Below are 110,976 nucleotides of genomic sequence, written 5' to 3' on the forward strand. Positions count from 1 at the left end.
TCCACCCCACCGCCATCGACGTCGGCAAGGACCCGGCCCCGCTCGCGACCGAGGCGCTGCGCGGTCATGGGGCGACGCTCCTCAACCGGGCCGGCGAACGCTTCATGGTGCCGCTGCATCCGGACGCCGAACTGGCCCCGCGCGACGAGGTGGCGCGCGGCATCTTCGCCGAGGTGCAGGCCGGCCGCGGCGCGTTTCTCGACTGTCGCACGGCGGTCGACGATTTCGCCGCCGAGTTTCCCACCGTGTACGGCTACTGCGCCGAAGCCGGCATCGACCCGTCGGTCGACCTGATCCCGGTCACGCCGGCGGCGCACTATTTCATGGGCGGCATCTGGACCGATGCGGACGGGCGCACCTCGCTGCCGGGTCTGTGGTCCTGCGGCGAGTGCACGTCGACCGGCGCACACGGCGCCAACCGGCTCGCCTCCAACTCGCTGCTCGAAGCGGTGGTCTTCGCTGCGCGCGTCGCCGTGGCGCTGGGCGGCGAGGGCGCGGAACCGGCGCCGGCGGGATGGGCGGACGGGTCCGTCCACGACCCCGACGCGGTCACCGAAAGCGACCATCCGGCGATGACGCGCCTGCGCGCCATCATGAGCGCGCATCTGGGCGTGCTGCGGGACGGGCCGGGCATGCGGCGCGCGCTCGGCGCGATCATGGCGCTGGAGGCGGCCAACACGGATGATCCGCGTTTCGCCAACGTGCTGACCACCGCCAAGCTGATCGCCATCGCCGCGCTGAACCGCACAGAAAGCCGTGGCGGCCATTTCCGAACGGACTTCCCCGAGCAGGACCCGACCTGGCGCCGCCGCACGCTGCTCACGCTCGATCAGGCCGAGGCGGTGGCGGAGGATTTTCTGAAGACTTGACCTTTTCACCACGCCCTTCGAGGCTCGGCAGTCATCGCCCTCATCCTGAGGTGCGAGCGTAGCGAGCCTCGAAGGGCGGGGGCGATGATTGCCTCACACCTCAGGATGAGGTGAAAAGGTCATCCACCATTCGCCGCCAGCGCGTCGGCGACCACCTGCTTGAGACTGATGTCCGGCACTTCGACGAATTCCAGATCCTCCGTGCCCAGATAGGCGCTCTGGTTGATCGCGGTCCAGCCATTGACGGCGACCGTGTAGGTGGCGGCCGGGTCGATATCGAGTTCGGCGGCGTGAACGAAATCGCCGGTACGCGCATCGAGCGAGGTCGCCCGGTGCTGGTTGGCCCGTTCCATGATCGTGGCCAGTCGCTCGCCGGCGATGTCGACCGTGCGGATATCGCCGTCGAAGCGGATATAGGCGTCGAAATCGTAGCGGCTGACCTCGCCCGCCTCGAGCCCGGTGCCGAAGGTGGTGTGGCCAAGGAACGCGACGTCGGCGTCGGTTGCCGCGCGCACCGCTTCGGTGGCGAACAGGATCGCGCCCGGCAGGTCGAGCGTCTGCGGCACGGTGCCGACGATGGCCCGGTCCTCTTCGGTCAGATGCTCGTCCATCGCCGTTGCGACCGCGTTGCCGATATCGGCGTCCGGGTCGTCGTCGCGGGCGACCGCGACGCTCTCGAACGTGGTGTCGGCGCCGCCTTCGGCGTTGAACGTCATCGACGCCACCGTGAACCCGTTGCCCCACGAGCCCGGATGGACATAGGCAAGACCCGGCTCTTCATGGGTAAAGTCCAGATGATCGTGCCCGCCGATCAGCAGCGTCCGCTCGGGCAGGGTGCCGAGCATCGCCTTGTCGGCGGCGACGCCGGCATGGCTCAGCACGATCGCCGCATCGGCCTCGCGCGTCAGCCCGCCCATCAGGCTCTCGGCCCAGGCGACCGGCTGCGGAATGGTCAGGGTGGGGCGGATCGGCGGCCGGTAGGTGAAGATGTTGTCTGTGGCGATGCCGGCAAGCGCAACGCGCCGGTCGCGCACGCCGATCGAAAGGCCGGCCGGCGCCAGCAACTCGCCGGTGCGCGCGTCGATGATGTTGCTCATCACATGCACGCCACGCGCTTCGGCCTCGCGGGTGAATATCGCCATGTCTTCCAGCACCGCCGTCTCGTGATTGCCGATGTTGAAGAAGACCGGCGCGATCCGGGCGAGCTTTTCGAGCGCCAGAAGGTCGGGCGCGACGCGGCTGCGCAACGCCACCACATTGCCGCGCTCGAACATGTCGCCATTGACGATGATGATCACCTTGCCGCCCGCCTCGGCGGCGCGGTTGCGCACGGCGGCGACGAGCTGCGGCAGGCGCTTGTAGGGCGAATGCAGGTCCGACAGGATGATCGCCGTCACGTCAGGCTCGTTCTGCGCAGACGCAAGGCGCGGGACGGCCGCGGACGCGGCGATCGCCGCGCCCGCACGCAGGACCAGACGGCGGGACACGGTGGCGGAAAGGGCCATGGAACACTCCTGTGGATGGTGAAGGCTTGATGCGAGGTCCCTTCGTTCGCATGGCGCGTTGACAATTCGATGACGAGCGGTCTTCGTGGCGCCGCCCGGAGGCCGCCATGTCAGACGTCACATCATACCCGCCGAGCCTGCCGCCGCTGATGGTCGAGGAGGCCGTGCGCGCAGCGCTGCTCGAGGATCTGGGGCGGGCCGGCGACATCACCACGAACGCAACCATCGCGCCGGGGGCGCGGGCCACCGCGACAATCGCGAGCCGCCAGGAGGGCATCGTTGCGGGCCTGCCGCTGGTCGAGGCAGCCTTCGCGCTGATCGGCAGCGATCTGCGGGTCACGCCGCACCTCTCCGACGGCGACCGCGTGGCACCGGGCGCCATCGTCGCGCACATATCCGGCAATGCGCGTGCGCTGCTCTCGGCCGAGCGCGTGGCGCTGAACTATCTGATGCTGTTGTCGGGCATCGCGACGCAAACGGCGCGCTTCGCCGACGCCATCGCCCATACGAGGGCACGCATCTGCGACACGCGCAAGACCGTTCCCGGGCTGCGGACCCTGTCGAAATACGCCGTGCGCTGCGGCGGCGGCGCGAACCACCGGTTCGGCCTCGACGATGCCGTGCTGATCAAGGACAATCACATCGCTGTCGCCGGCGGCGTCGCCGGCGCGGTCCAGGCCGCGCGCGCTTATGCCGGCCATATGGTCAGGGTCGAGATCGAGGTCGACACGCTCGACCAGTTGCGCGCCGCGCTGCCGGCCGGCCCCGATATCGTGCTGCTCGACAATATGGATGTCGACACGCTGCGTCAGGCCGTCGCCATCAACCGGGCGCACAATGACGGCGCGATCAGGCTCGAAGCGTCCGGCAATGTCGATCTCGATACAGTCGTCGCCATCGCCGAGACCGGCGTCGACCTGATCTCGACCTCGAAGATCACGATGGCCGCGCCGACGCTCGATGTCGGGCTCGATATTGCCGTCGAGACGTGAGGGTTCGCCGCCTTACATGATGTGCGCGTGATCGTCCGAAAGCGGCAGAACGAAGGGCGTGCCCTCGAAACAGTCCGCGCCCCGGCCTATGGCGCCAATGGCATCGACCATCCTGCCGCCCCGGCCCAAGAGGTCATCGGCGATCGCGACGATCTTCGGGTTCGGCGTCGCGGTGGGCGAACGAAGGCGCAGTTCGCGGGCAAGCTCGGCCTCGTCGCGGTCCGGATCGAGCGCCAGTGCGATCGCATAGGCCGACGCCGTCGAGCGTGAGACGCCGGCAAAGCAGTGGATCAGGAGCGGCGAAGCCCGGTCCCAGCGCTGCGCGAAATCGATGATCTGCCGTACATGCGCTTCGCCCGGCGTGATCAGACCCGGTGTGTCGACCCCGATATCGTTCATGTCGAGCCGCAGATGGTTGTCGGCGCGGATCGCCGCGGGCCGGTCGATGGCCGGGTCGCCGCTGATCACCGTGAGCATGTGGCTCGGCGAATGCCGGCGCGCCGTCTCGGCGATGCGCGCCAGCGAGCAAATGGCGAGATAGGGCATTGCTTACCCCTTTCCGTTGGGCCGGCCCGCACGGGCTTCCAGATCGGCAAAGCGTGCAAGGAAGGCCGCCTCGGTCTCGCTCGCCGGCATCGGTTCGAGCGGCAGGCTATCGGGCGTCACCGCGCGCGGCCGGCCGAAATAGGTTCCCGCCTCGCTGACCGTGAAGCCGGCCAGCCGCGTCGCCTCGTAGAAGGCGGCGATCATGTCGGCGCGCTTGACCAGTTTTCTGGTCGCGGCGGGCATCTGTGCGGGCAGCGAGAAGCGCAGATGGATCGCCTGCTGCAGGCGGCTCTCGACGAGCTTGTAGTCGCCGCCCATCACCTGCTTGAACGGCGAGATCATGTCGCCGATCACATACTCGGGTGCATCGTGCAGCAGCGTCATCAGCAGCGTCGTCCTGTCGGCATCGGGCTTCAGGCGGCGGACGATATGCTCGACCACCAGGCAGTGCTGGGCGACCGAGAAGGCGTGGTCGCCGCGCGTCTGGCCGTTCCACCGCGCAACGCGCGCCAGCCCGTGCGCGATGTCGGAGATTTCGACGTCGAGCGGCGACGGATCGAGCAGGTCGAGCCGGCGGCCCGAAAGCATGCGCTGCCACGCGCGCGGCGGTGCCCCGGCCTTGTCAGGCATCGGCGTCGCCGTCCGGACCCGCTTCGCCCGGCCAGCCATAGGTGACGTTCGGCGGAAGCTGCACCGAAACGGGGATCTCGCCCGCGACGACCGGTTCGCCCTTGTCGGTCGCGCCCTTGATCCGGTCGAGCCGCACGATCGCAAGCCCCCGGTCCTCGACGACGGTTCCGAGCGTACCGGCCAGTTTGCCGCCGGCGCTGATCTCGGTACCGGCCGGCGGCAGGGCGGTTTCGGCGGTCACGATCACCACGCGCCGGCGCGCCGTGCCGCGATGCTGCATCCGGCTGACCACTTCCTGGCCGACATAGCAGCCCTTCCTGAAGTCGAGCCCGCCATTCTGGTCGAGCGAGATGTCGTGACCGAACGCATCGCCCAGTTCGAAATCGTCACCGCTTTCGGGCACGCCGTTGTCGATGCGAAGGCGGTGCCATTGCCAAAGCGGTGCGGTGTCGCCCGCCTCGGTCCCCGCCGGCAGGTGCGCGCGCGTCACTGTGGTCGCGGCAAAGCGCTCGTCGCGCAGGACAGGTATTGAATCAGATTGTGAGAGAGCGGAATCACCGTCCCAGCTTGCGACGACAACCATCTGATCGCGCTTGTCAAATTCGACCTTGGAGCGGAGCCGGTAGAGCATCATGCGCTTGAGGAACGCGTCCGCCTGCGCCCCGTCAAGGTCGATCACGAACCCCTCGCCGTCGCGTCCGACGAGGAAGTCGAACATCACCTTGCCCTGCGGCGTCAGCAGCGCGCCGGGCCGCGCGACGCCCTCGGGCAGGGCGGTGATGTCGCAGGTCAGCACGTTATGCAGAAGATGCTCGGCATCGGCGCCGGTCACGCCGATAAGAAGGCGCTCGGGCAGGACGACAGAAGCCATGTCGGGTTTCCTTGCAAACCGTTCGGCCGATACGTAAGCCCGTTGGCGGATGACGGCAAGGCGGCGGGAGGCAGGCAGTGACACGGAGCTTCGACACGGTTCTCAAGGGCGGCACGGTGGTCAATCATGACGGCACCGGCATGCGCGACGTGGGCATCACGGACGGCCGGATCGCCGCGATCGGGACCATCGACGCGACGGCGGCGGGCGCGGTGATCGACTGCACCGGCCTGCACATCCTGCCCGGCGTGATCGACAGCCAGGTGCATTTCCGCGAGCCCGGCCTCGAGCACAAGGAAGACCTTGAAACCGGCTCGCGCGCGGCGGTGCTCGGCGGCGTCACGACCGTGTTCGAGATGCCCAACACCAAGCCGTTGACCGTCACCGAAGAAGCGCTGGCCGACAAGATCGACCGGGCGACCGGTCGCATGCATTGCGATTTCGCCTTCTGGGTCGGCGGCACCCACCAGAACGCCGGGATCGTCGGCGAACTGGAACGGTTGCCCGGCGCGGCGGGGATCAAGGTCTTCATGGGCTCGTCCACGGGCGACCTGCTGGTCGAGGACGACGAGGGGGTCGGCACGATCCTGCGCAACACGCGCCGCCGCGCCGCCTTCCACTCGGAGGATGAATACCGGCTGCGCGAGCGGCAGGGCGAACGCGTCGAGGGCGACGCGGCGTCCCATCCGGTCTGGCGCGATGTCGAGGCCGCGTTGCAATCGACCCATCGGCTGGTGCGAATCGCGCGACAGGCCGGCGCGCGCATCCATGTGCTGCATATCTCGACGGCCGAGGAGATCGAGTTCCTCGCCGGGCACAAGGACGTCGCCTCCTGCGAGGCGCTGCCCAACCATCTGACGTTCACCGCCGACGATTATGCGACGCGCGGCACGCTGATCCAGATGAACCCGCCGATCCGCGAGGCGCGCCATCGCGAAGGGCTGTGGAAGGGCATTGCGCAGGGCGTCGTCGACGTGCTCGGCTCGGACCACGCGCCGCACACGCTCGCAGAAAAGCAGCAGCCCTATCCGGCCTCGCCCTCGGGCATGCCGGGTGTGCAATATCTCGTGCCGATCATGCTCAATCACGTTCATGAGGGCCGTCTGACGCTGGAGCGCTTGGTCGATCTGACATCGCACGGTCAGCAGCGGCTGTTCGGCATCGCCCGCAAGGGACGGATCGCCAAGGGCTACGATGCCGACTTCACCATCGTCGACCTCAAGCGCACCGAGACGATCCGACACGCCGATGCCGGCTCGAAGGCGGGCTGGACCGCCTTCGACGGCATCGCCGTCACGGGCTGGCCGGTCGGCACGATCGTCCGCGGTGCACGGGTCATGTGGGAGGGCGAGATCGCCACGCCCTCCCGGGGCGAGAAGGTGCTTTTCGACGAGGCGCTCGGCACCTGAGCATCGCCCGGCGCGGAACGAAATGTTTCCCGTCATGGTTTGTTGCGCAGGTGTGGGTGCGCCGATAGGCAGTGGCCGTGGGGCGCCCTTACCGCAACGAAGGGTGAGAAATGAACCAGCAGATCTGGCAGATCGAACGGCATATGTGGACCGGCGGCGTCGAGGCGTTCCAGAACCATCTGGCCGATCTGTGCGTGATGGCTTTTCCAGCGCCGATCGGCCTTTGCTTCGGCCAGAAGGTGATCGATCTCGTGCGCGAGGCGCCGCGCTGGAACGATGTGGCGATGAGCGAGCAGACCACGGTCAGCCCGTCGCAAGGGGTAATCGTGCTCGCCTATCGCGCCGAGGGCCGGCGCGACGGCGATGTCTATCGCGCCTATTGCACGTCAACCTATGCGGAGAAGCAGGGCGCCTGGAAGATCGTCCAGCATCAGCAGACACCGCTGAACTAGAACGCATCTTCCGATCCCGATCAGTCGCCGGCGACGAAGAACAGCCAGCGGCCCTCGGGCGTGATGCCGGCCCTGAAGAAGATGTAGGCGCCAAAGCCGACCATGTCCTCGTAGTCGCCGGCCGTGACCAGCTTGAACAGTTCCACCCGCTCCTCCGGCGTCAGCGCATCGAGCGATTTGGCGAAGAAGTAGGGCCAGACATAGAGTTCGTTCTCGGTGCCCGCGTCGAAGCGCGCATACCCGGCCTCGAATACTTCGAGCAGGATGGCCAGCATCTCGTGGCCCTCGACATCGCCGGAGATCGACTTGAAATAGTCGATCGGATCGCCCTCGATCTCGGCCAGCGAAAGGCGGGTGGTGTCGGGCCCGCTGCCGATCAGCGGCCGCAGCCGTTCTGGGTCGCCCGAGCGGGCCGCGTCCATGATCAGTTCGCGCATGCGCCGCACCGGGGCGGGCAGTTCCGACACATCGTCGGAGATCTGCACCGGAACCTCACCGGTACCGACCTGGCTGCGCGCCGGATCGGTCGTTCCCTGCGGCGAGCCGGCGGGCGGAACGAGCGGATTGTCGGGGTCTTCGAGACCGAGCGGCGGCGGCGCCGGAACGATGCCGGAGGGCGGCGGGGCGACCGGTTCCTGCGCCATGGTCGGCGTCAGCCCGGCGAATAGCAGGGAGCAGGCGATCGCGGCCACGGCCGGCCGCACCGGCCTGCTGCGTCCGGTTCCGGCACCGATGTCGCGGCGTCCCGCCATGCTCCGAAGCTCCCGCGCCAGGCGCGGCTCCCTATTGCAGCGTCCGAAGCCGGGTGAACTCGCCGGCGACCAGCCGTTCGCGCATCTCCTCGATCACCGCAAGGGCGGCGTCCTCGCCGTTCTCACCGACGATCTCCTCGAGCGCGGTCGCCATGGCCGCATCGGCCAGGATGTCGGTTTCGATGCCCTCGAGAATGCCGTCGTTCCAGATCTCGGACTGCATCTCGCGCGCGGCACGGCGTTTTTCCACCGTGATCGCGTCTTCGAGGGCTTCGAGTTCCTGCTTTGGTTCCATCGTGTTTCCCGCTCCGGCGGTTGTGTCCTTGTTCGGGCCAGACCGTTGCCGCTTTCCGTAACCCTAACACATTGTCGCAATTTGACATTGTCGACCTGTGTCGAACGTTAACGGCCGCATCGTCCCGCTATTGCGGCCCGTAGGTGTTGGCCAGATCGAGCGCCAGTGTCCGGCCCTCGGTGACGTACCTGTCGGCGGCCGTTCGCGCCTGTTCGGTGCAGCGCGCATAGACGCTGTCGAAGCTGCGATAGCCCTTGTTGAACGCCGCGATCAGGCGGGCGCGGCGCACCGGTTCGGGCTTTTCGGCCGAAAGCAGACGCTCCATCTCGTCGCGCCACCGATTGCTCGGTTCGGCGCACAGGTTACGCAGATAATGGATCGATCCGAGCACTTCGGCGAGCCGGCCCAGCTTGTCGTCATAGGGAGCGGCGGTCTGCGCGGTCGCGGGTATCTGCGCCATGGCCAATGCCACAGCCGTCACCATCCCTGCGATTGCCGTCCTCGTGAACGCCACGTCCCGTCCCATCGCTTTCACCCGGGCCGGTTTGTTGCACTCAATTGGGGCACAAACAAGCGCCCGCCTGTCGAAACAGCACGACCGGTTAACGCCCGGCATTTCCAGTGCCCGTCACTTGCCGACGATTGTGACGCCGGGATGAAAGGCATGTGCGACAAAGGCGAAGGTCACGTCGTACGGCACGTCCTCGCCATCGCGCGTGACGAGCACGGTCCCGACGTCACGGCCCTGATCGATCCGGTTCGTATCGAGCGCCGAGGCTTGTCCGGCGGTCCAGGTGAACGCCAGCCCGTCGGCGGACCAGGCGCCCGCCTCGGCAAGCGTGTTCATCGTCACGATCAGCGGCTCGGCGTCGTCGCGCGGCACGATCACGACCCGCTCCATCGGGTCGATGTCCTCGGGAAGCTGCCCGTCATAGAGAAACGGCCGGGAACTGTCATAGCCGACATAGGGGTTGCGGCCATAGTCGCGCATGGACTCGTTGTTGGGCACCAGCACCCGCCCGGTCGGATTGTCCTCGGCGAATTCGGCCCAGGACTGCAGCCGCACCGGCACCAGTTCCAGCATCTGACCGGTCATCTCGCCGACGATCGCTTCGCCGGTGAATTGCTGCCACCAGGTCTCGGTCTGCCGGTCATACATGATCAGGTTGGAATCCTTGAGCTTTCCGGTGGTGCCGAACTCGAGCACGCGACCGTCGACGGTGCGCTCGAAGACCGGCGCCGAATTGCATAGGGGGCAGTAGGTGACGGCGACCGGCACGCCGCCGACCACGTCGTTGACGATCTCGTGCCAGGTCAGGATGCGCAGCGGATAGGCGCGCGCGTCGCCGTCGATCGTCAGGCCGACAACCGGCTCGTTCGGGGCCAGGGCATCATGGCCGGGCACGAACTCGAAGACCGGATTGTCGATCGACGGTATGCCGTCGCGCGGGGGTCCGCCCGATCGGATGCGGGCGAGATCGACCGAGGACTGTTCGAAGTCGGTCTTCCAGCCTTCCATCGACCAGCGCACCGGATCGGCGCCGGCCGATGCCGTCACGGCTAGAAGCGAACCGAGCGCAAGGGCAGCCACCAGGCCGGTGCGGCGGGGCTTCAGCAGAGCGCGACTGGTATCGGTGGTCATCGATGGCCTCTTTGGAGCGGATCGAGGGTTACGCCTTTCAGCGTAGAAGCGCGATGGCGCTCGGGCCAATAAAGCCCGCTCACGATCGCGTGGGCGCGCTCACGCGCCGGCGAGACGGCGCGCTGTGGCGAGCGTCGTACGCGTCATCGGCAGGGCGTCCATCTCGTCCGTCGTGACGAACCGCAACTCGGCCGCATCGTCGCCGGCGACCGGCTCGCCCGATGCCCGCGCGGTGAAGACGGTCAGGACGAAATGATGATCGGGCGCGCCGTCATGGTTCTCGTCGCCGATCAGATCGACCACCTCGGCCACGGCGAGGCTGTCCGCATCGACCCTCAGGCCCGTCTCCTCGGCCAGTTCGCGCGCCGCCGCCTGGCGGATCGTTTCGCCCCACTGCACGCGTCCGCCGGGAAACGCCCACAGGTCCTGCGCCGGCGGCCGCGCCCGGCGGGCAAGGAGGAAGGCGCCGGTCCGGTCGTCGCGGATCACCACCGAAACGGCGGCAGCGGGGTGGCGGTTTTCGCCCATTTGCAAGGGTCTCCGGGTTGCTGTGCACATTGACGTTTGCCTTGCGCGCCCGGCCGGCGATAGTATCGCGGCCGGGACGGGCGGCCGCAAGGCCGAAGGGGTGTCTGGGGGCTTACATCATGATGCGTTATCTGATCGCAACGGCCGCGCTCGGCGCGGCGGCTTTGGCGCTGTCGTCCTGCGCGACGCTGAACGAGGAACAGTGTCAGGTGGTCGACTGGCAGCAGCTGGGCCAGAGCGATGGCGCTCAGGGCCAGCCCTCGACCTATATCGCGCGGCATCAGGAAGCCTGCACCCGGTTCGGCATCACGGTCAATGCGGCGGCCTGGCAAAGCGGCTGGGAGAGCGGCATCCGCAGCTACTGCACGCCGAGCAACGGGCTGAGCGTGGGTCTTTCCGGTGGCGTCAACCGCAATGCCTGTCCGGCCGATCTGGCGGCCCGGTTCAACGAGGCCTATCGCGTCGGCGACGCGGTGCATGACGCGCGCTCGCGGCGCGACGAGACGCAGCGCGAGATCGACCGGCTGATCCGCGAACTGTCGGCGGCGACCGAGGATGCCGAGCGCACGCGCATCCAGGTCGAGCTCGAACTGGCACGCAACCGCCTTTCGACCGCGCAGGCCGATGTGGCCAGGACCGAGCGCGAGGCCGATCTTTATCGGCTGCGCCTGTCCCAGGCGTCGCAGTCGTTCGTCCAGTAGCATCCCTGCGGCCGACGGGAACATGCCATGTGCGGCCGCTTCGCGCTGATCCATACCAGGGAAGACATCGAGCGCTTCTTCGCGGTCGCCGGGGTCGAGGCATTTCCGCCGCGCTACAACATCGCGCCGACCCAGCCGATCCTCGTCGTCACGGTCGCGCCCGATCGGCCCGAGGGCTCGAACCTGCCGGACCGCGACGCGGTGCTGATGCGATGGGGATTGCTGCCGTCCTGGGTCAAGGACCCCAAGGACTTTCCGCTGCTCATCAATGCGCGCTCGGAGACCGCGGCGACGAAGAACTCGTTCCGCGGGGCGATGCGCCATCGCCGCTGCATCATCCCCGCCTCCGGCTTCTACGAGTGGAAGCGCGACAAGCCCTCCCGCCGGTCGCAGGCTTACTGGATCCACACGCCCGGCGGTGCGCCGGTCGGCTTTGCCGGCCTGCAAGAGACCTGGATCGGCAAGGATGGCAGCGAGATCGACACATGCGCGATCCTGACGACGGCCGCACCGGCGGACCTGGCGCACATCCATGACCGCGTGCCCGTGCCGCTTGCACCACAAGACCATGCGCGCTGGCTCGATTGCCGCACATATGGACCGGCCGATGTCGCCGACCTTCTGGCGATGCCGGAGCAGGGCGTCTTTGAAGCGGTGGCCGTCTCCGACCGGGTCAACAAGGTGGCCAATTCCGGTCCGGACCTGCTGGAGCCGGTCGAACCGAAGGACTTTGCTAGCGCTGACGGCGACAAACCGGTTGCAAACGGCGACGACGACGGCGATGACGAACAGCCCAGCCTGTTCTGACCCGATCCGCACCGTTCCATGCTCGCTGTCGCCACAAACGGTTTTGTTTTCGGCGCCACGCTGATCATCCCGATCGGCGCGCAGAACGCGTTCATCCTCAGGCAGGGGCTCGCCCGCCGGCACGTGTTCATCCTGTGTTTGATCTGCGCGCTCTCGGATGCCTTGCTGATCGCCGCCGGCGTCGCCGGCCTCGGCACGCTGATCGCCGGAAACCCCGGCCTGATCATGGCCGTCACGATCGGCGGCGCCGCGTTCCTGTTCGTCTATGCTGTGCTGGCGTTGCGCCGCGCCCTCAGGCCGTCCGCGCTGATCGCCGGCGCGCCCGATGGCGGCGCCCTGTCGCTGCGCGCCGCGATTGCGACCTGCCTCGCCTTCACCTTTCTGAACCCGCACGTCTATCTCGATACGGTCGTGCTGCTCGGCAGCCTGTCGGGTCGGTACGAGGGTGCCGCGCGCGCCGCGTTCGGTGGCGGCGCGATGGCCGCAAGCTTTGTCTGGTTCTTCACGCTTGGCTACGGCGCGCGGCTGCTGGCGCCGTTCTTCGCAAGGCCGGGCGCCTGGCGGGTTCTCGATCTGCTGATCGCGCTGATCATGGCCGCGCTGGCCGTGGGCCTGCTCGCGAGCCTTTATCCGTAAGCGCCCACCGACGAAAGGGAAGGCTCTGCGTAGGCGCCCCAGGCATCTGCCACTTGCGGCTCCTGGTCCGTGAGAAGCAAATGGCCGAGCACAGTGGAAGATGGGGCGCAAACTCCACCGCGAGATACCCGGCTCCGCCTACGCAGAGAACTTCATCGTAGACGTTCAAGACCATCGTTGAACAGGTAAAAATTGATGGGGTATCAAAAAAATCGTCAAGAATCTGACATGAAGAGTGCCTCGTTGCGTGCAACGCCCGAACGGTGCGCGCATGACGGGCATGGAGTTGCTTCGGCGCACCGGCTTGGCACGACCGCCACCGCCGTGTCATGAGCGAGCCGCCGCGACTTCAGGAACAGTGCCATGGCCGACCAGACCCCGATCCAGCTCTACGACACGCTCACCCGCGCCAAGCGCCGGTTCGAGCCGATCGATCCGGACAATGTGCGCCTTTATGTCTGCGGCCCGACCGTCTACGACTACGCCCACATCGGCAATGCCCGCCCGGTGATCGTCTTCGACGTCCTGTTCCGCCTGCTGCGGCACGTCTATGGCGCGGACCACGTCACCTATGTTCGCAACATCACCGACGTCGAGGACAAGATCAACGCGCGCGCCCTGCGCGATCATCCGGACCTGCCGCTGAACGAGGCGATTCGCGCGGTGACCGAGAAGACCGCCGACCGGTTCCGGGCCGACGCGCTCGCGCTCGGCTGCCTGCCGCCGACGCACGAGCCGCGCGCCACCGAGCATATCGAGGACATGATCGCGATGATCGGCACGCTGATCGACCGGGGCCACGCCTATGTCGCGACCGGCGAGGAGGGGGCCGAGGTGCTGTTCGATGTCGGCTCGATGCCCGACTACGGCATGTTGTCGAAACGCGACCTTGACGAACAGCAGGCGGGCGCGCGCGTCGCCATCGCCGCGCACAAGCGCAATCCGGCCGATTTCGTGCTGTGGAAGCAGAGCGGACCGGACGAACCGGGCTGGGACGCCGATTTCGGCGGCACGGCGATCCACGGCCGGCCCGGCTGGCACATCGAATGCTCGGTGATGAGCGCCCACCATCTGGGCGAACGGTTCGACATCCATGGCGGCGGCATCGATCTGGTCTTCCCCCACCATGAGAACGAGATCGCCCAGAGCCGCTGCGCGCACGGCACCGAAGTGATGGCCAACTACTGGATGCACAACGGCTTTCTTCAGGTCGAAGGGCAGAAGATGTCCAAATCGCTCGGCAACTTCGTCACCGTGCACGATCTTCTGGAGACCGAGAAATTCGGCGGCCGCAAATGGCCCGGCGAGGTGCTGCGGCTGGCCATGCTGATGACGCACTATCGCGAGCCGATCGATTTCTCCGTGCGACGGCTTGAGGAGGCGGAGAGTAAGCTGATTTCCTACTATCGAGCTCTTGCGACACCGTTGGGCGACACATTCCCTGATCCGGAGTTCCTCGCCCACTGCTCCAACGATCTCAATCTGCAGGACGCCTTCGCGCGAATCGATTCATTGAACAAGGAAATCAACGTTACCGGCGGCATGCCCTCGATTGAATTGAAGCGCAGATTGACAGCAAGTCTGCGTCTCGTGGGCTTGCTTCTGGAGGATTCTGCCGATGATTTCATGCGGCAGTTCGTTCGAACTTCCGATGCTCCAAGTGAAGCGGAAGTCGAGGGCATGATATCGGTTCGGTCTAGCTTCATTCGCGACAAAAACTGGGCCGAAGCCGATCGCATCCGCGACGAACTGCTCGAAAAGGGCATCCAGCTCAAGGACGGCAAGGACCCCAACACAGGCGAGCGCGTGACCACATGGGAGGTGAAGCGATGACCCCGACGATCAGCGGCGGCTGCCAGTGCGGCGCCGTGCGTTACCGTGTCCACGGGCCGCTCGACGACCCGCATCTGTGTCATTGCCGCATGTGCCAGAAGGCGGCGGGAAACTACTTCATGCCGCTCGGCGGCGCCAAAAGAGACGCTTTCGAGATCACCCGCGGCGAGCCGTCATGGTTTCATTCCTCCGGCCCGGTGCGGCGCGGCTTCTGCGCCGCATGCGGCACGCCGCTGTTCTTCGAGACGTTGGGCTTTGACGGCATCAACGTCACGCTGGGTTCGCTCGACGATCCCGCCGCGGTGCCGCCGGTTTCCACCTACGGCACGGAAGCGAAGATGCCCTGGCTGGCCGACGCCGCCGTGCGTGACGGACGCACCACCGAGGAAGAGGAGTTCCTCGACGGCAAGAGGGTGCGCGACATCGCCGCCACCAACCGCCAACATCCGGACCACGACACCGATACCTGGCCGCCCGCGCGCAGCTGAGACAGACTCTTCACCGCCCGGGACAGGTTCCCCCACCCCCACCCCTCCCCCGTAAACGTGGGAGGGGAGACGCGGACACCATGCGTGCACAACCGACCTTCCAGCCAGGCTCGAAAGCCGACAGCGCCGGTGAGGTGTCGATGCCTCCCCTCCCACGTTTACGGGGGAGGGGTGAGGGGTGGGGGCAGTCCGGTTCATGCAGTGCCGATGCCTCATTCATAGGGGAGGGGTGAGGGGTGAGGGCAGACCGGTTCATGCGGTCCCAAGGTCTCCACTCCCACATTCATGGGGAGGGGTGGGGGCACTTCGGCGCCAGGGCCGGCGAATGAGCGACTTCCAACACAGGCCGGGGCATACCGACATTGCGCCGGCACGCGCCCTGCATTACCACGCCGGCGTTGACCATCGGAGCCGTCATGTCCGCCCGTGAGCGCATCTACCTGTTCGACACCACGCTGAGGGATGGCCAGCAGACGCCCGCGATCGACTTTTCGGTCGACGACAAGATCACCATCGCGCGCATGCTCGACGAGTTCGGCATCGACTATGTCGAAGGCGGCTATCCCGGCGCCAATCCGACCGACACGGCCTTCTTTTCGCGCAAGCGCACGGCCAGCGCCTCGTTCGTCGCCTTCGGCATGACCAAGCGCGCCGGCGTCTCGGCCTCCAACGATCCGGGCCTCGCCGCCCTGCTGGAAGCCGATGCAGACGCGATCTGCTTCGTCGCCAAGGCGTGGGACTATCACGTCGAGGTGGCGCTCGGCTGCACACCGGAGGAGAACCTCGATTCGATCCGCCAGTCCGTCGAGGCCGCCGTCGGCGCGGGCCGCGAGTCGATGGTCGATTGCGAGCATTTCTTCGACGGCTACAAGGCCAATCCGGCATATGCGCTCGCCTGCGCCAAGACCGCCCACGAGGCCGGGGCGCGCTGGATCGTGCTGTGCGACACCAATGGCGGCACCCAACCGGGCGAAATCCGCGCGATCACCCGCGCGGTCATCGAGGCCGGCGTGCCCGGTGACCGGCTCGGCATCCATGCCCATGACGACACCGGCCAGGCGGTCGCCAATTCGCTCGCGGCGATCGAGGCCGGCGTCCGCCAGGTCCAGGGCACGCTCAACGGCATCGGCGAGCGCTGCGGCAACGCCAACCTCGTCACGCTGATCGCCACGCTCGGTCTCAAGTCGGTCTGGTCCGAACGCTTCGCAACCGGCATCTCCGCCGACGATCTCGTCGGGCTGACGCGGCTGTCGCGCACCTTCGACGAACTGCTCAACCGTGCGCCCGACGCCCAGGCCCCCTATGTCGGCGCATCGGCGTTCGCTACCAAGGCGGGCATCCATGCCTCCGCGCTGATCAAGGACCCCCGCACCTACGAGCACGTGCCGGCCGAAAGCGTCGGCAACACGCGCCGCGTCATGGTCTCCGACCAGGGCGGCAAGTCGAACTTCATCGACGAGCTCAAACGGCGCGGCATCGCGGTCGCAAAGGACGATCCGCGCCTCGACACGCTGATTGCGCTGGTCAAGGAACGCGAGGCGGAGGGTTACGCCTATGAAGGCGCGGACGCCAGCTTCGAACTTCTGGCGCGGGCCACGCTGGGCGAGGTGCCCGAGTTCTTCGCCGTCGATTCGTTCCGTTGCGTCGTCGAGCGCCGGCACAATGCGCGCGGGCGGCTGATCACGCTGTCGGAAGCGGTGGTGAAGGTCACCGTCGACGGCGAGCAGCGCATGTCTGTCGCCGAGGGCGCCGGTCCGGTCAACGCGCTCGACCTCGCCCTTCGCAAGGATCTGGGAAAATACCAGGGCGAGATCGCCGATCTCGAACTGGTCGACTACAAGGTGCGCATCCTCAATGGCGGCACCGAGGCGATCACCCGCGTGCTGATCGAATCGACCGACATGACCGGCCAGCGCTGGTGGACCGTCGGCGTTTCCGACAACATCATCGACGCCTCGTTCCAGGCGCTGATGGATTCGATCACCTTCAAGCTGATGAAGAACCGTGGCGCCGCCGGCCTGATGGCGGCGGAATGAGCGCCCGCCCGGCAAGACCGGCCGACGCTGCCGAACCCGCCGCGGGCTTTGCCTTCGCGCTCGGTGCGTTCCTGCTGTGGGGCCTGCTGCCGTTCTACATGAAGTGGGTGGACCACATTGCGCCTTGGGAGGTGGTCGCCCACCGGGTCGTCTGGTCGGTACCGGTGGCAGGGGTGCTGCTGATGCTGATGCGGCGCACCGCCGACCTCAAGGCCGCGCTGCGCGATCCGAAGACGCTCGCCCAGGCGGCCCTGACGGCCGCGCTCATCTCGATCAACTGGGGCGTCTATGTCTGGGCGATCGCCGCCGAGCGGACGGTGGAGGCCGCGCTCGGCTACTACATCAACCCGCTGGTCAACGTGGTGCTGGCAACCCTGTTTCTGGGCGAGCGGCTGACCCGGCTGCAGGCCCTGGCGATCGCGCTGGCGGCCACGGCGGTGGCGATCCTCACCTTACGGGCCGGCGGGCTGCCCTGGGTCTCGCTGGTGCTGGCCTTCTCGTTCGGCCTTTACGGTTTCTTCCGCAAGACGCTCCCGGTCGGCGCGGCCCAGGGCTTCATGCTCGAGGTGATCCTGCTGTCGCCGCCCGCGCTCGTCATCATCGGCTGGATGGCGATGGCGGGTTCGGGCCATTTCGGACCCACCGGCGCGGCCGACATCGGTCTGCTGCTGCTGGCCGGCCCGGTCACCGCGATCCCGCTGATCCTTTACGCCAATGGCGCCAAGTTGCTGCGCTACACGACGATCGGCGTGATGCAGTATCTGACGCCGACGATGATCTTCCTGGTCGCCATCTTCGTCTTCGGCGAACCGTTCTCCGTATGGCAGTTGGTGGCGTTCTGCTTCATCTGGGCGGCGCTGGCGCTCTATACGCTCTCGCTGTTCCGGACCGCGCGCGCCGCAAGGGCCGCGGCCACCGCGCCGCCGGCGCACTGAACGCTCTAGAGCCGTTCGATCACGGCCGCTTCGCCCGCCGCGCCATTGGCGGCGGCGACGATCGCAGGCACGATATCTTCGGCCCGGTCGATCACCAGCGGCTGCACGCGATGGGCGGTGTGGATGAAGCCGGCCTCGCGCATATGGTCCAGGAGCGCGATCAGCGGGTTCCAGAACCCGTCGATGTTGGCCAGCACGATCGGCTTGGTGTGCCGGCCGAGCTGCGCCCAGGTCATGATCTCGATCACTTCCTCAAGCGTGCCGATGCCGCCCGGCAGCGTCACGAACGCATCGGCGCGCTCGAACATGGCGTGCTTCCGCTCGTGCATGTCCTCGGTGATGATCAGTTCGTCGAGCGAGCCGAGCGCTTCTTCGGTCGCCTCCTTGTGCATCAAAAAGCGCGGTATGATGCCGCACACCTTGCCGCCGCCTTCCATGACGCCGCGCGAGACCGCGCCCATCAGCCCCTTGGTGCCGCCGCCATAGACCAGGCGCAGCCCGTTTTCGGCCATCGTGCGACCCAGTTGCGCGGCCGCCAACTCGAAGCTGCGGTCGACACCGGAGGACGAGCCGCAATATACGCAAATCGAACGGATTTCGGTCATTGCCGATCTGTGGCGCGGGGCGGCGAAAAGGTCAAGCCGATCGGGGTCCGCGCCGTGCGGCGGTGTTTGCAGCGTCGGCACAATGCGCATAGATTGCGCCGCAAAGGGATTCTGCTTCGCTCGTACGTCGCAGACCATGTTCGGAAGGCAAAATGGTAATCCATCCCGCCATACTCTGGTCCCTCGGCGCGATCTTCGCCGGCGCGACGGCGGCGGTCGCCGTCGATTTCGCCGGCGTGCGCACCGCGTTGCAGGACAGCATGTTCGTCGAGAACGTCGATCCGGCGGGCGCCGGAGCACGTGTGCCCGAAGGTGGCGCGGTGACCGATGCGACCGGCGCGAGCGGTGGCGATGAGATCGAAACGTCGGATCCGGCCGCGACGGCCGAAACCGGCGGCGATGATCCGGCCGAGGAACCGGTGACGCTGGCGCTCGCCGTCGATCCCGAGGAACCGCCGACGCTCAGCGACGGTGTGCCGGCAGGCGCGCTCACGGCGCCGGATGCCGGTCCGGCAGGGCGGCCCGACCTGCCGCGCTTCGATCTGCTGCGTGCCGAACCCGACGGGTCGCTGGTGATCGCGGGAACCGGTCCCGCCGACGCGAACATCGAGGTCCTCGCGGGTACCCGCACCGTGGCCACGGCGCGGGCGGCCGCCAACGGCGATTTCGTGGCCGTCCTCGACGAACCGCTCGAACCGGGCGATTATCAGATCGTGCTGCGCGCGACGACGCCGGACGGCGTCGCCGTGACCTCGCTCGAAACCGCGATCGTCGCCATTCCCGAGCCCGGTTCCAGCGATGTCCTCGCGCTTGTCGAAGCGCCGGGCGCGCCGTCCCGGCTGATCACCACGCCGGGACCCGAAACGCCGGTGCTGACCCCCGTGCCCGACGCCGATGGCACCGAAGCCGAAGGTGCTGCACCGGGCGAGGCGGTGGCGGCGCTGTCGAGCGACGATGGATCCGCCGCCGAACCGACGGCCGACGTTGCCGCCACCGAAGACGATCCGGAACCAGCGCGCGAGCAGGCCGACCGGACGCAGACCGATGCGCCGGGCGAAGCGACCGGGGAGACACCGGTCGCCGTCACGCCCGATGGCCCGCCTTTGGACACGGCCACCGCGCCGCCAGCCGTCGACGATCAGGTCGCGCCGGCCGAGGCGGAGACCGCCGCAGATGCGCCGGCCGATGCGCCCAGGGAGGAGGCCGGCGAGACCACCGAACTCGCTGCGCTTCCCGAAGCGCCCGAGGCCGCCGAGAGCGAACCGCCGGTGCAAACGGAAGGCCCCGCCGATGTCCCGGCCATGTTGCGGATCGAGGCGGTGGAGATAGACGGCAATGAACTGTTCGTTGCCGGCGCGGCCACGCCCGGCACGCGCCTGCGCCTTTACGCCAACGCCATGCTGCTGGGCGACACGGTCGCCAGCGAGGGCGGCCGCTTCCTCGTGCAGGTGCGGCGCGAACTGCCGGTCGGCGACTACATCATCCGCGCCGATGCGATCGACAAGGCGACCGGCCAGGTCCTGCGTCGCGCCTCTGTGCCGTTCACGCGCAGCGCTGGCGAGCGGCTGGCGGCCGTTGCCGTCGCGCCGTCGGCCCGCCTGCCGCAGACGCCGCCCACCGTCCCGTTCGCGGACCTGACCCCGGCGACACCGGCACCGGGCGACAGCGCCAGCGCCGCGCCCGCAGAGACCTCGGTGACCCCCGCCGCACCGGAAACCGAAGCCGATCCCGTGCAGCAAGAGGCAACGGCCGCGCCCGATGATGACGCACCGGTCGCCACAGCACCGGCGAGCCGCGATGCCGAGGTCGCTGCCGCGCCCTCCGATCCTGCCGAGCCCGTTGTCGCGCCGCAGGCGCTTGGCGTGCTTCAGGGGCCACCTGCTGTCGCCGCTGACGTGCCGCAGACGACCTCGGAACTGGTGCCCACCGGTGAATCGGTGATCATCCGGCGCGGCGACACGCTGTGGCAGATATCGCGCCGGGTCTATGGCGAGGGCGTCAAGTACACGACCATCTATCTTGCCAACGAACAGCAGATCTCCGACCCCGATCGCATCTGGCCGGGCCAGATCTTCGACGTGCCGGACGAGGCGATGGACGACGCCGAGACGGTGCATCGCGAGTTGCGCGCCCGCAACTGATCAGGGGCCGGACCGACCCGTGGTTCGTGCGGCATCCCTCGGCAAAGACGGGTGGCCAGGGGTACCCATATCGTCTATCGTCGATTTGCGATGAAAGACTGCATCCAGCCACCATCTCATGACGACGATCGTCTCGCGCGCCAGCTGGCCGCGCTCGCCCATCCGGCGCGCCTGCACATCCTGCGGGCGCTGGCCTGCCGCCGCCGCAGTTGCTGCAAGGATGTCGTTGCCAAACTGCCGCTGGCCCAGTCGACGGTGTCGCAGCATCTCAAGGTGCTCGCCGATGCGGGGCTGGTGACGGTCGACCGCAGGCGGCCTCATTCGCACTATCAACTCGACCGGCGCGCGCTCGACGGGCTCGTCGGTCAGCTCGAGGGCTTCGTGGCCGCGTGCGGCACCGCTGACGCCGCCGCCGACCCCTTGGCAGAACCGAAAGACACATCCCTTGTCTGACAAGACCGTTTCCGCCGATCGCGGCGCCACGCTGCGCACGATCCTCAACCTTTGGCCCTATATGTGGCCGGACAACCGCCCGGATCTGAAGCGGCGCGTCGTCTGGGCGCTGGTCTGCCTGCTGCTGGCCAAGCTCGTTCTGATGCTGGTGCCCTACGGGTTCAAATGGGCAACCGACGCGCTCAATGGCGAACTGGACGCTGCGGCCTGGATTCCCGCCGTGCTGATCGCGCCGATCATGCTGGTCGTCGCCTACAATGTCTTCCGCATCGTCAACGTCGCCTTCAACCAGTTGCGCGATGCGCTGTTCGCCCGCGTCGGCCAGCACGCCGTCCGCCAGCTTGCCTACAAGACCTTCGTGCACGTGCACGACCTGTCGCTGCGCTTCCATCTCGAGCGGCGCACGGGCGGATTGTCGCGCATCATCGAGCGCGGCACCAAGGGCATCGAGGCGATCGTCCGCTTCACCATCCTGAACACCGCCCCGACGATCATCGAATTCGGCCTGATCGCCATCATCTTCGGTTTCGCCTACGGGCCCGAATATGTCATCGTCACCGGGGCGACCGTCGCCGCCTATGCGATCTTCACGGTTCGCGCCTCGGACTGGCGCATCCAGATCCGGCGCGACATGAACGAGAGCGACACCGACGCCAACACCAAGGCGATCGATTCGCTGCTCAATTTCGAGACCGTCAAATATTTCGGCAACGAACGGATGGAGGCCGCCCGTTTCGACGGGTCGATGGCGCGCTATGAGCACTCGGCGACGCGCGTGTGGACCTCGCTCGGCTGGCTCAATTTCGGCCAGGGGGTGATCTTCGGCATCGGCCTTCTGATCATGATGGCCTTGTCGGCGCGGGCCGTACAGGCGGGCGAGCAGACCATCGGCGACTTCGTCTTCATCAACGCCATGCTGATGCAGCTTGCCGTGCCGCTCAACTTCATCGGCTTCATCTATCGCGAAATCCGTCAGGGGCTGACCGACATCGAACAGATGTTCGATTTGCTCGACGTTCCTGCCGAGATCGCCGACAGGCCCGATGCGCGACCGCTCGACGTCGCCGATGGCACGATCCGGTTCGACGATGTCCGCTTCGCCTACGACCCCGAACGGCCGATCCTCAAGGGCATCTCCTTCGAGGTGCCCGCCGGCAAGTCCGTCGCCATCGTCGGGCCTTCGGGCGCCGGCAAGTCGACCATCTCGCGGCTCCTGTTCCGCTTCTACGACGTTCAGGACGGCGCGGTGACGATCGACGGGCAGGATGTGCGCGACGTCACCCAGACCTCGCTGCGCGCCGCCATCGGCATGGTCCCGCAGGACACGGTGCTGTTCAACGACACGATCGCCTACAACATCCGTTACGGCCGGCCCGACGCCAGCGACGAGGACGTGCACCAGGCCGCCGAGATGGCGCAGATCGCCGATTTCATCGACGGTCTTCCGCAGGGCTACGAGACGATGGTCGGCGAGCGTGGCCTGAAGCTGTCGGGCGGCGAGAAGCAGCGCGTCGCCATCGCCCGCACCATCCTCAAGGCGCCGCCGATCCTGATCCTCGACGAGGCGACCTCGGCCCTCGACACGGCGACCGAGCAGGAAATCCAGGCCTCGCTCGACCTGGTCTCGCGCGGTCGCACCACGCTCGTCATCGCCCACCGGCTGTCGACCGTGATCGGCGCCGACGAGATCATCGTGCTCCGCGACGGGCAGATCGCCGAGCGCGGCAAGCACGCCGATCTGCTGGCGATCCCGGACGGCCTTTATGCGCAGATGTGGACGCGCCAGTCCGAGGCGATCGAGGCCGAGACGCGCTGGCGCAAGGCGCGCGAGGAGGACGAGATGGGCATCATCGTGCGCCGGCCGCCGGTCTCGCCGACCTGACCGCGGTTCCCCTTGCGCTCATCGGCGTCCGCAATAGGCGTAGTCCTTGCCGCGCCCCGGGCCATCGAGGACCGTGAAGCGTTCCGGGCTGTGCTTGACGATGCGCAGTTCGAAACTCGTCGGCATGCCTTCGCTCGTGCAGGTCAGCGTTGCCCGGTACTCGCCCGGCTCCGGTTGCCGCACATTGCCGATCCGGCAGAATGACTCATACATGCTGAACGTGCCGCGTCCGATCTCGATGAAGCTGTCCTCGACCGGTCCGGGCGGTGCCATCGCGCAGACCCCGTCGCCGGTGGCCCACAACCCATGGCTCAGCGGCAGCCGCAACTCCTCCGCACTTGCCGCGCCGAGAGCCGAAGCAAGGACGAGGACCGTCACCGCGACTGATTTTCGATCGTGTGCCATGCCTGTTCCCCCAAGATACGCTCAGGCTATCGCAGAACCATGCGGATTTGAACGCAGCCGGTCGGTTCGCTTGCATAAGGGCAGGGCGCGCAATATGTCCGGAGCCGAACCTTCGCGCCCGGAGCGTCCATGCAGAACCTGCTCGACACGATCACAAAGGCCTTCGTGCCCGTCCGCCGCGAAGGCTTGCCTTTCGTTGCCGCCTTCTTCGCCGGCGCCGTGCTGCTCGGCCTTCTGTGGGACCCGCTGTTCTGGATCGGCCTGGCGCTGACCGCATGGTGCGCCTACTTCTTCCGCGACCCCGAGCGCGTTACGCCACTTGACGACGCGCTCGTCGTCAGCGCCGCCGACGGCATCGTCTCGGCGGTCGGGCCTGCCGTTCCGCCGGCCGAACTGGACCTCGGCGACGGCGAACGGCTGCGCATCTCGGTCTTCATGAATGTCTTCTCGGTGCATGTGAACCGGGCGCCGGTGCGCGGCCGCATAACCACGCTCGCCTACCGGCCGGGCAGCTTCGTCAACGCCGATCTCGACAAGGCCAGCCGCGAGAACGAGCGTCAGGGCTTCGTCTTCGACAGTCCGAACGGACCCGTCGCGGCGGTGCAGGTGGCCGGCCTCGTCGCCCGCCGCATCGTCGGCTTCTGCGAGGAGGGCGACGAACTCGGTGCCGGCGAACGCATTGGTCTGATCCGCTTCGGCTCGCGCCTCGATGTCTACCTGCCCGAGGGCGCCGAGCCGCAGGTGTTCGTCGGCCAGCTTGCCGTTGCCGGCGAAACCGTGATCGCCGCGTTCGGCCGGCCAAGGCCCGCGCCCGTCACCCGGGTGTCCTGACCATGTCGATGGACGATGCTTTCCCGCCGTTCGAACCTGACGGTCCCGAGCGCGATCCGGACAATGGCGACGACGCGGCCCGCAAGCGGCGGCTGCGGGAAATCCCGCTGCGCTTCGTCGTGCCCAACATCATTACCGTGCTTGCCATCTGCGCCGGTCTGTCCGCCGTGCGCATGGCGTTCGAGGAACGCTTCGACGTGGCGATCGGCCTGGTGCTGCTGGCCGCCGTGCTGGACGGGCTCGACGGGCGCATGGCCCGGCTGGTCAAGGGCACATCGCGGTTCGGCGCGGAGATGGATTCACTCGCCGACGCGGTCAATTTCGGTGTCGTGCCGGCGCTCGTGCTCTACATCTTCGTGCTCGACGAGGCGGCCCAGTTCGGCTGGATCGCGGCCCTTCTCTACGTCATCGCCTGCACGCTGCGGTTGGCCCGGTTCAACGTGATGGCCGGCGACAGCAACCGGCCGCGCTGGCAGCAGGCCTATTTCGTCGGCATTCCCGCGCCGGGCGGCGCGCTGGTGGTGCTGTTGCCGGTCTATCTGGGATTTCTGGGCTTTTCGCCGGGCTGGTTCACCGCCTCGGTGGTCTCGGTCTTCACCATCGTCATCGGCTTTCTGATGGTTTCCAACCTGCCGGTCTGGTCGGGCAAGACGCTCGGCGCGCGCGTGCCGCGCACGGCCGTGATGCCGCTGATCCTGACCGTGGTGCTCTATGTCGCCGCGCTCGCCAACTTCACCTGGTCGACGCTGACGCTTTCGGCGATCGCCTACCTTTGCTTTTTGCCTTTTTCGGTACGTCTTTGGCGCCGCCAGGCGCGTCGTCACGCGGCGCGGACGACCCCGTCACCCGACGCCCCAGACGCTTGAGCATCGCCATCACCCGCTCCTGCAGCGTCACATAGTCGGTCTTTCCCGACCCCAGCACGGGAATGTCCTCCATCTCGACGATGTCGGACGGCACCATAAGCTTGGTCATGCCCTCTTCCTGCGTCTTCCTGGCGATGCGCTGCCGGTCGGCCTGCTTGGTCGTCGTTGCAAGCACGATCTTTTCGCCCTTGCGCCGGTCGGCGACCGAAAGCGCCGCGTGCCGGTCCGCCGGCCACAGCGACTGGACGAGCATCTCCACCGCGCCCAGCGAGACCATCTCGCCGCCGATCTTGGCGAAGCGCTTGGCCCGGCCGCGCACCTCGATGAAGCCTTCATGGTCGATATGGACGATGTCGCCGGTATCGTACCAGCCGTCCTCGAGCGGCTGGATCTCGCCGGGCCGGTCGGCCTTCAGATAGCCGATCATCACGTTGGGGCCCTTCACCCACATGCGCGCGCCACCCTCGATCCCCTCGACGGGCTCGAGCCGGATGTCGATGCCCGGCAGCGCCCGGCCGACCGAGCCGAGCCGGTGGTGGGTGGCCGAATTGACCGCCACCACGGGCGAAGCCTCGGTCATGCCGTAGCCCTCGAGGATCGCGCAACCGAACCGCTCGCGATAAAGCTCCTGCGTCTCGTAGCGCACCGCCTCGGCGCCGGCGACGACGAAGCGCAGTGAGGCGAAATCGGTGTCCCGCGCGGTCCGGGCATAGCCGGCCAGGAACGTGTCGGTGCCGAACATGATGGTCGGCTGGGCGCGTGCGGCGACCTGCGGGATCAGCTTGTAGTGAAGCGGCGAGGGATAGAGGAACAGCCGCACGCCATAAAGGAGCGGCAGCACCATGCCGCCCGTCAGCCCGAACGAGTGGAACAGCGGCAGCACGTTGAACAGGCTGTCGGTGACAGAGATCGAAACGCGAGCCTCCGACTGGGCCGCGTTGACGACCAGATTGCGGTGCGACAGCACCACGCCCTTCGGTGCGCCCTCGGTGCCCGAGGTGAACAGGATCACCGCCGGCGCTTTCGGATCGGCATGGCGAACAGGCCGCGACCATTGCAGCGCCGCCGACAGCTTCTCGGCCGTCGTCACGCTGGCCCGCACGTCCTCCAGCCAGACGATCCTGGTGCCATTGTCCTCGATCGCGTCGACGAGCGGCTGCAGTTCGGCCTTCTCGATGAAGGCGCGCGAGGACAGCACCGTGCGCATCTTCGCGGTCTCGATCGCCGAGACCACGTTGCGGGCGCCCGCGGTATAGTTGAGCATGGCGGCCACCCGGCCGGCCGACTGCAGGGCGAAGAAGGTGACCGCGGCGCCGTTGGCGTTCGGCAGCAGAACGCCGAGCGCTTCGCCCTTCTCCGACATCGCCGCAAAGCGCTTCGCCAGCACCCGCGCGCCGATCAGCGCGCGCTTGTAGGTCAGCGCGCCGGTCACCGTGTCTTCGAGGATCGTGCGGCCGGGGCCATAGGTGCGCGCGGCGGACACGAAGGCCTCGAACAGCGTCTGATCGAGGTCGGCCGAGGTGAAGCGCAGTTCGGCCATCCGGTCGAACAGCGCGTTTGCCGGCGTGGTCCATTCCCGACCGCGCATGGCGACGATGTCGCTCATCGGCGCGGCGGGCAGGGCATGCAGGCGCAGCTTCGGCCACAGCGCGCGCGGCGCCTTGTCTTCGGCGGTGAAGGAGGAACGCAGGAACCGCGAATTGCGCACGGTCACCGGAACGATCGTCGCGCCGGTCTTGCGGGCCAGCAGCGCCACGCCCCGATAGAGCCGGAAGGCCGCACGGTCGGGCTCGACCGCGTCGGGGAAATAGACGGCCAGCCGCCCACCGCGCTTGAGATGGGTGATGAGCCGCCGGTTGGCGAGCATCTTCTCCTTGTCGAAGACCACCGCCTTGCCCAGCGAACGGTAGGCGCCCACTATGAAATGATCCGCGGAGGCCGGATCGAGCACGTGCAGCGTGTCGTCGGGCAGGGCGGCGAGGCAGATTGCCGGGTCGAGCCGGGCCTGTTCGTTGACGGCGAAGATGACCGGGCCATCGCTGTTGCGGACCGGTTGCAGCCCGCGCGTGTCGAGCCGCGTCAGCAGTTTCAGCGGCACCAGCGCGAGCGCCTGACGCCAGCTCGTGCCAAGCCTGCGCTGTTCGCGAAACGCGATGAAGGCCACGGCCGCGATCGCGACCGCCAGCAACGCCCAAGCCATGCAAGTTCCTCCCGATCGGCTTTGCGTCTTCAGATGACGTTAGCGCATCGGGGCACAGCGTCAATCAAGCCGTATCGCAAGGGAGTGTCCGTCAGGCGGGCGCCGGCGGCGCGACATCCATCCAGCTGCCCGTCGGGACGTCGAAGATCAGGCCGGTCTGCGTCACGTCCGCGCCGGCGAGCGGAACGATCTTGGCGGCCGTTTGCGCCGGTGTCGGCAGGGTGTCCGGGTTCTCGCCCGGCATCGCCTGCGCGCGCATATGCGTGCGGGTGGGGCCGGGATTGACCAGATTGATGCGCAGGGCGCCCTTGGCGTTCTCGGCCGCCCAGACGCGGGCCAGCATGTCGATCGCCGCCTTGGAGGCGGCATAGCCGCCCCAGTAGGACTTGGCCTTGTGGGCAACCGACGAGGAGATGACGATCGCCCGGCCCGCCTCGGCCGAACGCAGCAGCGGATCGACCGACCGGATCAGCCGCCAGGTGCCGGTGACGTTGACGGCCATCACCTCGTCGAAGGTCTTGGCCTTCATCTGCGCGACCGGCGTGATGGTTCCGAGCACGCCGGCATTGGCGACCAGGATATCGAGCCTGCCCCAGCGTTCGGCGATCACGCCGCCGAGCCGGTCGATGCCCTCGAAATCGGTCAGGTCGAGCGGCACCAGCGTCGCTTCGCCGCCGGCCGCCTTGATCGCGTCATCGAGTTCCTCGAGCCCGCCGACCGTGCGCGCGACGGCGATGACGTGGGCGCCCGCACGGGCCATCTGCAGCGCGATCTCGTAGCCGATCCCGCGTGAGGCGCCGGTCACGAGCGCGAGCTTGCCGTTCAGATCGGGCATCGAAGTCATGGGGCGAACCGGTCCGGGTTACTGGTTGGGCGTTGCGAGCAGCGACAGCTTGCGCACATTGTCCGGTCCCTCATGGTCGAGGAGCCGGGTCGGATAGGCGCCGGTGAAGCAGGCATCGCAGAACTGCGGCGCGTCGCCGTTGCGGGCCGCCTCGCCGACGGCGCGGTAAAGACCGTCGATGGTCAGGAATTCGAGCGAATCGACCCGGATGAAGCGGGCCATTTCCTCGATGCTCATGCGCGAGGCGAGCAGCTTGGACCGTTCCGGCGTGTCCACGCCGTAATGGCACGACGACATGGTCGGCGGCGAGGCGATGCGCATGTGCACCTCGCGTGCGCCCGCATCGCGCACCATTTGCACGATCTTCTGGCTGGTCGTACCGCGCACGATCGAATCGTCGACAAGGACGACCGAGCGGCCCTCGAGCACGGACGGGTTGGCGTTGTGCTTGAGCTTGACGCCCATGTGGCGGATCGCGTCGGTCGGCTGGATGAAGGTGCGGCCGACATAATGGTTGCGAATGATGCCGAGTTCGAAGGGCAGGGCGGCCCCTTGCGCAAAACCGACCGCTGCCGGCACGCCGCTGTCGGGCACCGGCACGACGATATCGGCGTCGACCGGCGCCTCGCGGGCCAGTTCCTCGCCGATCCGCTTGCGCACCTCGTAGACGTTGCGGCCCTCGACCCGGCTGTCGGGGCGCGAGAAGTAGACATATTCGAAGATGCAGAAGCGCGGCTCCTGCGGGGCGAACGGAAAGTGGCTCTCGATGCCCTGTTCGGTGATCACGATCACCTCGCCCGGCTTGACGTCGCGCACATAGCGCGCGCCCATGATGTCGAGCGCACAGGTCTCCGAGGCCAGGATCCACGAGCCGTCCAGATCGCCAAGGACGAGCGGGCGGATGCCGAGCGTGTCGCGGCAGCCGATCATCTTCTTGGAGGACAGCGCCACCAGCGAGAACGCCCCCTCGAGCTGGCCGATCGCGTCGAAAAGGCGCGAGAGCATGTCGGTCTTCTCGCTGGTCGCGACCAGATGCAGGATCGTTTCGGTATCGGATGTCGACGAGAAGATCGCGCCCTTGCGCTGCAGGTTGCGCTGCACGGTCAGCGCGTTGGTGATGTTGCCGTTGTGGGCGATGGCGAGCCCGCCCGTGTCGAGTTCGGCGAACAGCGGCTGCACGTTGCGCAGCCCCGCGCCGCCGGTCGTGGCGTAGCGCGTGTGCCCGATCGCGCGGTCGCCGGGCAGCCGCTCGAGCACCGAGGGCTTGGTGAAATTGTCGCCGATCAGCCCGACATGACGCTCGATGTGGAACTGCGAGCCGTCGAACGAGACCATGCCGGCCGCTTCCTGGCCGCGGTGCTGGAGCGCGTGCAGGCCGAGCGTGGCGTAGGAGGCGGCATCGATCCGGCCGAAGATGCCGAACACGCCGCATTCATCGTGGAAATGGTCGTCCGCCTCGGCCGCTCCGGCGGCGATGTCGGCACGCCGGTCGGTCATGTGTCGGTCGTCTCGACGGTGTCGCCGCCGGGCACCACGGTGCCGATGTCCTCGGGCAACAGGCCGACCAGCGCCTCGGCGACCTGGTCGAGGAACGGCTTGGACTTGGCGCCGTCGATCCAGGCGATCTGCTGGTCGCCGACGAAGAAATTGATGAACCAGACCGCAACCGCCGCGACGATCACGCCGCGCGCGGCGCCGAAAAGGAACCCGAGCGACCGGTCGAGCGGGCCGATGCGGCTGTCGATGATCATGTCGGCGATGCGCATGGTGATCAGCGTGACGATGATCAGCGCCAAAAGGAAGATGATGCCGGCCGAAACGAGCTGGGCGATCAGGTCGTTGTCGACATAATCCATCACGTATGGGGTGAGCGACCGATAGAAGAAGAACGCGGCCACCGCAGCCGCCACCCACGAGGCGATCGACAGCACCTCGCGCGAAAAGCCGCGCACCATGGCGAGCACGGCCGAAATCAGCACCAGGCCGATGAAGAGGGCATCAAGCAGGGTGATGGGCATGGTCGCAAACTCGTTGAGGGCGCGTTGATCGTCGAAGAATGTCGGGCCGCAGGGGCCTTGTGCCGCGTTCGTTCCGGCCGCTCAACCCCGTTAGTCCCCGTCCGGCTCGCGCACAAGCTGTTTTCCACCGGCGATGCGCGCGACGAGGTCCATCAATGTTTCCATTTCGTGCAGCCCGTCGCGCCGGTTTCCGGTGTCGCCGCCGCCGGCGGGCAGCACCGCCTCGCCGAAGCCGAGCTTGTCGGCCTCTTTGAGGCGACCCGCCGCATGCGGCACCGGCCGGACGGCGCCCGACAGGCTGATTTCGCCGAAATAGACGCTTGTCGCCGGCAGGGCAAGTCCGGCCAGCGACGACACCAGCGCCGCCGCGACGGCGAGGTCTGCGGCCGGTTCGGCGATCCTGTAGCCGCCGGCGACGTTCAGATAGACGTCATGCTGGCCGAGCCGCACGCCGCAATGGGCCTCGAGCACGGCGATGACCATGGCGAGGCGCGCCGAATCCCAGCCCACCACGGCACGGCGCGGCGTTCCGAGCGAAGTGGGCGCGCACAGGGCCTGGATCTCGACGAGCACCGGGCGGGTCCCTTCCATGGCCGCGAACACCGCTGCTCCCGGCGCGTTCGCCGAGCGCTCTCCGAGGAACAGTTCGGACGGGTTCGGCACCTGGCGCAGGCCGGCGCCCGTCATCTCGAAAACGCCGATCTCGTCGGTCGGCCCGAACCGGTTCTTGATGGCGCGCAGGATGCGATACTGGTGCGCGCCGTCGCCCTCGAACTGCAGCACGGCGTCGACCATGTGTTCGACGACCCGGGGGCCGGCGATCTGGCCTTCCTTGGTGACGTGGCCGACCAGCACGACCGCCGCGCCGGTCGACTTGGCGTAGCGGATCATCGCCTGGGCCGAGGCGCGCACCTGCGTGACCGTGCCCGGCGCGCTTTCGACGCTGTCGGTCCAAAGCGTCTGCACCGAGTCGAGGATCACGAGGTCGGGCCGTTTGCCGCCCTGATCAAGGGTGGCGAGAATGTCCTCGATGTTGGTTTCGGCGGCGAGCTGGACATCGCTGTCGGAAGCGCCGAGGCGCTGCGCCCGCAGGCGCACCTGTGCCACCGCCTCCTCGCCCGAGACGTAGACCACCGAATGGCCGGCGCGCGACAGGGCGGCCGCCGCCTGCATCAGCAGCGTCGACTTGCCGATGCCCGGATCGCCGCCGAGCAGCAGCGCCGAGCCGCGCACGATGCCCCCGCCCGTGACGCGGTCGAGCTCGCCGACACGGCTGACGATGCGTGGCGCGTCCTCGCTTTCGCCGGACAGCGGCACGAGCGCCACCGGCCGGCCCTTGCGCAGCGTGCGGTTCGGCCCGCCGCCGATGCCGGCGGTCGGGTTCTCCTCGACGATCGTGTTCCATTCGCCGCAGGCATCGCACTTGCCGGACCAGCGGGGGTGGACGGTGCCGCAATTGGCGCAGATGAACTGGGTGCGCTGCTTGGCCAATTCAGTGTCCGCTCTCGTTCGGATAACGGCGCCGGTAGCGTGGTCCGAGGCCGGTGAGGATCTCGTAGCCGATCGTCCCGCAGGCGCGGGCGACATCGTCGAGCGGTCTGTTCGGCCCGATCAGTTCGATCCGGCCTCCGGCGAGCGCTTCCTCCGGCACGTCGGTGACGTCGAAGCAGGTCAGGTCCATCGTGACGCGGCCGAGCAGCGGCGCGCGGTGGCCGCCGACGAAACCGGCATGGCCTTCGCCGACCGCATCGCGCAGCGGCACGCCGGCGCCCGAGCCCGATCGCGGATAGCCGTCGGCATAGCCGACCGAGGCGATCGCGATGCGGCTGTCGCGCGACAGCCGGTGCGCCGCGCCGTACGAGACCGTCTCGCCGGCCCGGGCGCTGCGGACCTGCACGATGCGCGCGTCGAGCCGGACGACCGGCCGCATGGGATTGGCGAGCCCGTTGACGGCCTCGCCGCCATAAAGGGCGATGCCGGGCCGGGTGATCGCATGGCCGAAGGCGCCGCCCCCCAGCACGCCGGCCGAGTTCGAAAGGCTCGATTCGACGTCTCCGAACGCGGCGACAGCCTGCCGGAAGGTCTCCACCTGCCGACGGTTCAGCGGATCGTCGGGCTCGTCTGCGCAGGCGAAATGGCTCATGAGGTGGACAATGGTCAGCCGCGCGCAAAGTCCGCCGTCGCCGGCCAGTCGCACCGCTTCGTCGACGTCAAGGCCGAGCCGGTTCATGCCCGTGTCGACCTGCAGCGCGCACGGCGCGCCGCCACCCTTTTCGGCCCACAGCCGTACCTGATCCATGCTCGCCAGCGCCGGGATCAGCCCGTGTCCGCGCAGCACGCCGACCGATCCCGCATGCGCGCCCTCGAGCACGAAGATGCGCGCCCCTGCCGCGTGCGGCCGGATCGCGGCCCCTTCCGCCGGCAGGGCGACGAAGAACGTCTCGCAGCCGGCGGCGACGAGCGCCGGCACGACCCGCGCCGCACCGAGCCCGTAGGCGTCGGCCTTGACCACCGCCGCCGCCCGGCCGGGCCGTGACCTGCGGTCTAGATCGCGCCAGTTGGCGACGATCGCCGCAAGGTCGATATCCAGCCGGCCGCCGGCCAGTTCCGCGCAATCCGAATCCGTGCTCATCGGCGGGACTTAGCCGGTCGCTCGCCCGGCGAACAGCCCTTCCGGGACCCGATGCGTTTCCGCCGAGCACGGAGGCAAGGCGCCGCAGCTAACCGGCGGAATAGAAGAACTCCTCGCGCACGATCTTGCCATCGGCGACATGGTAGAGCGCGACCTCCTTCATCGCCTCGCGCTGGCCGCTTCCCTTGTCCGTCGCGTCGATCTCGAAGATCACCGCGAACCGGTCATCGCCGCTGGGGAAGGGGCCTTCGACCTCCGCCCGATGGACCTCGAAATTGGCGTCCCACCAGGCATGCTTGCCCGCGATCCCCTCGCGCCCCTCGGTGACCCGCTCCTGCCCCTCGGGCACGAACGCCTCCACCGACACCGCATCGTCGGCGTAGAGCCTTTCGAGCGCCGTGGCTGTGTCGTTCGACCGGCAATAGCCGACCAGCGCCTGCCCGATGTCCTGAACGCTCGCCATTCCATCCGCCTCCATGATGTTCCCTATATGTTCCAGTCTAGCCGAACTTGACGACAGGCGCAAGACAGGCGCGGCGGCGAGGAAGAAAGGGTCCAGGAGGGCGGCGCGGGGATGGCGGCCGCCCGCCACTATTCGAAGCGCTCGGGCAGGTGGCCCGGATCGGCGAGATCGGAAAAGCGGGTATATTCGCCCTGGAAGCCGAGCTGGACGGTTCCGGTCGGGCCGTGGCGCTGCTTGGCGACGATGACGTCGGCGGTGCCTTCCACCTTGCGCATCTTCTCCTCCCAGGCGAGATATTCCTCGGTCTTGATGTCGCCGGCGATCTCTTCGGCAGACCGGCGCGGCTCCTGGTTCTTGACGTAGTATTCCTCGCGAAAGACGAACAGCACGACGTCCGCATCCTGCTCGATCGAGCCCGACTCGCGCAGGTCCGAAAGCTGCGGGCGCTTGTCGTCGCGGCTCTCCACCTGGCGCGAAAGCTGCGACAGGGCGATGATCGGCACGTTGAGTTCCTTTGCCAGCGCCTTCAGCCCGGTGGTGATCTCGGTGATCTCCTGCACGCGGCCCTGGTTGGCCTTGGCCGCCGAGCCGGTCATCAGCTGCACATAGTCGATGATCAGCACGTCGAGGCCACGCTGGCGCTTGAGACGGCGCGCGCGCGCGGCAAGCTGGGCGATCGAGATGCCGCCGGTCTGGTCGATATAGAGCGGCAGGCGCTGCATCATGTTGGCGCAGCCCACCAGCTTTTCGAAGTCGGCCTCGTTGATGTCGCCGCGACGGATCTTGGACGAGGAGATTTCGGTCTGCTCGGAGATGATGCGCGTGGCGAGCTGCTCCGAACTCATCTCGAGCGAATAGAAGCCGACGACGCCGCCATCGACGGCCTTGATGCTGCCGTCGGCCTGCTGCTCGCCGCGAAAGGCGTGCGCGATGTTGAAGGCGATGTTGGTGGCCAGCGAGGTCTTGCCCATGCCGGGCCGGCCGGCGAGGATGACCAGATCGGAGGGCTGCAGCCCGCCCATGCGCGCATCGAGCGAATGAAGCCCCGTGGCGATGCCCGAAAGATGGCCGTCGCGCTGGAAGGCGGCGTTGGCCATGTCGATGGCCCCGCGCACCGCCTCGTTGAACGGCTCGAACCCGCCATCGTATCGGCCGGTCTCGGCCAATTCGAACAGGCGCCGTTCGGCATCCTCGATCTGGTCGCCCGGCGCCATCTCCACCGGCGCGTCATAGGCGATGTTGACCATGTCCTCGCCGATGCCGATCAGCGCGCGGCGGATGGCAAGATCGTAGATCGCCCGGCCATAGTCCTCGGCATTGATGATGGTGACGGCTTCGGCCGCCAGCCGCGCCAGATATTGCGCCACCGTCATCTCGCCGACCTTCTCGCCGGCGGGCAGGAAGGTCTTGATGGTGACCGGGTTCGAGGTCTTGCCGAGCCGTATCTGCTCGCCGGCCACCGCGAAGATCTGCCGGTGCAGCGGCTCGAGGAAGTGCTCCGGCTTCAGAAAGTCCGAGACCCGGTAGAACGCGTCGTTGTTGACCAGGATCGCGCCCAGCAGCGCCTGCTCGGCCTCGATGTTGCCGGGCGGCTCGCGATAGAGCCCCTTGTCGCCGGTCTCGGGTGAAGTCAGTTGAAGGGCTGCGTCGGCCATCGGTGGTCTTTCGTCTCCGGAGCGCGATCTATAGCGCCGTCGTCCGGGCCGCCAAGCCGGCATCGCGCCCGCCGGGCCGTAGCGCACCGAATTCACAGGCTTTCACAGCATCCGGTCGCGCGGCCGTCCGAAACGGTCCGAATCGCCCGATGCGGCTTGACCTGCATATGGCGCCGAATCAGCCAGATGATACAAGAAGCCCGGCGCGCGGGGCACCGGGCTTCGATCGCAAGGCATAGGACTGGCGGATCAGGCCGACTGCTGCGTCTCGTCGGTCTCTTCGCCTTCGGAAGGCGCGGCGCCTTCCTCGAAGACCTCGCCCTCGGCCGCAAAGCCCTCTTCGTCGAAGTCGGCCAGCGATTCGAACGCGTCCTCGTTGGCGCCATAGATCGCATCGGCCGAGGAGAGGTCCTCGCCGGCGGCCTGGCGTTCGGCCTCGTCGGCCGAGCGGGCGACGTTCAGCGTGATCTTGGTCTCGACTTCCGGGTGCAGCACGATGTCGACCTCGTGCAGACCGATCGTCTTGATCGGATTCTTCAGATCGACCTGGTTGCGGCCGACGCTGAATCCGGCATCGGACAGGAAGTCGGCGATGTCGCGGGTGGACACCGAGCCGTAGAGCTGGCCGGTCTCGCCGGCCGAGCGCACGACGATGAAGTCCTTGCCGTCGAGGTCCTGGGCGATCTGCGCGGCTGCGGCCTTGCGTTCGGCGTTGCGGGCCTCGATCTGATCGCGCTCGGCGGCAAAGCGGGCCCGGTTGGCCTCGTTGGCGCGCAGGGCACGGCCGGTCGGCAGCAGGTAGTTGCGGGCAAAGCCCGGCTTGACGGTGACTTCGTCGCCGATCGCGCCGAGCTTGGCGATGCGTTCAAGCAAAATGACTTTCATGACAGATGTTCCTTTTCGTCAAACGGAAATGGTTCAGGTGGAAGCGGGGGGTGTCCCCGATGGCGGCGGCGCACCGCCGCCCGGGGAAACCGGCATGGGCCTTGATGTCGCGAACAGGCCCACGAAGAAGAAGGGCAGGGCGGCGATCAGCGTGATCAGCACCGCGCCATAAACGGTGATCATGGCGAGCGGTCGCCAGGGCGCGCCACGCGTGCGCTCATGGAACACCGCAAATCCGGCCAGCGTGAAACCGCTGACGAGCGCGCCGGCGATCGCCGTTGCGGCAAGCCCGATCGGTCCTGAAAAGAAGCTGATCGCGATGGCGACGGCGAGGATGATCGCGCCAGAACGCGGCAGCCGCAGCGCCGTCGGCCAATCGTCGCGCGGCCGGGTCAGCCGGCCCGATGCGCGCGTGATGCCGAGCGCCAGATAGAGCGAGCCGACCAGCACCATCAGCCAGAGCGCGGGCTGCATGAACGGGATCGCGCCGGTCATGAAGCCCATGAAGCTCTCCCGACCCTCGGGCGAGAAGGCGAACTCGGGATTGGCCTCCTGCAATCGGGCGATCATCTCGCCGACCAGTTCGTCGACCAGCGCCGGCCCGTACCCGATCAGAAAACCCGCCACGATGAAGGCGCCTGCCGTGATGATGGCGAGCCGAACGATCACGTCCGAGAGCGGATACCAGGCGAGCTGGCCGGCAGGCCCGCCGATCTCCTCGGCCGGACGGGCAAGGTTCATCCAGTAGCCGGCGGCGGTGGCGGGCAGGATCGTCGTCATGACGATGTATATGGCAAGCTGCAGGTTGGCGAAGGCGGCGATCGCGACTGCGGCGACGATCGCGCCCGTGACCCCGGCTACGAAACCCCAGCCGAGCGTCGCAACCATCAACGGCACCGCCGACAGGAAATAGAGGATCACCGAAAGGCCCGAACCGGCGACCACGCCCAGACACAGAAGGGCGGTCGCCGAGCCGGCGATCAGACCGATGCCGATCATGTTGACGTTCATGGGCGCTGTCCTGCGGTTTCGCAGTTAGGGGCCGGTCATCTCCGGTGAGCGCCGGCCCCAACTCGGTTTTCATTGCGCCGGGTCCGCCCCGGCATTTCGTTGGTTTCGTCATTCCGGGGCTTGACCCCGGAATCCATGGCGCCAGGCTGGATCGTGGATCCCGGGATCAAGTCCCGGGATGACGCCTTTGTCGTAGCTTCACAGCCGTTACTTCGTCACGTAGGGCAGAAGGCCCAGGAAGCGGGCCCGCTTGATCGCCTTTGCCAGTTCGCGCTGCTTCTTCATCGACACGGCGGTGATGCGCGAAGGCACGATCTTGCCGCGTTCGGAAACGTAGCGCTGAAGCAGCTTGACGTCCTTGTAGTCGATCTTCGGAGCGTTGGCGCCCGAGAACGGGCAGGTCTTGCGGCGGCGATGGAAGGGCCGGCGCGTCGGAAGCTGGTTGATATCGACCATCAGTTCTGGCCTCCCCTGTCACGGCGCGGACCGCCATCGCGGCGCGGGCCCCGGTCACGATCGCGGCGCTCGTCGCGACGCATCATCGCCGACGGGCCTTCCTCGAGTTCGTCGACCTTGACGGTCATGTAGCGCAGCACGTCCTCGTGGATGCGCTGCTGGCGCTCAAGTTCGTGCACGGCTTCGGCCGGCGCGTTGACGTTCAGCAGCGTGTAGTGCGCCTTGCGGTTCTTCTTGATGCGGAACTGGAGCGATTTCAGCCCCCAGCTTTCGACCTTGTCGACGCTGCCGCCATGTTCGGAGATGATCCCCTTGAACTGGTCGACGAGTTCGTCGACCTGGCCCGAGGAGATGTCCTGGCGCGCCAGGAACACATGTTCGTAAAGTGGCATCTGATTCTTGCCTTTCGTTTCGTTCCAGCCCGTCAGCGTCTAAGCCTCCTGCCCGGACGGGCCGCATGCGCGGCACGAAAGGCGAAGTCGACGGATCGAGAGCGGGATCTTCAGGGGCGCGCCACCATTGTCGTGAAGCAAAATGGCCTGCACCTGCGGCACAAGCCATCCCCCGTTCAGCCCCCGGCTGACCGGCTGGAGCGGATATATCGAACTTTGCCGAGAACGCAAGGGGGGTCGGCCGAGGCACGGTGCGTCGTCAGCCGCCCGTCCGTGCGAAACTGATCTCGCCGACGACGCGGTAGGTTTCGGCGTTTATGGGCGCGCTTGCGGTGGTGATCGAGAAACGATCGTCGCCGACCGTCCATCGCATCTGCCCCTTGAAGCGTTCGCCGGTGTCCGGGTCCCGGCCCCGGAAGGAGAGCGTCATGGTCCGGCCACGGCTGCGACCGGAGACCTCGGCGACCCCCGCCCCGAACGGGTTCGACCAGCGGCCGCTCAGTCTGCCGCCTTCGGCGGTCATCCGGCCCGACAGGTCGAACCGCCGCCCCGGCGCCGCGCACCTGCCCGAAACCGACAGGCGCCCCTGAGCGTGGTCGACCCGGTTGGTCAGGCGGCAGCGCACGCGCTCGCGCGGCGCGTCGGGTCCGCGGCTCGCCCAACCCGCGCCCGCCCACTCGCCGCCCAGCGACAGCAGCGCTTCGGCCTTCGCCGGCACCGCCAGGCCGACCACGACGATCATCAGGAGGGCCGCGCGGATCATCGGCGAAACCATCGCTGTCGCAGAAGCGCGGGCAGGAAGACCAGGTCGGCCAGCAGTGCCGTGATGAAGGTCAGGATCAACATGGTTCCGAACAGCCGAACGGTCGCGAATGCGCTCAGATAGACGACCAGCAGGCCGACGCACAACAGCAGCGTCGTCGCGATCATCGCCCGCCCGGTTCCCTCGAGCGACCGGCGCAAGGCAGCGTCGACGGCGTGTCCGTCGCGCCGCTCGCGGTCGAACCGGCTGACGAAGTGGATCGAATCGTCGACCGCGATACCGAATGCGACAGTCAGCGCGAGCGCTGCCGTCGGGATCATCCGTCCGCCATCGATCAGGTGCAATGCCGCGCCGGCCACCGCCAGCGGCAACAGGTTCGGAAGCATGAGCGCGATCGTCAGCATCGGCCAGCCAAGCGCCGCCGCGACCAGCACCACGGAGGCAAGACACGCCATGACGAGCCCGATCGACAACTGCCCGATGATGTCGAGCGGTTCGTGGCGCATGAGCACCGGCAGGCCGCTGACGCGGGCTGCCCCGCTTGCCCGCGCGCTCTGTTCGAACCGGTCGAACCTTGCCAGCGTCGCTTCATCGCGCATCGGATCGCCCATCGGCACCATCACGCGCGCCGTCTGCGCGTCCTCGGAGGCCAGTTGCCGCAGCAGCGCCGGCGGAACATCGGCCAATTCGTCAGGTGTCGGCGGCCGTCCCAAGATGCCAAGCTGTGCCGCCAATGTGGCCAGCGAGATCACGGCCAGTTGCGGGCTTTCCTCCTGTAGGCGCTCGCTCGCGGCGACGAGCCGGTCCCAGCCCGGGCCGGTCCTCCAGCCGCCCTGGGCTTCCAGATCGAAATCGACCCAGGCACGAAAGAACCCGCCGAAATCCCGTTCGATGACATTGGACGCGCGATAGACGGCGCTGTCCTGCGCCAGGTTCCCGCGATAGGTGAACCAGGGCTCGGTCAGCGACACGGCGAAGGCCGCTGCGAGCCCGATCAGCATGCCGGTCGCGATGACGACGCGCCCGTGGTTGAAGACGAGCCGGCCGAACAGTGGCGGCACGCCGACGGTGCGCCGTCGCGCAAGGCGCGCCGCCGCGCCGGCGGGCATGAACCGCGCAAGAAGGGCGAAGGCGACCAGAACGACCAGATAGGCCGAGAGCGTCGACAGCGCCCCGAGCAGGGCCAGTTCCCGCAGGGGCTCGCTGTCGGCGATGGCGATGGCGGCGAATGCGACGGCGGTGGTGATCGCCGTCAACCCGCAGGCAGGACCGACGCGGAGGGCGGTATCGGCGATGCGCCGCGGGGTCGGAGTGGTCGCCGGCGCGTCTTCAAGAAGATGCATGACCAGATGCACGCTGTCGGCAAGGCCGAGCACCAGCACCAGGACCGGCACGACATTGGTGATCACGGTGATCGGCAGGCCGGTCGCCGCGAAGATGCCGAGCGTGACCAAGAGACCGGCGGCGGCGGGTGCGGCGGTCAGCGCCGCAACCCGCAGATCGCCGAAGATCACCCAGCACATCAGCACGCCGAGCAGGCCGCCGACCAGGTTCAGACGGATCAGGTCGACGCGCAGCGCTTCGACGATGTCGACCGCCATCGCCGGTTCGCCGGCGACCGTATAGGCGAGGCCGGGCGCACCGAACGCATCGGTCAGCGCTCCGATCGTCGAGAGCAGCGTCCGCGTCTCGGGGCTGCCGTGGGGCAGGTCTATGGCGACGGCCATCAACAGCGCCGTCCGGTCCGGGCTGATCAGCGGCGGCAGCGCGCCGGTGAGTTCCGAAAAGGCCGCGATCCGTGGCTCCAGCGTGTCCGGATCGATCGGTTCGGGCACCATCGGCTCGCCGGGATAGGCCTCGTGGTCGGGCGGAAAGCGCAGCGCGAACGGCGACAGGACGTAGTTGACGTGGTCGGTCAGCTCGAGTTCGAGCGCAAGGTCGCGCATCTGCCGATAGGCATCCGCCGAAAAGCCGGCCGGATGCTCGGCGAGAACGAGGATATCCTGCTCCGCACCCCTGAGGTCTTCGGACAGGGCACGATAGTCGCGCGAGACGGCGCTGTCCGATGACAGCGTACGCACGACATTGTCGTCGAAGCGCAGCTGCGGCAGGAGGGCGAGCGCGCCGAGCATGACCAGGCTCAGAACGAACGAGGCTCGCATCGGATTTCGCGACGCCCAGGCGCCCGGAAGCCCCAGGACATCGAAAAGCGCTAGCGTCGGTTTCACGTCGGCCCGTGCGCGCAGGCGATGCGCGCCCGGGCGTCCGCCCATGCCGACCGGCGCCAGGCACGCAGCCATCCTCCCCATACCGCGATCAACCCGTTAGGGCTTTGCGCCGCAAGGCGCGAGCCGAGGAGCGGTCCTCCGGTCTGGCGATTGTGATCGCAGAAGGCGACGGCCGCCTCGGCGAAGGATCGGTCGCAGACCGAGCCGAACATCAGCGTTTCGAACGCGTCCAGATCGGGCAGCCGGCCATGGGCCAGGCGGTGGTCGGCGGCCGTGCGGACGATCGCGTCCCGCAAATCGATGGTCGTGTGGGCGTGCACGCCGGCGATGACGATCCGCCAGGCATCGGCCGGTCGGTGCCGCCAGTGCGGACTGCGGCAAGCGTCGAAATAAGGCTTCCAGTGGGCCGGGCAGGAGCTGCGGCCCGCGATGACCGCGCCCACGCGCTCTTCATAGAGCGCAAAGAAATGCGGAATCAGGCGGAAGACCATGTCGGCGTCCGGCTGGCCCGAAAGGCGCTCTACCCAGTGTACCGTCGAGCACCGGTAGAGCCGGGCGAACAGCTCATGTGGTGTGCCATCGAGTGCCGCAACCCGTTGGTCGAGCCTGGCCGCGACCGTTTCGGCCGCTGCCCCCGGAGAGGGCGTGACCCCTCCGGTGTCTGCGTGTGTCGGTGCGGCTGCCGTGCTCGTCATCCCCCGGCCCCCTGCTCAGCCGGAAAGACTGTATGGGAGGGCCGGGCCTGCGGCAAGCGGCGAGCCGGAACGGGACGGCCGTCAGGTCGAAAACAGCCAGGCCGTGTAGGCGGCATAGGAGCCGAGCAGGACCAGCCCCCAGATGCGGCCGATCCTGCGTCCACGCGCCAGGATCGCGGCGAAGACGATCGTTGCCGCCACGAGCACGAGCGCGTCGCCGGGCTTCAGCACGCCGGCGCCCGGGATCGGCGCGACGAGCGCCGTGATCCCGAGGATCCCGAGTATGTTGAAGATGTTGGAGCCGATCACGTTGCCGATCGCGACGGCTCCCTGCTTCCGGATCGCGGCGATGAGCGTGGTCGCCAGTTCGGGCAGGCTGGTGCCGACTGCGACGATCGTCAGCCCGATCACCGCCTCGGAGATGCCGAGGTCGCGCGCGATGGCGGTCGCGCCCCGGATCAGCATTTCGGCACCCGCAAACAGCAGCACCAGCCCGGCGATCAGGAAGGCGGCGATCACCAACGGCCTGTCCCCGGCCCGTTCGGCGGGCGCCGGTTCGGCGGTCGCTCCGGCACTCGAGCCGGCGCGCACGGCATTGAACAGATAGAGCGCGAGCAGGGTGAGCAGTCCGAGGCCCACCAGCCGGCCGATCGTCTCGAGGAACAAAAGCGCGGCTGCTGCAAGCCCGACGAGCGCCATGACGGTGACGTCGGCGCGGCTCGACCGGTCCATTGCCGCAATCGGCGCGATCGTGATGCCGAGGCCTGCGATCAGCAGGATGTTGGCGATGTTCGAGCCGATCACGTTGCCGAGCGCGATTGCCGGCGTGCCCGCCAGCGCGGCGCGCACCGAGACCAGGAGTTCGGGCATGGAGGTGCCGAAGCCGACCACGACGACGCCGACGACGAACGTGCTCAGACCCAGCCTGAGCGCCGCCGAGACGGCGCCCCTGACCAGCATTTCCCCACCGGCGAACAGCGCGGCGAGACCCGCCACGACAAGGACGATGTCGATCATGTCGAATTGCTCAGTTCTGCCAGTCGCGTTCGGCTTCGAGCGCCATGACGCCGACCTTCCAGCACGCCCACAGCGCGGGAGCGCCGATCAGGGCGCCGACCAGAGCCAGGCCGATGAGGCCGAAATGCAGCGTGTTGGCGAACGCCCAGATCGCCGCCCCGGCCACGGCCAGAATGTGCAGATCGACGAAAATGGCGGAGATGATCGCGGTGAAGAGGGCGGCGAGGGTCAGGTGCCGGACGGCAACGGCCGGTTGCGCCGGATCGGCCGCATCCGGTGCAGGCGAAAGGGGGGAAGACATCGTCGATGTGCTCGCGGAAACGGCCCGCTGTGCAGGGGCCGGACGCTGCTATCAAGGCACTCGCTGATCGTTTTTCAAGACCTCATCCAAGCCAAGTTGCACCGGTGCCCATTCGGGTTATCTCCCCAATCCCTCCTCAGCCCCGATCGTGACCGTGCCGGATAATGCAGCGGCGCGTGGGTGTGTCCGTCGTCTCAACGACCCAGCGCCTCGACCACCTTTTCCGCCGCGGCTGCGCCGGAAAACTGCTGCTGGCCGGTGATCAGATTGCCGTCGCGCACGGCAAAAGCCTTGAAAGGCGCGTTGACGACGAAATTGGTGCCGCCGAGCTTTCCTGCTTCCTCCTCGATCCAGAAGGGCTGGATCTTCTGGCCGACGAAATCGTCGGCGAATTTCTCCTCGGCGTCGGCGAACCCGGTCCAAGTCCTGCCGGCCACCAGCAGCGTACCGTCGGACAGTTTCGTCTTCAGCAGAACGCAGGTCGCGTGGCAGACGATCGCCACGATCTTGCCGGCCTCGTAGGCGCGCGCGACGAAACCGTGCAGGTCGTGATCGTCGATCATCGTGATCATGGGCGACTGGCCGCCGGCCAGGAAGATCGCGTCATAGTCGTCGAGCGAGACATCGGCCAAGGACCTGGTGCCTTCCAGAAGGCCGGCATGGCTCGGCGACATCTTGAAGCCGAGCGAGATAATGTCGTGGGCCGAATAGCCGCTGTCGTCCTGCGGGTCGGAGAAGCCGTCGGCAGCCAGATCGCCGCCCTTGGGCGAGACGATGTCGACGCCATAGCCGGCCTCGGTGAAGACCCAGTAAGGGTGGGTCAGCTCGGCCCACCAGAAGCCGACCGGCCAACCGGTGACCGGCGAGGTCGCCGGATTGGCGGCGATCATCAGAATGCGTTTTTCGCCATGGGTGTCGATGGAGGCGGTCATGGGCGTGTCCTTTCAGGAAACGGTCTTGGTTGCGGGATAGATGAAGCGCGCGAGAGCGCGGGTCAGGCGGGGCATGATCACGTAGGTCAGCAGCGTGACCTGCAGGACCACCACCAGAAGCAGCCTGAGCGGCAGCGGCCAGCCGCCGATCAGCGGCGCGAGCGCCAGGTTGAGGACGAGCACCAGCGTGAAGACCACGGCGATCAGCAGAAGCGCCATGCGGTGCGGGGAGGGCTGGGCGACGACCGTGCCCGGCGGCGGATCGAACCAGACCTCAAGGCCCGTCATCCGGTCCCAGACGGCATCGCCGTCGACGTGCGGCGCGATCTCGGCGAGAAAGCGTGCGCGCATATCCGAGCGCTCGAAGGCTTCGAGGTTCTCGAGCGAATCGAAGCGAAAGATGCTGGTGTATTCGCGTTCGTCCGCCTTTGGCCGATGCAGTTCGGCCCCGATATAGCCGGGCAGGTCGGCGGCGGCGCCGGTCAACCGTTCCAGCCAGTCCTCGTAGGCGGCCTGCGAGCCTGGCCTGACCCGGCGGCGGGCGACGACCGTCACGGGCCCGCTCATGAGCGCGCTCCGCGTTCCAGCGCCGCCAGGGCCCAGTTCCGGCCCTTGCCGCGGGCGATCGCCTGATTGATCCAGACCAGCGCGTAGGGTTCGAGCAGGCGCGCCTTCGTGATGTCGCCTGCATCGAGCGGCTCGAAGCCCAGATCGGCAAGAAGGACGGCGACGCGCGCCTTGGCGGGCTCATTGTCGCCGGCCATGAACATCGCCGGTGGTACCGGAAAACCGGAGGCATCGGCCATGATCTCGGCGCCGACCTGGTTCAGCGTCTTGACCACATGCGCGTCGGGCAACCAGGCGGCGACCTGCTCGCCGCCCGACGTGTCGTGCCCGAGCGCAAGGCCCATCCCCAGCGGCGTGCGCGCGATCGGGTTCATGCAGTCGATCACGGTCTTGCCCGCAAGACCGCCCAGTTCACCGACGACGCTCTCGGCTGCCGCCCAGGGCAGGGCAAGAACGATGGTCCCGGCGTTCGCTGCAGCATCGCCCGGCCTGGCGACGTCCGCGCCGAGGGAAGTGGCGAACGTTCGGGCCGGTTCGTCGCCGCCTGCGCGCACGCCCAGGGTCACGGTGTGACCGGCGCGCCGCCAAGCGGTGGTCAGGGCCCGTCCGACATTGCCGGCGCCGATGATGGCTATCTGCATGGTCCGCTGCTTCCCGCTTGGCGTGGCGATGACGGCGGGATAGAACCTCGGCGAATGAAACAAAAATGAAATCGATAAATGAGTGATATCGATAGAACTTCATTACGTCAGCTTGATCTGACGGTGCTTCTGGTCTTTCTGGCAATGATGCGTCACCGCAAGGTCGTGTCGGTGGCTGCCGAGATGGGGCTGACGCAATCGGCGATCAGCCATTCCCTAAAGCGGCTTCGGCAGGCCTTTTCCGATCCGCTGTTCCTGCGGCAGCCGCATGGCATGGAGCCGACATCGGTCGCGCTGGCGCTCGAACCCGTGATCCGGTCCGCCGTCGAAACGCTCGACGCGGCGCTGCGCACGCCCGCGCCCTTCGAGCCGGCGACCGCCGAAGGCACGGTCCGGCTTGCGGCCAACGACAATGAGATCGCCACGCTGTTGCCGGCGCTGCTGTCCGATCTGCACCTGGCCGCGCCCGGCCTGCGCGTCAGCGTCCAGGCGCTCGATCGCAGGGCCGCCGCCGCCGCGCTGGCTTCGGGCGAGATCGATCTGGCTCTGGGCTTCTTTCCGAGCCTGCCGGCAACGCTGGAACGGTATGAACTGTTTGAGCAGGGGTACCGCGTTGTCGCCCGCGCCGGGCATCCGCAACTCGCGGAAAGGCTCGATCTGGAGACCTATCTGAAATGCCGCCATGTGATCGTCTCGCCCCGGGGCGATCTGACCGGCATTGTCGATGCGGCGCTCGAAGAAAGGCGTCGGAAGCGGGTCGTGAGCGCGGCGCTGCCCTTTTTCATGCCCGCGCTCGAAACCGTGGCGACCACCGATCTCATTGCCACGCTGCCCGAGCGGTTGGTGATCCGTCATGGCGAGCGCTTCGGCCTTTCGGTATTCGCACCGCCCCTGGCACTGCGCGCGATCGCCATTTCCGCCATTGTGCACAAGCGCAACGCGGCAAGCCCGCTGCACACATGGCTGATCGGCCGCCTCAATGCCCTGTTCGGCTGACGTCCAACCGTCTTGACAGTCCGGCCGATCTTGCGCACCAAGCGCCCGCTCGCCGGGAGGAACCGGAGGAATTCATGTCGATCGCATTCACATTCCCCGGTCAGGGGTCCCAGGCCGTCGGCATGGGCAAGGACCTGGCCGATGCCTTCCCCGAGGCCTGGGCCGTGTTCGAGGAAGTCGATGCGGCGCTGGGCGAAAACCTCTCCAAGACCATGTGGGAGGGGCCCGAAGACCAACTCACCCTGACCGCCAACGCCCAGCCGGCGCTGATGGCGGTGTCGATGGCCGTGGTCCGCGTGCTGGAGACCCACGGCTTCAAGGTCTGGGAGAAGGCGGCGTATGTGGCCGGCCATTCGCTTGGCGAATACTCCGCCCACGCCGCCGCCGGCACTTTCACGCTCGCGGACACGGCCCGGCTTCTGCGCGTGCGCGGCAACGCCATGCAGGCCGCCGTTCCGGTCGGCAAGGGCGCCATGGCCGCGATCATCGGCCTTGACCATGAGGGCGTTCAGGCGCTGTGCGATGCGGCGTCCGACAAGGGGGCCTGTCAGATCGCCAACGACAATGGCGGCGGCCAGATCGTCATTTCGGGCGCCAGGGATGCGGTCGAGCACGCCGCCGGCAACGCTAGGGAAAAGGGCGCCAAGCTGGCCAAGCTGCTGCCCGTCTCCGCGCCCTTCCATTCGGCCTTGATGGCGCCGGCCGCCGACGCCATGGCCGAGGCGCTGTCCTCGGTGCGCGTCTCGCGGCCGATGCTGCCGGTGATCGCCAATGTCCAGGTCGCGCCGGTGACCGAGCCGGATGCGATCGTCGAGAGCCTTGTGGCGCAGGTCACCGGCCAGGTGCGCTGGCGCGAGACGGTCGAATGGTTCGCCGCCAACGGCGTCACCGACCTCGCCGAGGCAGGAACCGGCAAGGTGCTGACCGGTCTGGCCCGGCGCATCGACCGCAGCGTCAACGCCGTTGCCATTTCGACCCCGGCCGATATAGAAGCGTTTGTCGAACAGAACGCCTGACTGAAGATCGGGCGCCAACAACACGACGGGGACAGCCATGATCGATCTGAGCGGCCGCAAGGCGCTTGTGACCGGCGCGTCCGGCGGTATCGGCGAGCAGATCGCCCGTGAGCTGCATGCGCAGGGCGCCACGGTCGGCCTGCACGGCACGCGTGCCGAAAAGCTCGAAGGGCTCGCCGCGGACCTGGGCGAGCGCACCCATGTGCTGCCGGCAAACCTGTCGGACCGCGATGCGGTCGACGATCTGGCCAAGCGCGCCGAGGAAGCACTCGAGGGCGTCGACATCCTCGTCAACAATGCCGGCATCACCCGCGACGGGCTGTTCGTGCGCATGTCCGATGCAGACTGGGACGCGGTGCTCGAGGTCAACCTGACCGCCGTCTTCCGGCTGACGCGCGCGCTCACCCATCCGATGATGCGCCGCCGCTGGGGCCGCATCGTCAACATCACCTCTGTGGTCGGCGTGACCGGCAATCCGGGTCAGGCCAACTACTGCGCCTCCAAGGCCGGGATGATCGGCTTCTCGAAATCGCTGGCCCAGGAGATCGCCTCGCGCGCCATCACCGTCAACTGCGTCGCGCCGGGCTTCATCGAGAGCGCGATGACCGAGAAGCTCAACGACAAGCAGACCGAGTCGATCATGGGGGCCATCCCGATGAAGCGCATGGGCACGGGCGCCGAAGTGGCCGCCGCCGTCGCTTTTCTGGCCTCCGAGCCGGCCGGTTACATCACCGGCCAGACCATCCACGTCAATGGCGGCATGGCCATGATCTGAGGCCCGAAACGGCCTTCAGAAGCGTCAACAAACTTCCAGCCCCGCCCGTGTTTCATCTTGATTAGGCTGACCGGTGCGGATAGTCACGAGCCAACTAAATCGTATCAAACGAGGATTTCCGACATGAGTGATGTTGCAGATCGGGTCAAGAAGATCGTCGTCGAGCATCTGGGGGTCGATGCCGAAAAGGTCACCGAGAGCGCGAGCTTCATCGACGATCTGGGCGCCGACAGCCTCGACACGGTCGAGCTCGTCATGGCCTTCGAGGAAGAATTCGGCGTGGAAATCCCCGACGATGCGGCCGAGACGATCCTGACCGTCGGCGACGCCGTCAAGTTCATCGAAAAGTCGACGTCCTGACGCCAGCGAGCCTGTCCGGTCCGCTTCGGTCCGAGCCTGAAATGCAGATGCGTCGAGTCGTCATCACCGGTATCGGCATGGTATCGCCTCTCGCGGCGAACGCCGAAATGTCGTGGTCGCGCCTGCTCTCGGGCGCCAGCGCCGCGCGCAAGGTGACCGAGTTCGAGGTCGACGATCTGCCCGCGCAGATCGCCTGCCGCCTGCCATTCGGCGACGGCTCCGACGGCACCTACAATGCCGACGACTGGATGGAGCCGAAGGAACAGCGCAAGGTCGACGATTTCATCGTCTATGGCATGGCCGCCGCCGACCAGGCGCTGGCCGACGCCGACTGGCACCCCGCCTCCGACGAAGACCAGATCGGCACGGGCGTGCTGATCGGCTCGGGCATCGGCGGCATCGAGGGCATCGTCGAGACCGGCTACGTGCTGCGCGATCGCGGCCCGCGGCGTGTCTCGCCCTTCTTCATCCCCGGCCGGCTGATCAATCTGGTCAGCGGCCAGGTCTCGATCCGGCACGGCCTGCGCGGTCCGAACCATTCGGTCGTCACCGCCTGCTCGACCGGCGCGCACGCCATCGGCGATGCCAGCCGCCTGATCGCGCTGGGCGATGCCGACGTGATGGTCGCCGGCGGCGCCGAATCGCCGGTCTGCCGCATTTCGCTGGCCGGGTTCGCGGCGTGCAAGGCGTTGGCGACCAAGTTCAACGACAATCCCGAAGCCGCCTCGCGGCCCTATGACCGCGATCGCGACGGGTTCGTGATGGGCGAGGGCGCCGGCATCGTCGTGCTCGAGGAACTCGAACACGCCAGGGCGCGCGGCGCGAAGATCTATGCCGAAGTGGTCGGCTACGGCATGTCGGGCGATGCCTATCACATCACCGCCCCTTCCGAGGACGGCGAGGGCGCCGAACGCTGCATGCGCGCCGCGCTCAAGCGCGCCGGCGTGGCGCCCGCCGAGATCGACTACATCAACGCCCATGGCACCTCGACCATGGCCGACACGATCGAACTGGGCGCCGTCGAGCGCGTGCTGGGCAACGCGGCCGGCAAGGTTTCGATGTCGTCGACCAAATCGTCGACCGGCCACCTTCTGGGCGCGGCCGGCGCGGTCGAGGCGATCTTCTGCGCCCTGTCGATCCGCGACCAGGTCGTTCCGCCGACGCTCAATCTGGACAATCCCGACGTCGATACCGCGATCGATCTGGTCCCGCACGAAAAGCGCGAGCGGACCGTCGACATCGCCCTTTCGAACTCGTTCGGCTTCGGCGGCACCAACGCTTCGCTCGTGCTGCGTCGCTACGACGCCTGAACCGGCCCGTTCGGGCCGTTACCCACCGGTTTTTCGCCACAAAGGCTTCTATTGTGCGGGCCGATGCATTCATGAAATACCTCGATCGGCATCGTTGATTTGCGACCTGTCAACGGGCGCGCGCCGGGCAATGGTCCGGGCCGGGCGGCGCCGGTGAGGGGTCAAACAGACGTCAGGGAAAACACACGTGAGCGAGAATACCCGTTTTGGCCGGGCCAAGCCGAAGCCGGCGCCACAGGCGAACGATCCGGTCGCGTCCGGTTCCGGCGGCCGGCCGATCCCGCGTTCGGCGTCTCAGGCGCTGAGGCCGCAGGAGGGCGTCGAACCGCCAAGGCGCCGCCGCGCCCGGGCCGCCCGCAGCCAGGTCGTCATCTTCGCCAATTTCCTGTTCACGCTGTTCGTGCTGGCGCTCGTCGGGCTCGGCGCGGCGATGTATCTGGGCAAGGTTCGGTTCGAGCAGCCGGGCCCGCTTGAAGCCTCGACCACCTACATGGTCCGTCCGGGGGCGACGCTGATCCAGATCGCGAGCGGCCTCGAACGGCGTGGCATCATCTCGAACGCTCGTCTGTTCGAACTCGGCAGCCGCGCCTATGGCACCGAGGACGACTTCAAGGCCGGCGAGTTCGAGATCCGCGCAGGCGCCTCGATGAAGGATATCATGGACACGATGGTCCAGGGCGTCGCGATCCTGCATCCGCTGACGGTGGTCGAGGGCACGACCGTCTACCAGGCGTTTCAGAAGATCGCGGAACACGAGATGCTTTCGGGCGAGATGCCCGACGAGATGCCACCCGAGGGCATGCTGATCGCCGACACGCAGAAGTTCACGCGCGGCACCGAACGTCGCGACATCATTGCCCGGATGATCGACCAGCAGGAGCGCCTGGTCCAGCAGATCTGGGAAAAGCGCGATTCGGATCTGCCGATCGACGACATCAACGAGTTCGTCACGCTTGCCTCGATCGTCGAAAAGGAGACCGCGCTCGCCGAGGAGCGTCCGCGCGTCGCCGGCGTCTTCGTCAACCGGCTCGAACGCGGCATGCGCCTGCAGTCCGACCCGACGATCATCTACGGCTTGTTCGGCGGCGAGGGCAAACCGGCCGACCGGCCGATTTACCAGTCCGACATCGAAAGCCAGACGCCCTACAACACCTATGTCATCGATGGGCTGCCGCCCGGTCCGATCGCCATTCCCGGCCGCGCGTCGCTCGAGGCCGTCGCCAACCCGGCGCGCACCGAAGAGCTCTACTTCGTCGCCGACGGAACTGGCGGGCACGCCTTCGCGCGCTCGCTCGACGAGCACAACGCCAACGTGCGGCGCTGGCGGCAGATCGAAGCCGAGCGCGCCGCCGCCCGCGAAGCCGCCGAAGAAGAAGTTACGATTGACGCTCCGTCGGACGCGGACGGTGAGGGCGAAACGCAGAACTGATCGCACCGGCTTGGGGGAACGGGACATGGCAACGGCCGACATCCAGTCCATGACGGGTTTCGCCTCGGCCCGCCGGGTGATCGGCGGCGTGCGCTACACCTGCGATATCCGCTCGGTCAACGGCCGTTCGCTGGACGTCAAGCTGCGCCTGCCGCCCGGCCTTGAAGCGCAGGAAGCGGCCATCCGCAAGCAGGTCGGCGGGCGCATCGCGCGCGGCAACCTGCAGATCACGATCGGCGTCGAGGCGGCCGACATGGCCGAGGCGGTGGCGATCGATGCCGACGCTTTCCGTGCGCTCGCCGCCCAGGCGACGGCCCTTTCGGTCGAGACCGGGCTCGCGCCGCCCACGACAGACGGACTGCTGCCGCTGCGGGGCGTCGTCATTGCGCGGGAACGTCAGGATGGTGGCGACGGCGCGGACGGCGACGAGATCGCCGCGCTTCTCGGCGAAGCGCTCGACGGGCTGCTGAAGGCGCGCCTTGCCGAAGGCGCAGCCATGGCCGCGCTGGTCGCCGGCCATGTGGACGCGATCGAGGCGCTGGTCGCGCGCGCCGCCGCCGATCCCGAAAGCCGGCCCGACGCCATGAGGGCGCGCCTTTCCGAACAGATCGGCCGTCTGCTTGCCGATACGCGCGCCGACGGGCTCGACCCCGCGCGTCTGAACGCGGAGGCGGCGCTTCTTGCCACGAAAGCCGACGTGACCGAGGAACTGGGCCGGTTGACGGCGCACGTCGCCACGGCGCGCGAGCACCTGGCGACCGGCGGCGCGATCGGCCGCAAGCTCGATTTCCTGGCCCAGGAGTTCAACCGCGAGGCCAACACGCTGTGTTCGAAGTCGCCATCGACCGGCCTGACGGCGATCGGCCTTGAACTGAAATCGGTGATCGACCAGTTGCGCGAACAGGTGCAAAACCTGCAATAGGGCGAAGGATCGGTCGGGGACGGGACGGGGTGCTGGGGGCGGCGATGAGCGAAAACAGCGAGGGAGTGGGCGCACGGATCGCCCGGCGCGGATTGATGCTCGTGCTGTCGTCGCCGTCGGGCGCGGGCAAGTCGACGCTTGCACGCAACCTGATGGAAACCGATCCCGGCTTCCAGCTTTCGGTCTCGGTGACGACGCGCGCCCGGCGGGGCAGCGAGATCGAGGGTGTCCACTATCGCTTCGTTGACGAACGCACCTTCATGCGCATGCGCGAGGACGACGATCTGCTCGAATGGGCCGAGGTGCACGGCAACTACTACGCAACGCCCCGCCAGCCGGTCGAGACGGCGATGTCGGAAGGCCAGGACATGCTGTTCGACATCGACTGGCAGGGCGCCAAGCAGATGACCGAGAAGATGCGCACCGACGTCGTCTCGGTGTTCATCCTGCCGCCGTCGATGGCCGAATTGCGCGCCCGGCTGATGCGCCGTGCCGAGGACCGCGCTGAGGTGATCGAACAGCGCCTCAAGAACGCGGCCATCGAGATCGAGCACTGGCGCGAATATGACTATGTGATCGTCAACGACGATCTCGATCGTGCGTTCGAGGCGATCCGCGCCATCGTGCGGGCCGAGCGCCTGCGCCGCAACAGGCGGCCGGGCTTGTTCGACTTCGTCAACGATCTGCTCGCCGCGGACTGGTCGCGCGATCCGTCCTCATAGGGCGTTCGCCAGCGCGCAGAATTCGGCGACCGTAAGCGTCTCGGCGCGCCGTGTTCCGGTGATGCCGGCCCGCTCCAGCAACGCCGTGCCGCCGAGCGGCTTCAGGCTCTGGCGCAGCATCTTGCGCCGCTGGCCGAAGGCGTGCCGCGTCACCGTCGCCAGCCTGTCGCCCGAACACGGTATCGGTTCGGCCCGGGGCGTCAGATGGACCACGGAAGAGGTCACCTTCGGCGGCGGCCGGAATGCCTGCGGTGGCACGTCGAAACAGATCCGTGCCTCGGCCCGCCAGCCGGCGAGCACGCCGAGCCGCCCGTAGGCGCCATCGCCGGGACCTGCCACGATCCGTTCGGCCACCTCGCGCTGGAACATCAGCGTCAGCGACGCCCAGAAGGGCGGCCATGGATCGGCGGTCAGCCAGCCGACCAGCAGTTCGGTTCCGACATTGTAGGGCAGATTGGCGACGATGACGGTGCGGTCTGAGCTTGTCGCAAGCGCGGCGTAATCGACGGTCAGCGCATCGGCCTCGATGACCGTAAGGCGGTCCTGGTAGTGCGCGGCGACTTCCGCGAGCGCGGGCAGGCAGCGGGGATCGCGCTCGATTGCGACGACCCTGTCGGCCCCTTCCATCAGGAGCGCCCGCGTCAGCCCGCCCGGGCCCGGACCGACCTCGATCACCGTGGTGCCGGTCAGGTCGCCGGCCTGTCGGGCAATCTTCCCGGTGAGGTTCAGATCGAGCAGGAAGTTCTGGCCCAGCGTCTTGCGAGCGGCCAGCCCGTGCGTATCGATCACCGTCCGCAGCGGCGGCAGCCCGTCGATCGCCGGACGCTCGCTCACGCCGCCGCCGGCAGCGCGCGCGCCATCCGCGCCGCCATTCGAAGTGCGGCGATGAAGCTGTCCGGCCGCGCGGCGCCGGTGCCGGCGATGGCAAAGGCAGTGCCGTGGTCGGGCGAGGTGCGTACGAACGGCAGGCCGAGCGTGACGTTGACGCCCTCGTCGAAGTCGAGCGCCTTGGCCGGGATCAAGGCCTGGTCGTGATACATGCAGACCGCCACATCATAGCCGGTCCGCGCGGCCGCGTGGAACATCGTGTCGGCCGGCAGGGGCCCGGTCGCGTCGATCCCTTCCGAGCGCGCCTTTTCGATGGCCGGGGCGACCACCGCGCGATCCTCCGCGCCCAGGGCGCCATCCTCGCCCGCATGCGGGTTCAGCCCGGCCACCGCGATCCGGGGGCGGGCGATGGCGAACCGCGTCTTGAGGTCGCGGTCGGCGACCCGGATCGTCTCGAGGATCAGTCCGGTCGACAGCGCGCCGGGCACCGAGGCCAGCGGCATGTGGATCGTCACCGGAATGGTTCGCAGGTTGGGTCCCGCGATCATCATCACCGGACGGACAGCCTGCCCGGTGTGGCGCTCGGCCAGTACGGCGAGATATTCGGTGTGTCCGGGATGGGCAAAGCCGGCCTCGTAGAGCGGTTTCTTGGCGATCGGCGCGGTCACCACGGCGCTCGTCTCGCCGGACAGGGTCAGCGCGACGGCCCGGTCGATCGCCTCGATCACGCCGGCGGCGTTGCCGGGCAGGGGCGTGCCGGGCTGCCCGGCGAGCCTGTTCGTCAGCGGAACAACGGGCAGCGATGTCGGAAACACGCTCGCTGCGCTCGCCGGATCGGCGATCTCGACCGGAACATCCAGTCCGAGATGTCTTGCCCGACGGGCAAGCTGTTCGGGGTCGCCGATGCAGATGAAGGGCGGAAGCGCGGTCCGATGCCGCTGCCATGCCGAAACGATGATGTCCGGGCCGATACCCGAGGGTTCGCCGCAACTGACGGCGAGCGGCGGTGCGTCGTTGTCCGTCACGGCCGCGCCGATGCCCGTTCAGCGGCGCTGGATGCGCGCATTCGCCCGCAGTTCTTCAAGGAACTCCGCGCCGACGTCGCCGCCATCGGATTCGAGCGCCTCGGTGGAGAATTCGAGCTGCGCGACCCGGTCGTCGCTGACCTGCCGCGCCCGGCACACCACGATGAACTCGACGCCGCGCTCGGTTTCCTTGACCGGCGTCGTCTGTCCTGTCTGCAGGCCGGAGATGTCCTCGGCCCAGCGTGACGGGAGCTGCAGTTCGAGCACCCGGCCAAGATCGCGCACGGTGACGTCGCGCAGGCCCTGGGCGAGGCTGACGGTGCGCTCGCAGTCGCTGACCAGACCGCGCATGCGGTTGGCCTCGGTGCGGCGCGCCGAGAGCAGGCTGCCGCGCTGGTTTTCGGGCACCACGAAGATCACCTGCTGGAGGATGTATTCGGTCGAGGTCGGCTTCTGGCCGCCCTGTTCGAGCATACGCGCGACCGCCTCCTGCTCGCTCATCATCTGGTTGCCGGCGCGGGCTCTGAGCTGGACGGTCTGGCCCCAGCCGATCTGCAGCCGGATGAACTCCTTGAAGTGGTCGACGGTCACGCCGGACTGGCCGAGGATCTGCATCATCTGGCTGGGCGACATGTTGTTGCGCTGCGCGAAGTTGGCGAAGGCATCGTCGACCATCGAATCGGGAATACGGATGCCGGCGCGGCGCACAGCATCGCGCTTGAGCGCTTCCTCGATCAATTCGTCGGTCGCCGCCTGGGTGACGTTGCCGCCGCGCTGCTGCAGGCGCAGGAACGCCGCCCGCCGGGCGATGTCGTAGCTGGTGACAATCTCGTCATTGACGATCACGCGGATTTCGGAAGCCGCGGCGGGCGTCGTCGACAGGTTCCCCAGGTGCGTGAACGCGGCGGCGAAGGCAAGCGTCGCAAGGGCGATGCCCAAGGTTCTGGAACGTCGATTGGTCATGGCGATCCTCAACAGATGGCCTCCCTGTCTTTGGCGCCCGTCATATCGGCCGCGCGCCCCAATCTCAAGCTTGACCGGCCGACTGCGCCGCCAACGCGGCGAAACGATGACATCGCCGACAGGCCCCGGACCCGGTCGGCATCGTCAGAAGTCCACGCTTGTGGATGAGGCGCCGATATCGCCAAGCGTCCGGGCGCGGAAATAGACGCCGAAATTGCGGTTGACCGCTTCGGTCGTGTCCACCGTCTCCTCGTAGGAGAACAGGAACGAGAAGCACTCGTCGTCATAGGCAAGGCCGATCGACCGCGCCGTCAGGCGATCATTGGTGATGTCGAACTTCGCCGCGCCCAGAACCCGCCAGTATTCGGCGAAGCGAACCGATCCGCTTCCCGAAACCTCGTGCCGGTCCGCCGCAAAGCCGTAGGTCGGCTGCGCCTTCTGGACCGCATAGTTGGCCGCAAGCGCGATCGTGCTGTTGGTGAAGGACAGGCCGGTCTCGGCCCGGCGCACCGCGAAAGTCGTTTCGTCGAAGCGGGCGTCGGCGGTCGCCGAGAAGCCGGACCCGTGTCGTACGCCGGCGTGCGCGACATAGTCCGACCGGTCCGTCTCAAGCCCCGAATCGGCGCCCGCATTGACCAGATCGGCGTCGTCGTAGGGATTGTCGCCGGCAAGGTGGAAGGACTGGCCAACCAGGGCCGTCGCGCTCCAGCCGCCGCCGAACTGGCCGTTGTACCGCACGCCCACATTGGCGCGAACACCACCCTCGAGCCTGTCGTAGCCGGAGAACTTGTCGCGCGAGAACAGGTTCGAGGCATCGAACACAAGGCTCTGCGCATCCTCGTTGGGAAGGACCGTATCGTCGGGTGCGTCGGGCCGCGCGAAAACCTGCCCGACCGGCTCGATCACGTGGCTTGAACCCGGACCCGCCACGAGCACCGGCCAGCGCGCCTCGATGCCGGCGGTGGCCATGCCCCGCCAGTGCGTGCCGTTGGCGGCGAGCGGCGTGCCGACGGTCTCCATCGTCTGCGACAGCGGACCCGTCGCGGCCACGTCGAGATAGGTCGTGTCGCCCTGGGCGTGCAGGATCGGCGTCACCAGAAGACCGCCGGGCGAGGTGAAGGTCCGCTTCCACTCGGTTTCGGCCGTCAGGCGCCATGAGCCGCCGTCTGTTCCGAAGGTGGCGAAATTGTCGTTGATCGGACCGGCCGCAAGCCGCGTGTCGGCCTGGTCGCGCACAATGCCGCGCGTGTTCAGGCTGAAGGCGAGTTCGCCGCCCGCCACCGGTTCGGACAGGACGTAGTCATAGTCGACGCTCGGCAGCACCGTGGGCTGACGCGGCCCGCTGCCAAAGGGATCGGGGACGTTCTCCTGAACGTCGAAATGCATCACCCGCGCATCGAAATGGTTGCGGCCGGCGAGCCCGGTGAGCCAGGCCTCGTTGCGGAACACATACTCGCTGAAGCCGCCCACCGAATAGGTTCGCGAGAAGTTCTTGTCGGTCTGCAGCAGCCCGTTCCAGCCGAACTGCCAGCGCGGATTGATCGTGAACCGGCCCGTCGTGCCGATCATGCCGCGCGTGGTCTCCATCCGGTCGACCGTACCCGCGCCGAACGCGTCAGGGCGGGCCTGCTGGATGCCGGCGATCTTCAGCGTGTAGATGCCGTTTTCCAGCCGGTGCCGGAATTCGGCCTCGCCCAGAAAGCCCTGACGCGTATAGCCGGTGCCGGTCAGCGTCAGATCGTAGTTGGGCGCAAGGTTGATGAAGAAGGGGACCGATACGCCCAATCCCAGCTCGTCGGCGAAGCTGATGCCGGGGGTCAGGAAGCCGGTCTTGCGCTTGACCGTCGGATCAGCCGTCGTGAACACCGGCAGCCAGGCGATCGGGACGCCGAAGAACTCGAAACGCGCGTTCTCGAATCGCACCGTCTTCTCTTCGCTGTTCCAGATCGTGCGCTGCGACTTGATCTGCCACAGCGGCGCCTTCTCGGGGCGCTCCTCGCAGGGCTCGCACGCCGTGTACAGGCCCTGGTTGAAGACGGTGACCTCGCCATCGCGGCGCTCGGCGCTTTCTGCTGCGAAACGCACATTGTCGGGCGTGACGACACGCAGCGTGTTCAGGAAACCGTCGCGGAAATCGTCGGTGATGTCGATCTCGTCGGCCGTCAGGCGCACACCGTCCGGCTGCAGGATCTCGACATTGCCCACCGCCACCATTCGCGCGCTGTCATCGATGTAGATGACGCGGTCGGCGACGAGGCGGGTGCCGTCATAGTCGATGCGCACATTGCCGATCGCCGAGATCGTGCGGTCGTCATTGTTGTAGACCAGTTCGTCCGCCTGCAGCAGCAGGGGTGCGTCGGGATTGGAGGCGGTCAGCTGGTCGATGCCGCTCTGGCCGAGCGCCGGCAGGACGAAGGGCACCGGACCGGCGAGCAGCCCGAGCAGTCCCGCGCCGGCCAGCAGGTGACCGACGGTCGGGCCGCGTCGCGGCTTGTGTTGAACGGTCTTACGGCCGTTCCCCATCTTTCCCCCTCGGCTACGCATCACCCGTCTTCGTGATTGAGAAGATACCCGATTCCGAACAGGATTCCGCCCACCACCGGAAGCCACGCGGCGACCACCGGCGGCATGGCGCCCGCGCCGCCGAACGACTTGGCCAGCGCCGTGACGACATAAAGCAGAAAGCCGGCGGCGACGCCAGCGACAATCAGGCGCGCCGACTGGCCGAACCGCACGAAGCGCAACGAGACGGTCGCGGCGATCATGGTCATCGCGACCATCAGGGCCGGCAATGCTATAAGCGAATGATATTGCATCGAAAAGGGTGCGGCCGGCACGCCGAACGAGCGGGCCGCCTCGATCTGGCGGCCAAGCGAATAGATCGGCACCATCTCGGGCGGCACCAGCGCCTGCCGGATCGCCTCCTGATCGAGCCGCGTCGGAACGATCATCTGGTCGGTGCGCACCGGGCGCCGCCGCGCGACGCTCGTGGTCACCGCCTCGAGCACCCAGCGGCCTTCCTCGAGCCTTGCGCGATCGGCATCGTGCCGTGCAAGCACGCGCTGGTCGGCGCCGATCTCCAGAAACGTCGCTTCGTAGAGCGAGACCTGCTGGCCGGCGACCGTCTTGGCGGTGATGATGAAGGCGCCGCCACCCTCGCGGCCCTGTCGCAGCCACGGCTCCCGCGTTTCGAAGAGACCGCTGGTGCCGCTGCCGCGCCAGCTTCCCTCGATCGCCTGGGCCAGCGAGAAGCCGTTCGCCGCGAGCGGGTTGAGGATCAGCGTGCCGGCCAGTCCGATGATCAGCGCGGCCGCCCATGTCGGCGTCAGGAACTGCCAGGCGGACATGCCGGCCGCGCGCGCCACGACCAGTTCATACTTGCGGTTGAGCGCGATCAGCGTGGCGATCGTCGCAAAAAGCATCACGAAGGGCAGTGCCACCTGCAGGATGAACGGCACGCGCATCGCCGAGATGCCGAGCGCCCGAAGCGCGGTGTAGTCGGGAAGGCTGCCGGTGCGGTTCGACAGTTCGGTGAAGTCGACCAGCAGCGCGAGGGCCGCGATGGCGAGCGTGAAGTAGCCGACCATGCGCAGAACGCGCAGGAAGACGTAGACCTGAAGCGTGCGGGCCTGCATCGCGATCATGATGCGGCCGCCCCGGCCCGGCTGGGACCGCCAAGCTTTCCGGCGAAGCGCTGCACGGCGAGCATTGCGCGGTCGGGAACCGCCACCGTCCAGCCGCGCAGATACATCAGCACCGAAAGCGCGATACCCCCGAGCGGCACCGCATAGAGAAGCCAGAACAGGGCCCCGTCGATCTTGATCGTGTTGTAGGCGAAATAGCTGCCCCAGCGATAGCCGAGCCCCGCACCGAACGCGAGAACGACCGTCATGATGCTGGTCGTCCGGTGGGAACGGGGTTGTCCGGCGAGCACCAGCGCCACGAGCGCGAACAGGATCGGATAGAGCCATTCGCTCAAGCGCCGATGCAGTTCGCCGCGCGCCAGGCCCGGCCACGTGTTGAGCGTCGGATCGTTCGCATCGGGATCGAGCAGATAGGCCGTCTCGCGCTCGTGCGGCAGGTAGGTGTGGCTGCCGGTGGCGCTGCCGAAGCGCGCCAGATCGACGGCATAGCTCTGAAAGCGGATGATCGAGACCTGCCCGGTGGCGACCTCTGTGCGGTGCAGTTGCCCCTCGCGCAGGACCAGGAGGCTCACATCGCCGCTGTCGTCGACGACGGCCTCCTGCGCGAACTGCAAAAGATGGGTCTCCGGATTGCGCTTGTCTGCGATCATGACCCCGCTCAGGCGTCCGCCGGCGTCCTTGCGGTCGACATAGATCGTCAGCCCGTCCTCGACCTCGGTGAAGCGTCCGTCCTGGATCAGCGTCGCCAGCAGATCGGTGCGCAGGTCGGTGACGATGTCGCGCACCGCGCGGTTGGCGCGCGGCTCGACGAGATGGCTGACCAGAAACACCGTCGCCCCGAGCGCGACGGCGACGATCAGGACCGGCCGCGCGAACGCCATCCGCCCGATGCCCGAACCGGCCATCACGGGCATCTCGCTGTCCGCGTTCATTGCGTTGAGAACGTTCACCGTTCCGATCAGCAGGCCGAAGGGCAGCGTCAGCGTGACGAATTGCGGCGTGAGCAGCACCATCATCGTCAGGAAAGCACCGATCGACCCGGCCGACCCTGTCGCGAAGTCGATCCGGGTGACGGCCTGCGTCACCCAGACCACGGCCAGGATCGCCGCGAAGGCGCTCAGCGAGGCGATGGCGACACGCCGGAAGATGTAGCGTTCAACGGTTCTCAAGCGAGCGGCTTGTCCTTGCTGCGGGCGCCTTTCGGATGCTCCGATTCGTGACCGCCATATCCCCCCGCGCGGCCCGCGGCACTCGTTTCATAGTGTCGGTCCAAAGCTAACAATGTGGAAAACCCGACGGTTAATGAACCATTGCGGCCGCATCCGGGCCTTGCTATCGCCGCCGGCAACACCAAAATCAAGCCATCTCCCCGCCACGCCCGCTCAAGGTTTCGTCATCCATGTCCATGCTTCCCACGATCACTTTCGCCAAACCCGCCCCCGTCAAGAAGGGAGCGGCGCTGTTCGTCGCCGCCGAAGGCGACGACATCGGTGCCGTCGTCGGCGAGCTCGACGGCGAGGGCGTGGTCGCCCGGGCCGCCTCCATCGCCGAGTTTACCGGCAAGGCCAAGGCAACACTCGATGTGCTGGCGCCGGCGGGCAGCGCCGCGAGCCGGATCGTGGTGATCGGCGCGGGCAAGGCCGACGAGGCGGGCGAGGGCGACTGGCGCGCCATCGGCGGCGCCGCGCGGGCGGCACTTGCCAAGGAGAAGCTGGTCACCCTGTCGCCCGGCGAGGCGATGGACGCCGAGGCGCTTGCCGCGTTCGCGCAAGGGTGGCTGCTGCGCGCCTACCGGTTCGACAAGTACAAGACCGTCAAGAACGGCAAGAACGGCAACGGTGACAATCCGGTGGCCCAGAAGCTGGTCATCCAGACCGACAAGGCAAGCGCGGCCAGGAAGGCGTGGGAGGATGCCGAGGCCGTGGCGCGCGGCGTCATGCTGGCGCGCGATCTGGTCAACGAGCCGGCCAACATGCTCGGCACGGTCGAGTTCGCCGACCGGGGCAAGGCGCTCGAGGCGCTGGGCGTCGAGGTGGACGTGCTCGACGGCGAGCAGATGGAAAAGCTCGGCATGGGCGCGCTGCTGGGTGTCGCGCAGGGCTCCGAACGGCCGCCGCGCCTTCTGGTGATGAAATGGAATGGCGGCAAATCCAAGGACAAGCCGGTCGCCTTCGTCGGCAAGGGCGTCGTCTTCGACACCGGCGGCATCTCGATCAAGCCGGCCGGCGGCATGGAGGACATGAAGGGCGACATGGGCGGCGCGGGCGCGGTGATGGGCCTGATGCATGCGCTGGCCGCGCGCAAGGCGAAGGTCAACGCGGTCGGCCTGATCGGCCTTGTCGAGAACATGCCCGACGGCAAGGCGCAGCGCCCCGGCGACATCGTCACCTCGATGTCCGGCCAGACCATCGAGGTGATCAACACCGACGCCGAGGGCCGGCTGGTCCTCGCCGACGTTCTGACCTACGCCAACCAGACCTTCGAGCCGCGCGCGATGGTCAATCTGGCGACGCTCACCGGGGCGATCCTCGTCGCGCTCGGCCAGGAGCATGCGGGCCTGTTCTCGAACGACGACACGGTCGCCGAAGGGCTGACGAAGGCCGGCGAAGCGAGCGGCGAGAAGGTCTGGCGCCTGCCGATGGGACCCGAATACGACAAGCTGATCGATTCCAAGTTCGCCGACATGAAGAATGTCGGCGGCCGCAACGCCGGCTCGATCACCGCCGCACAGTTTCTCAAGCGCTTCGTCGGCGACACGCCCTGGGCGCATCTGGACGTCGCCGGAACCGCGATGGCTTCGCCCGCCGGCGATTTCAACCAATCCTGGGCTTCGGGCTACGGCGTGCGCCTGCTCGACCGCTGGGTCCGCGACGTCTACGAGGGCTGAACGGAGCGCCAGGCGCGATGACCGAAGTGACCTTCTACCATCTGACCGAGACCGCGCTCGAAGCGGCGCTGCCGGGCCTTGTCGAGAAATCGCTGGCCCGGCAATGGCGCACCGTGATCCAGGTGCCCGACGCGCAGGCCTGCGAGGAGGTCGACATGATGCTCTGGACGCACGAGCCTGTCTCGTTCCTGCCGCACGGGCGTGACGGCGACGAACCGGCCGCCGACCACCCCGTGTTCGTGACCGCCTCGACCGACAATCCGAACGGCGCCGCCATCCGGTTCGTCGTCCGCGGCGCCGCGCCGGACGGCGATCTTTCGGCCTACCAGCGGGTCGCGATCATGTTCGACGGTCAGGATGACGAAGCGGTGCAGCAGGCGCGGGGCCACTGGAAGACGCTGAAGGCGGACGGCCACACGCTCGCCTACTGGAAGCAGTCGCCCGAGGGGCGCTGGGAAAGGGCCGCCTGACATGCTGCGCCGAATCGGAACCGCATTCATCCTGTTCGGCGTGATCGGCCTTTGGGCCTATCCGGTCTGGTTCGGCACCTACTACAATGTCGAGTTGGGCACCTACCGCGTCTACGACGCCGATGGCGGCTTCCGCTCGCTGCCGACCGTGCCCCTGTCGCCGGCCGCCGTCCCGCTCGAGATCGACCTGTCGGGCCGGGCCGAGGAGGCGGGCGGCGCCGGACAGCCGCCCAACCTGACGCTGGTCATCAACGGACCCGAGCGGACCGCCTTCGCCGAGGTCATCGATCTCGAACGCGCCGAGGGGCGCGGCGAGGGGGCACTCGCGGCGGAGATCGTGGTGCGCGGGTCCCTCGAGGACGGCCCGCACCGGTTCGTCTTCGGACCGGGCGACCGCGACGGCACCCAGATCGCGTTCATGGACATGACACTGACCGCGGCGGTTTCCGCGCCGGACGGTCGCGTCGCACCGGTGTCCTGGGGACTTCTGGCGCTCGGCGTCGCGATGGTCGTCCTGCCGCTGTTCCGCCGCCGGCGTCGGACAAGGAGCGCCGATGGCGGCAAGCCCGCCAAGGGCCGGCGGAAGACGTCGAATATCGGGCGCGGCGTGCCGCTCGAGCGTGACGCGCGCAAGGCCGACAAGCCCAGGCGCCGCTGGGGTCGCGGTGACGACCGGGGCTGACCCGTTTCAACCGGCCCCGCTCGCGGCATCCTCATATTCGGCCGAAAGCGTCAGCCACCGCTCTTCCCAGGCGGCGCGCTTCTGTTCGGCCTCGGTCCGCTTGCGCGACAATTCGGCGACCCGCTCGCCGTCGGCGGCAACCTCGGGCCGCAGGAACTCCGCATCGATCGCCGCGATCACCCGGTCGGCCTTGTCGACGAGCCCTTCGAGTTCGCTGATCCGCTTGCGCATGGGCGCGAGATCCGCGCGGCGCGCCGCCGCCTGCTTGCGTTTGTGCCGGGCGTTCGACGCGGGCGCTTCGGCCTGACGCGCACCCGAGGAATCGCGCTTGAGGATCAGGGCGCGGTAATCGTCCAGATCGCCGTCATAGGGCGACACCGTGCCGTCGGCGACAAGCCAAAGCCGGTCGGCCGACGCCTCGATCAGGTGGCGGTCGTGGCTGATGACGATCACCGCGCCCTCATAGGCGTTGAGCGCTTCGGTGAGCGCTGCACGGCTGTCGATGTCGAGATGGTTGGTCGGCTCGTCGAGGATCAGAAGGTGCGGCGCGTGGTGGGTCGCAAGGGCGAGCGCCAGCCGCGCCCGCTCGCCGCCCGACAGCTCGGCCGCCGGCGTATCCATCTTCTCGGTCGTCAGGCCGAAACCGGCCACCCGCGCGCGAACCCTCGCCTCCGCCTCGTCCGGATAGAGGGTGCGGAAATGGTCGTAGGCCGACCCTTTCGGGTTCAGATCGTCGAGCTGGTGCTGGGCGAACATCGCAACGCGCAGCTTGTCGGCGCGGGTCATCGTGCCCGCCTCCGGCGCGAGCCGCCCGTCGAGCAGCTTGGCGAAGGTCGACTTGCCGTTGCCATTGGCGCCCAGCAGCGCGATCCGGTCGTCATGGTCGATGCGCAGGTCGAGCCGCGTCAGCACCGGCGCGCCCGGCGCATAGCCGACGCTGGCCTTTTCGAGCGCGATGATCGGCGAGGCGACCTGCCGGGCGGGCGAAGGAAAGCGGATCGGCGCGACCGTCTCGTCGACGAGAACGGACACTTCGCCCATCTTCTCGAGCGCCTTCAGCCGGCTCTGCGCCTGCCGCGCCTTGGAGGCCTTGTAGCGGAACCGCTCTACGAAGGCCTCCATGTGCTTGCGCTTTGCCGCCTGCTTTTCCGCCATCTTGGCGCTCAGTTCGGCCTTTTCGGCGCGCGTGCGGGCGAAGGTGTCGTAATTTCCGCGATAAACGGTCAGCTTGCGGTGCTCGAGGTGCAGGATCGAGGTCGCGCAGGCGTTCAGAAGGTCGCGGTCGTGGCTGATGATCAGCACCGTGTGCGGATAGCGCTGGATATAGTTTTCAAGCCACAGCGTGCCTTCCAGATCGAGATAGTTGGTCGGCTCGTCGAGCAGCAGCAGATCCGGCGCGGTGAACAGCACCGAGGCGAGCGCGACGCGCATGCGCCAGCCGCCCGAAAAGGACGCGCAGGGCCGTTGCTGGTCGGCCGCGTCGAAACCAAGGCCCGACAGGATCGCGCCGGCGCGCGCCTCGGCGGAATGGGCGTCGATGTCGGCCAGTCGCGTATGGATGTCGGCGATGCGTGTGGCGTCCGTTTCGGTCTCGGCGGCCGCCAGCAGCGCGGTCCGCTCGGTGTCGGCGGCGAGCACCGTGTCGAGCAGCGTGTCCTCGGTACCCGGCGCCTCCTGCGCCACCTGGCCGATGCGCACATTCTTCGGCACGCCGACAGCGCCGCTCTCGGGCGTGGTCTCGCCGGCGATCAGCCGGAACAGCGTCGTCTTGCCGGTGCCGTTGCGGCCGACGAAGCCGCACTTGGCGCCCGCCGGCAGCGTTGCCGACGCGCCCTCGAACAGCGCCCGCCCTGCGATGCGGTATGTCAGGTCCGTGATCTGCAGCATGGGCGCTGTTTGGCGCAGCCGGCCAGCGGGAGCAAGGGCGCAAACCGAACGTCGTGCGCACCCTTGGCAATCAAGGGCGGCCCGGCTATAGGGCCGCCATCTGACCCCAATCTCCCCAATTCACCGTCATAAAGGGTATCACGATGGCGATCGAACGCACCTTTTCCATGATCAAGCCGGATGCGACCAAGCGCAACCTGACCGGCGCGATCACCAAGATCTTCGAGGACAACGGCCTGCGCGTCGTCGCCGCCAAGCGCGTGTGGATGAGCCGCCGCGACGCCGAGGGCTTCTATGCGGTCCACAAGGAACGTCCGTTCTTCGACGAACTGTGCGAGTTCATGTCGTCGGGCCCGACCGTCGTGCAGGTGCTCGAGGGCGAGAACGCCATCGCCAGGAACCGCGAGATCATGGGCGCGACCAATCCGGCCGACGCGGCCGACGGCACCATCCGCAAGCTCTACGCCAACTCGATCGGCGAGAACTCGGTGCACGGCTCGGACGCACCCGAAACGGCCGCCGAGGAAATCCGCTACTGGTTCGCCGAGACCGAAATCGTCGGCTGATCGGCCACGATCGCACGATCAAAAGGCCGGGCCGTCGCGCCCGGCCTTGTCTTTTCGCCGCTAGGCTTCGATGGCGAGCACCTCGAAATGGGCGCGCACCGAAGCCGTCAGGGGCGTCGACCGGCGGCTCTCGAGATCGGTCAGGACGATGACGCTGTCGGCGGTGGCCGTGCACGCATCGCCGACGAACAGCGCCTGGCTGAGCGTGACCGAAGAGTTTCCGATCCGCGATACGCCGCTCGCGACGATCACTTCGCCGGGAAATCTCATCTCGCCCAGGAACCTTATCGTCAGTTGCGCGATGACGAACTGCGAGCCGGCGGGCGGCAACCCTTTGTCGACATCGTAAAGGAAGGCGACCCGTCCGCTTTCGAACAACGTCGCGAAGACGGCGTTGTTGATGTGACCCTGCTGGTCGGTGTCGCCGAACCGCAACCGCTCGACGACATGGTGCGGAAAGTCTGCGGATCGGGGCGAGGGGGCTGCGTCGGGCATCGGTCGGGCTGGCTCCGGTTGCATTGATTGATCGCAATTACATCGGCGCGTCGGGTGACAGAATGCCCTATCGACGTGCGTTAAGCGGGTTCTAAGCTTTGTGGATGATTATGGGACAGTACAAATCATGACCGGGGGCGATGTGAGCGTCGTTGCGTCCGAAAGCGAGATGACCGCCCTGGCCGGAGAACCCTATCCGGCTTATGCGCGCGAGGAACGCATTGCCGACGGCGTCATGCACGCGCTCGGCGTGCTCGCCAGTCTGATCGGTTTTTCCTTCGTCTACGTCTTCGCCTTCACGACCCTGTCGATCCCGCTGAACACGGCCCTTCTGGTTTACGGTCTGACGGTGGTCGCGCTGTTCTGCTTTTCGGCCGCCTACCACATGACGCCCTGGCCGGAATACCGGCCCACGCTGCGCCGGTTCGACCAGGCCGCGATCTTTCTGAAGATCGCCGGCTCCTACACGCCCGTGGTCGTGCTGATCGGCGGCGCCTTTGCCTACGCGATGCTGGCCATGATCTGGGCGGCGGCGCTGCTGGGCGCAGCGGGCAAGCTGTTTTCGGGCGGCATTCTCGATCGCTACACGGTGTTTCTCTATCTCGGCATGGGCTGGGTCAGCCTGCTTCTGGTGTGGCCCATGTTCACGACCGTGCCGTTCGTCGATGCCTGGCTGATCGTCGCCGGCGGACTGATCTATTCGGTCGGCGTCATCTTTCACCAGTGGGACGGGCTGAAATACCAGAACGCAGTCTGGCACGGCTTCGTCTTCGCCGCCTCTGCCTGCCACTTCATCGCGATCGTGCACGCGGCCTTCACGCTCTCTGCCTGAGCCTGAGGCCCTTGTTCAGCTTCTGAGCATGAAGATCAGCAGGATCGAATAGAGCAGGATCCCGCCGGCGATCAGGAACACCTGATAATTGTTGGAGACGGTCGCCTTGGTCTGCTCGGAGACGCGGTCGAGCAGTTCGGGCCATGTGTAGGAGACGAAGTCGCCCTGCGTCATGATCGAAACGAGCTTGCCGCCATCGTCGACGATCGGCAGGCGGCGGAAACGTTCGTTCGACATCATGCGCAGCCAGTCCTGCAGATCGTCGGTTTCCTTGGCGACGCGGACATCGCGGGTCATGATGTCGGCGAGCTTGGTCTTTTCGGCATCGCGCTGCTTGTTGACCAGCCGTTTCATGATGTCGCGCTCGGTGACCATCCCGACCACCTTCTCGCCGCCGTCGACGATGATCACGGAGCCGTAGTCCCTTTCGGACATAGCGGCGACGGCCTCGGCGACCGTCACGTCGGCCGTCATGGTCAGCGGCTTCGGCTTGGACGCATATTCGGGACGATCCATGATCCGCATGGGGGTCTCCTCTGGTTGAAACCGGTCGGAAGTCCGCTGCTAGCCTAGCGCCCATCGCCCGGCCACCGCAAAGGTCCATTGCGATTATTTCTTCCAGCGGGCCGCATCCGCCGCATCGCTCTGCTTCGCGCCGACCCAGCCGCCGGTCGCGCCGTCGGCCATGTGCTCGCGTTTCCAGAACGGGGCACGGTCCTTCAGAAAGTCCATCATGAAATCGGCTGCTTCGAACGCGCCCCGCCGGTGCGCCGATGCGGCGACGACCAGAACGATCGGCTCGCCCGGGCGGATCGTCCCGTGGCGGTGGATGACGGTCAGCGCCACGAGCGGCCAGCGCGCGCAGGCCTGCGCGGCGATGCGGCCGATCTCGGCCTCGGCCATGCCCGGATAATGCTCCAGTTCGAGCGCGGCCAGCCGTCCGCCCTCGTCGCGACAAAGGCCGGTGAAGGTGACGAGCGCGCCGATGTCGGTCCGGCCCGCGGTGATCGTCGCGCTTTCGGCCGCCGCGTCGAACGGGTCGGCCTGCACGCGGATCGTCGGCTGGACGGACACCGGCTCAGCCGCCGGTCATCGGCGGGAAGAAGGCGATCTCGCGAGCGGTGCCGATCGGCTCTGAGGGTTCGACATGTTCCTGGTTCACCGCCATGCGGATTGCATGGGCATCGTCGAACGCCATGGCGTAATTGTCGCCGCGCGCCTTCAGCCACGCGATGATTTCGGCGCCGGTGGTCGCGTCGTCGGGGATTTCGAGTATCTCGTCGGGCACGCCGACGCGCTCGCGCACCCAGGCGAAATAGACGAACTTGACCTTCTGGCCCATCTTAGCCTCCCGTGACGTGACGCATGCCCGAGCGGAAATAGTCCCACCCGGTATAGAGCGTGATCAGCGCCGAGACCCAGAGCAGCACGATGCCCGTCTCGGAGATATAGGGGATGATCTTGTCGCCGGCCGGTCCGGCCAGCAGGAAGCCGATCGCCACGAGCTGCATGGTGGTCTTCCATTTGGCGAGTTGGCTGACCGGCACCGAGACCTTGACCGCCGCCAGATATTCGCGAAGCCCCGACACGAGGATCTCCCGGCACAGGATGATGATCGCCGCCCACAGGCTCCATCCGGCGATCGAACCTTCCGCCGCCAGCAGCAGCAGCGCGACGGAGACCAGCAGCTTGTCGGCGATCGGGTCGAGCATCTTGCCGATCGCCGAGCCCTGTTCCCACTTCCGCGCCAGATAGCCGTCCAGGTAGTCCGTGATCGAGGCGACGACGAAGATCGCAAGCGCCGACCAGCGGGCGAAATCGCTCGCTGTCAGCCGCCCCTCGATGAAGAAGCACAGCACCATCAGCGGCACCGCCACGATGCGACCGTAGGTCAGAAGGTTCGGAACCGAAAAGGTATGGTCTTTGGAACGATCGGCCATCGTGTCGCATGCGCCCTTCAGGTCTAATCACCACCGACGCGATGGCGCGTCAAGCGCGCCCTGGTCGGACGCCTCAGGGGCTTTCATGGAAATGGGCGTAAATCTGGGCGGCGATGGCGTCGGAGATGCCTTCCACCCTGGCGATGTCTTCCGCCGAGGCGCGCGCGACGGCCTTTGCGGTGCCGAAATGGTGCAGCAGCGCCCTTTTCCGCGACGGCCCGATGCCCGCGATCTCGTCGAGCGGGTTCCTGACCATTTCCTTCTTGCGCCGCGCGCGGTGTGAGCCGATCGCGAACCGGTGCGCCTCGTCGCGCAACCTTTGCACGAAGTACAGCACCGGATCGCGCGGCGGCAGCGTGAAGTCCTTGCGCCCCGGAATGAAGAACCGCTCGCGGCCCGCATCCCGGTCCACGCCCTTGGCTACGCCGATCACGTCGATCTGGTCGGCGACGCCCATGTCGTCGAGGATCGCCTTGACCGCATTGAGCTGGCCCAGGCCGCCATCGATCAGCAACAGGTCCGGCCATGCCGGCAGGGCGGTATCGTCGGCCTCGCCATCATCGTCATTGTCGTCGCGCTCCGGCCCGTGCTCCTTGACGAGCCGCGCGAACCGGCGCTGCATGACCTCGGCCATCATCGCGAAATCGTCGCCCGGCGTGATGTCGGTCGAGCGGATATTGAACTTGCGATACTGGTTCTTGGCGAACCCCTCGGGTCCGGCGACGATCATCGCCCCGACCGCGTTGGTGCCCATGATGTGGGAGTTGTCGAACACTTCGATCCGGCGCGGCACGCGTTCGAGGCCGAACGTTTCGGCCAGTCCCTTCATCAGACGCGCCTGCGAGGAGGTCTCGGCCAGCCGCCGGCCGAGCGCTTCCTTCGCGTTGGCCATGGCGTGTCCGACCAGTTCCCGTTTCTCGCCTCGCCGCGGCACGTTCAGCGCCACCTTGCGGCCGGCCCGGAGCGCCAGCGCTTCGGAAAGAAGCTCGGCCTCCTCGATGGCGTGCGACAGGAGGATCAGGCGCGGGCAGGGCTTGTCGTCGTAGAACTGGCTGAGAAATGCGCCGAGCACTTCGCCCGGTTCCATGGTCGCGTCGGCCTTCGGAAAATAGGCGCGGTTGCCCCAGTTCTGGCCGGTGCGGAAGAAGAACACCTGGATGCAGGTGACCCCGCCCTCCTGGTGGACGGCGAAGACGTCCGCTTCCTCGATGCCCTGCGGGTTGATGCCCTGATGGCTCTGGATCGCGGTCAGCGCGCCGATCCTGTCGCGATAGAGCGCTGCGCGCTCGAAATCGAGATTGTCGGCCGCCTCCTGCATGGTGGCGGCCATCTGCGCCTGCACCGCGCGGCTCTTGCCCGACAGAAAGGCTTTCGCCTCGTCGACGAGCTGGCCGTAATCGTCGATCGAAATCTCGCCCGTGCATGGCCCCGAGCAACGCTTGATCTGGTAAAGAAGGCACGGCCGCGTCCGGCTGTCATAGACGCTGTCCGTGCAGGTGCGCAGAAGAAAGGCGCGCTGCAGCGCGTTGATCGTCCGCCCGACCGCGCCGGCCGAGGCGAACGGGCCGAAATAGTCGGCCTTCTTCGACCGCGCCCCGCGATGCTTGAAAAGGCCCGGCGCGGCGTGATCGGCGGTCAGCATGATGTAGGGAAAGCTCTTGTCGTCGCGCAGCAGCACGTTGAAGCGCGGCCTGAGGCGCTTGATCAGGTTCGCCTCGAGCAGCAGCGCCTCGGTCTCCGAGCGCGTGGTCACGAACTCCATCGAGGCCGTCTGCGCGATCATCCGCGCGATGCGGTTGGTGTGCCCGCCAAGGCGCGCATAGCTGGTCACGCGGCTCTTCAGCGACTTTGCCTTGCCGACATAGAGGACATCGCCGGTGGCGTTGAACATGCGATAGACGCCCGGCCGGTTCGGCAGACGCCGCGCCACCGCGCTGATCAGGTCGGGTCCGGCGAGCGCGCTCTCCGTGTCGGTCTGCTGTTCCCAGACCAGATCACGCGCCAGCGCCTTGCCTGAAACCGCGTCGGCCGCCGCGATGGCGGAATCGCTGTCCTGCATCTGTTCCATGGCGTCTATGTGGGCCAGGTCCGTATCGTCATTCAAGTCGCCGCTTGGCATCAGGCCGCGACCTGTGTGACGCGAATAGCGCTGACTGCTGCGCCAGCGCCTATTCGGCGCCCGTCGCATCGGGCGTCTCCCAGGCCAGATGCTGGCCGCCGTCGAGCGCGATCATCTGGCCGGTGACCGAACGTGCGGCCCACAGATAGCGGATCGTCGCGCCGAATTCGGCAAGGTCCGGCCCGCGTTCGAGCAACAGGGCATCGGTCTGCGCGTTGAAGTCCGCGTCCGACTGGCGCGGGTTCTTCAAGGTCGGCCCGGGGCCGATCGCGTTGACGCGCACCGCCGGCGCCAGCGCCTGCGCCATCGTCCGCGTTGCCGTCCACAGCGTCGATTTCGACAGCGTGTAGGAGAAAAAGCGCGGCGTCAGCTTCCAAACGCGCTGGTCGATCATGTTGACGATCAGGGCTTGCCGACCTTCGGGCAGGGCGCCGGCAACGGCCTCGGCGATCAGGACCGGCGCGCGGACGTGGATCGCGAAATGCGTGTCCCATGTCGTCTCATCGAGCGCGCCGATCGCGTCATCCTCGAAGATCGAGGCGCTGTTGACCGCAAGGCGGACCGGAAGACCGAGCGCATCGGCCGCCTTCCCCACGAGAGTGCGCGAAGCATCCGCATCGGTCAGATCGGCGGTAACCGCCATCGCCCGGCCGCCGCCGGCCTCGATCTCGCCGGCCAGCGCCTCGGCCGCCTCGGCGGAATGGTTCGCGTGGATCGCCACCGCATGACCGTGCCGGGCCAGATCGGTGACGATCGCCTTGCCGATGCGCTTGGCGCCGCCCGTCACCAGCGCGGCGGGCTTGTCCGTGTCGTGAGAATAGTCTGCCAATGCGGGCTCCGTCGTCGGTCAGAAGACCATGACGACATAGGCCACATAGGCGGCGAGCATAGCCGCGCCGAGCGCTTTTCCGGTGGTGATCCGCGCAAAGCAGATGACCGCCAGCAGCAGCGAGGTGACCAGCATCACCCAGTTGTCGCGGATGATGATGTCCGGCGAGACCGGAACCGCGATCACCATGCCGGTGATGCCCATGATGGCGGCGAGGTTGAAGATGTTCGACCCGATGATGTTGCCGAGGGCCACATCGGCCTCCCGCCGCAGCGCGGCCGCAAGGGTCGTGGCCAGTTCGGGCAGCGAGGTGCCAATAGCCACGATCGTCAGCCCGATCGCCGCTTCCGACACGCCGAACGCGGTGGCGATGTTGGATGCGCCGGTCACGGTGAAATGGGCGGCGATCGGAAGGCCGATGATGCCGCCGATCATGTAGACCGCGATCAGCAGCGAATTGTGCGGCGCCTCGCCGATCTCCTCGTGATAGTCGCCGGGGACCTCGTCCTCGTCGGCCGCCGCGATCGCCTGCTGGGCGCGCCAGGCCTGTGCGGCGATGAACACCAGCAGTCCGCCGAACAGGCCCGCCGCCTCGAGCCGCGACAGCAGCCCGTCGCTGATCAGCCAGATGAACGCGACCGTGAAGACCAGCATCACCGCCACGTTGCGCGAAAGGCCGCGCTGGTTGGCGTGGATCGGCGAGAACAGCGCCGGCAGGCCCATTACAAGTAGCACGTTGGCGATGTTGGAGCCGACCACATTGCCCGTCGCGATGTCTGGAACCCCGGTCAGCGCCGACTGGAGCGCGACGAACAGTTCGGGCGCCGATGTGCCGAAGGCGACGATCGTCAGCCCGATGATCAGCGCCGGGATGCCGACATTTTCCGCAAGGCCCACCGCGCCCTTGACCAGATAGTCGCCGGCGAAGACGAGCAGCACCAGTCCGGCGACGAGCATGGCGATGTCGAACAGCATCATGGAGGATCACTGCGAGAGGGCGGGACGCACCGCCTATATACGTGCTCGCCGGCCAAATGAAACCGCGCCGGTGCGAAATTCGGCGGCGTCCGGGCGGGCCAATGTTGCCTTATCGCAACACTCGGCAGGCGCCACATTTGCGTCACCGAAACTCCCAATTTGCGATGCGCCATTGCCGCAATTGCCCACCAAATCTCCGATGGCGCTTGGGGGCAACCTTCATGGCAGCTTCGCGTTGCGTGGGGGACCAAGGAGAGTTTCGGAGTTTACACATGACCAACACTATGAAGCTTCTGGCGGCCGCATCGATCGCCGCCCTGACCGCGACGGGCGCAGCCCATGCGGCCGACGCCATCGACGTTCCGCCCGAGCCGCCGGTGTCCGCGCCGACGACGTTCGCGCCGGCGCCGACTTGGTCCGGCTTCTATGCCGGTGCCTTCGGCGGCTACAATTTCGGCACGTTCAACTCGTCGATCGGTGACATCGATGGCGATGGCATCGCCGGTGGCGGCTTCGCCGGCATCAACTTCCAGAACGGCGCCTTCGTCTACGGTGCGGAAGCCGATCTGGGCTATTCGGGTGCCGAAGGCTCGCTGGGCGGCGCCACCGCCGAGCAGGGCACGTTCGGTTCGCTGCGCGCACGCCTCGGTTACGCCTTCGATCCGTTCATGATCTACGGTACCGCCGGCGCCGCGGCCACGCAGGCCGAGGTGACCGCCGGTGGCGTGTCCGACCAGAACACGCACCTTGGTTGGACGGTCGGTGCAGGCGCCGAAGCGCTTCTCACCGAGAACGTCTTCGGCCGTCTCGAATACCGTTACACCGACTACGAGGACAAGAACTTCAACCTCGGTGGTGGCACGGTCGTTTCGTCCGGATTCCAGGAGAATTCGGTTCGCGCCGGTATCGGCGTCAAGTTCTGATCCGTCCGGATATCATGACGAATGGGGCCGCGTCCGAAAGGGCGCGGCCCTTTTTCATGCCTGCGGCTTGAGCGCTTCATAATCGGCGAACGATTCGCCGAAGCGCTTGAGGAACCGGCGCAGGCGCGGCCGGCCGCGCCGCCAGTTCAAATCGCCGAACCGCAAGTCCGCATAGCCGAGCGCGGCCGCGAGGGCGAAATGGCCGCCATGCAGCTTGCCGCGCAGCGCCGGCACCTCGTTTTCCAGCCAGTCGAACGCCCGCTCCGCCTTGCGCGCCTGATAGTCGAGCCAAGGCGTATGCACTTTTTCCTCGGGCCGCATGCGTCGTTCGTAGACCTGCGCGAGCAGCGCGTCGCACAGCCCGTCGGCCGCCGCCTCGAGCCTTTCGGCCTGTCGCCGCTTGTCCTTGTTGCGCGGATTAAGGGCGTTGCCGCTCATCCGGTCCAGTTCGCCCATGATCGCCCGGCTGTCGAAAAGCGCGGTGCCGTCATCGAGCAGGAGCGTCGGGATCTTGCCGAGCGGATTGGCGCGGATCAGCTTTTCGGGTTCCTCGCTCGTCGCGACCGTCTCGGCTTCAAGCGGCAGGCCCAGATGGCGGGCCGCCATGCGCACCTTGGCGCTGTAGGGCGAAGCGGGGGAATAGAGCAGTTTCGGCATGGCTGATCCTCTCAATCATCGGGCGGCACGACCACGGCCTCCAGCGTGCAGGCGCGCCGGTCGACCTCGGGGCACGAGACGAACTCGCGAAGATCGCGGGACATGCAGATGCGCACGTCGCGCAGGAACCGCCGGTCGCAGATCACGGCAACCGCATCGGCGGGCAGTTCGGGATTGGCGGCAAGAAAGTCCCGCTCGACCTCGGCGGGCCGTATGCTCGCCGTTTCCGCGCGGTCCTTGAACGCGCCGGGCAACGCGATCCGCTCGTAGGCGGCGCGGGTGACCGCGAAATAGTCGGCCTGATCGAGCCCGGTGCAGGTGCCGTGCTTCTTCCATTGATGGCGGACAAGGCCAACGGAAGGCATGATGTCGCCGAGCGCGGCAGCCTGTTCGCGCGGCACCGACAGCGGCTCGTCCGTCTCGCAATATTCCGGCCAGCCGCGCTCGAATTGCGGCCAGAGGCCATGCGCGACGAAGCCGAAATCCGTGCCCGGTCCGCATTGCTGCCGGTTGGCGCGCTCGCCTTCCGATGCGCAGTATCCCGGCGACCAGGACAGCGCCAGCACGTAGAAGTCGAACCCCGAGCCAAGCGGTACGCTGGCCGCATCCGCGCTGTCACCGGACGCTCCGGGCTCGGAGCAGGCCACCAGCGCCAAGAGCGCGGCGAGCGGGAGCAGACCGGATCGTCGCATCACGACGCGATCAGCGAAGCAGACGGCAGTCGGCGTTATAGACGTTCCAGCGGTCGAAGCCTTCCACGCAGAAGGAGGCCTTCGATCCGATCGAGGCGAATCCGGCGCCGCCCTCGATCAGGTACCACAGATCGCGATGGCTGCCGTCGGTCAGCCAGGCGGTGGCCCCGCAATAGCGGCGCGGGATCGGCCGCGCCAGTTCGGCGTTCTGCGGCAGATAGCGGTGCTGATGGATCGCGGTGATGTCCGCGATGCCGAGGTCGGGCTGGTGCAACTGGTTCTCGGCCTTGTGCGCGAAGCCGCGCACGATCTGCTTGAGCATGGCCGGATCGGTGCATTGCGGGCTTTCGCGCAACGGGAAATAGGCGTCGCCGGCGTGCGGACGCGTGAAGGCGTCGGCGGCGAGGGCAGCGCCCGCGCTGGCGATGGCGATGAGGGCGGCGGCGATGATCGGGGCAGGGCGCATGTCTGTCTCGTCCGGCGTTCGGGCCATGACTGCATATCAACCCCGGCTGCGAACGCCAAGCGCCGATGGGCTCGGCAGGAGAAGCTACGGGGTCTCCGCTATCAGGGCGCGCAGCGCCTCGGGATAGAGCTGGTGCTCTTCGGCAAGCACACGCGCGCCGAGCGTGTCGGACGTGTCGCCGGCAAGAACCGGCACACGCGCCTGTGCGATCACCGGTCCCTCGTCCATGCCGGCGGTGACATGATGGACCGAACAGCCATGCTCGGCATCGCCGGCCTCCCGCGCCCGCCGGTGCGTGTCGAGCCCTCTGTGCCGCGGCAGCAGCGAAGGATGGATGTTGATGATCCGTCCCTGCCACGGCGCGATGAACTCGCCGCTCAACAAGCGCATGAAACCGGCAAGACAGACGAACTCGGTTCGCCATGCGACCAGTTGCCGGTGGATTGCCGCTTCGTGCTCCCGCTTGGAGGCGAAGTCGCCCCGGGGCAGCGCGGCGGTTGCGATGCCACGCCGGGCGGCCGCCTGAAGGCCGGGGGCGTCTTCGACATCGGAAAGAACGCCGGCGATCATCGCCGGATAGTCCGGCGCGGCGCAAGCATCGGCGAGCGCTTCCATGTTCGAGCCGCGCCCCGAGATCAGCACCGCCACCCGGCGTTTGCCGGCGGTCAAAGGCTCAGGGCTCCGCGATAAGTCACTGGCGCGTCGGCCCTTGCGGCGAGTTCGCCGAGGATCGCGACCGTCTCGCCTTCGGACCGCAACCGGTCGGTGACGGCGTCGACCCGGTCCGCCGCGACGATCGCCACCATGCCGATGCCGCAATTGAACGTGCGCACCATCTCGCCAGGCGCGACGCCGCCCTCTTTCGCCAGCCAGCCGAACACGCCCGGCACGTCGATCGTGCCCAGATCGATCTGCGCGGCCAGATGATCGGGCAGCACGCGCGGCAGGTTCTCGGTCAGCCCGCCGCCGGTGATGTGCGCCAGACCCCTGATGGCGCCGGTGTCGCGAATCGCTGCCAGCAGCGGGCGCACATAGATCCGCGTCGGTTCGAGCAGCGCCGCGCCAAGCGTCCTTCCCGCATCGAACGGCGCCGGCGCGTCGAGGCCGATCCCGGCGCCGTCGATGATGCGGCGCACGAGCGAGAAGCCATTCGAATGAAGTCCGGACGAGGCCAGCCCGAGCAGCACGTCGCCCGGCTCCATTGCCTCGAGCCGCGGCAGCAGCGTGCCGCGTTCGGCCGCGCCGACCGCAAAGCCCGCAAGGTCGTAGTCGCCGCCCGCATACATGCCCGGCATCTCGGCCGTTTCGCCGCCGATCAGCGCGCAGCCGGCACGCCGGCACCCTTCGGCGATGCCCGTGACCACCGATGCGGCCTGATCGACATCGAGCGCGCCGGTCGCCAGATAGTCGAGGAAGAACAGTGGCTCAGCACCCTGCACGACCAGATCGTTCACGCACATGGCGACCAGATCGATGCCGACCGTGTCGTGAATGCCCGTCTCGATGGCGACCTTGAGCTTGGTGCCGACGCCGTCATTTGCGGCCACCAGCACCGGATCGGCGAAACCGGCCGCCTTCAGGTCGAACAGGCCGCCGAAGCCGCCGATCGCCCCGTCCGCGCCCGGACGCGCCGTGGACCTGACCGCCGGCTTGATCGCTTCGACGAGCGCGTTGCCGGCATCGATATCGACGCCGGCATCTGCATAGGTCAGCCCGTTCGGGCCGTGCTTGCTTCCTTGTGCGCCCATCGGGGGACCCGTGTCACATTGCCTTGCGGCCTCTTAGGCGATCGCGCCGCCACTGGCCAAGGCCTTGCGGTGCCCGGCCACAGATTTCCGCTTGCCCCGAACGTGGGCGGTTTCGCTTGGAACGGCGCACGCGACCCGCCATATAGGCGCGATGACACACGATCGCCCCGCTCCCATGGCGCCGTTCACCGTGCCCAACACGATCACGCTGGCGCGGATCGTCGCCGTGCCCGTGCTTGCCTGGCTGATGCTGGGCGGCCAGTGGCAGGCGGCCTTCTGGCTGTTCGTCATCGCCGGCATTTCCGATGCCGTCGACGGCATCCTGGCGCGCCTGTTCAATCAAAGCTCGGTTCTGGGGGCCTGGCTCGACCCCGTCGCCGACAAGGCGCTGCTGGTGACCGGGCTGGTCAGTCTGGCCGTGCTGTCGCTGGTGCCGGTCTGGCTGGTCGTGCTGGCGGTTCTGCGCGATGTGCTGATCCTTGCCGGTGTCGGCGTCGCGCTGCTGCTCGGCAAGGGGCTGACGATCCGGCCGATGATGGTCTCCAAGGCGACCACGTTCCTGCAGATCGCGCTGGTGGCCCTCGTGATGGGAGCGCACGCCTTCGACTTCGAGCCGGGCATTCTCAAGCCCGTGCTCGTCTGGGCCACCGCCGCCTTGACCTTGGCCTCTTTTGCCACCTATGGCGTGGTGTTCGTCCGGCACATGGGCCAAGGCGGGTATTCACGATGACCGAGCACATTTCCGCGCGGACCCTGCGGCGCCAGGCGATCTTCTGGCTTTGCACGCTTGGCGTGCTGATCCTTTTTCTCTTCGTGTTCCGGTCGATCCTGTTCCCGTTCCTGGCCGGACTGGCGCTCGCCTACTTCCTCGATCCGGTGGCCGACTTCTTCGAAAGGCGCGGCCTTTCGCGGCTCGCTGCGACCGTGGTCATCCTGGTGCTGTTCGTTCTGGTCTTCGCGATCGCGCTGCTGATCATCGTGCCGATCCTCGCCGGCCAGCTCGTCGAGTTCATCGACCGGCTTCCCGAATACATGGCGCGCATCCGGGAACTGGGGACGTCGCTCGCCGGCGACCTTGAATGGCTCGACCCCTACCTTGCCGGCGAACCGGGCGAACTGCGCGGCCGTATCGACGAACTGCTCGCCCAGAGCGCATCGGTGCTGACCGGGCTGGCGCAGGGCATCTGGACGTCGGGCATGGCGCTTCTCAACATCATCGGCTTGTTCGTCGTCACGCCGGTGGTCGCCTTCTACATGCTGCTCGACTGGGACCGCATGGTGGCACGGATCGACGCCAGCGTCCCGCGCGACCATGTCGAGACGGTTCGCGAGATCGCCCGGGAGATGGACGCCACGATCGCCGGCTTCATCCGGGGGCAGGGAACGGTCTGTCTGATCCTCGGCACGTTCTACGCGGTGGCGCTGTCGATCGCCGGGCTCAATTTCGGGCTCCTGATCGGCATGTTCGCGGGGCTGATCAGCTTCATCCCCTATGTCGGCTCGCTCGTCGGGCTGGTCCTGTCGGTCGGCGTGGCGCTGGTCCAGTTCTGGCCGGACTGGTTCATGGTCGTCATCATCGCCGCCATCTTCTTCGGCGGCCAGGCCTTCGAGGGCAACATCCTGCAGCCCAAGCTGGTCGGCGACAGCGTCGGCCTGCACCCGGTCTGGCTGATGTTCGCACTGTTCGCCTTCGGCTCGCTGTTCGGCTTCACCGGCATGCTCATCGCGGTTCCGGCGGCCGCCGCCGTCGGCGTCCTCGTGCGCTTCGCCATGCGCCGCTACCTGGACTCCGACCTCTATTTCGGGTCGTCCGAAAGGCCGGAGCAATAGCGCGGGGCCTTGCCTTGACCGACCGCGACCGACAGATGCCGCTCGATTTGCCGGCCAGCCCCTCGCTGAGCCGCGACGACCTGATCGTCACCGATGCCAACCGCGCCGTCGCGACCCTGATCGAGCGCTGGCCGGACTGGCAGGCGCCGGTCGCCGTGATCGTAGGCCCGCCCGGCAGCGGCAAGACCCATGTCGCAACGGTCTGGCGCGCGATCGCCGACGCGCACGCGCTGGCCGATCCGCTGGCGCCGGCCGCCGTCGACCTCGACGCCGCCCAGTCCGGCCGGCCGATCCTCGCCGACGGCCTGTCGCCCGAAAAGCTCGACGAGACGGCGCTCTTCCACCTCATCAACGCGGTGCGCGGCGCCGGCGGTACGATGCTGGCAACCGCGGCGACAAACCCGTCCGCATGGCCGCTGCGGACGGCCGACCTGCGCTCGCGCCTGCGTGCGTCGATGGTCGCCGAACTGGGCCAGCCGGACGACGCGCTGCTGCAGGCGGTTGCGGTCAAGCTGTTCGCCGACCGGCAGGTCAGCGTTGACCCCGCCGTGGTCGCCTACCTGCTGCCACGCCTTGAGCGTTCGCTCCCCGCCCTTGCGGCGATCGTTGACCGGCTCGACCGGGCGGCCCTTGCCCGGAAAACGTCGATCACGCGGCCGCTTGCGGCCGAAATCCTGCGCGCCATCGAGGACGAGCAGTCGCGACTTGCCTTTTGAGGCGGCCCCTTAAGCATGCCGGCCATCGCCGCTCGCCCTGTCACCAAAACGTGGTAATTGTGACATAAACCCCCGCTGAATCGGAACTCGGACGGCTTGGCCATGGAAAAGACGGACATTCAGGACGTCGCGCGCAACTACGACAATGAGGGCGAGGTCCACGGCGCTCCCACATCGCCGGTGGCGCTGATCGCCCAGGACGATCCGACGCGGTTCATCAACCGTGAATTCTCCTGGTTGCAGTTCAACTGGCGGGTTCTGGAGGAGGCGCGCAACGAGCGCCAGCCGCTGCTCGAGCGCATGCGGTTCCTGTCGATCTCCGCCGCCAATCTGGACGAATTCTTCATGGTGCGCGTCGCCGGTCTTGCCGGGCAGGTGCGCGAGGGCGTCGCCGAGCGCTCGGTCGACGGCCGCACGCCCGAGGAGCAACTCGACATGGTGCTCGAGGAGATCGGCAAGCTGCAGACCGAGCAGCAGGTCGTTCTGACCGAATTGCGCGAGGACCTCGCCGCGCAGGGCATCGAGATCGTCCGCGCCGAAAACCTCTCGGACGCCGATCGCGAATGGCTCGAGGACGAGTTCCTGCAGACCATCTTCCCCGTGCTGACACCGTTGTCGATCGATCCGGCGCACCCGTTCCCGTTCATTCCGAACCTTGGCTTTTCGATCGCGCTGCAACTGGTCAACCGCACCACGCGCAAGGTGATGAACGCGCTTTTGCGCCTGCCGCCCGCCCTGTCGCGCTTCGTCGCGCTGCCGACCGAGGCGCCGTCCTACCGGTTCATCTCGCTCGAGGACATTGTCGGGCTTTACATCGCCCGTCTCTATCCGGGCTACGAGATCCGCGGGCAGGGCACCTTCCGCATCATCCGCGACAGCGATCTGGAGGTCGAGGAAGAGGCCGAGGATCTGGTCCGCTTCTTCGAGAGCGCGCTCAAGCGCCGCCGGCGCGGCCAGGTGATCCGCATTGAGTTCGACCACGAGATGCCGCGCACGCTGCGCGAATTCGTCGCCCACGAACTCGGCGTTCCGGACACGCGCGTGTCGGTCCAGCCCGGCATCCTCGCCCTCAACACGGTCTCGGAGATCGTCAAGGTGCCGCGCGACGATCTGCTCTATCAGCCCTACACGGCGCGCTTTCCCGAGCGCATCCGCGAGCACAGCGGCGACTGCCTTGCCGCGATCGGCCAGAAGGACATCATCGTCCACCACCCTTACGAGAGTTTCGATGTCGTCGTGCAGTTCCTGCGCCAGGCCGCCATCGATCCCGACGTCATCGCCATCAAGCAGACGCTCTACCGGACCTCGAACGACAGTCCGATCGTGCGCGCGCTGATGGACGCCGCCGAAGCCGGCAAGTCGGTCACCGCGCTGGTCGAACTGAAGGCCCGCTTCGACGAGGAGGCCAACATCCGCTGGGCGCGCGACCTCGAACGCGCCGGCGTGCAGGTGGTGTTCGGCTTCGTCGAGCTGAAGACCCACGCCAAGATGTCGCTCGTCGTGCGCCGCGAGGAGAACGGGCTGCGTTCCTACGTGCATCTGGGCACCGGCAACTACCACCCGATCACCGCGAAGATCTACACGGACCTATCCTATTTCACGGTCGACCCGGTCATCGCCCACGACGTCGCCCAGGTGTTCAACTTCATCACCTCCTATGCGGACCCGCCCGACGACATGAAGCTCGCCGTATCGCCGATGCACATGCGCGACCGGCTGCTCGGGCTCATCCACGCCGAGATGGACCATGCAAGGGCCGGCCGGCCGGCGGCGATCTGGATGAAGATGAACTCGCTCGTCGACGGCCACGTCATCGACGCGCTCTACGAGGCGAGCGCCGCCGGCGTCGAGATCGACCTGGTGGTGCGCGGCATCTGCTGCCTGCGCTCCCAGGTGCCCGGCCTGTCCGAGAACATCCGCGTCAAGTCGATCGTCGGCCGCTTCCTCGAACATTCGCGCATCTACTGTTTCGGCAACGGCCACGGCCTGCCGTCCGAGGAGGCCATTGTCTATATCGGCTCGGCCGATCTGATGCCGCGCAACCTCGACCGCCGCGTCGAAACGCTGGTGCCGCTCGAGAACGAGACCGTCCACGAACAGGTTCTCAGCCAGATCATGCTGGCCAATCTGCTCGACAACCAGCAGAGCTATGAACTGCTCGAGGATGGCCGTTCGCGGCGCATAGAGCCCGGCGAGGACGAGGAATCGTTTGACGCGCAGACCTATTTCATGACCAATCCCAGCCTGTCGGGCCGTGGAAAGTCGTTGAAATCGTCTGCGCCGCGATTGATCGCGCATCGCAAACGGGAGCACAACAAGGCCCGATAGGAATTGCGTTTCGCCGAGCGCGGGAGCTTTGGTCAGTGATTGAAACCGAAGACGCCCAGGGCCGACTGAAGAACCGTGCGCCGGTGGGCGTCGTCGATATCGGTTCGAACTCGGTGCGTATCGTCATCTACGAGGGCATGGTCCGGGCGCCGGCGGTCCTGTTCAACGAGAAGGTCTCGTGCGGGCTCGGCCGCGGCATCGCCCAGACCGGGCGCATGGACGACGCGGCCGTGGAGCGGGCTCTTGCCGCGCTGACGCGTTACCGCGCGCTTGCCGATCAGGCGCGCGTCTCCACCCTTTACGTGCTGGCGACCGCGGCCGCGCGCGAGGCCGAGAACGGTCCCGACTTCATCGCCCGGGCGCAGGCGATCCTGCGCAGCGAGATCCTGATCCTGACCGGCGCGGAGGAGGCACGCTATTCCGCCTTCGGCGTGGTTTCGGCGTTCCGCGCGCCCGATGGCATCGCCGGCGATCTGGGCGGCGGCAGCATCGAGATGGTCGACGTGCGCGACCAGACGATCGGCGACGGCGTCACCTTGCCGCTCGGCGGATTGCGGTTGCAGGACATGGCGGACAGTTCGATCCGCGAGGCCGAGAAGATCGCCCGCAAGCTGATCGCCGAGACAGATGTCATCTCCAGCGCGCGTGGCCGCACCTTCTACGCCGTGGGCGGCACCTGGCGCGCCATCGCCAAATTGCACATGGAGGAGACCGGCTATCCGCTGCGCGTCACGCACGGCTACGAGATCGCGCCCGACGCGGCGCTGAAATTCTGCAAGAAGCTGATCGACGGTGATCTCGAAAAGCTGCGCGGCATCCACCTCATCTCGTCCTCGCGAAGCGCCATGGTGCCCTATGGCGCCGTCGTGCTGGCCGAGATCATCCGCCAGATGAAGCCGCGCGCGATCGCGTTCTCGGCGCTTGGCGTGCGCGAGGGCTATCTGTTCGCACAACTCGACGAGGATGTGCGTCGCCGCGACGGCCTGATCGAGGCGGCCGACGAACTGGCCGTGCTGCGCTCGCGTTCGCCGCGTCACGCGCGCGAACTGGCGCGCTGGACCGGCGAGAGCTTTGCGGCCTTCGGCATCGACGAGTCGGTGGACGAAGCCCGCAACCGCGATGCGGCCTGCCGGCTGGCGGACATCGGCTGGCGCGCCCACCCCGACTACCGCTCGGCCCAGTCGCTGGCGATCATCGCCTATTCGAGCTTCATTCAGGTCAGCCACGAGGGGCGGGCCTTCATCGCGCTGGCCAACTATTTCCGCTACGAGGGGCTCAAGAACGACAGCCTGGCGCCGGAGATCCGCAAGCTGGTCTCCCAGCGCACATGGGAACGGGCCAAGTGCCTCGCCGCGTTCCTGCGCGTCGCTTATCTTTTCAGCGCCGCCATGCCCGGCATCATTCCCGAACTCGCCTGGAGGCGCAGCGACAACGGCGCCATGGAACTGGTCGTGCCCTCGCACCTTGCCGCGCTCGCGGGCGAACGGCCCGAAGCACGCCTGTCCCAGCTTTCCAAGGTGACCGGCGTCGACGTGACGATGGTTATTGCCGAGCCGCCGTCAGATCAACGCTCGCTATCCGCCGCTCGCTGAAGCCGAGCGCGATCTCGCCGTTCAGCAGCCGCAGCGCCTCGTCGCCGAACAGTTCGCGCCGCCAGCCGCGCATCGCCGGCACGTCGGCTTCTTCGCCATGCGCGGCGATCTGGTCGAGATGGTCCGAGGTGGCGATCACGCGCTGAGCGACATTGTACTTCTCGGCGGTCAGCTTGAGCAGCACCTTGAGCAGCTCGCTGGCCGCGCCCGCGCCCTCGGGCGCGTTCGGCGGACGCGGCACGGCCGGTAGGTCGTCTTTGTCCATCGCCTTGACCTGGGCGACAGCGTCAAGGATCGCCGCGCCGGTCGCCGAGCGCTCCATCCCCTTGTGCACGGTTCTCAGCCGCGACAGCGCCCGCTGGTCGGCCGGCCGCTGCTGGGCCGCCTCGTAGATCGCATCGTCCTTCAGCACGCGGTTGCGCGGCACGTCGCGCTCGCGCGCTTGCCGTTCACGCCAGGCCGCCAGCTTCTGCATGACCGCCAGTTCGGCCGGCTTGCGCACGCGCAGCTTGAGCCGTCGCCAGGCCTCTTCCGGATGGACCTCGTAGGTCGCCGGCGAGGTCAGCACCGCCATCTCCTCGGCCACCCAGTGCGCCCGGCCGCGCTCGTCGAGCATTGCCTTCAATCGCGCGTAGACGTCGCGCAAATGCGTGACGTCGGCGAGCGCGTAGGCGAGCTGCTTGTCGCTGAGCGGACGGAGCGCCCAGTCGGTGAAGCGCGAGGACTTGTCGATATGGGCGCCGGTCGTGCGCTTGACGAGCTGGTCGTAGGCGATCGCGTCACCGAAGCCGAGCACCATGGCGGCGACCTGCGTGTCGAAGATCGGATGCGGAATGCGGCCGCTCAGATGGTGGAAGATCTCGATGTCCTGCCGGGCGGCGTGGAAGACCTTGATGACGCTCTCGTCGTTGAGCAGGTCGAACAGCGGCGCCAGATCGATGCCGTCCGCCATCGGATCGATAAGCACGGCTTCGTCGGCACTGGCGATCTGGACCAGGCAAAGCACCGGCCAGAACGTCGTTTCGCGGACGAATTCGGTATCGATGGTAACATGATCGTGCGCGGCCATGCGCCGGCATGTGGCGGCCAGATCGTCCGTGGTCGTGATCGGGTCGGGAACGGTGTCGTGTGTGTCACTCATTGCGGCCGGTCAATAGACGAGGCCTCATCGCTTGTCGAACCGTTTCGCGCGTCGTTGCCGTTGTTGCCACGCGCCATCTTGGGGAACACGGGCGAAGTGCGCAGCAGCCACGAGAACGGCCCGCGCGATTCGGCCGGAACGGGGCCGCGCGCCCGCATGCGCCAGATCGTCACCACGATCAGCGCACCGTGCACGACGCTGGTGTAGGTGAACAGCGCGTTCGGACCGAACAATTCGACGACCGCCGAGGACAGGTAGGGACCGATCGAGGCGCCGAGCGAAAAGAAGAACATCAGCCCGGCGGCGACCATGACATGCTGGCCCGCCTTGGCGTGGTCGTTGGCGTGCGCCGCCGAAAGCGAATAGAGCGGCAACGCGAACGCGCCGAACAGGAAGATGCCCAGATAGTTCAGCGACGGGGACGTGCCGGCCATCGACGCCAGGAAAAGCCCGCTCGCGACGGCGCCGGCGGTGGTCACCAGAAGCACGGTGCGGCGGTCGAACCGGTCGGACAGATAGCCGAGCGGATATTGCAGCACCGCACCGCCCAGGATGCCCACGCTCATGAACACGGCGACGTCGGAGATCGACAGACCGATCCCCTCGGCATAGAGCGGGCCAATCAGCCGGAAGGCCGAATTGGTCGCGCCGATCGTTACGCAGCCGATGCAGGCGAGCGGCGACAGCGCCCAGATGCCCTTCAGATCGAAGCGGAACTCGGCCGGCGGTGTCGGGTTGGACCGGTCGGCGAGCGACACCGGCACAAGCGACAGCGTGATCATGAGGCACATGACGGCAAACAGCGTGAACCCGCCGGCGCCGAACGCCGGCAGCATGAACTGCGCACCGGTCACCGCGAAGATGTCGACGATCCGGTAGACCGCCAGCACGCGTCCGCGCGTTTCGTTGCGGACACCGGAATTGATCCAGCTCTCGATCGTCGTGAACAGGCCCGAAAAGCAGAAGCCGACGGCGAAGCGGATCAGCAGCCAGGCGATCGGATCGACGATGATCACCAGCAGCAGCGTTCCGGACGCCGTGATCGCGGCGAGCGCGGCAAAGGTGCGGATGTGGCCGACCGCGTTCAGCAGCCGCGTGATGTAGAGGCAGCCGAGCAGGAAGCCGACGAAGTAGGCGGTGCCGATCAGGCCGATCAGCGAGGTGGAAAAGCCCTCCTGCGCGCCGCGAATGGCGATCGCCGTGCCCTGCACGCCATTGCCCGCAAGCAGGATGCCTGCGGCGATGAAGAGGGGTATGAGGGGGCGGATGGCGTGCATGGGGACTCGGCTGAGTACGCTCACTATGCCGCCGCCGGCGCGCCCGTGCCAGTCCCGATTGCGACCTTCGCGGCGCCGATCCGTCGGCGCCTGACTTCGATCCGTGGGCGGGCGCCGTCCGCTGCTTGACAAACGCGGGTTCGCATGCGCTTTTCCGCGCGATTTTCCCGAACGATCCGCGCGGCCCGTTGCCGCCCAAGCCATCATCAAGAGGCCAGTCATGCACCGTTACCGCAGCCACACCTGTGGCGCCCTGCGCAAATCCGACGCCGGCTCGACCGCCCGGCTCTCGGGCTGGGTGCACCGGGTGCGCGACCATGGCGGCGTGCTGTTCATCGATCTGCGCGACCATTACGGCATCACCCAGATCGTCGCCGATCCCGACAGTTCCGCATTCAAGCTGGCCGAGACTGTCCGGTCCGAATGGGTCATCCGCGTCGACGGCGCGGTCAAGCAGCGCGATGCCGAACTGGTCAACGCCGAACTGCCGACCGGCGAGATCGAGGTCTATGCGCGCGAGATCGAGGTTCTGTCCAAGGCCGACGAACTGCCGCTTCCGGTGTTCGGCGAGCCCGACTATCCGGAGGACATCCGCCTCAGATACCGCTTCCTCGACCTGCGCCGGGAGACCCTGCACGCCAACATCGTCACGCGCACCAACGTCATCGCCTCGATGCGCCGGCGCATGACCGAGACCGGCTTCACCGAGTTCTCGACACCGATCCTGACCGCGTCGTCGCCGGAGGGTGCGCGCGACTTCCTGGTGCCCTCGCGCATCCATCAGGGCGAGTTCTACGCGCTGCCGCAGGCGCCGCAGATCTACAAGCAGCTTCTCATGGTCTCCGGTTTCGACCGCTATTTCCAGATCGCGCCGTGCTTCCGCGACGAGGACCCGCGCGCCGACCGGCTTCCGGGCGAATTCTACCAGCTCGATCTTGAGATGAGCTTCGTCGAGCAGGACGACGTGTTCGCGGCCATGGAGCCGGTGATCCGGGGCGTCTTCGAGGAGTTCGCCGACGGCAAGCCCGTGACGCCGGAGTTCCGTCGCATCCCCTATGACGAGGCGATCCTCAAATACGGCACCGACAAGCCGGACCTCAGGAACCCGATCATCATGGAGGACGTCTCCGAGCATTTCCGCGGCTCGGGCTTCAAGGTGTTCGCCAACATCCTCGCCAACGATCCGCGCGGCGCTGTCTGGGCGATCCCCGCGCCGACCGGCGGCAGCCGCGCCTTCTGCGACCGGATGAACTCCTGGGCGCAGGGGCAGGGGCAGCCCGGCCTTGGCTACATCTTCTGGCGCGAGGAAGGCGATGGCGTCGAGGGCGCGGGCCCGATCGCCAAGAACATCGGACCCGAGCGCACCGAGGCGATCCGCCTGCAGCTCGGCCTGAAGGCGGGCGATGCCTGCTTCTTCGCCGCCGGCGATCCGAGGAAATTCGCCGCCTTTGCCGGCGACGCGCGCACGCGCGCCGGCGAGGAACTGGAACTGATCGATCGCGACCGGTTCGAGCTGGCCTGGATCGTCGATTTCCCGTTCTTCGAATGGGACGAGGACGAAAAGCGCGTCGATTTCGGCCACAACCCCTTCACCATGCCGCGTGGCGGACTTGGCGCGCTGGAGAACGAGGATCCGCTGTCGATCAAGGCCTGGCAGTACGATCTTGTCTGCAACGGCTTCGAAATCGCCTCGGGCGGCATCCGCAACCATCTGCCCGAAGTGATGGTCAAGGCGTTCGGCATCGTGGGCCTCGACGCCAAGGTGGTCGAGGAGCGCTTCGGCGGCCTTTATCGCGCCTTCCACTATGGCGCGCCGCCCCATGGCGGCATGGCCGCCGGCATCGACCGCATCGTCATGCTGCTGGTGGGTGCGAAGAACCTGCGCGAGGTGACGCTGTTCCCGATGAACCAGCAGGCGCAGGACCTGCTGATGGGGGCGCCGGCGCCCGCCGAGCCCGCCCAGCTGCGCGAGCTCGGGCTGCGTCTTGCGCCGAAGGCGAAGGCGCAGGAGTAGGCCGGACCGGCCTTCAGCGAAACGCCTCTCCGGTCTGCCGACCTGAAAAAACCCGGCCGGGGCATGCCCGGCCGGGTTTGTCGTTTCCGTGTCCGGTCGCGATCACTCGTTGGCGGCGATCGAGACGGCCAGCACCTCGATCAGAGACTGCGGCGAGCTCATCGCCGCCGCCATCAGCTGGGCGACCGGGACCGAGCCGGTCGGCTCGGCCGACACGCGCAGCGACTGCGGATTGTCGAGGAACGCTCCGATCGCCGCGGTCGCCTCGGCGGCGAAGGAGGGGTTTTGAAGCTGCGCCAGCCCGACAGGCAGGATGCCCTTGGCCATCGCGATGACGCTCTCGCGGTTCATGCCCTGCTGCTCGCCGACGAAGTCGAGGATGCGGTTGGTCAGCGAATCGTCGGTCAGTTCGATGGTGATCTCGTTGATCTCGATCTGCTGCATCAGGCCGAGCATCGCCATGTTCATCGCCTCGGCATTGCCTTGCTGGCTCATCTGCGCCTGCATCTGCTGCATTGCGCCGACCATCTCGGCGGTGTAGCCGCCGATGTCGAAGCTCAGATCGAGCGCGGCCGCGTCATCGACGTCATAGACCATCTCGTCGAGCGTCAGCCGCCCCGATCCGGTGTCCCAGGAGCCTGACGAGGTGATGTTGCCGCGCAGTTCCTCGTAGCCGAGCGCGGTCATTGTCTGGCGTGCCTCGGCTTCCGGCAGGCGGGTCATGTCGGCGACCATGCCGTTGACCTGAAGGTCGAAATTCATCGTGCCGCCGGGCGTGTATCCGTCCGTCGACGTGGTCGCACCCTCCATCGAGAAGATCGTGCCCTGATCGTCCGAGACGGTCATGGCGCCGGCCTCGCCCGACTCGAACAGCCCCGAACGCAGGATCGGGTCGGTCACCTCGGGTCCGGCGATCAGATAGTTGCGAACCTGCCCGCCCTCGAATTCGACCGTCACGCCATCTTCGGTGCGCGAGATCGGGGCGATGGCGATGCGCTGGACCATGTAGGACCCGCCATCGGCTTCCGAAACGCCCTCAAGAACGAAATCGCCCAGTTCGAGCGCATCGGCCTCCGGCGCCGGCACGACCGACAGTCCCGAGATGGCCACGTCGTCACCATCGGTCTGCACGCCCTGCGCGTCCAGCTTGATGCCCTGCAGGGCCAGTTGCGCGGCGAGCCGCTCGAACACCTGCTGCCCGTCGACCTGGGCAAGGGCGGGAGCGGCGGTCAGGGCCAGCGCGAGCGCGACGGCCGAAGTGGAAATGGCAGGACGAAAACGGACCATGAAACTTTCCTTTTGCGTGAACCGATGATGCAGCATTCGCCGACGTAGCGCGCGCAGGCTGTGCGAAAACGCACACGCGCCGGAACCGTCGCGATCTAACGGTGCGAATCCAACACCAATATGGCAGTTTGGAAGGCCCGCGCGAAGCCCGCCCGTTTTCAACGGACTATGGGGTCCACCTTCCGCCGCAAATCGGCTATAGCCAAGGCCGGCTGAAGCACGGACGCGCCCGCTGGCCGTGCCGGTGCGAGTGACCCGAAAGAGCGACGACACGATGGCCTCACCCTTTTCTCCGAGCCGCGCGCCGCTGCGCTTGCTGCCCGCAATGGTCCTGACCGTGCTGGCGATGCTTCTGGTGGCGGTTCCAGGCGCACAGGCGATGAAGACCTATGACGGGCTGACCTATGCGCGCGGCCTGAAGCTCGACGTCCATGTGCCCTCCGACGTCCGGCGCGGCTTGTTCGCGCCCAAGCACCCGGTGGTTCTCTATGTCCATGGCGGCGGCTGGGTGAAGGGCGATCGCAAGCGCGTCTTCAACCAGCCCGAATGGCTGACCTCGCGCGGCTACGTCTTCGTCGCGATCGACTACCGGAAAGTGCCGCAGACGACGATCGACGGCCAGGTGCAGGACGTCACCGATGCGATCGCCTGGGTCCAGCGCAACATCCGCCGCTACAATGGGGACCCCAACCGCATCGTGCTGATGGGCCATTCGGCCGGCGCTCACCTGTCCGCGCTCGTCGCCGCGACCGGCAAGGCGCAGAGCCTGCGCGGCATCATCCCCAACGACGTGCAGGCCTACGACCTGCTCGCCTACGCGACCAAGCGCGGGTCGATCGGCTCAATGTTCGGCACCGCCTTCACCAACGAGCCGCCCAACTGGATCCGCTGGTCGCCATCGACCCACGCCAAGAAGAACGGCCGGCTGCCGCCGCATCTGATCCTCTATTCGCGCAGCCAGGGCGAGCGGCGCCGTTCGATCTCGATCGGCTATGCGAACCTCTTGAAGGGCCGGGGCACCGACGTGACCGTGTTTCATGGCACCGCCTATTCGCACGGGGCGATCGCCGCCCGGCTCGGCCGGCCCGGCGACAACGCCACCGAGGCGATCGAACGGTTCCTGGCGCGCGTGACGCGCTGATCGCGGATTCCGGGGCAGGGGCGAGGGCTTGGCACACTTCTTCATCACGGGCGCTGCGCGCGGCATAGGCCGGGCGCTTGCGAGCCAGGCTTTGCAGCGCGGGCGCGCGGTCACCGTCTCGGTGCGCGCCGCCTCCGATCTTTCGAAAGTTCCCGACGGGGTCGAGGCGGTCGTCTTCGATGTCCGCGACGATGCTGCCGTCGCCACCGTCGCCGCAGGCATCGATCGGCCGGTCGACGTGCTGGTCAACAATGCCGGCGTCATCGGCCCGGCCCGGCAGTCGACGCTGGACATGGATTTCGACGGCTTTGCCGAGACCCTCGCCATCAACACGCTGGCGCCGCTGCGCGTCTCGCAGGCGTTTCTTCCGCTTCTGCGCCGCAGCGACCGGCCACGCATCGTCACGATATCGTCGGCGATGGGACGGCTCAGCTACCAGAAGTCCGACCGGATCGCCTACCGCGCCTCGAAGGCCGCGGTGAACAAGGTCATGCAGGGGCTCGCGACCGATCTTCGGTCCGAGGGCATCGCCGTCCAGTGCGTTCATCCGGGCTGGGTGCGCACCGACATGGGCGGCCCGCAGGCCGACATCGATGTCGCCGAGAGCGCAGGCGGCATCCTCGACCGCGCCGAGGCGCTCGAATTGGTCGACACCGGAAGCTTCGTCAATTACGACGGATCGACAATCGATTGGTAGGCCGGTCATGAGCGAACCGTTTCCCGAGATCCACCCCGCAAAACGCATCGAGGCGCGCGTCGACGGCCTGTTCAGGGCCGACGGCGACAGTTTCGTGACCGCTCCGGTCGAGACGCTGGAACTGACCTTCGAAGGCGTGCCCGGCGACATCCATGCCGGCGTGACCCGCAAGTCGGGCAGCCGCGAGCCCTGGTACGAGCGCGGCACCGAAATGCGCAACGAGCGCCAGTTGACGATCGTCGCCCGCGACGAACTGGACACGGTCGCCGCCGACATGGAGATCGCCATGCTGGCGCCCGAATGGATCGGCGCCAACATGACGCTCGCCGGCGTGCCGATGCTGTCCATGCTGCCCGCGTCCACGCTTCTGTTCTTCGAGGGCGGGGCGACGGTGAAGGTCGACATGCAGAACGGCCCGTGCCGGATCGCCGGCGATTCGATCGCCCGGCATCTGGGCCGCGAGGGCGACCAGCACATCGCGCTCGGCTTTCCGAAGATCGCCAAGCGCCGTCGTGGCGTGGTCGCCTGGGTCGAAAAGCCCGGCACGGTCACGATGGGCGAGACGGTCCGCGTGCACCTGCCCGAACAGTGGGTCTATCCGCTGTGATCGGCCTCAGTCCCTCCCTTTGAGGGAAGCGCCTCGGACGGGCGCGTTCGAGGGTTCTTCAATATCCTCGTGCGGATCGAGCAGCCTTGTCGCCTGCCACTGGCGCAGCACGTCGTTGATGTCCTCGATCACGAAGAATCGCGCCGCGTCACGGTCGTAGCCGTCGGCGAGGAGGTTGTCGTAGTCGGTTCGCGTGTGCCGGATATGCGTGACCATCGCGAGCCACACGGCCCGGTCCGCCGGAAGGGCACGCATGTGCCGGCGTGCGACGAGCGCCTTGACGGCCAGCGCGTCCTCGAGCGGCATCATCGGCGCAAGGCTGGCCAGCGCCTTGGAGACCGCCGCCTGGCGCTTCGTCGTCATGGTCGCCGGGCCGATCCGCGACCGGCGGGCGTTTGCAGCCAGGTCGCAGTTTGATATTGCCGCCGCCGCCCGGTTGATATAAACATATCTTTATGTCTTTTTCGAACGACAACGCGACCCGCTTTTCGGCCGACGCGCTGGTGGAGCATCTGAAGTCGGCGGCCGAGCCGAGCCGGCTGCGCATGCTCAAGCTGCTGTCGGAGGCCGAGCTGACCGTTTCGGACCTGACCACGATCCTCGGCCAGTCGCAACCGCGCGTGTCACGGCATCTCAAGCTGCTGCTCGAGGCGCGGCTGATCCGCCGGCGCCAGGAGGGATCGTGGGCGCTGTTCCGGCTGGCCCATGACAGCCCGCAAGGGGCGCTGGCGGCCGATATCGTCGCCCGCATCGATCCCGCCGACCCCGAGTTGTCCCGCGACGCCGAACGGCTCGCCGACGTCAAGCGCAAGCGCCGCGACGAGGCCTCCGCCTATTTCAGCGCCAACGCCGAGAGCTGGGACGAGATCCGCTCGCTGCACGTGCCCGAGCCCGATGTCGAGGCGGCGATGCTGCGCATTGCGGGCGACCGCACCTTCAGCGCGATGCTGGACATCGGCACGGGCACCGGCCGGATGCTGGAACTGTTCGCGCCGCGCTGCCGTTCGGCGGTCGGCATCGACACCAACCGCAACATGCTCAACGTCGCCCGCGCCAATCTGGACGCGGCCGGTCTCGCCCATGCCGAGGTGCGCCTCGGCGATGTCGCCAACATGCCCGTCGCCCGCGACGCATTCGACCTTGTCACCATCCACCAGGTCCTGCATTTTCTCGACGACCCGGCGGCGGCGGTCGCGCAGGCCGCGCGCAGTCTCGCGCCCGGCGGCCGGCTGGTCATCGTCGACTTCGCTCCGCACGATCTCGAATTCCTGCGCGAGGAACACCAGCACCTTCGGCTGGGCTTCGACACGGCGACCGTCAACGGCTGGTTCGAGGCCGCCGGGCTGGACAATGCCCGCGCCGAGGCGCTCGCCGTCGATGGCGGCAAGGCCGAAGGGCAACTGACCGTGATGATCTGGGCCGCCGACGATCCGCGCATCCAGATCGCCGATGACAACCGGCCCGAAGCGGCCAAGACGGAGGCGGCATAACGCCATGCCAGGTAGCGTCTTTTCCAGAACCCAGCGCATGGCGCTGACCGGTGACATCCGCGTTTCCTTCGAGTTCTTCCCGCCCAAGACCGAGGCGATGGAAGCCACGCTCGCCGACACGATCGAGAAACTCGCCCCGCTGAGCGCCGATTTCGTCTCGGTGACCTACGGCGCAGGCGGCTCGACCCGCGAACCCACGCGCCGCACGCTCGCCCATGTGCAGAAGCAGGGCGGCATGGATGCGGCCGCCCACATCACCTGCGTGGGGTCGACGTGCGAGGAGACCGACGCCGTCGTCCGCGAGTTCACCGCCATGGGCATCAGGCGGTTCGTGGCGCTGCGGGGCGACCCGCAGACAGGCATGGGCACGCGCTACGTGCCGCATCCGGGCGGCTACGAGAACGCGGCTCACCTCGTCGCCGGCCTGAAGGCGTTCGGCGATCTCGACATCTCGGTCGCCGCCTATCCCGAAAAGCATCCCGAGAGCCCCGATTTCGCCACCGACATCGACATGCTCAAGCGCAAGGTCGACAATGGCGCCTCGCGTGCGATCACCCAGTTCTTCTTCGACAACGACACCTATGAGCGCTACGTCGAGCGGGCGCGCAAGGCGGGCATCTACGTGCCGATCGTGCCGGGCATCCTGCCGATCCACAATTTCAGGGCCGTTTCCAACTTCGCCGGCAAGTGCAGGACGCACATTCCGGCCTGGCTGGCCGAGCGCTTCGACGGCCTCGAAAACGATCCGAAGACCCATGCGCTGATCGCCTCGGCGATTGCCGCCGAGCAGGTGCTGGATCTGGTCGATCGCGGCGTGCGCGATTTCCATTTCTACACGATGAACCGGCCCGATCTCGTCTTCGCCGTATGCCGCCTGATCGGCATCCGCGAGGAAACCGTCGACGCCGCCGCCTGAGACGCGATCGTCCGAAAGGCTTCGGGCCCGACGCGCGTGTCATCACGCGTCGGGCCAGGGCGTTTCGATTGTGCGGAGATTACAGTATGCCGAACACCAAAGCGCCGACAAAGACAAAGGCTGCACACACAAGCACGACGTTCAAAGAGCGTGTCAGATCCATCGGGACCTCCTTGCGTATTACCCCGTTAATGTAGATTCTGTGACAGGGCGCGCAACACAAATCGTTGCTGCATCGCAACAGCCAGAGAGCAAAATTGTGCCGTTCTGGCACAAAGTTCCCGAAACAAAAGGGCGAATCGGCGCCCGCTTTCACCGTTCATGAAAGGCGCCGGCATGTGGAAATCGGTTGATTTTGCCGCATTGACGCGGCCGGGGCTCGGTCTACCTTCGGCGGTATGTCAGGCGGGAAAGGGAAGCCGGCCATGCCCAAGCTGATCCGTTTCGTGGTCCTCAATTCGATCGTCGGCATCCTGATCGGCTGGGCGATCGCCGCCGCCCTCCTGTGGATGAACGTATCGGGCCTCGGCGACATGTTCGTCCGGTCCGATTCCAAGCCGGTCATCCTGGCGCTGCTCGGCATCAGCTTCGGCGTCACGTTCGGCTTTGCCTATCTGAGCACCGCGGTGATGCTGATGCCCACCGGCAAGGACGATTTCGATCGGTTGTGAGACCTATCGCGTCGCCACTTCCAGCCAGTCGCGCCACTGGCCGCGGTCGCCGGCGAAGACGTTGATGTCGGTGTCGCCGTTCACGCCGGGGACCAGGCCCGTACCCGTATACTGCCAGAAGGCCCATTGCCGGCCCGGGTAGGTGACCTTCGGGTGCGCGGCGACCGAGCGCAGCCAGAACACCTCGTCGTCCATGTGCCCGGCTAGATTGTCCCGGTGGAAGTCGACCGTCGTGTAGATGATCGGCCGCTTGCCGTAGTGACGCTCGATCATGTCGAGAAAGACGCCCATCTCCTTGCGCACGGTCTGGGCGGGCGGACGGAACCGGCAGGTGGGAGATTTGGGGTTCCACTCCATGTCGAGCACGTGCGGCAGCGAGCCGCTCTCGCGCGGCACGTTGCGGATGAACCAGCGCGCCTGCTGTCGTGCGGACGTGCAGAAATAGAAGAAATGGTAGGCGCTGCGCGGCACGCCGGCGCGGCGGGCACCGTTCCAGTTGCGCATGAAGGCGTCGTCGAGCATGTCGCCGCCTTCGGTCGCCTTGATGAAGGCGAACTCGATGCCGGCGCGGCGCACGGTCTTCCAGTCGATCGCGCCCTGCCACTTGGATACGTCGATGCCGTGCACGGGAAAGCCGTGCGGCCCGCCGCCTTCCCAATCGTGCACCGGATCGGAGTCGCCGTAGCGCGGGGTCGCCGCCGCGTAGGACGCCTCGAGCGACTGCGTGAGCGCCGAATAGTCAACCTTGGTGCAGCCCGCGATGAAGAGAGCCATGATCGCGGCGAAGATCGGCCCGGCCAGTCGCGTCATGAGTAGGTCCATGTCCTATCGCCCCTTTCGGGTTTATACCGCGCGCCCGGCCGATTTCCACCCCTGCGCCCTCGTGCTTGACCATGGCGCGGGCGTCGTTAAACGCCGGTTAACCATGAAAGGAAGCCTCATGCGGATCGTGCGTCTCGTGTTGGCGGCCCTGGCCGTCCTCGTCCTCGGAGCCATCGTCTACCTGGTGGTCGCCCCGCCGGACCTGATCCGCATCGGCGCCAACTATTCGGCCAAGATCGTCTGCTCGAATTTCTTCCTCGCCGGCCGCGATCCGGACGAGGTGCTCGCCGTTGACGTGCAGGCGCCCGGCCATCCTCTGCTGCGCCTGATGCGGGTCGATGTCGACGACTCGGAAGGAACCGTGCGCGCCGGCCTGTTCGGAATTGCCGGCGGCGGCGTGGCGGTGAACCGGCCGGGCCGGGGATGCACGACCCTATCCGGTGGCGACCGAGATCGGCTGGCGGTGGTAGACGCCCCGCCGCAGGTCGCCGAACCGGCGCCGGATGTGCTCTGGCCCGAGGGCGGCCTGGTCGAGCCGGCGGACGATGCCGCGCTGGCCGTTGTGCTGGATGATCCCGCCCTCGTCGGCCCGGGCATGCGCGCCGTCGTGATCGTCAGGGACGGGCGCATCGTCGCCGAGCGATACGGCGACGGCTTCGGACCCGATACGCCGCTGCTCGGCTGGTCGGTGACCAAGACCGTGACCGCCGCGCTGATCGGCCGGGCCGTGCGCGAGGGGCACATGGAGGTCGCGCAGCCCGCGGACTTCGAAGGCTGGACCGATAGCGGCCGCGGCGCGATCACCATCGCCGACATGATGGGCATGGCGAGCGATCTTGCATGGAACGAGAGTTACGGCTCGGTCTCGGACGTTCTGCGCATGCTCTATCTGGAGCCCGACATGGCGGGGTTCGCCGCGTCCATGCCGCTCGACGCGGAGACATCGGCCGGGCCGGGCGAGGTGTTCGAATACTCCTCGGGCACAACGGTCATGCTGGCGCGGCAATGGATGGACGCGCTCGACGATCCGGCGATGGCGGCCGACTATCCGCGCACCGCGCTGTTCGGCCCGCTCGGCATGGCGAGCGCGGTGATGGAGATGGACGCGGCGGGCACGTTTGTCGGCTCGTCCTACATGTATGCGACGGCGCGCGACTGGGCCCGTTTTGGCCAGTTCATGGCGCAGCGCGGCGTCTGGAACGGCCGGTCGCTGCTGCCCGTCGGCTATGTCGACTGGATGGTCGACCCCCATCCGGCTTCGGGCGGCGAATATGGCCGCGGCCAGGTGTGGCTGCGGCCGGCCAATGCGTGGATGGGCGGGGACGATCCCGAACTGCCGGCCGACGGGTTCTACATGAACGGCCATGACGGCCAGTCGATCTCGGTGATCCCGTCGGAGGATCTGGTCGTCGTCCGGCTCGGGCTGACGCCTTCGGACCAGCGCTACAAGGTGGCCAACCTGATCGACGCCGTGATCGCGGCGACCGCCGAGTGAGGATCAGCTCAGCAGCATCCAGACGGCCACCAGCGCCAGCATCGCGCCGAAGACGAGATTGAGACGTCGTGCCTCGCCGGCGTCGCGAAAGCGTGCCGAGATCCTGTCGCCAAGCGCCGTCCAGGCGGTGAAGGCGACCAGATTGTTCAGCGTGAACAGCACGGAGATGGCAATGACGAGCGTCACCGCGCCGGTCGCGCCCGCCGGGATGAACTGGGTGAACATCGCCGCGATGATCACATAGGCCTTCGGGTTGAGCAGCAGCAGCACGGCCCCGTCGACGAAGCCGGCCGGGCGGGCTTCGGCCACGTGATCGAGCCGGCCGGCGCGCATCAGCTTCAGCGCCAGCCACAGAACGTAGGCCGAACCGGCATATTTGACGACCGTGAACAGCGCCGGCGACAGGTCGGCCGCGCGGGCGAAGCCAAGGCCGATCAGGGCCGTCACGATCACGGTCGCCACGTGATACCCCGCGCTCGCCGCAACTGAGCTTGCAAGGCCGAAGCGCGCGCCGTTGGCGGCGAAGAACATGTTGCCGGGCCCCGGTGAAAAGGCCAGCGGAAACAGAAAGACGATCAGCGCGATCGCGGTTTCGACGGTCATCGGCAGCTCCTTTGCCGCCAAGGATCTGCCGCGCATCGGCACCGCTCGCCACCCGATACTTGCCGGCCGGCCGGTCCGCCGGGCCGCAATGGAAAGCGCCCGCGCGACGGGATGATCGCGCGGGCGCTCCAGCGGCTGGTCGGGAGAAGGACGACAGATTACCAGCCGAACTGGAAGGTGGCGCCGGTCTGCCCGCCGGACTGGGTGACGTGGCCTTCGGTGCCTTCGCCGAACTGGAACAGCCCGTGCGCGTTGCCGTCGCCGTTCTGGGTCAGGGTGCCGGTGTGGCCGTCGCCGTCCTGGTGGACGATGCCCAGATTGCCCGCGCCGTTCTGGATCAGGCCGGCGGCGTTGCCGATGCCGTTCTGGCTGATCGAGCCGTTCTTGATGCCGTTGGCGATGGCATAGATGCCAAGGCCTGCGCGCATCGCCTTTTCGGCGTCGGCCGAGCCGGGCGCGATCGACACCGAGACCGAGCCGCCGGCATGGGCGGGGCCGGCCGGCAGGACGGCAGGGGCGGACAGGGCGAGGGCGGCGAGCGCGGCCTTGAGCGAGAATGTGTGAATGCGAGTCATGTCGGTTTCCTTCATGGTTTGTTGGGTCTGCCCCAATGGCTGATCCGACCATGCCGCGAGGCCGCTGAACCGGGTCGGAACCGGCCGTTCATCCGGCGTTAACCATGTTTGCATCGCGCCAACGCCGAACGCCCCGCCGGGAGGACGGGGCGTTCGCTGCGGTGGCGGGGTGGCGGGCAGGGCCGCCTTGCGTCAGATCCGGCCGCCGAGGCGCTCCTCGCAGGAGAAGCGTTCGCCACCGGCCTCCACGTCGAGCGTGACGTCGTAGGCGCCGCCGGCCGACAGCATCACCATGCCGAGCGTGGTCGGACCGCTCGGCCCCGCGTGAAAGCGCGAGCCCTGCGAGATGTTCGTGTTGCCGCCGGCGCCGGCGCTCTTGACGATGAACCGATAGCTGCCGTCCATCTCCGTGTCGGCGTGCATCAGGCCCGAGAGCTGGACCATGTTGCCGCGGTTCTCGGCGACGATTTCGCAGCGGACGGGATCGTCCGAGCTGGTGTCGCCGGCGATGGCCGAGCATCCGGTGGCCAGGCCCGCCGCGAGTATTCCGGCGGCTGCCATGAAGTGTTTGCGGGTCATGTCGGTCTCCTTTCGTACCGATGCGCCGGAGGTGGCCTCAGGCCCCTCCGGCGCGTTTGAAGGGGTCCGGTCCTTACGGGCAGGTCTGGACGAAGGCGGCGACGTTGCCGCTGCCGGCCTGTGCGACGTCGGCGTCGCAGCCATTGCCGACCTGCACGCCGGCGGCGACGTTGCCGTTGCCGTCCTGGGTCAGGATGGCGTTGTGGTTGTCGCCGAACTGGCCGACACCGCCGGCATTGCCGATACCCGACTGGCCGATCTGGGCATCATTGTTGAAGCCGCTCTGGCCGGTGGCGGCCTCGTTGCCGATGCCGAACTGTTCGGTGATGGCGTTGTTGAACGCGCCGTCCTGGAACACGCCCAGCTTGTTGGCGATGCCGGTCTGGCCGCCGCCGGCCGAATTGCCGAAGCCGAACTGGTCGATGGTCACGTCGTTGGCCATGGCCGGAGCGGCGAAAGCCGAAGCGATGGCGAGCGAAGCTGCGATGATGAGTTTGCGGGTCATTTTGGTCTCCTCAGACTTGGGTTTTTTGCGACGCCTTGAGCGGCGTTGACCCATGTCTAGGAGAAGCCGGCGGAACCCATGCTGAACCCGGTGTTCAGATTGCGTTCACCATGTCGGACGCTTCAGAGCGCGGTGCCCTTCATCGTCTCGGACAGCAGTCTGCGCAGCCGGTCGGCGTCGTCGCCGCCGAGGTCCTGCGTCAGGTCGGCGTTGATCTGGCCGACGAGGTCGAACAGCGCGGGCGCCAGCGCCAGCCCTTCTTCGGTCGCCGTGATCTGGTGCGCCCTGCGCGAGGTGGGATGTGCCTCGCGCGCGATCAGGCCGGCCTGTTCGAGCCCGTCGATCGCCCGGCTGATCGCATAGGCCGGCATGGCGAACCGCCGGCCGATCTCGGCCTGGGTCAGGCTGCCATGCTCGAGCACGGTCATCATGACCGCGAACTGCTGCAGGTTGAGCCCGTACTCGGCGAGGCGCGCGTTCATTGCATCGTCGAGCCGGCGGGCCAGCCTCTGGATCATCCAGCCGATCGAGGCCTCGCGGGTCTGTCTGGCGCGCATGCGTGTGTCCATAGCCGTTCAGTCGTCAAATTATCTCGCGAACACAATATTTGCAATTGCAACAATTGCGATTGCATGATAATGGAAGGACATCGCAATCGCCGGCCGCTTGCCGCCGGCACGCAGAAGGAGGCAGCGATGACATCCGTTTCAACCGCTCTGGCGCTGATGCTGGCAGGCATCGCCGCGCCCGCCTTCGCCCAGGAGGCGCCGACATTCGGCCGCGAGGTCGCCGAGCAGACCTTCGCGTCGATCGACGAGGAGGGCAGGGGCTACATCCACATGGGCGACATGGAGCGCTTCCGCGCGGGCATGTTCGCCGGCATGGACTATGACAACGATCTCAAGGTCACGTTCGAGGAGTTCTCGGCCTGGGACACCGGATTCGGCGAGGTCGCCGAGGAAGAGGGCAGGCCGGACGCCTTCATCACCGCGACCAAGATCGTTTTCAGCTTCTGGGACCGGAACGCCGACTTCGTGCTGACCGACGGCGAGATGCGCTCCTCGATCAATGCCGATTTCCAGCGCGCCGACATCGACGAGGACGGGCTGCTCTCGCAGGAGGAGTTCCTGCAGAGCTTCGGCATCATCGTCGCCATGCGCGCGGCCATCCGGCCCGACATCGACTATCGCGCCAATTGACGGCGCACGGCAAAGGAAACCCGACCATGTCCGCTCGCACCCAACCGATCCGTTACCACCCCGCGCTCGTCACGCTGCGTTGGCTGCTGGCATTGATGCTCGGCGTCGCCCTTGTCGCCGGCGGCCTGCTGCTCGAGAACACGCCCAACACCGAGCCTGACAAGATCTTCATGCTGCGGGCGCACATGTCGATCGGCGTGCTGATCCTGCTGCTGATGCTGGTGCGGCTTGTCGTGCGCACCCGTACCGCCAAGCCATCGCACGCCGTGACCGGCAACGCGCTGCTCGACAGGCTGAGCGTGATTACCCACTGGTCGCTCTACGCCGTTGCGATCGCGATGGCCGCGTCCGGCATCGCCCTTTCGATCGCGGCCGGGCTCGGCCCGATCGTCTTCGGCGGCTCGGGCGATCCGCTGCCGGCCGACTTCTGGGACTACGCCCCGCGCTATGCGCACTGGGTCCTTGCGAACCTGCTGATGGCGCTGATCGCGCTGCACGTCGCCGCGTTCGCCTGGCACCAGTGGGTCAAGAAGGACGGTCTGTTCCGCCGGATCTGGTTCGGCACCGGAAACTGAGCGCCGAGCCGCCGTCACGAAGGCGCCCGAGAAAAGAATAGGCCAGCGCCCTTGCGGGCGCTGGCCTCGATGTGACCGCGTGACTGGCCGCCTATTCCAGCACTTCGCCGGTCGGACGCGGCGTTTCGGCCGTCTCGGCGGGCAGCAGCGGCAGGGTCACTTCCGGCACCTCGCCTGTCAGCGCGTCGAGGAAGGCGACCACGGCATCGATCTCTTCTTCGGCCAGATCGGCGCCGAGCTGCGATTCGGCCATCACGACGACGGCGGTGCGCAGATCCCACACATTGCCCGAGTGGAAGTAGGGCGCGGTGACCGCGATGTTGCGCAGGGGCGAGGCGCGGAAGACATACTCGTCGTCCACCGTCGCCGTGACCTGGTAGCGGCCCTTGTCGTCGGGCGGCAGGATGTCGGCCCCTGGACGCTCGACGAGGCCGAACGGATAATAGCCGTTGCCGCCAAGGTTCACGCCCGAATGGCAGCTCGCGCAGCCCGCATTGATGAAGACCTCGAGTCCTTCGACCTGCTGTTCGGTCATCGCCGCGTCATCGCCGTTCAGCCAGGCATCGAAGGGCGCCGGCGTGATCAGCGTGGCCTGGAAGGCTTCGACCGCGCGGCCGAAATTGTCGAACGTTACCGGTTCGCCCTCTTCGGGGAAGGCGGCCTCGAACCAGTCGACATATTGCTGCATGGAATTGAGCGTGGCGAGCAGGTTCTCGGGCGTGTTGGCCATTTCGACGCCGGCTTGCACCGGACCCTTGGCCTGTTCGGCGAGATCAGCCGCCCGGCCGTCCCAGAACTGGGCCTCGTTGAAGACCGCGTTCAGAACCGTGGGCGCGTTGCGCGGGCCGGTCTGCCAGCCATGGCCGATCGAGGTCGGCATGTTGTCGTCACCGCCCGTCGCCAGGTTGTGACACGAGGCGCAGGAGAAGACGCCCGAAGACGACATGCGCGGATCGAAGAACAGCGCCTTGCCCAGTTCGACCTTTTCGGGCGTGACAGGATTGCCCTCCAGCGCCGGAAGGGTCGAGGGCACGGGATCGAAAATCTCGAGCGCCGTCTCGCGCAGCTCGTTGGCGTTTGCCGAGGCCGTCAGCGCCGCGGTGGCGACGGACAGCGCCAGGATGGAGCGAAAAAGGGATGCCATGATGACCTCGCTACGATTCGTCGGAGCGCACCGCGTTTCGATGCGCGCCCCACATTCCGTCGCGTCGTCCGAGGCGATCCTTGACGCAGGTCAAGGCATGCCCCCGTTTCGGCCCTTTTCGCGCCTTTCGAGCGCGGCCTACCCGGCTCCGTAGCCGCCTGGTGTCGGCGTCGTGACGATCACCGCTTCGCCCGCCTTCACCGAGGTCTGGTCCGCGTGCCTGAGCTCTTCGAGCGTGCCATCGAGGCGCCTGATCTCGGTCTTGCCGAGCTGCCCGTCGCCGCCGCCATCGAGCCCCTTGGGCGGCACAGTGCGATGCGAGGAGACGATGGCGCACTCCATGTCCTCGAGAAAGCGCAGTACGCGCCGTGTGCCGTCGCCGCCCCGGCAGGCGCCGCCGCCGCCCGAGCCGCGGCGGATCGAGAACTCCTCGACGACGATCGGATAGCGCATCTCGAGCACTTCGGGATCGGTCATCCGCGTGTTGGTCATGTGCGTGTGGACACCCGAGGCGCCGGCGAACGGCCGGCCATCGTTCATCACGCCCGCCGGCGCGCCCGAGCAGATCGTCTCGTAATTCTGGTGGCGGGCATTGCCGTAGGTCAGGTTGTTCATCGTGCCCTGCGCGTTGGCGACCGCGCCAAGCGCCTGCAGCAGGCAGTTCGTGACGTGCTGGCTGGTCTCGGTGTTGCCGGCGACGACGGCGGCCGGATAGGCCGGCTTGAGCATCGAGCCGTCCTCGATGACGATGTTGATCGGCTTAAGACACCCCGCATTCATCGGGATCGGCCCTTCCACCATCAGCCGGAACACATAAAGCACGGCGGCGCGGGCGACCGGCTCGGGCGCGTTGAAATTGTTCTTCTCGACCGGCGAGGTGCCGGTGAAGTCGACGGTCGCCTCGCGCTTGTTACGGTCGACCGAGATGCGCACCTTGATCTGCTGGCCGGTATCGGTCGGATAGGTCGCCTCGCAATCGCTCAGCCGGTCGATCACGCGGCGCACGCTTTCCTCGGCATTGTCCTGCACGTGCCGCATATAGGCTTCGACGACCGGCAGGGTGAAATGGCCGACCATCTTGCGCAGTTCGGCGACGCCCTTCTCGTTGGCCGCCACCTGAGCGACGATGTCGGCAAGGTTTTGCCTGGGATTGCGCGCCGGGTAACGATGATCTGTCATCAGGTCGAGAAAGGCGTCCTCGCGCAGCGTGCCCTCGTCGACCAGCTTGAAATTGTCGATCAGCACGCCTTCCTCGTCCACATGGGTGGCGCGCGGCGTCGCCGAGCCCGGCGCCATGCCGCCGACATCGGCATGGTGCCCGCGCGAGGCGACGAAGAAGAGGATGCGCGGAGTTTCTCCCTCCCCCTTGAGGGGAGGGTGGACCGGCGCATCAGCGCCGGGACGGGTGGGGGGGTCGGGTTCGGCGCCGGGTCCCCCACCCCGCTGCTGCGCTTCGCTTGCAGCGACCCTCCCCTCAAGGGGGAGGGAGGCTGCCCCCTCCCTGAACACCGGCGTCACCACCGTGATGTCCGGAAGGTGCGTGCCGCCATTATAGGGCGCGTTGAGCGCGAACACGTCGCCGGGCTTCATGTCCGGGTTCTGGCGGATGATCGATTCCACCGACCGGTCCATCGAGCCAAGATGCACCGGCATGTGCGGCGCGTTGGCGACCAGCGCGCCGGTGGCATCGAACACCGCGCAGGAGAAATCCAGCCGCTCCTTGATGTTGACCGACGAGGCTGTGTTGGCGAGCGTCACGCCCATCTGCTCGGCGATCGACATGAAAAGGTTGTTGAACACTTCGAGCATGACCGGGTCGGCCTTGGTGCCGATCGGCGCGACGGCCGGCCGCGCCGCGATCCGGCGCATCACCACCGTGTCGCGCATCGTCACCTGCGCTTCCCAGCCCGGCTCGACGATGATGGTCTGGTTTTCCTCGACCAGGATCGCCGGACCGGCCACACGCGCGCCCGGTCCCACCTTGCCCTGATCGCGACGGTAGACGCCCGCCTCCCGCCATTGGCCGCCCGAGAACATCCGGCTCGTGCGGGCGGGTTCCGGGCGGTGCTCGGGGGCGTCCTGCGCTTCGAGGGGAGGGGTGTTGTCGGTCGAATCCTCGCCCTCGAGCCCCACCGCCTCGACCACCAGCGCGCGCCCCGGCGTAATGAAGCCGAACTGTGCCTTGTGCGCGGCCTCGAACGCGGCGCGCGCCGCTTCCATGTCCGCGCCGTCATAGGGAACCTCGAGCGCCGTATCGGTGCCGTCATAGCGGATATGCAGGCTCGCGCGGGTTTCGATCGCATCGCTGGCGACGCCCTGCGATTGCAGCTCTTCCTCAACCTCTTCCCGCAAGCGATTCAGAAGACTCCGGATTTCCGCCTTCGTGCCGTCTTCAAGTGGTTTGACAAGTGCGTGCTGTCTTGACGCGAAGGTCTTCGACAGCCCGATCCCGTACGCCGACAGTAGGCCCGACAGCGGATGGATCAGCACCGCGTCCATCCCCAGCGCATCGGCGACCAGGCACGCATGCTGCCCGCCGGCGCCGCCGAAACAGTTCAGCGCATACTCGGTCACGTCGTAGCCGCGCTGCACCGAGATCTTCTTGATCGCATTGGCCATGTTCTCGACGGCGATGGTCAGGAAGCCCTCGGCCACTTCCTCGGGAGAGCGCCCGTCGCCGATCGTTTCGGCCATCTCGGCGAACCTCTCGCGCACGATATCGGCGTCGAGCGGCTCGTCCCGCCCCGGCCCGAAGATCGCCGGAAAGAAGGCCGGATCGAGCTTTCCGGTCATAACGTTTGCGTCGGTGACGGTCAGCGGCCCGCCGCGCCGGTAGCAGGCCGGCCCCGGATTGGCACCGGCGCTGGCCGGTCCGGCCTGGAAGCGCTTGTCCTCATATTTCAGGATCGAGCCCCCGCCGGCGGCGACCGTGTGGATGTCCATCATCGGCGCGCGAATGCGCACGCCGGCCACCTCTGTCTCGAAGGCGCGCTCGTAGTCGCCGGCGAAATGGGCGACGTCGGTGGACGTGCCGCCCATGTCGAAGCCGATCACCTGATCGAACCCCTCGGCGCGCGCGGTCTCGATCATGCCGACGACACCGCCGGCCGGGCCCGACAGGATCGCGTCCTTGCCCTGGAAGGTCTCCGCCGCGGTCAACCCGCCTGAGGACATCATGAATTGCAGGCGGGTTCCCGGCTGCCCCTCATCCGACCCCTCGCTTTGCTCGGGCCCACCTTCTCCCCGCGTGCGGGGAGAAGGGGAGGTGCTGACGTTTGCCTCCTCGACCAGCCGATCGGGAGCAGAAGCCGAGGTCTCCCTCTCCCCGCCCAGGCGGGGAGAGGGTGAGGGTGAGGGGCTATCGACGCCGATCCCCAGTTCATCCGCCACCTGTTCGACATAGCGGCGCAGGATCGGCGACAGGTAGGCATCGACCACCGTCGTGTCGCCGCGTCCGACGAGTTTGGCGAGCGGCGATACCTCGTGGCTGACGGAAACCTGCGCAAAGCCCATCTGGCGCGCGAGCTCGGCGGCCGCCCGTTCGTGCGCCGGATGCGCCCAAGCGTGCATGAAGGCGATGGCGACCGCATCGATACCCGCTTCGCGCGCCGCCGTCAGGCCGGGCCGCAGCCATTCGGGATCGAGCGCGTGTTCGACCGTGCCATCGGCCAGCACGCGCTCGGGCACCTCGATCACGTGCTCATAGAGCTGTTCGGGCAGCACGATCTGCTTGGCGAAGATGTCCGGGCGGGCCTGGTAGGCGATGCGCAGCGCATCGCCGAACCCGCGCGTGATGAGAAGAAGCGTCCGGTCGCCCTTGCGTTCGAGCAGCGCGTTGGTCGCGACCGTGGTGCCCATCCGCACTGTGCGCACCAGGCCAGGCGGCAGCGGCGCGCCCTGCTCGAGCTTCAGAAGATCGCGAATCCCCTGCACCGCCGCGTCGCGATAGGCCTCGGGGTTCTCGGACAGAAGCTTGTGTGCGTGCAGCGCGCCGCCCGGATCGCGGCCGATCACGTCGGTGAAGGTGCCGCCCCGGTCGATCCAGAAATCCCACTGCCCGTTCGTCATCGCCAACTCCCTTGCACCGCACCGTCATGGCCGAATTCGCCGCCACCGGCAACCGACCACGGAGCGCCGTGATTGACGTTACGTCAGCCGTGTCGGGCCGCATGGTTTCGACACAATTGGGCGCGACCACGCCCCCGCGACCGCCCATGCGGCGATGGCCAATGGCCCAAAGGAGAAGACGAAAATGAAGAAATGGCTCGTTTCATCTGTCAGCGTGCTGGCCCTGCTGACGCTTGCCGCCTGCGGCGGTGAAGACGAGGAGGCGGCCCGGACACCCGCCGAAACGACGACCGAACAAGCCTCCGAGCCCGCCCCCGCCGAAACGGAGAGCGAGGTCGAACGCGAGGTGGGCGAGGCCGGTGACGCGATCGGCGATGCCGCGCGCGAGACCGGCGAGGCGGCCCGGGCGGCGACCGAGGAGGCCGGCGAGACGCTTCGTGACATGGCCGGAACGGCGAATGAGGCGGCGCAGGGCGCGGGCGAGACGGCGTCGCGCCTGCGCAATGATGCGGAAGAGGCCGCGGGGCAGGCGGCCGAGGGCGCGCGCCAGCTCGCCGACGATGCCGCGAGTGCGCTCGAGGATGCGGCGAACGGGCTTTCCGGAGCCGCCGATGGCGCCGGCGCGGCCGAAACGGCCGAGAACGCGCTTGCCGCCGCCGGCCTTGCCGGTCCGCTTGCGGGCACGCGCTGGGCATGGGCCGACGCCGATGGTGCTTTCGTCGCCTTCCGGGCGAGCGAGATCTCCGGCAATTCGGGCTGCAACAGCTTCACCGGCACGTTCGAGGCCGGCGAGGAGGGCGCGCTGGAAATCGGCCCGCTGGCCTCGACCCGCATGGCGTGCGCCGAAGCGGTGATGGCCGCCGAGGCCGAGTTCCTGGAAGCCCTGCAATCGGCGTCGGCCTACGCGATCGATGGCGACACGCTGACCCTGTCCGATGCCGACGGCAATGCCGTGCTCGTGCTGGACCGAGCTGCCGCCGAGTAGGGCCGCGCGCGGACGCTGCGCTTCACGCGGGCCTACGCGGCGAAACACGGATTGATCGCACTGATGGGACGGCCGGCAACCTTTGCCGGCCGGCCACGTTGGGTGGTTCGAAACACGGCGCCAACGGGCGTCGCCAGCAGGAGGACCACCCGATGCGCAAGCTCATGACCGCCGCCGCCGCGGCCGCCCTGATCGCACTGGCCGGTTGCGGCGAAGAGGCCGCCGAGAACGATGCCAACGAGGAACTCGGCCAGACGACCGAGGAAGTCGAGGATGCGGTGAACGAGTCCGCTCCGGCCGGCGTCGATTCGGACGAGACGGGCGACAATCTCGATGGCCCGAACGCCGAAATCGAAACCGACGCCGAAGCCGATCCCGAAACGGATACGGAAACCGAGCTCGAAACCGAGACGGACGCCGAAACGGACGACGACACGCAGAACTGACGCGCGGTCGTTCCGGGGCCGTCCAGGCGAGGCTCCTCTTACAATTTTGCCGCCCGTGATCTATCAGGCGGCATGTCGATCTGGGTGCGCATTTCCGACTTCGTATCCGGCACGGCGGGCAATGCGCTCGGCGGTCTGGTCGAGCAGGTGCGCACCGTGTTCGCCGGCGACCCGGAGACGCGGGCGCGCGTGGCGTTCTCGGTCGCCATGATCGCGCTTTCCGCCAAGATGGCGAAGGCCGACGGCGTGGTGACCACGTCCGAGGTCGACGCGTTCCGCGAGATCTTCGAAATCCCCGACGAGGAAGCCGAAAGGGTCGCCAGCCTCTACAACCTCGCCAAGCGCGACGTCGCCGGCTACCAGAGCTACGCGGCGCAACTGGCAGGTCTTTGCGGTTCGGGCCAGCCCGACTGCCCGATGCTGCGCGACATTCTCGACGGGCTGTTCCACATCGCCAAGGCAGACGGGCTCGTGCACGAAAAGGAACTGGCGTTCCTGTCGGACGTGGCGGCGATCTTCGGCATCACCGAGGCCGAATTCGACCGGATTCGCGCCCGCCACGTCGATGTCGGTGACGGCGATCCGTGGCGCATTCTGGGCCTGGAGCCGGGGACCGCCTACGCCAATGCGCGCAGGCGCTATCGCGAACTGGTGCGCGACAACCATCCCGACACGATGGCCGCGCGCGGCGTTCCGGCCGAGTTCCACGCCATCGCCCATGAGCGCATCGCGGCGATCAACGCGGCCTGGGACAGGGTCGAGCCGGAACTCCGGCGGCGATGAGTGGCCCGGAACCCCTGGCGCCGTTCGACGCCGAGATCGATGGCGCGACCGTCCGGCCATCGCCCAATTTCGGCGAGCGGCGCACCGACGATGCCCCGCATCTGATCGTCCTGCACTATACCGGCATGGCCACCGGACCGGCCGCCGAGGACTGGCTCTGCGCGCCCGAAAGCGAGGTCTCCAGCCACTACCTCGTCCACGAGGATGGCGGCATCGTCCAGATGGTGCCCGAAGAAAAGCGCGCCTGGCACGCCGGCCGATCGTTCTGGCGCGGCATCGCGGACGTCAATTCGGCCTCGGTCGGCATCGAGATCGCCAATGGCGGTCACGCGTTCGGCCTGCCCGACTATCCCGAGCCGCAGATCGCGGCCGTCGTCACATTGGTGGCGGCGATCATGGCTCGCCACGGCATCGGCGCGCATGACGTGATCGCCCATTCGGACGTGGCGCCCGGCCGCAAGCAGGATCCGGGCGAGCGCTTTCCATGGGGGAGGCTGGCCGAGGCGGGAGCCGCGATCCATGCCGCGCCGGTTCCGGTCGGAGGAGGGCGCTTCTTCGCGCCCGGTGATGTGGGCGAACCGGTGGCGGCGCTTCAGTCAATGCTGGGCCTTTACGGCTTCGACACCGATCCGGACGGGGTCTTTGGCGAGAAGACGCGCATCCAGATCGAGGCGTTTCAGCGGCGCCACCGTCCCGCGCGCGTCGACGGCATCGCCGACATGTCGACGATCGAGACGCTCAACCGGGTTCTGAGGCTCTACCCGTCGCTTGGCTGAACGCCGGGCCTCGCGCGGTGTTACGCGCTGTCTTCCACTTTGACTTGTTGCGGCGCACAAGCGCCCCATTCGCCCTGTTGGTCCGCGCTTCAACCCAGAAAGCGGATTTTTTCCATGAATGCAAAGACGATTGGCCTTTTTGGCCTGCTGGCGACGCTCACCCTGGTCGCCGGCTGCGAGACGACCGGCAACATGGCTGCGGCCGACACCGACATCGCCACGCCTGAAGCAAGCGAACTGGCGCTCGCCATCGACAATCCGGTCAGCAAGGCGGCAGGCGACGACCGCCCGTTCGCGAAGCTGATCGCTCAACACGCGGCGGCCAACGAGGTTCCGGTCGAACTGGCCCATGCGGTCATCTATTCGGAAAGCAGCTACAGGTCCGATGCGCGCGGCGCGGCCGGCGAGATCGGTCTGATGCAGATCAAGCTCGCCACGGCCCGCATGATGGGCTACGGCGGCTCGGCGAAGGGGCTCTACGACCCGGCCACCAACATCAAGTACGGCATGAAATATCTCGGCGGCGCGCACCAGCTTGCCGGCGGCACCACTTGCGGCACGATCCTGCGCTACAATGCCGGCCACGCCGCGCGATCGATGAACCCGGTCTCGCAGCGCTATTGCAACAAGGTCTCCGGAATCCTTGGCGAATAAGGCATCTGGTGCCGGCGACCGCCTCTCCCGGATCGGTAAACCTAGGCTAACCCGTTGAATCCACTCATGATTGGTCGACCCCGTATGGACGGGTCGCAGCGCGCCGCAAACACCGTTCCAAGACGATAGGCCATTGACGCGGCGGGCCGGTGCCTACCTTCTGGCTCAGGCCCGAGCGGTCAAACAGTGGAGGCAGGCCTTGACCATCTTGCGCGTCATCATCGCGGCGTCGGGCGCGGCATTCGCCGCGCTCATCCTGTGGGCGTTCTTCGCGGCCGAGTTCTGGGCGTCGTTCGATGCGATCACGGCGGACCCGTGGGGACTGGTCACGCTGGCCGACCTCTATCTGGGCTTCTTCCTGGCCGCGATCGTCATCGCCTTCTTCGAAAGGGGTGGGCGCGCGGTGCTGTGGATCGTGCCTCTGCCGTTCCTGGGCAATCTTTGGGCGGTGGTCTGGTTCGTCGTCCGCCTGCCCGAATTGCGCAGACGGCTTGCCGCCTCGCGTTCTGCGGCGACTTGACGCCCGGCCTGTCAACCCCTCTAAATGCCGAGGCGGTTGTCACGCGAGTCGACCGATCACGCTTGACTTGCGCCGCAGGCGTTCGGGGAGGGCGGTCATGACAACGAAAATCTGCATAGCCGACGATCATCCATTGTTCCGCGACGCCATCAAGTCGGCGCTCGTCGGGCACATCAATGGCGGCCCGGCAAACACCACGATGATCGAGGCGGGCGACTTCAACGAGGCGATCGCCGTGCTCGACCGCGAGCACGATCTCGACCTGTTGCTGCTCGATCTGACCATGCCGGGCGCGAGCGGCCTGTCGGCGCTGGTCGCCGTGCGCGCCTCCTATCCCGCGGTTCCAGTGGTCGTGGTTTCGGCGAGCGACGATCCGACGACGGTGCGCCGGGCGCTCGATCTCGGCGCATCGGGCTTCATCTCCAAGTCGGCCGGCTCGGAGGCGATCCGTTCCAGCGTTCAGGCGGTTCTCGATGGCGAGGTCGCCATTCCGGACAATATCGATCTGGGCCGTGAGCACGACCCGGAGGTCGAGGACCTGATCAGCCGCATCCGCACGCTGACGCCGC

The 110,976-nt window shown here is 67.3% G+C and carries 114 protein-coding genes and 1 pseudogene (2 of these 115 cut by a window edge); 52 read left to right on the forward strand and 63 right to left on the reverse strand.

Annotated features, from left to right (window positions below; translation table 11 throughout):
- A protein-coding gene (locus E0E05_RS06280; RefSeq protein WP_131615945.1) for an L-aspartate oxidase crosses the window boundary here: on the forward strand, positions 1–869 show its 3' portion. Its footprint begins 682 nt before the window's first position; the window shows 869 of its 1,551 coding nt (coding positions 683–1,551); its start codon lies beyond the left edge, outside the window; it ends in the stop codon at positions 867–869.
- Between the two features lie 119 nt (positions 870–988).
- Here the strand turns inward: E0E05_RS06280 and E0E05_RS06285 are convergent, their stop codons facing one another.
- Positions 989–2,374 carry a metallophosphoesterase gene (locus E0E05_RS06285; RefSeq protein WP_131615946.1) on the reverse strand — a complete coding sequence of 462 codons (1,386 nt, stop codon included), beginning with the start codon at positions 2,372–2,374 and terminating at the stop codon, positions 989–991.
- Positions 2,375–2,481: 107 nt separating this feature from the next.
- On the opposite strand from E0E05_RS06285, the gene nadC reads away from it, so the two are divergent.
- Positions 2,482–3,366 (forward strand): carboxylating nicotinate-nucleotide diphosphorylase, encoded by an 885-nt coding sequence (gene nadC / locus E0E05_RS06290; protein WP_210215769.1) that lies wholly within the window; start codon positions 2,482–2,484, stop codon positions 3,364–3,366.
- A gap of 12 nt (positions 3,367–3,378) precedes the next feature.
- Here the strand turns inward: nadC and E0E05_RS06295 are convergent, their stop codons facing one another.
- The 3 genes from E0E05_RS06295 to ygfZ are packed head-to-tail and all read right to left on the reverse strand — an operon-like array spanning position 3,379 to position 5,413.
- Positions 3,379–3,912, reverse strand: a complete 534-nt coding sequence (locus E0E05_RS06295; RefSeq protein ID WP_131615947.1) for a tyrosine phosphatase family protein — start codon at positions 3,910–3,912, stop codon at positions 3,379–3,381.
- Positions 3,913–3,915: 3 nt separating this feature from the next.
- Positions 3,916–4,542 (reverse strand): YfbR-like 5'-deoxynucleotidase, encoded by a 627-nt coding sequence (locus E0E05_RS06300; RefSeq protein ID WP_131615948.1) that lies wholly within the window; start codon positions 4,540–4,542, stop codon positions 3,916–3,918.
- Complete coding sequence (gene ygfZ / locus E0E05_RS06305; protein ID WP_131615949.1) at positions 4,535–5,413, reverse strand: CAF17-like 4Fe-4S cluster assembly/insertion protein YgfZ; 879 nt, start codon at positions 5,411–5,413, stop codon at positions 4,535–4,537. Before ygfZ ends, E0E05_RS06300 begins: the two co-directional genes overlap by 8 nt.
- Before the next feature lie 77 nt (positions 5,414–5,490).
- Here ygfZ and E0E05_RS06310 point away from each other — a divergent pair, with 77 nt between their 5' ends.
- Positions 5,491–6,822 carry a dihydroorotase gene (locus E0E05_RS06310; protein ID WP_131615950.1) on the forward strand — a complete coding sequence of 444 codons (1,332 nt, stop codon included), beginning with the start codon at positions 5,491–5,493 and terminating at the stop codon, positions 6,820–6,822.
- A 110-nt stretch (positions 6,823–6,932) separates the two neighbouring features.
- Positions 6,933–7,274: a DUF4440 domain-containing protein gene (locus E0E05_RS06315; RefSeq protein ID WP_131615951.1), complete on the forward strand. Its 342-nt coding sequence runs from the start codon at positions 6,933–6,935 to the stop codon at positions 7,272–7,274.
- A 20-nt stretch (positions 7,275–7,294) separates the two neighbouring features.
- Here E0E05_RS06315 and E0E05_RS06320 read toward each other — a convergent pair whose 3' ends face one another.
- The 5 genes from E0E05_RS06320 to E0E05_RS06340 all read right to left on the reverse strand — a co-directional run bounded on the left by E0E05_RS06320 (position 7,295) and on the right by E0E05_RS06340 (position 10,491).
- Positions 7,295–8,026, reverse strand: a complete 732-nt coding sequence (locus E0E05_RS06320; RefSeq protein ID WP_131615952.1) for a hypothetical protein — start codon at positions 8,024–8,026, stop codon at positions 7,295–7,297.
- 31 nt (positions 8,027–8,057) lie between these two features.
- Positions 8,058–8,321, reverse strand: a complete 264-nt coding sequence (locus E0E05_RS06325; RefSeq protein ID WP_131615953.1) for a hypothetical protein — start codon at positions 8,319–8,321, stop codon at positions 8,058–8,060.
- Between the two features lie 127 nt (positions 8,322–8,448).
- Entirely contained in the window at positions 8,449–8,781 is a 333-nt protein-coding gene (locus E0E05_RS06330) for a TIGR02301 family protein (RefSeq protein ID WP_244597973.1), read from the reverse strand.
- 168 nt (positions 8,782–8,949) lie between these two features.
- Positions 8,950–9,963 carry a DUF3179 domain-containing protein gene (locus E0E05_RS06335; RefSeq protein ID WP_131615954.1) on the reverse strand — a complete coding sequence of 338 codons (1,014 nt, stop codon included), beginning with the start codon at positions 9,961–9,963 and terminating at the stop codon, positions 8,950–8,952.
- A 99-nt stretch (positions 9,964–10,062) separates the two neighbouring features.
- Positions 10,063–10,491 carry an NUDIX hydrolase gene (locus E0E05_RS06340; protein WP_131615955.1) on the reverse strand — a complete coding sequence of 143 codons (429 nt, stop codon included), beginning with the start codon at positions 10,489–10,491 and terminating at the stop codon, positions 10,063–10,065.
- Positions 10,492–10,610: 119 nt separating this feature from the next.
- Between E0E05_RS06340 and E0E05_RS06345 the strand changes: the two genes are divergently transcribed.
- The 7 genes from E0E05_RS06345 (at position 10,611) to rarD (ending at position 17,927) form a co-directional block, all read left to right on the forward strand.
- Complete coding sequence (locus E0E05_RS06345) at positions 10,611–11,192, forward strand: DUF2799 domain-containing protein (RefSeq protein ID WP_131615956.1); 582 nt, start codon at positions 10,611–10,613, stop codon at positions 11,190–11,192.
- Between the two features lie 27 nt (positions 11,193–11,219).
- Positions 11,220–11,999 (forward strand): SOS response-associated peptidase, encoded by a 780-nt coding sequence (locus tag E0E05_RS06350; RefSeq protein WP_131615957.1) that lies wholly within the window; start codon positions 11,220–11,222, stop codon positions 11,997–11,999.
- 18 nt (positions 12,000–12,017) lie between these two features.
- The gene (locus E0E05_RS06355; RefSeq protein WP_131615958.1) at positions 12,018–12,635 is read left to right on the forward strand and encodes a LysE/ArgO family amino acid transporter; all 618 of its coding nucleotides are present in this window, start codon (positions 12,018–12,020) and stop codon (positions 12,633–12,635) included.
- 363 nt (positions 12,636–12,998) lie between these two features.
- Entirely contained in the window at positions 12,999–14,468 is a 1,470-nt protein-coding gene (gene cysS, locus E0E05_RS06360) for a cysteine--tRNA ligase (protein ID WP_131615959.1), read from the forward strand.
- Positions 14,465–14,956 carry a GFA family protein gene (locus tag E0E05_RS06365; RefSeq protein WP_131615960.1) on the forward strand — a complete coding sequence of 164 codons (492 nt, stop codon included), beginning with the start codon at positions 14,465–14,467 and terminating at the stop codon, positions 14,954–14,956. The genes cysS and E0E05_RS06365 overlap by 4 nt, the downstream gene beginning before the upstream one ends.
- Before the next feature lie 416 nt (positions 14,957–15,372).
- Positions 15,373–16,992 (forward strand): citramalate synthase, encoded by a 1,620-nt coding sequence (gene cimA / locus E0E05_RS06370; RefSeq protein ID WP_131615961.1) that lies wholly within the window; start codon positions 15,373–15,375, stop codon positions 16,990–16,992.
- Positions 16,989–17,927, forward strand: a complete 939-nt coding sequence (gene rarD / locus E0E05_RS06375; protein ID WP_131615962.1) for an EamA family transporter RarD — start codon at positions 16,989–16,991, stop codon at positions 17,925–17,927. The genes cimA and rarD overlap by 4 nt, the downstream gene beginning before the upstream one ends.
- 5 nt (positions 17,928–17,932) lie before the next feature.
- Here the strand turns inward: rarD and E0E05_RS06380 are convergent, their stop codons facing one another.
- Positions 17,933–18,532 (reverse strand): LOG family protein, encoded by a 600-nt coding sequence (locus tag E0E05_RS06380; protein WP_131615963.1) that lies wholly within the window; start codon positions 18,530–18,532, stop codon positions 17,933–17,935.
- Between the two features lie 152 nt (positions 18,533–18,684).
- On the opposite strand from E0E05_RS06380, the gene E0E05_RS17640 reads away from it, so the two are divergent.
- From E0E05_RS17640 to E0E05_RS06395, 3 genes are all read left to right on the forward strand, one after another.
- On the forward strand, positions 18,685–20,673 hold the full coding sequence (locus E0E05_RS17640; protein WP_244597975.1) for a LysM peptidoglycan-binding domain-containing protein: 1,989 nt from the start codon (positions 18,685–18,687) through the stop codon (positions 20,671–20,673).
- A 90-nt stretch (positions 20,674–20,763) separates the two neighbouring features.
- Positions 20,764–21,126, forward strand: a complete 363-nt coding sequence (locus tag E0E05_RS06390) for an ArsR/SmtB family transcription factor (protein WP_131615964.1) — start codon at positions 20,764–20,766, stop codon at positions 21,124–21,126.
- Positions 21,119–23,008, forward strand: a complete 1,890-nt coding sequence (locus tag E0E05_RS06395; protein ID WP_244597977.1) for an ABCB family ABC transporter ATP-binding protein/permease — start codon at positions 21,119–21,121, stop codon at positions 23,006–23,008. The genes E0E05_RS06390 and E0E05_RS06395 overlap by 8 nt, the downstream gene beginning before the upstream one ends.
- Before the next feature lie 18 nt (positions 23,009–23,026).
- Here E0E05_RS06395 and E0E05_RS06400 read toward each other — a convergent pair whose 3' ends face one another.
- Entirely contained in the window at positions 23,027–23,413 is a 387-nt protein-coding gene (locus E0E05_RS06400) for a hypothetical protein (protein ID WP_131615965.1), read from the reverse strand.
- 129 nt (positions 23,414–23,542) lie between these two features.
- On the opposite strand from E0E05_RS06400, the gene E0E05_RS06405 reads away from it, so the two are divergent.
- Together E0E05_RS06405 and pssA are read left to right on the forward strand one after the other, a co-directional pair.
- Positions 23,543–24,244 (forward strand): phosphatidylserine decarboxylase, encoded by a 702-nt coding sequence (locus E0E05_RS06405; RefSeq protein ID WP_131615966.1) that lies wholly within the window; start codon positions 23,543–23,545, stop codon positions 24,242–24,244.
- Between the two features lie 8 nt (positions 24,245–24,252).
- Positions 24,253–25,110 carry a CDP-diacylglycerol--serine O-phosphatidyltransferase gene (gene pssA / locus E0E05_RS17645; protein WP_131617923.1) on the forward strand — a complete coding sequence of 286 codons (858 nt, stop codon included), beginning with the start codon at positions 24,253–24,255 and terminating at the stop codon, positions 25,108–25,110.
- 472 nt (positions 25,111–25,582) lie between these two features.
- Here the strand turns inward: pssA and E0E05_RS17825 are convergent.
- The 20 genes and pseudogenes from E0E05_RS17825 to E0E05_RS06510 all read right to left on the reverse strand — a co-directional run.
- Positions 25,583–27,310 (reverse strand): annotated as a pseudogene (locus E0E05_RS17825) (AMP-binding protein); the annotation flags it as partial.
- Positions 27,311–27,401: 91 nt separating this feature from the next.
- Entirely contained in the window at positions 27,402–28,154 is a 753-nt protein-coding gene (locus E0E05_RS06420; protein WP_131615968.1) for an SDR family NAD(P)-dependent oxidoreductase, read from the reverse strand.
- Between the two features lie 18 nt (positions 28,155–28,172).
- On the reverse strand, positions 28,173–29,651 hold the full coding sequence (purF, locus tag E0E05_RS06425; protein ID WP_131615969.1) for an amidophosphoribosyltransferase: 1,479 nt from the start codon (positions 29,649–29,651) through the stop codon (positions 28,173–28,175).
- Positions 29,648–30,172 (reverse strand): CvpA family protein, encoded by a 525-nt coding sequence (locus E0E05_RS06430; protein ID WP_131615970.1) that lies wholly within the window; start codon positions 30,170–30,172, stop codon positions 29,648–29,650. The genes purF and E0E05_RS06430 overlap by 4 nt, the downstream gene beginning before the upstream one ends.
- A gap of 90 nt (positions 30,173–30,262) precedes the next feature.
- Positions 30,263–31,663, reverse strand: a complete 1,401-nt coding sequence (gene radA, locus E0E05_RS06435; protein ID WP_131615971.1) for a DNA repair protein RadA — start codon at positions 31,661–31,663, stop codon at positions 30,263–30,265.
- Between the two features lies 1 nt (position 31,664).
- Positions 31,665–32,804, reverse strand: a complete 1,140-nt coding sequence (alr, locus tag E0E05_RS06440; protein WP_131615972.1) for an alanine racemase — start codon at positions 32,802–32,804, stop codon at positions 31,665–31,667.
- An 88-nt stretch (positions 32,805–32,892) separates the two neighbouring features.
- On the reverse strand, positions 32,893–33,267 hold the full coding sequence (locus E0E05_RS06445; RefSeq protein WP_131615973.1) for a nuclear transport factor 2 family protein: 375 nt from the start codon (positions 33,265–33,267) through the stop codon (positions 32,893–32,895).
- A 128-nt stretch (positions 33,268–33,395) separates the two neighbouring features.
- Positions 33,396–34,922 (reverse strand): replicative DNA helicase, encoded by a 1,527-nt coding sequence (locus E0E05_RS06450; protein ID WP_131615974.1) that lies wholly within the window; start codon positions 34,920–34,922, stop codon positions 33,396–33,398.
- Between the two features lie 249 nt (positions 34,923–35,171).
- Positions 35,172–35,807: a 50S ribosomal protein L9 gene (rplI, locus tag E0E05_RS06455; protein WP_131615975.1), complete on the reverse strand. Its 636-nt coding sequence runs from the start codon at positions 35,805–35,807 to the stop codon at positions 35,172–35,174.
- A 33-nt stretch (positions 35,808–35,840) separates the two neighbouring features.
- A complete protein-coding gene (locus E0E05_RS06460) occupies positions 35,841–36,818 on the reverse strand; it encodes a DUF2232 domain-containing protein (RefSeq protein ID WP_131615976.1) in 978 nt (325 codons plus the stop codon).
- A 207-nt stretch (positions 36,819–37,025) separates the two neighbouring features.
- Positions 37,026–37,274: a 30S ribosomal protein S18 gene (rpsR, locus tag E0E05_RS06465; protein ID WP_109765870.1), complete on the reverse strand. Its 249-nt coding sequence runs from the start codon at positions 37,272–37,274 to the stop codon at positions 37,026–37,028.
- A complete protein-coding gene (gene rpsF, locus E0E05_RS06470; protein ID WP_131615977.1) occupies positions 37,274–37,666 on the reverse strand; it encodes a 30S ribosomal protein S6 in 393 nt (130 codons plus the stop codon). The genes rpsR and rpsF overlap by 1 nt, the downstream gene beginning before the upstream one ends.
- 259 nt (positions 37,667–37,925) lie before the next feature.
- Complete coding sequence (locus E0E05_RS06475) at positions 37,926–38,429, reverse strand: hypothetical protein (protein ID WP_131615978.1); 504 nt, start codon at positions 38,427–38,429, stop codon at positions 37,926–37,928.
- Complete coding sequence (locus tag E0E05_RS06480; RefSeq protein ID WP_158629289.1) at positions 38,426–40,591, reverse strand: efflux RND transporter permease subunit; 2,166 nt, start codon at positions 40,589–40,591, stop codon at positions 38,426–38,428. Before E0E05_RS06480 ends, E0E05_RS06475 begins: the two co-directional genes overlap by 4 nt.
- Before the next feature lie 62 nt (positions 40,592–40,653).
- On the reverse strand, positions 40,654–41,352 hold the full coding sequence (locus E0E05_RS06485) for a DUF5995 family protein (RefSeq protein WP_131615980.1): 699 nt from the start codon (positions 41,350–41,352) through the stop codon (positions 40,654–40,656).
- A gap of 81 nt (positions 41,353–41,433) precedes the next feature.
- Positions 41,434–42,369 (reverse strand): calcium/sodium antiporter, encoded by a 936-nt coding sequence (locus E0E05_RS06490; RefSeq protein WP_131615981.1) that lies wholly within the window; start codon positions 42,367–42,369, stop codon positions 41,434–41,436.
- 10 nt (positions 42,370–42,379) lie between these two features.
- Positions 42,380–42,670: a hypothetical protein gene (locus E0E05_RS06495; protein WP_131615982.1), complete on the reverse strand. Its 291-nt coding sequence runs from the start codon at positions 42,668–42,670 to the stop codon at positions 42,380–42,382.
- Between the two features lie 194 nt (positions 42,671–42,864).
- Positions 42,865–43,602: a type 1 glutamine amidotransferase domain-containing protein gene (locus E0E05_RS06500; RefSeq protein WP_131615983.1), complete on the reverse strand. Its 738-nt coding sequence runs from the start codon at positions 43,600–43,602 to the stop codon at positions 42,865–42,867.
- A 12-nt stretch (positions 43,603–43,614) separates the two neighbouring features.
- Positions 43,615–44,169, reverse strand: coding sequence for an antibiotic biosynthesis monooxygenase (locus E0E05_RS06505; RefSeq protein ID WP_131615984.1), 555 nt, complete (start codon positions 44,167–44,169; stop codon positions 43,615–43,617).
- A complete protein-coding gene (locus E0E05_RS06510; RefSeq protein WP_131615985.1) occupies positions 44,166–44,810 on the reverse strand; it encodes an NADPH-dependent F420 reductase in 645 nt (214 codons plus the stop codon). The genes E0E05_RS06505 and E0E05_RS06510 overlap by 4 nt, the downstream gene beginning before the upstream one ends.
- Positions 44,811–44,888: 78 nt before the next feature.
- Between E0E05_RS06510 and E0E05_RS06515 the strand changes: the two genes are divergently transcribed.
- The 8 genes from E0E05_RS06515 (at position 44,889) to gmk (ending at position 52,340) form a co-directional block, all read left to right on the forward strand.
- The gene (locus tag E0E05_RS06515; RefSeq protein ID WP_131615986.1) at positions 44,889–45,806 is read left to right on the forward strand and encodes a LysR family transcriptional regulator; all 918 of its coding nucleotides are present in this window, start codon (positions 44,889–44,891) and stop codon (positions 45,804–45,806) included.
- 74 nt (positions 45,807–45,880) lie between these two features.
- The gene (gene fabD / locus E0E05_RS06520) at positions 45,881–46,822 is read left to right on the forward strand and encodes an ACP S-malonyltransferase (protein ID WP_131615987.1); all 942 of its coding nucleotides are present in this window, start codon (positions 45,881–45,883) and stop codon (positions 46,820–46,822) included.
- A gap of 37 nt (positions 46,823–46,859) precedes the next feature.
- Positions 46,860–47,597, forward strand: coding sequence for a 3-oxoacyl-[acyl-carrier-protein] reductase (gene fabG / locus E0E05_RS06525; RefSeq protein WP_131615988.1), 738 nt, complete (start codon positions 46,860–46,862; stop codon positions 47,595–47,597).
- Positions 47,598–47,720: 123 nt separating this feature from the next.
- Entirely contained in the window at positions 47,721–47,957 is a 237-nt protein-coding gene (locus E0E05_RS06530) for an acyl carrier protein (RefSeq protein ID WP_131615989.1), read from the forward strand.
- A 47-nt stretch (positions 47,958–48,004) separates the two neighbouring features.
- On the forward strand, positions 48,005–49,267 hold the full coding sequence (gene fabF, locus E0E05_RS06535) for a beta-ketoacyl-ACP synthase II (protein WP_131617924.1): 1,263 nt from the start codon (positions 48,005–48,007) through the stop codon (positions 49,265–49,267).
- A 277-nt stretch (positions 49,268–49,544) separates the two neighbouring features.
- Positions 49,545–50,696, forward strand: a complete 1,152-nt coding sequence (gene mltG / locus E0E05_RS06540; RefSeq protein WP_244598053.1) for an endolytic transglycosylase MltG — start codon at positions 49,545–49,547, stop codon at positions 50,694–50,696.
- 25 nt (positions 50,697–50,721) lie between these two features.
- Positions 50,722–51,618 (forward strand): YicC/YloC family endoribonuclease, encoded by an 897-nt coding sequence (locus E0E05_RS06545; protein WP_131615991.1) that lies wholly within the window; start codon positions 50,722–50,724, stop codon positions 51,616–51,618.
- A 44-nt stretch (positions 51,619–51,662) separates the two neighbouring features.
- Complete coding sequence (gene gmk, locus E0E05_RS06550) at positions 51,663–52,340, forward strand: guanylate kinase (RefSeq protein ID WP_131615992.1); 678 nt, start codon at positions 51,663–51,665, stop codon at positions 52,338–52,340.
- Here the strand turns inward: gmk and rsmA are convergent.
- The 6 genes from rsmA to lptF form a co-directional block, all read right to left on the reverse strand.
- Positions 52,335–53,174, reverse strand: coding sequence for a 16S rRNA (adenine(1518)-N(6)/adenine(1519)-N(6))-dimethyltransferase RsmA (gene rsmA / locus E0E05_RS06555; RefSeq protein ID WP_131615993.1), 840 nt, complete (start codon positions 53,172–53,174; stop codon positions 52,335–52,337). The two genes, gmk and rsmA, sit on opposite strands and share 6 nt — an antisense overlap.
- Entirely contained in the window at positions 53,171–54,193 is a 1,023-nt protein-coding gene (gene pdxA / locus E0E05_RS06560; RefSeq protein ID WP_131615994.1) for a 4-hydroxythreonine-4-phosphate dehydrogenase PdxA, read from the reverse strand. Before pdxA ends, rsmA begins: the two co-directional genes overlap by 4 nt.
- 18 nt (positions 54,194–54,211) lie before the next feature.
- Entirely contained in the window at positions 54,212–55,156 is a 945-nt protein-coding gene (locus tag E0E05_RS06565) for a SurA N-terminal domain-containing protein (RefSeq protein WP_131615995.1), read from the reverse strand.
- A 144-nt stretch (positions 55,157–55,300) separates the two neighbouring features.
- Positions 55,301–57,679, reverse strand: coding sequence for an LPS-assembly protein LptD (locus tag E0E05_RS06570; protein ID WP_131615996.1), 2,379 nt, complete (start codon positions 57,677–57,679; stop codon positions 55,301–55,303).
- Between the two features lie 20 nt (positions 57,680–57,699).
- A complete protein-coding gene (gene lptG, locus E0E05_RS06575; RefSeq protein ID WP_244597980.1) occupies positions 57,700–58,800 on the reverse strand; it encodes an LPS export ABC transporter permease LptG in 1,101 nt (366 codons plus the stop codon).
- A complete protein-coding gene (gene lptF / locus E0E05_RS06580) occupies positions 58,797–59,969 on the reverse strand; it encodes an LPS export ABC transporter permease LptF (protein WP_158629290.1) in 1,173 nt (390 codons plus the stop codon). Before lptF ends, lptG begins: the two co-directional genes overlap by 4 nt.
- A 230-nt stretch (positions 59,970–60,199) precedes the next feature.
- Here lptF and E0E05_RS06585 point away from each other — a divergent pair, with 230 nt between their 5' ends.
- Genes E0E05_RS06585 through E0E05_RS06595 form a run of 3 tightly spaced genes read left to right on the forward strand, consistent with a single transcriptional unit; the run spans position 60,200 to position 62,839 of the window.
- Positions 60,200–61,687 (forward strand): leucyl aminopeptidase, encoded by a 1,488-nt coding sequence (locus tag E0E05_RS06585; protein ID WP_131615998.1) that lies wholly within the window; start codon positions 60,200–60,202, stop codon positions 61,685–61,687.
- A gap of 17 nt (positions 61,688–61,704) precedes the next feature.
- Positions 61,705–62,157 (forward strand): DNA polymerase III subunit chi, encoded by a 453-nt coding sequence (locus E0E05_RS06590; protein WP_039723232.1) that lies wholly within the window; start codon positions 61,705–61,707, stop codon positions 62,155–62,157.
- A gap of 1 nt (position 62,158) precedes the next feature.
- On the forward strand, positions 62,159–62,839 hold the full coding sequence (locus E0E05_RS06595; protein WP_131615999.1) for a hypothetical protein: 681 nt from the start codon (positions 62,159–62,161) through the stop codon (positions 62,837–62,839).
- 6 nt (positions 62,840–62,845) lie between these two features.
- Here E0E05_RS06595 and E0E05_RS06600 read toward each other — a convergent pair whose 3' ends face one another.
- Positions 62,846–64,726 (reverse strand): ABC-F family ATP-binding cassette domain-containing protein, encoded by a 1,881-nt coding sequence (locus tag E0E05_RS06600; RefSeq protein WP_131616000.1) that lies wholly within the window; start codon positions 64,724–64,726, stop codon positions 62,846–62,848.
- A gap of 143 nt (positions 64,727–64,869) precedes the next feature.
- Here E0E05_RS06600 and ndk point away from each other — a divergent pair, with 143 nt between their 5' ends.
- Positions 64,870–65,292 (forward strand): nucleoside-diphosphate kinase, encoded by a 423-nt coding sequence (gene ndk / locus E0E05_RS06605; protein WP_131616001.1) that lies wholly within the window; start codon positions 64,870–64,872, stop codon positions 65,290–65,292.
- Between the two features lie 60 nt (positions 65,293–65,352).
- On the opposite strand, the gene E0E05_RS06610 is transcribed toward ndk, so the two are convergent.
- Positions 65,353–65,787 (reverse strand): acyl-CoA thioesterase, encoded by a 435-nt coding sequence (locus tag E0E05_RS06610; protein WP_131616002.1) that lies wholly within the window; start codon positions 65,785–65,787, stop codon positions 65,353–65,355.
- 127 nt (positions 65,788–65,914) lie between these two features.
- Here E0E05_RS06610 and trhA point away from each other — a divergent pair, with 127 nt between their 5' ends.
- Positions 65,915–66,619 (forward strand): PAQR family membrane homeostasis protein TrhA, encoded by a 705-nt coding sequence (gene trhA, locus E0E05_RS06615; RefSeq protein ID WP_244597982.1) that lies wholly within the window; start codon positions 65,915–65,917, stop codon positions 66,617–66,619.
- Between the two features lie 15 nt (positions 66,620–66,634).
- Here trhA and E0E05_RS06620 read toward each other — a convergent pair whose 3' ends face one another.
- From E0E05_RS06620 to E0E05_RS06650, 7 genes are all read right to left on the reverse strand, one after another.
- Positions 66,635–67,144 (reverse strand): CBS domain-containing protein, encoded by a 510-nt coding sequence (locus tag E0E05_RS06620; protein ID WP_131616003.1) that lies wholly within the window; start codon positions 67,142–67,144, stop codon positions 66,635–66,637.
- A gap of 84 nt (positions 67,145–67,228) precedes the next feature.
- A complete protein-coding gene (locus E0E05_RS06625; RefSeq protein ID WP_131616004.1) occupies positions 67,229–67,693 on the reverse strand; it encodes a molybdenum cofactor biosynthesis protein MoaE in 465 nt (154 codons plus the stop codon).
- Between the two features lie 4 nt (positions 67,694–67,697).
- Positions 67,698–67,961, reverse strand: coding sequence for a molybdopterin converting factor subunit 1 (gene moaD, locus E0E05_RS06630; protein WP_131616005.1), 264 nt, complete (start codon positions 67,959–67,961; stop codon positions 67,698–67,700).
- Between the two features lies 1 nt (position 67,962).
- On the reverse strand, positions 67,963–68,559 hold the full coding sequence (gene pgsA, locus E0E05_RS06635; protein WP_131616006.1) for a CDP-diacylglycerol--glycerol-3-phosphate 3-phosphatidyltransferase: 597 nt from the start codon (positions 68,557–68,559) through the stop codon (positions 67,963–67,965).
- Between the two features lie 73 nt (positions 68,560–68,632).
- Complete coding sequence (gene uvrC, locus E0E05_RS06640) at positions 68,633–70,678, reverse strand: excinuclease ABC subunit UvrC (protein ID WP_131616007.1); 2,046 nt, start codon at positions 70,676–70,678, stop codon at positions 68,633–68,635.
- Positions 70,679–70,727: 49 nt separating this feature from the next.
- Positions 70,728–71,507, reverse strand: coding sequence for an SDR family oxidoreductase (locus tag E0E05_RS06645; protein WP_131616008.1), 780 nt, complete (start codon positions 71,505–71,507; stop codon positions 70,728–70,730).
- A gap of 18 nt (positions 71,508–71,525) precedes the next feature.
- Positions 71,526–72,485, reverse strand: a complete 960-nt coding sequence (locus E0E05_RS06650) for a calcium/sodium antiporter (protein ID WP_244597984.1) — start codon at positions 72,483–72,485, stop codon at positions 71,526–71,528.
- Between the two features lie 272 nt (positions 72,486–72,757).
- On the opposite strand from E0E05_RS06650, the gene E0E05_RS06655 reads away from it, so the two are divergent.
- Entirely contained in the window at positions 72,758–73,408 is a 651-nt protein-coding gene (locus E0E05_RS06655) for an outer membrane protein (RefSeq protein ID WP_244597986.1), read from the forward strand.
- 54 nt (positions 73,409–73,462) lie between these two features.
- On the opposite strand, the gene E0E05_RS06660 is transcribed toward E0E05_RS06655, so the two are convergent.
- From E0E05_RS06660 to purM, 5 genes are all read right to left on the reverse strand, one after another.
- Entirely contained in the window at positions 73,463–74,065 is a 603-nt protein-coding gene (locus E0E05_RS06660; RefSeq protein ID WP_131616009.1) for a glutathione S-transferase, read from the reverse strand.
- 11 nt (positions 74,066–74,076) lie between these two features.
- On the reverse strand, positions 74,077–74,757 hold the full coding sequence (locus E0E05_RS06665) for a ribonuclease T2 family protein (protein ID WP_244598055.1): 681 nt from the start codon (positions 74,755–74,757) through the stop codon (positions 74,077–74,079).
- A gap of 10 nt (positions 74,758–74,767) precedes the next feature.
- On the reverse strand, positions 74,768–75,223 hold the full coding sequence (locus E0E05_RS17480; protein ID WP_192900450.1) for a hypothetical protein: 456 nt from the start codon (positions 75,221–75,223) through the stop codon (positions 74,768–74,770).
- An 84-nt stretch (positions 75,224–75,307) separates the two neighbouring features.
- Positions 75,308–75,892: a phosphoribosylglycinamide formyltransferase gene (gene purN / locus E0E05_RS06675; RefSeq protein WP_131616011.1), complete on the reverse strand. Its 585-nt coding sequence runs from the start codon at positions 75,890–75,892 to the stop codon at positions 75,308–75,310.
- Positions 75,889–76,971: a phosphoribosylformylglycinamidine cyclo-ligase gene (gene purM / locus E0E05_RS06680; protein ID WP_131616012.1), complete on the reverse strand. Its 1,083-nt coding sequence runs from the start codon at positions 76,969–76,971 to the stop codon at positions 75,889–75,891. The genes purN and purM overlap by 4 nt, the downstream gene beginning before the upstream one ends.
- Positions 76,972–77,146: 175 nt before the next feature.
- Between purM and E0E05_RS06685 the strand changes: the two genes are divergently transcribed.
- The 5 genes from E0E05_RS06685 to ppx all read left to right on the forward strand — a co-directional run bounded on the left by E0E05_RS06685 (position 77,147) and on the right by ppx (position 83,437).
- The gene (locus E0E05_RS06685) at positions 77,147–77,701 is read left to right on the forward strand and encodes a CDP-alcohol phosphatidyltransferase family protein (RefSeq protein ID WP_131616013.1); all 555 of its coding nucleotides are present in this window, start codon (positions 77,147–77,149) and stop codon (positions 77,699–77,701) included.
- Positions 77,698–78,801, forward strand: coding sequence for an AI-2E family transporter (locus E0E05_RS06690; protein WP_131616014.1), 1,104 nt, complete (start codon positions 77,698–77,700; stop codon positions 78,799–78,801). Before E0E05_RS06685 ends, E0E05_RS06690 begins: the two co-directional genes overlap by 4 nt.
- Positions 78,802–78,836: 35 nt before the next feature.
- Entirely contained in the window at positions 78,837–79,517 is a 681-nt protein-coding gene (locus E0E05_RS06695; protein WP_131617929.1) for an HdaA/DnaA family protein, read from the forward strand.
- Between the two features lie 102 nt (positions 79,518–79,619).
- Positions 79,620–81,845: an RNA degradosome polyphosphate kinase gene (locus tag E0E05_RS06700; protein WP_131616015.1), complete on the forward strand. Its 2,226-nt coding sequence runs from the start codon at positions 79,620–79,622 to the stop codon at positions 81,843–81,845.
- 35 nt (positions 81,846–81,880) lie between these two features.
- Entirely contained in the window at positions 81,881–83,437 is a 1,557-nt protein-coding gene (gene ppx, locus E0E05_RS06705) for an exopolyphosphatase (protein ID WP_131616016.1), read from the forward strand.
- On the opposite strand, the gene rnd is transcribed toward ppx, so the two are convergent.
- Positions 83,388–84,578, reverse strand: a complete 1,191-nt coding sequence (gene rnd / locus E0E05_RS06710; RefSeq protein WP_131616017.1) for a ribonuclease D — start codon at positions 84,576–84,578, stop codon at positions 83,388–83,390. The two genes, ppx and rnd, sit on opposite strands and share 50 nt — an antisense overlap.
- Positions 84,575–85,855, reverse strand: coding sequence for an MFS transporter (locus E0E05_RS06715; protein WP_131616018.1), 1,281 nt, complete (start codon positions 85,853–85,855; stop codon positions 84,575–84,577). Before E0E05_RS06715 ends, rnd begins: the two co-directional genes overlap by 4 nt.
- A 220-nt stretch (positions 85,856–86,075) precedes the next feature.
- Between E0E05_RS06715 and aspS the strand changes: the two genes are divergently transcribed.
- On the forward strand, positions 86,076–87,869 hold the full coding sequence (gene aspS, locus E0E05_RS06720; protein WP_131616019.1) for an aspartate--tRNA ligase: 1,794 nt from the start codon (positions 86,076–86,078) through the stop codon (positions 87,867–87,869).
- 102 nt (positions 87,870–87,971) lie between these two features.
- On the opposite strand, the gene E0E05_RS06725 is transcribed toward aspS, so the two are convergent.
- Positions 87,972–89,156: a hypothetical protein gene (locus E0E05_RS06725; protein WP_131616020.1), complete on the reverse strand. Its 1,185-nt coding sequence runs from the start codon at positions 89,154–89,156 to the stop codon at positions 87,972–87,974.
- 274 nt (positions 89,157–89,430) lie between these two features.
- Here E0E05_RS06725 and E0E05_RS06730 point away from each other — a divergent pair, with 274 nt between their 5' ends.
- Genes E0E05_RS06730 through E0E05_RS06740 form a run of 3 tightly spaced genes read left to right on the forward strand, consistent with a single transcriptional unit; the run spans position 89,431 to position 91,601 of the window.
- Complete coding sequence (locus tag E0E05_RS06730; RefSeq protein WP_131616021.1) at positions 89,431–90,297, forward strand: alpha/beta hydrolase; 867 nt, start codon at positions 89,431–89,433, stop codon at positions 90,295–90,297.
- 28 nt (positions 90,298–90,325) lie between these two features.
- Positions 90,326–90,994, forward strand: coding sequence for an SDR family oxidoreductase (locus tag E0E05_RS06735; RefSeq protein ID WP_131616022.1), 669 nt, complete (start codon positions 90,326–90,328; stop codon positions 90,992–90,994).
- Between the two features lie 7 nt (positions 90,995–91,001).
- Entirely contained in the window at positions 91,002–91,601 is a 600-nt protein-coding gene (locus E0E05_RS06740; RefSeq protein WP_131616023.1) for an MOSC domain-containing protein, read from the forward strand.
- A gap of 6 nt (positions 91,602–91,607) precedes the next feature.
- On the opposite strand, the gene E0E05_RS06745 is transcribed toward E0E05_RS06740, so the two are convergent.
- Positions 91,608–91,964: a DUF2293 domain-containing protein gene (locus E0E05_RS06745; protein ID WP_131616024.1), complete on the reverse strand. Its 357-nt coding sequence runs from the start codon at positions 91,962–91,964 to the stop codon at positions 91,608–91,610.
- 92 nt (positions 91,965–92,056) lie between these two features.
- Between E0E05_RS06745 and E0E05_RS06750 the strand changes: the two genes are divergently transcribed.
- The 3 genes from E0E05_RS06750 (at position 92,057) to E0E05_RS06760 (ending at position 94,678) form a co-directional block, all read left to right on the forward strand.
- Positions 92,057–93,091 carry an ArsR/SmtB family transcription factor gene (locus E0E05_RS06750; protein ID WP_131616025.1) on the forward strand — a complete coding sequence of 345 codons (1,035 nt, stop codon included), beginning with the start codon at positions 92,057–92,059 and terminating at the stop codon, positions 93,089–93,091.
- Between the two features lie 37 nt (positions 93,092–93,128).
- Entirely contained in the window at positions 93,129–94,007 is an 879-nt protein-coding gene (gene metF / locus E0E05_RS06755) for a methylenetetrahydrofolate reductase [NAD(P)H] (protein WP_131617930.1), read from the forward strand.
- Between the two features lie 425 nt (positions 94,008–94,432).
- Complete coding sequence (locus E0E05_RS06760) at positions 94,433–94,678, forward strand: hypothetical protein (RefSeq protein ID WP_131616026.1); 246 nt, start codon at positions 94,433–94,435, stop codon at positions 94,676–94,678.
- Positions 94,679–94,681: 3 nt separating this feature from the next.
- Here E0E05_RS06760 and E0E05_RS06765 read toward each other — a convergent pair whose 3' ends face one another.
- Positions 94,682–95,488 (reverse strand): glycoside hydrolase family 25 protein, encoded by an 807-nt coding sequence (locus E0E05_RS06765; protein WP_131617931.1) that lies wholly within the window; start codon positions 95,486–95,488, stop codon positions 94,682–94,684.
- A 115-nt stretch (positions 95,489–95,603) separates the two neighbouring features.
- Here E0E05_RS06765 and E0E05_RS06770 point away from each other — a divergent pair, with 115 nt between their 5' ends.
- The gene (locus E0E05_RS06770) at positions 95,604–96,995 is read left to right on the forward strand and encodes a serine hydrolase domain-containing protein (protein ID WP_210215771.1); all 1,392 of its coding nucleotides are present in this window, start codon (positions 95,604–95,606) and stop codon (positions 96,993–96,995) included.
- A gap of 3 nt (positions 96,996–96,998) precedes the next feature.
- Here E0E05_RS06770 and E0E05_RS06775 read toward each other — a convergent pair whose 3' ends face one another.
- The 5 genes from E0E05_RS06775 to E0E05_RS06795 form a co-directional block, all read right to left on the reverse strand.
- Entirely contained in the window at positions 96,999–97,598 is a 600-nt protein-coding gene (locus E0E05_RS06775; RefSeq protein ID WP_131616028.1) for a LysE family translocator, read from the reverse strand.
- 158 nt (positions 97,599–97,756) lie between these two features.
- Positions 97,757–98,173 carry a curlin gene (locus tag E0E05_RS06780; RefSeq protein WP_192900451.1) on the reverse strand — a complete coding sequence of 139 codons (417 nt, stop codon included), beginning with the start codon at positions 98,171–98,173 and terminating at the stop codon, positions 97,757–97,759.
- A gap of 192 nt (positions 98,174–98,365) precedes the next feature.
- A complete protein-coding gene (gene csgH, locus E0E05_RS06785; RefSeq protein ID WP_131616029.1) occupies positions 98,366–98,752 on the reverse strand; it encodes a curli-like amyloid fiber formation chaperone CsgH in 387 nt (128 codons plus the stop codon).
- A gap of 73 nt (positions 98,753–98,825) precedes the next feature.
- Complete coding sequence (locus tag E0E05_RS06790) at positions 98,826–99,257, reverse strand: curlin (RefSeq protein ID WP_131616030.1); 432 nt, start codon at positions 99,255–99,257, stop codon at positions 98,826–98,828.
- A 122-nt stretch (positions 99,258–99,379) separates the two neighbouring features.
- A complete protein-coding gene (locus tag E0E05_RS06795; RefSeq protein WP_158629291.1) occupies positions 99,380–99,814 on the reverse strand; it encodes a MarR family winged helix-turn-helix transcriptional regulator in 435 nt (144 codons plus the stop codon).
- A 138-nt stretch (positions 99,815–99,952) separates the two neighbouring features.
- On the opposite strand from E0E05_RS06795, the gene E0E05_RS06800 reads away from it, so the two are divergent.
- Together E0E05_RS06800 and E0E05_RS06805 are read left to right on the forward strand one after the other, a co-directional pair.
- Positions 99,953–100,456: an EF-hand domain-containing protein gene (locus E0E05_RS06800; protein ID WP_131616032.1), complete on the forward strand. Its 504-nt coding sequence runs from the start codon at positions 99,953–99,955 to the stop codon at positions 100,454–100,456.
- A 26-nt stretch (positions 100,457–100,482) separates the two neighbouring features.
- Positions 100,483–101,031: a cytochrome b gene (locus E0E05_RS06805; RefSeq protein ID WP_131616033.1), complete on the forward strand. Its 549-nt coding sequence runs from the start codon at positions 100,483–100,485 to the stop codon at positions 101,029–101,031.
- A gap of 91 nt (positions 101,032–101,122) precedes the next feature.
- On the opposite strand, the gene E0E05_RS06810 is transcribed toward E0E05_RS06805, so the two are convergent.
- Positions 101,123–102,175 (reverse strand): cytochrome-c peroxidase, encoded by a 1,053-nt coding sequence (locus E0E05_RS06810; RefSeq protein ID WP_131616034.1) that lies wholly within the window; start codon positions 102,173–102,175, stop codon positions 101,123–101,125.
- 138 nt (positions 102,176–102,313) lie between these two features.
- Complete coding sequence (locus E0E05_RS06815; protein ID WP_131616035.1) at positions 102,314–106,243, reverse strand: hydantoinase B/oxoprolinase family protein; 3,930 nt, start codon at positions 106,241–106,243, stop codon at positions 102,314–102,316.
- Positions 106,244–106,427: 184 nt separating this feature from the next.
- On the opposite strand from E0E05_RS06815, the gene E0E05_RS06820 reads away from it, so the two are divergent.
- From E0E05_RS06820 to E0E05_RS06850, 7 genes are all read left to right on the forward strand, one after another.
- Entirely contained in the window at positions 106,428–107,228 is an 801-nt protein-coding gene (locus E0E05_RS06820) for an META domain-containing protein (RefSeq protein WP_131616036.1), read from the forward strand.
- Between the two features lie 152 nt (positions 107,229–107,380).
- A complete protein-coding gene (locus tag E0E05_RS06825) occupies positions 107,381–107,674 on the forward strand; it encodes a hypothetical protein (protein ID WP_131616037.1) in 294 nt (97 codons plus the stop codon).
- A gap of 72 nt (positions 107,675–107,746) precedes the next feature.
- Positions 107,747–108,457, forward strand: a complete 711-nt coding sequence (locus E0E05_RS06830) for a J domain-containing protein (protein ID WP_131616038.1) — start codon at positions 107,747–107,749, stop codon at positions 108,455–108,457.
- Positions 108,454–109,233, forward strand: a complete 780-nt coding sequence (locus tag E0E05_RS06835) for a peptidoglycan recognition protein family protein (RefSeq protein WP_244597990.1) — start codon at positions 108,454–108,456, stop codon at positions 109,231–109,233. The genes E0E05_RS06830 and E0E05_RS06835 overlap by 4 nt, the downstream gene beginning before the upstream one ends.
- A gap of 114 nt (positions 109,234–109,347) precedes the next feature.
- A complete protein-coding gene (locus E0E05_RS06840) occupies positions 109,348–109,887 on the forward strand; it encodes a lytic transglycosylase domain-containing protein (protein ID WP_131616039.1) in 540 nt (179 codons plus the stop codon).
- A gap of 199 nt (positions 109,888–110,086) precedes the next feature.
- Positions 110,087–110,407, forward strand: coding sequence for a hypothetical protein (locus tag E0E05_RS06845; protein WP_131616040.1), 321 nt, complete (start codon positions 110,087–110,089; stop codon positions 110,405–110,407).
- A 97-nt stretch (positions 110,408–110,504) separates the two neighbouring features.
- Positions 110,505–110,976, forward strand: partial view of a response regulator gene (locus E0E05_RS06850; protein ID WP_131616041.1) — the 5' portion only. Its footprint extends 215 nt past the window's final position; the window shows 472 of its 687 coding nt (coding positions 1–472); it begins with the start codon at positions 110,505–110,507; its stop codon lies beyond the right edge, outside the window.

It is taken from the genome of Roseitalea porphyridii, from assembly GCF_004331955.1.
Lineage (GTDB): Bacteria > Pseudomonadota > Alphaproteobacteria > Rhizobiales > Rhizobiaceae > Roseitalea > Roseitalea porphyridii.

What these genes read in the sequence shown, in the direction of transcription:
- E0E05_RS06320 (WP_131615952.1), bottom strand. Translation starts at nt 8,026, where the DNA reads ATGGCGGGACGCCGCGACATCGGTGCCGGAACCGGACGCAGCAGGCCG.
- fabD (WP_131615987.1), top strand. Translation starts at nt 45,881, where the DNA reads ATGTCGATCGCATTCACATTCCCCGGTCAGGGGTCCCAGGCCGTCGGC.
- moaD (WP_131616005.1), bottom strand. Translation starts at nt 67,961, where the DNA reads ATGGGCCAGAAGGTCAAGTTCGTCTATTTCGCCTGGGTGCGCGAGCGC.
- E0E05_RS06340 (WP_131615955.1), bottom strand. Translation starts at nt 10,491, where the DNA reads ATGGGCGAAAACCGCCACCCCGCTGCCGCCGTTTCGGTGGTGATCCGC.
- E0E05_RS06685 (WP_131616013.1), top strand. Translation starts at nt 77,147, where the DNA reads ATGGCGCCGTTCACCGTGCCCAACACGATCACGCTGGCGCGGATCGTC.
- E0E05_RS06460 (WP_131615976.1), bottom strand. Translation starts at nt 36,818, where the DNA reads ATGAACGTCAACATGATCGGCATCGGTCTGATCGCCGGCTCGGCGACC.
- E0E05_RS06790 (WP_131616030.1), bottom strand. Translation starts at nt 99,257, where the DNA reads ATGACCCGCAAACTCATCATCGCAGCTTCGCTCGCCATCGCTTCGGCT.
- E0E05_RS06295 (WP_131615947.1), bottom strand. Translation starts at nt 3,912, where the DNA reads ATGCCCTATCTCGCCATTTGCTCGCTGGCGCGCATCGCCGAGACGGCG.
- E0E05_RS06450 (WP_131615974.1), bottom strand. Translation starts at nt 34,922, where the DNA reads ATGGCCGACGCAGCCCTTCAACTGACTTCACCCGAGACCGGCGACAAG.
- E0E05_RS06715 (WP_131616018.1), bottom strand. Translation starts at nt 85,855, where the DNA reads ATGCACGCCATCCGCCCCCTCATACCCCTCTTCATCGCCGCAGGCATC.
- E0E05_RS06765 (WP_131617931.1), bottom strand. Translation starts at nt 95,488, where the DNA reads ATGACGCGACTGGCCGGGCCGATCTTCGCCGCGATCATGGCTCTCTTC.
- E0E05_RS06300 (WP_131615948.1), bottom strand. Translation starts at nt 4,542, where the DNA reads ATGCCTGACAAGGCCGGGGCACCGCCGCGCGCGTGGCAGCGCATGCTT.
- E0E05_RS06355 (WP_131615958.1), top strand. Translation starts at nt 12,018, where the DNA reads ATGCTCGCTGTCGCCACAAACGGTTTTGTTTTCGGCGCCACGCTGATC.
- metF (WP_131617930.1), top strand. Translation starts at nt 93,129, where the DNA reads ATGGCGCTGACCGGTGACATCCGCGTTTCCTTCGAGTTCTTCCCGCCC.
- E0E05_RS06655 (WP_244597986.1), top strand. Translation starts at nt 72,758, where the DNA reads ATGACCAACACTATGAAGCTTCTGGCGGCCGCATCGATCGCCGCCCTG.
- E0E05_RS06420 (WP_131615968.1), bottom strand. Translation starts at nt 28,154, where the DNA reads ATGACTTCGATGCCCGATCTGAACGGCAAGCTCGCGCTCGTGACCGGC.
- E0E05_RS06825 (WP_131616037.1), top strand. Translation starts at nt 107,381, where the DNA reads ATGCGCAAGCTCATGACCGCCGCCGCCGCGGCCGCCCTGATCGCACTG.
- E0E05_RS06620 (WP_131616003.1), bottom strand. Translation starts at nt 67,144, where the DNA reads ATGCGGATCATGGATCGTCCCGAATATGCGTCCAAGCCGAAGCCGCTG.
- ndk (WP_131616001.1), top strand. Translation starts at nt 64,870, where the DNA reads ATGGCGATCGAACGCACCTTTTCCATGATCAAGCCGGATGCGACCAAG.
- E0E05_RS06800 (WP_131616032.1), top strand. Translation starts at nt 99,953, where the DNA reads ATGACATCCGTTTCAACCGCTCTGGCGCTGATGCTGGCAGGCATCGCC.
- E0E05_RS06475 (WP_131615978.1), bottom strand. Translation starts at nt 38,429, where the DNA reads ATGATCCGCGCGGCCCTCCTGATGATCGTCGTGGTCGGCCTGGCGGTG.
- uvrC (WP_131616007.1), bottom strand. Translation starts at nt 70,678, where the DNA reads ATGCCAAGCGGCGACTTGAATGACGATACGGACCTGGCCCACATAGAC.
- E0E05_RS06350 (WP_131615957.1), top strand. Translation starts at nt 11,220, where the DNA reads ATGTGCGGCCGCTTCGCGCTGATCCATACCAGGGAAGACATCGAGCGC.
- E0E05_RS06380 (WP_131615963.1), bottom strand. Translation starts at nt 18,532, where the DNA reads ATGACCGAAATCCGTTCGATTTGCGTATATTGCGGCTCGTCCTCCGGT.
- E0E05_RS06500 (WP_131615983.1), bottom strand. Translation starts at nt 43,602, where the DNA reads ATGACCGCCTCCATCGACACCCATGGCGAAAAACGCATTCTGATGATC.
- alr (WP_131615972.1), bottom strand. Translation starts at nt 32,804, where the DNA reads ATGAGCACGGATTCGGATTGCGCGGAACTGGCCGGCGGCCGGCTGGAT.
- rpsR (WP_109765870.1), bottom strand. Translation starts at nt 37,274, where the DNA reads ATGGTCGATATCAACCAGCTTCCGACGCGCCGGCCCTTCCATCGCCGC.
- E0E05_RS06590 (WP_039723232.1), top strand. Translation starts at nt 61,705, where the DNA reads ATGACCGAAGTGACCTTCTACCATCTGACCGAGACCGCGCTCGAAGCG.
- E0E05_RS06815 (WP_131616035.1), bottom strand. Translation starts at nt 106,243, where the DNA reads ATGACGAACGGGCAGTGGGATTTCTGGATCGACCGGGGCGGCACCTTC.
- E0E05_RS06495 (WP_131615982.1), bottom strand. Translation starts at nt 42,670, where the DNA reads ATGTCTTCCCCCCTTTCGCCTGCACCGGATGCGGCCGATCCGGCGCAA.
- E0E05_RS06795 (WP_158629291.1), bottom strand. Translation starts at nt 99,814, where the DNA reads ATGCGCGCCAGACAGACCCGCGAGGCCTCGATCGGCTGGATGATCCAG.
- E0E05_RS06760 (WP_131616026.1), top strand. Translation starts at nt 94,433, where the DNA reads ATGCCCAAGCTGATCCGTTTCGTGGTCCTCAATTCGATCGTCGGCATC.
- rarD (WP_131615962.1), top strand. Translation starts at nt 16,989, where the DNA reads ATGAGCGCCCGCCCGGCAAGACCGGCCGACGCTGCCGAACCCGCCGCG.
- pgsA (WP_131616006.1), bottom strand. Translation starts at nt 68,559, where the DNA reads ATGGCCGATCGTTCCAAAGACCATACCTTTTCGGTTCCGAACCTTCTG.
- E0E05_RS06530 (WP_131615989.1), top strand. Translation starts at nt 47,721, where the DNA reads ATGAGTGATGTTGCAGATCGGGTCAAGAAGATCGTCGTCGAGCATCTG.
- E0E05_RS06650 (WP_244597984.1), bottom strand. Translation starts at nt 72,485, where the DNA reads ATGATGCTGTTCGACATCGCCATGCTCGTCGCCGGACTGGTGCTGCTC.
- E0E05_RS06505 (WP_131615984.1), bottom strand. Translation starts at nt 44,169, where the DNA reads ATGAGCGGGCCCGTGACGGTCGTCGCCCGCCGCCGGGTCAGGCCAGGC.
- E0E05_RS06565 (WP_131615995.1), bottom strand. Translation starts at nt 55,156, where the DNA reads ATGACCAATCGACGTTCCAGAACCTTGGGCATCGCCCTTGCGACGCTT.
- E0E05_RS06510 (WP_131615985.1), bottom strand. Translation starts at nt 44,810, where the DNA reads ATGCAGATAGCCATCATCGGCGCCGGCAATGTCGGACGGGCCCTGACC.
- E0E05_RS06545 (WP_131615991.1), top strand. Translation starts at nt 50,722, where the DNA reads ATGGCAACGGCCGACATCCAGTCCATGACGGGTTTCGCCTCGGCCCGC.
- rplI (WP_131615975.1), bottom strand. Translation starts at nt 35,807, where the DNA reads ATGAAAGTCATTTTGCTTGAACGCATCGCCAAGCTCGGCGCGATCGGC.
- E0E05_RS06725 (WP_131616020.1), bottom strand. Translation starts at nt 89,156, where the DNA reads ATGGTCCGTTTTCGTCCTGCCATTTCCACTTCGGCCGTCGCGCTCGCG.
- cysS (WP_131615959.1), top strand. Translation starts at nt 12,999, where the DNA reads ATGGCCGACCAGACCCCGATCCAGCTCTACGACACGCTCACCCGCGCC.
- E0E05_RS06820 (WP_131616036.1), top strand. Translation starts at nt 106,428, where the DNA reads ATGAAGAAATGGCTCGTTTCATCTGTCAGCGTGCTGGCCCTGCTGACG.
- lptG (WP_244597980.1), bottom strand. Translation starts at nt 58,800, where the DNA reads ATGATCGCGATGCAGGCCCGCACGCTTCAGGTCTACGTCTTCCTGCGC.
- trhA (WP_244597982.1), top strand. Translation starts at nt 65,915, where the DNA reads ATGACCGGGGGCGATGTGAGCGTCGTTGCGTCCGAAAGCGAGATGACC.
- E0E05_RS06690 (WP_131616014.1), top strand. Translation starts at nt 77,698, where the DNA reads ATGACCGAGCACATTTCCGCGCGGACCCTGCGGCGCCAGGCGATCTTC.
- csgH (WP_131616029.1), bottom strand. Translation starts at nt 98,752, where the DNA reads ATGACCCGCAAACACTTCATGGCAGCCGCCGGAATACTCGCGGCGGGC.
- E0E05_RS06835 (WP_244597990.1), top strand. Translation starts at nt 108,454, where the DNA reads ATGAGTGGCCCGGAACCCCTGGCGCCGTTCGACGCCGAGATCGATGGC.
- E0E05_RS06390 (WP_131615964.1), top strand. Translation starts at nt 20,764, where the DNA reads ATGAAAGACTGCATCCAGCCACCATCTCATGACGACGATCGTCTCGCG.
- E0E05_RS06335 (WP_131615954.1), bottom strand. Translation starts at nt 9,963, where the DNA reads ATGACCACCGATACCAGTCGCGCTCTGCTGAAGCCCCGCCGCACCGGC.
- E0E05_RS06665 (WP_244598055.1), bottom strand. Translation starts at nt 74,757, where the DNA reads ATGCGACGATCCGGTCTGCTCCCGCTCGCCGCGCTCTTGGCGCTGGTG.
- E0E05_RS06585 (WP_131615998.1), top strand. Translation starts at nt 60,200, where the DNA reads ATGTCCATGCTTCCCACGATCACTTTCGCCAAACCCGCCCCCGTCAAG.
- E0E05_RS06330 (WP_244597973.1), bottom strand. Translation starts at nt 8,781, where the DNA reads ATGGCGCAGATACCCGCGACCGCGCAGACCGCCGCTCCCTATGACGAC.
- E0E05_RS06730 (WP_131616021.1), top strand. Translation starts at nt 89,431, where the DNA reads ATGGCCTCACCCTTTTCTCCGAGCCGCGCGCCGCTGCGCTTGCTGCCC.
- E0E05_RS06430 (WP_131615970.1), bottom strand. Translation starts at nt 30,172, where the DNA reads ATGCCCATCACCCTGCTTGATGCCCTCTTCATCGGCCTGGTGCTGATT.
- aspS (WP_131616019.1), top strand. Translation starts at nt 86,076, where the DNA reads ATGCACCGTTACCGCAGCCACACCTGTGGCGCCCTGCGCAAATCCGAC.
- ygfZ (WP_131615949.1), bottom strand. Translation starts at nt 5,413, where the DNA reads ATGGCTTCTGTCGTCCTGCCCGAGCGCCTTCTTATCGGCGTGACCGGC.
- pssA (WP_131617923.1), top strand. Translation starts at nt 24,253, where the DNA reads ATGGACGATGCTTTCCCGCCGTTCGAACCTGACGGTCCCGAGCGCGAT.
- purF (WP_131615969.1), bottom strand. Translation starts at nt 29,651, where the DNA reads ATGACCGACCGGCGTGCCGACATCGCCGCCGGAGCGGCCGAGGCGGAC.
- E0E05_RS06660 (WP_131616009.1), bottom strand. Translation starts at nt 74,065, where the DNA reads ATGCCGAAACTGCTCTATTCCCCCGCTTCGCCCTACAGCGCCAAGGTG.
- E0E05_RS06775 (WP_131616028.1), bottom strand. Translation starts at nt 97,598, where the DNA reads ATGACCGTCGAAACCGCGATCGCGCTGATCGTCTTTCTGTTTCCGCTG.
- E0E05_RS06445 (WP_131615973.1), bottom strand. Translation starts at nt 33,267, where the DNA reads ATGGCGAGCGTTCAGGACATCGGGCAGGCGCTGGTCGGCTATTGCCGG.
- gmk (WP_131615992.1), top strand. Translation starts at nt 51,663, where the DNA reads ATGAGCGAAAACAGCGAGGGAGTGGGCGCACGGATCGCCCGGCGCGGA.
- E0E05_RS06830 (WP_131616038.1), top strand. Translation starts at nt 107,747, where the DNA reads ATGTCGATCTGGGTGCGCATTTCCGACTTCGTATCCGGCACGGCGGGC.
- E0E05_RS06325 (WP_131615953.1), bottom strand. Translation starts at nt 8,321, where the DNA reads ATGGAACCAAAGCAGGAACTCGAAGCCCTCGAAGACGCGATCACGGTG.
- E0E05_RS06610 (WP_131616002.1), bottom strand. Translation starts at nt 65,787, where the DNA reads ATGCCCGACGCAGCCCCCTCGCCCCGATCCGCAGACTTTCCGCACCAT.
- E0E05_RS06285 (WP_131615946.1), bottom strand. Translation starts at nt 2,374, where the DNA reads ATGGCCCTTTCCGCCACCGTGTCCCGCCGTCTGGTCCTGCGTGCGGGC.
- E0E05_RS17640 (WP_244597975.1), top strand. Translation starts at nt 18,685, where the DNA reads ATGGTAATCCATCCCGCCATACTCTGGTCCCTCGGCGCGATCTTCGCC.
- E0E05_RS06570 (WP_131615996.1), bottom strand. Translation starts at nt 57,679, where the DNA reads ATGGGGAACGGCCGTAAGACCGTTCAACACAAGCCGCGACGCGGCCCG.
- fabF (WP_131617924.1), top strand. Translation starts at nt 48,005, where the DNA reads ATGCGTCGAGTCGTCATCACCGGTATCGGCATGGTATCGCCTCTCGCG.
- E0E05_RS06740 (WP_131616023.1), top strand. Translation starts at nt 91,002, where the DNA reads ATGAGCGAACCGTTTCCCGAGATCCACCCCGCAAAACGCATCGAGGCG.
- E0E05_RS06745 (WP_131616024.1), bottom strand. Translation starts at nt 91,964, where the DNA reads ATGACGACGAAGCGCCAGGCGGCGGTCTCCAAGGCGCTGGCCAGCCTT.
- rnd (WP_131616017.1), bottom strand. Translation starts at nt 84,578, where the DNA reads ATGAGTGACACACACGACACCGTTCCCGACCCGATCACGACCACGGAC.
- E0E05_RS17480 (WP_192900450.1), bottom strand. Translation starts at nt 75,223, where the DNA reads ATGCGCCCTGCCCCGATCATCGCCGCCGCCCTCATCGCCATCGCCAGC.
- purM (WP_131616012.1), bottom strand. Translation starts at nt 76,971, where the DNA reads ATGGGCGCACAAGGAAGCAAGCACGGCCCGAACGGGCTGACCTATGCA.
- E0E05_RS06345 (WP_131615956.1), top strand. Translation starts at nt 10,611, where the DNA reads ATGATGCGTTATCTGATCGCAACGGCCGCGCTCGGCGCGGCGGCTTTG.
- E0E05_RS06400 (WP_131615965.1), bottom strand. Translation starts at nt 23,413, where the DNA reads ATGGCACACGATCGAAAATCAGTCGCGGTGACGGTCCTCGTCCTTGCT.
- cimA (WP_131615961.1), top strand. Translation starts at nt 15,373, where the DNA reads ATGTCCGCCCGTGAGCGCATCTACCTGTTCGACACCACGCTGAGGGAT.
- E0E05_RS06770 (WP_210215771.1), top strand. Translation starts at nt 95,604, where the DNA reads ATGAAAGGAAGCCTCATGCGGATCGTGCGTCTCGTGTTGGCGGCCCTG.
- E0E05_RS06515 (WP_131615986.1), top strand. Translation starts at nt 44,889, where the DNA reads ATGAGTGATATCGATAGAACTTCATTACGTCAGCTTGATCTGACGGTG.
- E0E05_RS06490 (WP_131615981.1), bottom strand. Translation starts at nt 42,369, where the DNA reads ATGATCGACATCGTCCTTGTCGTGGCGGGTCTCGCCGCGCTGTTCGCC.
- E0E05_RS06700 (WP_131616015.1), top strand. Translation starts at nt 79,620, where the DNA reads ATGGAAAAGACGGACATTCAGGACGTCGCGCGCAACTACGACAATGAG.
- E0E05_RS06805 (WP_131616033.1), top strand. Translation starts at nt 100,483, where the DNA reads ATGTCCGCTCGCACCCAACCGATCCGTTACCACCCCGCGCTCGTCACG.
- E0E05_RS06405 (WP_131615966.1), top strand. Translation starts at nt 23,543, where the DNA reads ATGCAGAACCTGCTCGACACGATCACAAAGGCCTTCGTGCCCGTCCGC.
- rpsF (WP_131615977.1), bottom strand. Translation starts at nt 37,666, where the DNA reads ATGCCACTTTACGAACATGTGTTCCTGGCGCGCCAGGACATCTCCTCG.
- E0E05_RS06365 (WP_131615960.1), top strand. Translation starts at nt 14,465, where the DNA reads ATGACCCCGACGATCAGCGGCGGCTGCCAGTGCGGCGCCGTGCGTTAC.
- E0E05_RS06840 (WP_131616039.1), top strand. Translation starts at nt 109,348, where the DNA reads ATGAATGCAAAGACGATTGGCCTTTTTGGCCTGCTGGCGACGCTCACC.
- fabG (WP_131615988.1), top strand. Translation starts at nt 46,860, where the DNA reads ATGATCGATCTGAGCGGCCGCAAGGCGCTTGTGACCGGCGCGTCCGGC.
- E0E05_RS06750 (WP_131616025.1), top strand. Translation starts at nt 92,057, where the DNA reads ATGTCTTTTTCGAACGACAACGCGACCCGCTTTTCGGCCGACGCGCTG.
- E0E05_RS06480 (WP_158629289.1), bottom strand. Translation starts at nt 40,591, where the DNA reads ATGCGAGCCTCGTTCGTTCTGAGCCTGGTCATGCTCGGCGCGCTCGCC.
- E0E05_RS06485 (WP_131615980.1), bottom strand. Translation starts at nt 41,352, where the DNA reads ATGACGAGCACGGCAGCCGCACCGACACACGCAGACACCGGAGGGGTC.
- nadC (WP_210215769.1), top strand. Translation starts at nt 2,482, where the DNA reads ATGTCAGACGTCACATCATACCCGCCGAGCCTGCCGCCGCTGATGGTC.
- E0E05_RS06600 (WP_131616000.1), bottom strand. Translation starts at nt 64,726, where the DNA reads ATGCTGCAGATCACGGACCTGACATACCGCATCGCAGGGCGGGCGCTG.
- E0E05_RS06810 (WP_131616034.1), bottom strand. Translation starts at nt 102,175, where the DNA reads ATGGCATCCCTTTTTCGCTCCATCCTGGCGCTGTCCGTCGCCACCGCG.
- E0E05_RS06780 (WP_192900451.1), bottom strand. Translation starts at nt 98,173, where the DNA reads ATGACTCGCATTCACACATTCTCGCTCAAGGCCGCGCTCGCCGCCCTC.
- E0E05_RS06595 (WP_131615999.1), top strand. Translation starts at nt 62,159, where the DNA reads ATGCTGCGCCGAATCGGAACCGCATTCATCCTGTTCGGCGTGATCGGC.
- E0E05_RS06315 (WP_131615951.1), top strand. Translation starts at nt 6,933, where the DNA reads ATGAACCAGCAGATCTGGCAGATCGAACGGCATATGTGGACCGGCGGC.
- E0E05_RS06695 (WP_131617929.1), top strand. Translation starts at nt 78,837, where the DNA reads ATGCCGCTCGATTTGCCGGCCAGCCCCTCGCTGAGCCGCGACGACCTG.